This is a genomic window from Stieleria maiorica, from assembly GCF_008035925.1.
In the GTDB taxonomy this organism is placed as follows: domain Bacteria; phylum Planctomycetota; class Planctomycetia; order Pirellulales; family Pirellulaceae; genus Stieleria; species Stieleria maiorica.
Genome location: NZ_CP036264.1, coordinates 3,178,568 through 3,293,910, shown reverse-complemented (window position 1 = coordinate 3,293,910; position 115,343 = coordinate 3,178,568). Strand labels below are relative to the sequence as shown.

At 58.9% G+C, this 115,343-nt stretch carries 79 protein-coding genes, 2 tRNA genes and 3 pseudogenes (2 of these 84 running past the window's edge); 39 read left to right on the top strand and 45 right to left on the bottom strand.

The genetic code is table 11. The features are described from left to right. The 3 genes from Mal15_RS11450 to Mal15_RS11440 form a co-directional block, all read left to right on the top strand. A protein-coding gene (locus Mal15_RS11450; protein WP_199773848.1) for a DUF1549 domain-containing protein crosses the window boundary here: on the top strand, positions 1–767 show its final stretch. Its footprint begins 1,189 nt before the window's first position; 767 of the gene's 1,956 nt are visible here — the last part of the coding sequence; its start codon lies beyond the left edge, outside the window; the stop codon is at positions 765–767. 201 nt (positions 768–968) lie between these two features. Then, positions 969–2,267: a DUF1501 domain-containing protein gene (locus Mal15_RS11445; protein ID WP_147867878.1), complete on the top strand. Its 1,299-nt coding sequence runs from the start codon at positions 969–971 to the stop codon at positions 2,265–2,267. Between the two features lie 122 nt (positions 2,268–2,389). Continuing rightward, positions 2,390–2,704 carry a WYL domain-containing protein gene (locus tag Mal15_RS11440; RefSeq protein WP_199773847.1) on the top strand — a complete coding sequence of 105 codons (315 nt, stop codon included), beginning with the start codon at positions 2,390–2,392 and terminating at the stop codon, positions 2,702–2,704. 263 nt (positions 2,705–2,967) lie between these two features. Here Mal15_RS11440 and ggt read toward each other — a convergent pair whose 3' ends face one another. Then, positions 2,968–4,677, bottom strand: coding sequence for a gamma-glutamyltransferase (gene ggt / locus Mal15_RS11435; protein ID WP_147867877.1), 1,710 nt, complete (start codon positions 4,675–4,677; stop codon positions 2,968–2,970). 244 nt (positions 4,678–4,921) lie between these two features. Here ggt and Mal15_RS11430 point away from each other — a divergent pair, with 244 nt between their 5' ends. Beyond that, entirely contained in the window at positions 4,922–6,049 is a 1,128-nt protein-coding gene (locus tag Mal15_RS11430) for a calcium/sodium antiporter (RefSeq protein ID WP_147867876.1), read from the top strand. 155 nt (positions 6,050–6,204) lie between these two features. Here Mal15_RS11430 and Mal15_RS11425 read toward each other — a convergent pair whose 3' ends face one another. From Mal15_RS11425 to Mal15_RS11410, 4 genes are all read right to left on the bottom strand, one after another. Next, entirely contained in the window at positions 6,205–7,161 is a 957-nt protein-coding gene (locus Mal15_RS11425) for an HDOD domain-containing protein (protein WP_147867875.1), read from the bottom strand. 230 nt (positions 7,162–7,391) lie between these two features. After that, positions 7,392–7,829, bottom strand: coding sequence for a carboxypeptidase-like regulatory domain-containing protein (locus Mal15_RS11420; RefSeq protein ID WP_233903407.1), 438 nt, complete (start codon positions 7,827–7,829; stop codon positions 7,392–7,394). Between the two features lie 48 nt (positions 7,830–7,877). Beyond that, on the bottom strand, positions 7,878–8,948 hold the full coding sequence (locus Mal15_RS11415) for a DUF1559 domain-containing protein (RefSeq protein WP_147867873.1): 1,071 nt from the start codon (positions 8,946–8,948) through the stop codon (positions 7,878–7,880). A gap of 927 nt (positions 8,949–9,875) precedes the next feature. Then, positions 9,876–11,126: an ankyrin repeat domain-containing protein gene (locus Mal15_RS11410; protein WP_147867872.1), complete on the bottom strand. Its 1,251-nt coding sequence runs from the start codon at positions 11,124–11,126 to the stop codon at positions 9,876–9,878. A 492-nt stretch (positions 11,127–11,618) separates the two neighbouring features. Here Mal15_RS11410 and Mal15_RS11405 point away from each other — a divergent pair, with 492 nt between their 5' ends. After that, positions 11,619–13,334, top strand: a complete 1,716-nt coding sequence (locus Mal15_RS11405; protein WP_147867871.1) for a tetratricopeptide repeat protein — start codon at positions 11,619–11,621, stop codon at positions 13,332–13,334. Between the two features lie 401 nt (positions 13,335–13,735). Here Mal15_RS11405 and Mal15_RS34020 read toward each other — a convergent pair whose 3' ends face one another. The 9 genes and pseudogenes from Mal15_RS34020 to Mal15_RS11365 all read right to left on the bottom strand — a co-directional run bounded on the left by Mal15_RS34020 (position 13,736) and on the right by Mal15_RS11365 (position 24,686). After that, positions 13,736–13,900 (bottom strand): hypothetical protein, encoded by a 165-nt coding sequence (locus Mal15_RS34020; protein WP_167546737.1) that lies wholly within the window; start codon positions 13,898–13,900, stop codon positions 13,736–13,738. A 146-nt stretch (positions 13,901–14,046) separates the two neighbouring features. Then, positions 14,047–15,570 carry a hypothetical protein gene (locus Mal15_RS11400; RefSeq protein WP_147867870.1) on the bottom strand — a complete coding sequence of 508 codons (1,524 nt, stop codon included), beginning with the start codon at positions 15,568–15,570 and terminating at the stop codon, positions 14,047–14,049. Between the two features lie 185 nt (positions 15,571–15,755). Next, positions 15,756–17,300 (bottom strand): annotated as a pseudogene (locus Mal15_RS11395) (right-handed parallel beta-helix repeat-containing protein); the annotation flags it as partial. Positions 17,301–17,446: 146 nt separating this feature from the next. Continuing rightward, positions 17,447–18,631, bottom strand: coding sequence for an acetylxylan esterase (locus Mal15_RS11390; protein WP_233903405.1), 1,185 nt, complete (start codon positions 18,629–18,631; stop codon positions 17,447–17,449). A gap of 483 nt (positions 18,632–19,114) precedes the next feature. After that, positions 19,115–20,044: a family 43 glycosylhydrolase gene (locus Mal15_RS11385; RefSeq protein ID WP_147871958.1), complete on the bottom strand. Its 930-nt coding sequence runs from the start codon at positions 20,042–20,044 to the stop codon at positions 19,115–19,117. A gap of 135 nt (positions 20,045–20,179) precedes the next feature. Beyond that, positions 20,180–20,563, bottom strand: a complete 384-nt coding sequence (locus Mal15_RS11380; RefSeq protein ID WP_147867869.1) for a twin-arginine translocation signal domain-containing protein — start codon at positions 20,561–20,563, stop codon at positions 20,180–20,182. Positions 20,564–20,674: 111 nt separating this feature from the next. Further along, positions 20,675–21,136: pseudogene (locus Mal15_RS11375) on the bottom strand (sulfatase-like hydrolase/transferase); the annotation flags it as partial. A 122-nt stretch (positions 21,137–21,258) separates the two neighbouring features. Further along, the gene (locus tag Mal15_RS11370) at positions 21,259–22,719 is read right to left on the bottom strand and encodes a sulfatase family protein (protein ID WP_147867868.1); all 1,461 of its coding nucleotides are present in this window, start codon (positions 22,717–22,719) and stop codon (positions 21,259–21,261) included. 350 nt (positions 22,720–23,069) lie between these two features. Continuing rightward, complete coding sequence (locus Mal15_RS11365; protein ID WP_147867867.1) at positions 23,070–24,686, bottom strand: sulfatase family protein; 1,617 nt, start codon at positions 24,684–24,686, stop codon at positions 23,070–23,072. Positions 24,687–25,210: 524 nt separating this feature from the next. Here Mal15_RS11365 and Mal15_RS11360 point away from each other — a divergent pair. Continuing rightward, the gene (locus Mal15_RS11360) at positions 25,211–25,813 is read left to right on the top strand and encodes an EF-hand domain-containing protein (RefSeq protein WP_147867866.1); all 603 of its coding nucleotides are present in this window, start codon (positions 25,211–25,213) and stop codon (positions 25,811–25,813) included. A gap of 105 nt (positions 25,814–25,918) precedes the next feature. Here Mal15_RS11360 and Mal15_RS11355 read toward each other — a convergent pair whose 3' ends face one another. Beyond that, positions 25,919–27,766: a dockerin type I domain-containing protein gene (locus Mal15_RS11355; RefSeq protein WP_147867865.1), complete on the bottom strand. Its 1,848-nt coding sequence runs from the start codon at positions 27,764–27,766 to the stop codon at positions 25,919–25,921. A 542-nt stretch (positions 27,767–28,308) separates the two neighbouring features. Here Mal15_RS11355 and Mal15_RS35005 point away from each other — a divergent pair. After that, positions 28,309–28,650 (top strand): PQQ-binding-like beta-propeller repeat protein, encoded by a 342-nt coding sequence (locus Mal15_RS35005; RefSeq protein ID WP_199773846.1) that lies wholly within the window; start codon positions 28,309–28,311, stop codon positions 28,648–28,650. A 174-nt stretch (positions 28,651–28,824) separates the two neighbouring features. On the opposite strand, the gene Mal15_RS11345 is transcribed toward Mal15_RS35005, so the two are convergent. From Mal15_RS11345 to fucP, 3 genes are all read right to left on the bottom strand, one after another. After that, complete coding sequence (locus tag Mal15_RS11345) at positions 28,825–29,520, bottom strand: glycoside hydrolase family protein (RefSeq protein WP_199773845.1); 696 nt, start codon at positions 29,518–29,520, stop codon at positions 28,825–28,827. A gap of 61 nt (positions 29,521–29,581) precedes the next feature. Beyond that, positions 29,582–30,340 carry a class II aldolase/adducin family protein gene (locus Mal15_RS11340; protein WP_147867864.1) on the bottom strand — a complete coding sequence of 253 codons (759 nt, stop codon included), beginning with the start codon at positions 30,338–30,340 and terminating at the stop codon, positions 29,582–29,584. A gap of 58 nt (positions 30,341–30,398) precedes the next feature. Beyond that, positions 30,399–31,865: an L-fucose:H+ symporter permease gene (gene fucP, locus Mal15_RS11335; protein ID WP_147867863.1), complete on the bottom strand. Its 1,467-nt coding sequence runs from the start codon at positions 31,863–31,865 to the stop codon at positions 30,399–30,401. Positions 31,866–32,213: 348 nt separating this feature from the next. Between fucP and Mal15_RS11330 the strand changes: the two genes are divergently transcribed. The 3 genes from Mal15_RS11330 (at position 32,214) to Mal15_RS11320 (ending at position 36,179) form a co-directional block, all read left to right on the top strand. Beyond that, positions 32,214–32,819: an RNA polymerase sigma factor gene (locus Mal15_RS11330; protein WP_147867862.1), complete on the top strand. Its 606-nt coding sequence runs from the start codon at positions 32,214–32,216 to the stop codon at positions 32,817–32,819. Between the two features lie 8 nt (positions 32,820–32,827). Continuing rightward, complete coding sequence (locus Mal15_RS11325) at positions 32,828–35,092, top strand: serine/threonine-protein kinase (protein WP_233903404.1); 2,265 nt, start codon at positions 32,828–32,830, stop codon at positions 35,090–35,092. A gap of 235 nt (positions 35,093–35,327) precedes the next feature. Further along, complete coding sequence (locus Mal15_RS11320; protein WP_147867860.1) at positions 35,328–36,179, top strand: hypothetical protein; 852 nt, start codon at positions 35,328–35,330, stop codon at positions 36,177–36,179. A 124-nt stretch (positions 36,180–36,303) separates the two neighbouring features. Here Mal15_RS11320 and Mal15_RS11315 read toward each other — a convergent pair whose 3' ends face one another. Then, on the bottom strand, positions 36,304–37,653 hold the full coding sequence (locus Mal15_RS11315) for a DUF1552 domain-containing protein (RefSeq protein WP_147867859.1): 1,350 nt from the start codon (positions 37,651–37,653) through the stop codon (positions 36,304–36,306). Then, positions 37,650–40,136, bottom strand: coding sequence for a DUF1592 domain-containing protein (locus Mal15_RS11310; RefSeq protein WP_147867858.1), 2,487 nt, complete (start codon positions 40,134–40,136; stop codon positions 37,650–37,652). The genes Mal15_RS11315 and Mal15_RS11310 overlap by 4 nt, the downstream gene beginning before the upstream one ends. A 95-nt stretch (positions 40,137–40,231) precedes the next feature. On the opposite strand from Mal15_RS11310, the gene Mal15_RS11305 reads away from it, so the two are divergent. The 4 genes from Mal15_RS11305 (at position 40,232) to Mal15_RS11290 (ending at position 44,542) form a co-directional block, all read left to right on the top strand. Then, on the top strand, positions 40,232–41,083 hold the full coding sequence (locus tag Mal15_RS11305; RefSeq protein WP_315854298.1) for a cyanophycinase: 852 nt from the start codon (positions 40,232–40,234) through the stop codon (positions 41,081–41,083). A gap of 277 nt (positions 41,084–41,360) precedes the next feature. Continuing rightward, positions 41,361–41,585 (top strand): glutaredoxin family protein, encoded by a 225-nt coding sequence (locus tag Mal15_RS11300; RefSeq protein WP_147867856.1) that lies wholly within the window; start codon positions 41,361–41,363, stop codon positions 41,583–41,585. A gap of 4 nt (positions 41,586–41,589) precedes the next feature. After that, the gene (locus tag Mal15_RS11295; protein ID WP_147867855.1) at positions 41,590–42,285 is read left to right on the top strand and encodes an MOSC domain-containing protein; all 696 of its coding nucleotides are present in this window, start codon (positions 41,590–41,592) and stop codon (positions 42,283–42,285) included. Positions 42,286–42,379: 94 nt separating this feature from the next. Then, complete coding sequence (locus Mal15_RS11290) at positions 42,380–44,542, top strand: alpha/beta hydrolase family protein (protein ID WP_147867854.1); 2,163 nt, start codon at positions 42,380–42,382, stop codon at positions 44,540–44,542. Here Mal15_RS11290 and Mal15_RS11285 read toward each other — a convergent pair. From Mal15_RS11285 to Mal15_RS11275, 3 genes are all read right to left on the bottom strand, one after another. Beyond that, entirely contained in the window at positions 44,516–45,934 is a 1,419-nt protein-coding gene (locus Mal15_RS11285; protein WP_147867853.1) for a DUF1501 domain-containing protein, read from the bottom strand. The genes Mal15_RS11290 and Mal15_RS11285 overlap by 27 nt on opposite strands. A 60-nt stretch (positions 45,935–45,994) precedes the next feature. Further along, complete coding sequence (locus Mal15_RS11280; RefSeq protein WP_167546735.1) at positions 45,995–48,877, bottom strand: PSD1 and planctomycete cytochrome C domain-containing protein; 2,883 nt, start codon at positions 48,875–48,877, stop codon at positions 45,995–45,997. A 680-nt stretch (positions 48,878–49,557) separates the two neighbouring features. Then, positions 49,558–53,793 carry a PVC-type heme-binding CxxCH protein gene (locus Mal15_RS11275; protein ID WP_147867851.1) on the bottom strand — a complete coding sequence of 1,412 codons (4,236 nt, stop codon included), beginning with the start codon at positions 53,791–53,793 and terminating at the stop codon, positions 49,558–49,560. Positions 53,794–53,995: 202 nt separating this feature from the next. Between Mal15_RS11275 and Mal15_RS11270 the strand changes: the two genes are divergently transcribed. Both Mal15_RS11270 and Mal15_RS11265 read left to right on the top strand, forming a co-directional pair. Then, positions 53,996–55,219: an AraC family transcriptional regulator gene (locus Mal15_RS11270; RefSeq protein ID WP_147867850.1), complete on the top strand. Its 1,224-nt coding sequence runs from the start codon at positions 53,996–53,998 to the stop codon at positions 55,217–55,219. Between the two features lie 641 nt (positions 55,220–55,860). Continuing rightward, the gene (locus Mal15_RS11265) at positions 55,861–57,120 is read left to right on the top strand and encodes an oligogalacturonate lyase family protein (RefSeq protein WP_167546734.1); all 1,260 of its coding nucleotides are present in this window, start codon (positions 55,861–55,863) and stop codon (positions 57,118–57,120) included. Between the two features lie 51 nt (positions 57,121–57,171). Here the strand turns inward: Mal15_RS11265 and Mal15_RS11260 are convergent, their stop codons facing one another. From Mal15_RS11260 to Mal15_RS11250, 3 genes are all read right to left on the bottom strand, one after another. Beyond that, positions 57,172–60,066, bottom strand: coding sequence for a catalase family protein (locus Mal15_RS11260; protein WP_147867848.1), 2,895 nt, complete (start codon positions 60,064–60,066; stop codon positions 57,172–57,174). Between the two features lie 124 nt (positions 60,067–60,190). Next, positions 60,191–62,443 carry a M6 family metalloprotease domain-containing protein gene (locus Mal15_RS11255; protein WP_147867847.1) on the bottom strand — a complete coding sequence of 751 codons (2,253 nt, stop codon included), beginning with the start codon at positions 62,441–62,443 and terminating at the stop codon, positions 60,191–60,193. A 62-nt stretch (positions 62,444–62,505) separates the two neighbouring features. After that, a complete protein-coding gene (locus tag Mal15_RS11250) occupies positions 62,506–64,614 on the bottom strand; it encodes a S8 family serine peptidase (protein ID WP_147867846.1) in 2,109 nt (702 codons plus the stop codon). A 266-nt stretch (positions 64,615–64,880) separates the two neighbouring features. On the opposite strand from Mal15_RS11250, the gene Mal15_RS11245 reads away from it, so the two are divergent. Beyond that, positions 64,881–65,429, top strand: coding sequence for a fused DSP-PTPase phosphatase/NAD kinase-like protein (locus Mal15_RS11245; protein ID WP_147867845.1), 549 nt, complete (start codon positions 64,881–64,883; stop codon positions 65,427–65,429). Here Mal15_RS11245 and Mal15_RS11240 read toward each other — a convergent pair. Beyond that, positions 65,411–66,766, bottom strand: coding sequence for a phospholipase D-like domain-containing protein (locus tag Mal15_RS11240; protein ID WP_167546732.1), 1,356 nt, complete (start codon positions 66,764–66,766; stop codon positions 65,411–65,413). The two genes, Mal15_RS11245 and Mal15_RS11240, sit on opposite strands and share 19 nt — an antisense overlap. A gap of 67 nt (positions 66,767–66,833) precedes the next feature. Between Mal15_RS11240 and Mal15_RS11235 the strand changes: the two genes are divergently transcribed. Both Mal15_RS11235 and Mal15_RS11230 read left to right on the top strand, forming a co-directional pair. After that, the gene (locus Mal15_RS11235) at positions 66,834–67,400 is read left to right on the top strand and encodes a hypothetical protein (protein ID WP_147867843.1); all 567 of its coding nucleotides are present in this window, start codon (positions 66,834–66,836) and stop codon (positions 67,398–67,400) included. Positions 67,401–67,403: 3 nt separating this feature from the next. Then, positions 67,404–67,928 (top strand): nucleoside hydrolase, encoded by a 525-nt coding sequence (locus tag Mal15_RS11230; protein ID WP_147867842.1) that lies wholly within the window; start codon positions 67,404–67,406, stop codon positions 67,926–67,928. A gap of 234 nt (positions 67,929–68,162) precedes the next feature. On the opposite strand, the gene Mal15_RS11225 is transcribed toward Mal15_RS11230, so the two are convergent. Both Mal15_RS11225 and Mal15_RS11220 read right to left on the bottom strand, forming a co-directional pair. Next, positions 68,163–68,330 carry a DUF4990 domain-containing protein gene (locus Mal15_RS11225; RefSeq protein ID WP_147867841.1) on the bottom strand — a complete coding sequence of 56 codons (168 nt, stop codon included), beginning with the start codon at positions 68,328–68,330 and terminating at the stop codon, positions 68,163–68,165. A 58-nt stretch (positions 68,331–68,388) separates the two neighbouring features. Further along, positions 68,389–68,766, bottom strand: coding sequence for a universal stress protein (locus Mal15_RS11220; protein WP_147867840.1), 378 nt, complete (start codon positions 68,764–68,766; stop codon positions 68,389–68,391). Positions 68,767–69,019: 253 nt separating this feature from the next. Here Mal15_RS11220 and Mal15_RS11215 point away from each other — a divergent pair, with 253 nt between their 5' ends. From Mal15_RS11215 to Mal15_RS11200, 4 genes are all read left to right on the top strand, one after another. Beyond that, positions 69,020–70,042, top strand: coding sequence for a site-2 protease family protein (locus Mal15_RS11215; protein ID WP_147867839.1), 1,023 nt, complete (start codon positions 69,020–69,022; stop codon positions 70,040–70,042). 127 nt (positions 70,043–70,169) lie between these two features. After that, positions 70,170–70,976 (top strand): CBS domain-containing protein, encoded by an 807-nt coding sequence (locus tag Mal15_RS11210; protein ID WP_147867838.1) that lies wholly within the window; start codon positions 70,170–70,172, stop codon positions 70,974–70,976. Positions 70,977–71,134: 158 nt separating this feature from the next. After that, positions 71,135–74,014, top strand: a complete 2,880-nt coding sequence (locus Mal15_RS11205) for a hybrid sensor histidine kinase/response regulator (protein WP_147867837.1) — start codon at positions 71,135–71,137, stop codon at positions 74,012–74,014. Between the two features lie 301 nt (positions 74,015–74,315). Continuing rightward, positions 74,316–76,838 carry a beta-propeller domain-containing protein gene (locus Mal15_RS11200; RefSeq protein WP_147867836.1) on the top strand — a complete coding sequence of 841 codons (2,523 nt, stop codon included), beginning with the start codon at positions 74,316–74,318 and terminating at the stop codon, positions 76,836–76,838. 146 nt (positions 76,839–76,984) lie between these two features. Here the strand turns inward: Mal15_RS11200 and Mal15_RS11195 are convergent, their stop codons facing one another. The 3 genes from Mal15_RS11195 to Mal15_RS11185 all read right to left on the bottom strand — a co-directional run bounded on the left by Mal15_RS11195 (position 76,985) and on the right by Mal15_RS11185 (position 79,735). Continuing rightward, on the bottom strand, positions 76,985–77,587 hold the full coding sequence (locus Mal15_RS11195; RefSeq protein WP_147867835.1) for a hypothetical protein: 603 nt from the start codon (positions 77,585–77,587) through the stop codon (positions 76,985–76,987). 448 nt (positions 77,588–78,035) lie between these two features. Continuing rightward, a tRNA-Lys gene (locus Mal15_RS11190) sits at positions 78,036–78,108 on the bottom strand. A gap of 67 nt (positions 78,109–78,175) precedes the next feature. Then, positions 78,176–79,735, bottom strand: a complete 1,560-nt coding sequence (locus Mal15_RS11185; RefSeq protein WP_233903403.1) for an anthranilate synthase component I family protein — start codon at positions 79,733–79,735, stop codon at positions 78,176–78,178. Positions 79,736–80,022: 287 nt separating this feature from the next. Here Mal15_RS11185 and Mal15_RS11180 point away from each other — a divergent pair, with 287 nt between their 5' ends. Next, on the top strand, positions 80,023–80,601 hold the full coding sequence (locus Mal15_RS11180) for a class I SAM-dependent methyltransferase (protein ID WP_233903402.1): 579 nt from the start codon (positions 80,023–80,025) through the stop codon (positions 80,599–80,601). A 260-nt stretch (positions 80,602–80,861) separates the two neighbouring features. Here the strand turns inward: Mal15_RS11180 and tsaD are convergent, their stop codons facing one another. Beyond that, positions 80,862–81,884, bottom strand: a complete 1,023-nt coding sequence (tsaD, locus tag Mal15_RS11175; protein ID WP_147867834.1) for a tRNA (adenosine(37)-N6)-threonylcarbamoyltransferase complex transferase subunit TsaD — start codon at positions 81,882–81,884, stop codon at positions 80,862–80,864. 106 nt (positions 81,885–81,990) lie between these two features. Between tsaD and rpsL the strand changes: the two genes are divergently transcribed. The 3 genes from rpsL (at position 81,991) to fusA (ending at position 85,135) form a co-directional block, all read left to right on the top strand. Beyond that, positions 81,991–82,356: a 30S ribosomal protein S12 gene (gene rpsL, locus Mal15_RS11170; RefSeq protein ID WP_095742113.1), complete on the top strand. Its 366-nt coding sequence runs from the start codon at positions 81,991–81,993 to the stop codon at positions 82,354–82,356. A 73-nt stretch (positions 82,357–82,429) separates the two neighbouring features. After that, complete coding sequence (rpsG, locus tag Mal15_RS11165) at positions 82,430–82,906, top strand: 30S ribosomal protein S7 (protein ID WP_147867833.1); 477 nt, start codon at positions 82,430–82,432, stop codon at positions 82,904–82,906. Positions 82,907–83,041: 135 nt separating this feature from the next. Then, positions 83,042–85,135, top strand: a complete 2,094-nt coding sequence (gene fusA / locus Mal15_RS11160) for an elongation factor G (RefSeq protein WP_147867832.1) — start codon at positions 83,042–83,044, stop codon at positions 85,133–85,135. A gap of 236 nt (positions 85,136–85,371) precedes the next feature. Here fusA and Mal15_RS11155 read toward each other — a convergent pair whose 3' ends face one another. Together Mal15_RS11155 and Mal15_RS11150 are read right to left on the bottom strand one after the other, a co-directional pair. Then, positions 85,372–85,974: a hypothetical protein gene (locus tag Mal15_RS11155; protein ID WP_147867831.1), complete on the bottom strand. Its 603-nt coding sequence runs from the start codon at positions 85,972–85,974 to the stop codon at positions 85,372–85,374. Between the two features lie 80 nt (positions 85,975–86,054). Then, positions 86,055–86,753 (bottom strand): ATP-binding protein, encoded by a 699-nt coding sequence (locus Mal15_RS11150; protein ID WP_147867830.1) that lies wholly within the window; start codon positions 86,751–86,753, stop codon positions 86,055–86,057. A gap of 642 nt (positions 86,754–87,395) precedes the next feature. Here Mal15_RS11150 and Mal15_RS11145 point away from each other — a divergent pair. From Mal15_RS11145 to Mal15_RS34640, 9 genes and pseudogenes are all read left to right on the top strand, one after another. Further along, positions 87,396–89,222 carry a cyclic nucleotide-binding domain-containing protein gene (locus Mal15_RS11145; protein ID WP_233903401.1) on the top strand — a complete coding sequence of 609 codons (1,827 nt, stop codon included), beginning with the start codon at positions 87,396–87,398 and terminating at the stop codon, positions 89,220–89,222. A 135-nt stretch (positions 89,223–89,357) separates the two neighbouring features. After that, positions 89,358–90,164, top strand: a complete 807-nt coding sequence (locus Mal15_RS11140; protein ID WP_147867828.1) for a hypothetical protein — start codon at positions 89,358–89,360, stop codon at positions 90,162–90,164. A gap of 21 nt (positions 90,165–90,185) precedes the next feature. Continuing rightward, complete coding sequence (locus Mal15_RS11135; protein WP_147867827.1) at positions 90,186–92,192, top strand: cytochrome c3 family protein; 2,007 nt, start codon at positions 90,186–90,188, stop codon at positions 92,190–92,192. 524 nt (positions 92,193–92,716) lie between these two features. Further along, positions 92,717–93,958 (top strand): DUF6786 family protein, encoded by a 1,242-nt coding sequence (locus Mal15_RS11130; RefSeq protein ID WP_147867826.1) that lies wholly within the window; start codon positions 92,717–92,719, stop codon positions 93,956–93,958. A 493-nt stretch (positions 93,959–94,451) separates the two neighbouring features. After that, complete coding sequence (locus Mal15_RS34015) at positions 94,452–94,616, top strand: hypothetical protein (RefSeq protein WP_167546731.1); 165 nt, start codon at positions 94,452–94,454, stop codon at positions 94,614–94,616. A 63-nt stretch (positions 94,617–94,679) separates the two neighbouring features. Then, entirely contained in the window at positions 94,680–95,453 is a 774-nt protein-coding gene (locus Mal15_RS11125) for a tetratricopeptide repeat protein (protein WP_147867825.1), read from the top strand. A 62-nt stretch (positions 95,454–95,515) separates the two neighbouring features. Beyond that, positions 95,516–96,268, top strand: coding sequence for a tetratricopeptide repeat protein (locus Mal15_RS11120; protein WP_147867824.1), 753 nt, complete (start codon positions 95,516–95,518; stop codon positions 96,266–96,268). 44 nt (positions 96,269–96,312) lie between these two features. Next, positions 96,313–96,855, top strand: coding sequence for a DinB family protein (locus Mal15_RS11115; RefSeq protein ID WP_147867823.1), 543 nt, complete (start codon positions 96,313–96,315; stop codon positions 96,853–96,855). Between the two features lie 118 nt (positions 96,856–96,973). Continuing rightward, a pseudogene (locus Mal15_RS34640) lies at positions 96,974–97,579 on the top strand (DUF1559 family PulG-like putative transporter); the annotation flags it as partial. 4 nt (positions 97,580–97,583) lie between these two features. Here Mal15_RS34640 and Mal15_RS11105 read toward each other — a convergent pair. Together Mal15_RS11105 and Mal15_RS11100 are read right to left on the bottom strand one after the other, a co-directional pair. Then, positions 97,584–98,999 carry a vitamin K epoxide reductase family protein gene (locus Mal15_RS11105; RefSeq protein ID WP_199773844.1) on the bottom strand — a complete coding sequence of 472 codons (1,416 nt, stop codon included), beginning with the start codon at positions 98,997–98,999 and terminating at the stop codon, positions 97,584–97,586. A 726-nt stretch (positions 99,000–99,725) separates the two neighbouring features. Further along, complete coding sequence (locus Mal15_RS11100) at positions 99,726–103,652, bottom strand: DUF4785 family immunoglobulin-like domain-containing protein (protein WP_147867822.1); 3,927 nt, start codon at positions 103,650–103,652, stop codon at positions 99,726–99,728. 399 nt (positions 103,653–104,051) lie between these two features. On the opposite strand from Mal15_RS11100, the gene Mal15_RS11095 reads away from it, so the two are divergent. Next, positions 104,052–104,801, top strand: a complete 750-nt coding sequence (locus tag Mal15_RS11095; protein WP_233903400.1) for an endonuclease/exonuclease/phosphatase family protein — start codon at positions 104,052–104,054, stop codon at positions 104,799–104,801. A gap of 501 nt (positions 104,802–105,302) precedes the next feature. Here the strand turns inward: Mal15_RS11095 and Mal15_RS11090 are convergent. Then, positions 105,303–105,376: transfer RNA gene (locus tag Mal15_RS11090), tRNA-Arg, on the bottom strand. 705 nt (positions 105,377–106,081) lie between these two features. Here Mal15_RS11090 and Mal15_RS11085 point away from each other — a divergent pair. Continuing rightward, entirely contained in the window at positions 106,082–106,630 is a 549-nt protein-coding gene (locus Mal15_RS11085) for a hypothetical protein (protein WP_147867821.1), read from the top strand. Next, entirely contained in the window at positions 106,617–107,924 is a 1,308-nt protein-coding gene (locus Mal15_RS11080; RefSeq protein ID WP_147867820.1) for a hypothetical protein, read from the top strand. Before Mal15_RS11085 ends, Mal15_RS11080 begins: the two co-directional genes overlap by 14 nt. A gap of 365 nt (positions 107,925–108,289) precedes the next feature. On the opposite strand, the gene Mal15_RS11075 is transcribed toward Mal15_RS11080, so the two are convergent. The 7 genes from Mal15_RS11075 to Mal15_RS11045 all read right to left on the bottom strand — a co-directional run. Continuing rightward, a complete protein-coding gene (locus tag Mal15_RS11075) occupies positions 108,290–109,117 on the bottom strand; it encodes a 3-keto-disaccharide hydrolase (protein WP_147867819.1) in 828 nt (275 codons plus the stop codon). Between the two features lie 51 nt (positions 109,118–109,168). Beyond that, positions 109,169–109,969 (bottom strand): SDR family NAD(P)-dependent oxidoreductase, encoded by an 801-nt coding sequence (locus Mal15_RS11070; RefSeq protein WP_147867818.1) that lies wholly within the window; start codon positions 109,967–109,969, stop codon positions 109,169–109,171. Beyond that, a complete protein-coding gene (locus Mal15_RS11065; RefSeq protein WP_167546730.1) occupies positions 109,966–111,498 on the bottom strand; it encodes a hybrid sensor histidine kinase/response regulator in 1,533 nt (510 codons plus the stop codon). Before Mal15_RS11065 ends, Mal15_RS11070 begins: the two co-directional genes overlap by 4 nt. An 18-nt stretch (positions 111,499–111,516) precedes the next feature. After that, entirely contained in the window at positions 111,517–112,299 is a 783-nt protein-coding gene (locus Mal15_RS11060) for a response regulator (protein WP_167546729.1), read from the bottom strand. 7 nt (positions 112,300–112,306) lie between these two features. Beyond that, the gene (locus Mal15_RS11055; RefSeq protein WP_147867815.1) at positions 112,307–114,277 is read right to left on the bottom strand and encodes an ATP-binding protein; all 1,971 of its coding nucleotides are present in this window, start codon (positions 114,275–114,277) and stop codon (positions 112,307–112,309) included. Next, positions 114,277–115,200 carry a phosphate/phosphite/phosphonate ABC transporter substrate-binding protein gene (gene phnD / locus Mal15_RS11050; protein ID WP_147867814.1) on the bottom strand — a complete coding sequence of 308 codons (924 nt, stop codon included), beginning with the start codon at positions 115,198–115,200 and terminating at the stop codon, positions 114,277–114,279. Before phnD ends, Mal15_RS11055 begins: the two co-directional genes overlap by 1 nt. Before the next feature lie 65 nt (positions 115,201–115,265). After that, positions 115,266–115,343, bottom strand: partial view of a DUF2314 domain-containing protein gene (locus Mal15_RS11045; RefSeq protein ID WP_147867813.1) — the 3' end only. It continues 663 nt past the right edge of the window; only the last 78 of its 741 coding nucleotides appear in the window; its start codon lies beyond the right edge, outside the window; it ends in the stop codon at positions 115,266–115,268.

The following is a 115,343-nucleotide window of genomic DNA, read 5'->3' as shown; positions in this document are numbered from 1 at the left end:
TGAATGAACCGGCAATGGAGTGCCTGGGCAAGGAACTGGTGCGATCAGGATTCGACCTCAAGGACCTGATTCGTATCATCCTGTACTCGCGAACGTATCAGCGCGAGGCGTCGGACTACGACGTCACCAGTGGCCAAGCCTACTACTTTCCGGGGCCGATGATTCGCCGGATGACGGCCGAGCAGGTTTGGGATTCGATGCTGACGCTGGCGGTTCGCAACCCCATGCCGTTTCAGCGTCCGGGGGCCGAAGAACTGAAACCGTACGTGGACGTTGACTTTGCCAACCTAACGTTCGAACAGGCCAAGGCCCAGTCGGAGCGTTTCGCCAAGACATACTTTCTTTCGGCTTACAACCGAGAGTTGAACAAGCACGCCTATCAGGGCAATATCCTGTGCCGCGCCAGTGAGCTGCCCGCGCCACAGCGTGCCGACCATTTCTTGCGCCAATTCGGCCAAAGTGATCGCGAGACGATCGACGGTGCGGAGAAAGAAGCCACGGTGCCGCAGATTCTGGCCATGTTCAACGGGCCGATCACCCACGTCATGCTCGAACGCGGATCGGCGATCGTCGACGATGTCTTGGCCATCCGCGACACACGCGACCGTATCGATGCGATCTTCATGAGCGTGCTGGCACGACGGCCCGCGACCAAGGACCGGCTGTTCGTCGCCAAGGAGCTCTCGCGGACGCCCAACGACAACGTCGGCTACGGAAACATCATCTGGGCCTTGCTCAACACCCGTGAGTTCCTGTTCGTTCAATAATGTTCCTTCATTCCATTGGACCGCTGCTCTTTGCTGTAGCTACGCTCGCCAGAGCGTGGTGAGCGTCGGAGGACCACCTTCTGGTGAAGGTGGCTACGTTCGGTCTCCGAATCATCAAAGGGTTCGTGTTCCAAGCGGCGGTGTCCATCCCGATGCACACTCGCCCGACACTATTTCCAGCCCCTCCCAACCACGATCACGATGACTGCACCCGAAGCAACCAACCAGTGTCGCCGCGACTTCATGCGCAGCGTTGCCAACCAATGCCTGGGAGTCTCCTTCGCGGGCGCCGTCGGATCCGGTGCGATGGCTTCGCTCGGTGAAGCCCAAGCGGCCGGAACGCCGGCGGGAAAAGCCAAGCACATCATCTATCTGTTCATGGAAGGTGCGATGACGCACCTGGACACCTTTGATCCCAAGACGGGCGTGCCCGAAGCGGGCGAAACCAAGCCCATCCAAACGCGTGTTCCGGGCATCTCCTACGGAGACCGATTCCCCAAACTCGCCTACCTGGCCGGCGCGATCGCCGTCGTGCGATCGCTTAGCACGGAGACCGGGGCCCACGAAAAAGGCCAGTACTTGATGCGGACGTCGTACAAGAAGATCAACAGCATCCAGCACCCCGCGATGGGAGGCTGGATGTTGGCCGAACAGGGACGAATCAACCACGAACTGCCGGGCAACTACGTGATCGGCGGGGCCAACCGACATCCCGGCGCCGGCTTCCTGGAACCGTCGCTTTCTCCGGTTCCCGTCGCCAGTCCCAGCGCCGGCATCCAGAACATCAAACTGCCCAAGTACCTGCCGGACGAACTGTTCGCCCGGCGGTTGATGTTGGCCGAACGCTTCGACACCAAGTTCCAAACCTCGCACCGCGGCAATACAAAAATCGAAGCCTACAACCAACTCTATCACGAAGCCCGCAACTTGATGGGCAGCGACCAATTGAAGGTGTTTGATATCAAGCAGGAACCCCAGGCCGTTCGCGATGCCTATGGCAACAACACGCTGGGGCAAGGTTGCTTGTTGGCGCGACGTTTGGTTCAAGGCGGCGCCCGCTTCGTCGAAGTTTCCTACGGGGGCTGGGACATGCACCAGGACATCTACAGCCGGCTGAATGACCGGGCCGCACACCTGGACACCGCCTTGGGGATCTTGCTGAAAGATCTGCACCGCACCGGCTTGCTGGATGAAACCCTGGTCGTGTTGACCACCGAATTCGGTCGCAAGCCGTCGATCAACGCCAACGGGGGAAGGGACCACCACCCCGGAGCATTCTGTTCGCTTCTGATCGGCGCCGGCATCAAGGGCGGCCAAGTGTACGGGGCCAGCGACAAACGAGGTTTTTCGGTCGACGAAGATCACGTGTCGGTCAGCGATTTCAACAAAACGATCGCCGCAGCGGCCGGATTGCCGCTGGAAAAGGAGCAATTCGCTCCCAACGGACGGCCCTTCAAGATCGGCGGCAACGGCGATCCGGTTGCGGCGCTGTTGGCGTGACCGAATGTGTCCGGCGCCCCCTGATACTTCTCCAGGCAAGCAGAAACCTGCCCGCAACGGACGAATCGGCCGACCCAAATTGCCACGTCCGAAGTGATTACCATCCTTCAGGGGGACACGCCATGAAAAACGTACTACGCCGCGCCATGTTCGATTCGGAAACCTTCGTCGTCGAAATGGTCTATTCGGATTCCAAAGGCAACCGCACCCGCCGGATCGTCAGCCCGATTCGTTTTGTCGGCGACGATCGCTTCCTGGCGTTGTGTCTGTGCCGCGAAGAACCACGTCAGTTCTATCTGTCGCGATGTGAAGCCGTGCGACTGATCCCGGCGGCCGAAGTCATCATGCCGATGCCGATGCAAACCGTCGAACCGGCCGTGCCCGCCCCGGCGGCCAGCACCACCGGCGCCGCCGCCGCAGTGCCCTGCCTGGTCTGACGCGTCAAAAAGCTGCGCGCCCGGCTTCCAGCCTCTGGGGAGGGCCCGTAGGCTCGCGCCAAACGGCTGACAAGCGGTTGACATCAGCCGGTTGGGTAAGAGGTGGTCGGTGGATGGGTGTACGACGTCCTTTCTAGGTCGTCGCGCTGAGCCCCACGGGCGACGGCCCGGAAGGGCCATCGTACCGCGAGAAAAGCATCGCCCTAAGCTGGACGGTCCCTAAAGGCTAAACACCAGCGTTTGCTGCTGCCCCGGACTCCACTTTACTGGTCACTTCCCGTCGCCGCGACAGCCGCCCCGAACCGGTAATCCGCTGCTCCGATGAACCTGCCATCGGAGACCAGGATGGTGTTGGCGTCGCCTTGGCTGTTGGTGTCGACGACCGCGTGCCCGAGCCGTTGAAGTTGTTCCACCATCTCGGCGTGCTCGGGATCGTCGGCCCCCATAAAGCGGACGCGATCGGGAAACCACTCGTGATCGGTGCGGGGAGCGTCCACGGCCTGGCGGGCGGTCATGCCAAATTCCAGCACGTTCAGAGTGACACAGAACACCGTGTTGATAATCGTACGCCCTCCGGGGCTGCCGGTGACCAAGTACGGCTTGCCGTCTTTCAGCACGATCGTCGGAGTCATCGAGCTGAGCATGCGTTTTTCGGGGCGCACTTCGTTGGCCGCCGTCCCGATCGATCCTTGCGTGTTGGTCACACCCGGCCGACGGTTGAAATCGCCCATTTCATTGTTCAACAAAAACCCCGCGCCACGCACGACGATGCCGCTGCCGTAGCTGGCTTCCAACGTGTAGGTGTTGGACACCGCCATTCCGTCACGGTCGATGACCGAAAAGTGCGTCGTCTGGGGGCTTTCCGCCGGTTCGGTCACCGGCGGACCGAGCCGTGCACTGGGGGTCGCCCGATCCAGATCGATCGTGCCGGCCATGTACTTCGCGAAATCACCGCTGGCTAAATGTCGCGGGATGGTGACAAAGTCGGGGTCTCCCAAATACATCGCACGGTTGGCGTACGCGCGGCGCATCGCTTCGATCATCACGTGGTTGGTCTGGACCGACCATCGCCCCCAGCGGCGGAGGTCAAACTGTGCGGCGATGCCGAGCATTTGGGCCAGCGTGATCCCACCACTGCTGGGCGGAGGAGGCCCGAGGACTTCATATCCGCGAAAGCGACTTCGGATCGGCGCTCGAATTCGGGCACGGTAACGCAGCAGATCCTCGGCCGAAATCAAACCGCCACCAGCTTGCATCTCGGCGGTGATCAATTCAGCGGTTTCGCCGGCATAGAATCCGGCAGGTCCGTTCTCGGCAATCCTTTGAAGTGTCGCGGCCAAATCCGAAAGCACCATTCGGTCGCCCGCGACCCATGGCGTGCCATCGGGCTTGCCGTACACACGTCGGAATTCGTCGTTGGATGACCGGGAAAGTTGACGGTTCAGGTCGCCGGCCAAGCCTTCATGCAGGGTGAACCCGTTCCTGGCCAGCGCCACGGCCGGTTCGACCAAATCGCTCCAAGGAAGCGAACCGTACAACTCGTGGGCCAGCTTCAATCCGCGGACCGTTCCGGGGACCCCGACGTACGGGTGCGTCCGCGCGTCGTTGTTGTCGACAAACATCGTCCGCGTGGCCGCCAAGGGGGCTTTTTCGCGATAGTCGATCACCACCGCCGGGCTGCCGTCGCCGGGGTGAACCAGCATGAACCCGCCGCCACCGATATTGCCCGCCGCCGGGTGGGTGACCGCCAGGGCAAACGCAGTGGCGATCGCCGAATCGACCGCCGTGCCGCCGTGCCCCAGAATCTCCGCGCCGACCGCCGCCGCATCGGGCGAGACGGCGACGACCATCCCGTCTCGGCTTTCCGCATCGCGATGGGGTGTACCGTCGCGAGACTGCGCCGCGACGTGCCCGCCGTGGAACGAGCACCACACCAAAACCAACAGAGATCCGAATCGACAGCAACGTTTCACAATTCACTCCTTCCAAGCACGTTATCCGGGGCCGACATTGGGCCGATCAAAACCGGGTACCGCTAGGTTAACGCCATTTTCCCCGAAGCGGGGCCGCGTGCACAAACCGACGGTTCATGACGTGGTCGATCGCTGGCCCGACATCGACACGTTCATGAGCCTATTTCCGCTTGCAGGAACGATCCAATTCTGTTCTCTGTAAATCGGTGTCGATTCGTTTTCAGATCGGTTCGAAGCAAAGGGCGTGCGGTTGGTCATTCTCACACTCGTTCTGGGGTTGGTCGTCCTGACGGTTGGGGCGGAGCTGTTGGTGCGGAGTGCATCCAAGTTGGCGATCGCGGCGGGGATTTCACCGCTGGTGGTCGGGTTGACGGTGGTCGCGATCGGAACGAGCGCGCCGGAGTTGGTCGTCAGTGTTCAATCAACTTGGCGTGGACAGCCCGACGTGGCGATGGGCAACGTCGTGGGCAGCAACATCTTCAACGTGTTGTTGATTCTCGGGATCTCGGCACTGATCATTCCGCTACGCGTTTCTCAGCAACTGATCCGTTTTGACGTCCCGCTGATGATCGGTTTGTCCTTGCTGGTTTGGGGTTTTGCCTGGGACGGGCGTCTCGGGCGAATCGACGGGGCGTTGTTGGTGACGGGAATGGTCGGTTACCTGACGCTGGCGGTGTGGAAGAGTCGCAAAGAGCAAGCCGCGGTCAACGCGGAATATGAAACCGAATACGGATCGACGTCAACCATTTCGGTCGGTGGGGTGGTGCTCAATCTGGTCGTCTTGGTCGTCGGGTTAGCGTTGTTGGTACTCGGTGCGCGCTGGTTTGTCGACGCGGCGGTCGTGTTGGCCAGGCAACTGGGAATGTCCGAACTGGTGATCGGGCTGACCATTGTTGCCGCCGGAACCTCACTTCCTGAAGTCGCGACGTCAATCGTGGCGGCGATTCGGGGGGAACGGGACATCGCGGTGGGCAACGTGGTCGGCAGCAACTTGTTCAACATCATGGGCGTGTTAGGCCTTTCGGGGCTGGTCTCCGCCTCTGGGGTCACCGTTTCGGACACGGCCTTTCAGTTGGACATCCCCGTGATGGTGGCCGTCGCGTTCGCCTGTCTGCCGATCTTCTTGACCGGTCACGTGATCGCGCGTTGGGAAGGCGCTCTGTTTCTGGCCTACTACGGCGCCTACACGGCGTATCTGGTCACCGCGGCGACCGTGCCGGAGTTCAATCGCACGCTGACCTTTGTCATGCTGGCGTTCGTGATTCCGTTGACCGTCGTCACACTTGCCGTTGGGGTCGTCCGGTACGCCCGCCGGCCAACTGCATCAGGCTCTGAATCAGAAGACTCTGAATCAGAAGGCTCTGGGATTTGAACGATCGCTTACTCTACCGTGTGGCGGGGCGAAACTCTCGGCGGTCTGTTGACCTACTAGGCGCGAAGCGCAAGTCAGTGGACCTGCCTCGTCTCTTGCTCGCGCTGCGGGCTTGTCAATCAACACGCCGCTGCCGAGTTGCGTTCCCCAGAGGATCATTCGTCGCCGAACACGGAGTCGTACGAATCGAAGTCGAGTGCGGTGGTGAGCGATGATTCCATGTACCGCTGACGGGCCTGTTCCAATAGTTCTTCGGGATCGACCGGAATGTCTGCGTCGACGCCATAGACCTCCAGCTCCAGCTGAACTTCGTCGCGACATTCCAAAGCGAGCTTGACGAACTGGTCGATCGTCAGATCGAACCGGTCTTCCAACCAGCCGCGACAGGCCGCGATCGATTCGTCACCGGCGTACCAGAGCGCGTCGGTGACCAGCGCGCCGCCGTGAACGGCCATCGCAAGCGGGGCTTCGATCTCCGGATCGCGGTGGCTGCCAACGGCATCACAAATCACGTCGGGAAATTGCCATTGGCACAACAGGCGTGCGCCGATGTCGACATGATCGATGCCGTATTTTCGTCGCTCCAATTGGGCCAAACGTTGTCCCGAAGTGCTGCGGTACAGCGACAGATACTTTTCCCCTTCGACTTGTGCGAACACCAGCGTGCCCAGATGGCTCAGCAGCCCCGTCGTGTAGGCGTCATTGTGATCCACGTCGTCCAAGTGGACGGCAAGTCGACGGGCGGCCGCGGCGGTCGTCAACGCCTGTCGCCAGAAGTCGTTGTAGAGCTCTCGCGCGGCGCCGGTGGAAAACGCATTGGCGATGCTGAACGTCATCGCGATCAAACGAATGCTGCGTTCACCCAACAGCGACACGGCCTGATGCAGGTTGGTCACCGAGGTGCTCAGCCCGTAGCGAGAGGAATTGACGACGTGCAGCACGCGGCTGGACATCGCCGGATCGGCGCGAATGCAATCGACGATTTCATGCAGACCGAAGTCATCGTTTTTGGTCAGTTGCAACAGCGATTGCGCCACTTCGGGCGGCGAATGAAGTAATTCGGGGCGATCGATAACCTCCTCGATTCGTTCAATCGTGCTCTGGCGATCCATACAACGTCTTCCAATCTCTTTGGGGTGCAATTGACTCGACGTTACGAGAACGTCGCTCTGCAGTATTGCCCGCAGTCAAAGCCGATGCGGCCCTTCTCCATCGAGACGGTCCAGCTGTGAGGGAAAACCCGCCGGGGGTAAACACAACCGCCGCCCTGTTTCCGCGAAGAGACACTGTCTTCGCGAAAAGTCGGGCGGCGGCGGATCGGAATGGTCTTGTGTTTGCGGGCTCAGCTTTGAGCTTCGACCAGCTTGAAGTCGACTTGGTTTTCCCCCGCGACGACTTCGATCGTCGACGGTTCCAAGGTGACTTCACCGGTCGGTCGGCCCTTGCCCTTGGGACGCACCAGCCCCGGATCGCCGGGCTTGGCCTTGGCGATTTCGAACCGAATCCGATGTTTCCCCGGAAGCGCTCCCGGGACGTTGGGCAGGTAGTACGCCGTGTAGCGTCCCTCCGCATCGGTCAATGCCAACGACGGCCGCCCACCCCCGCTGGGGACAAATTCGATGCTGCCGTTCTTCACTGGTTCACCGTCCATCGTCAACACACCGGTGACTTGGCCGAGCTTGGGTGACGAGTCGCATCCGGTCTGCAGGACTGCCAAAACCAGGATGGCCGCTAGCCAGCCGAGTGGTCGGAGGGATCGTTGATGAAGCTTCATAGTCATTCTCTTTTTGATGGTCTCGATCGTCCGTTCATTCATCCTTTGCATCGATTAATTCACCCACTCCTGATCGAAGACGTAGCGGTCCGAGCGGCCGCACAACGCGGTGAAGATTTTGTCAAAATCGATGCTGTCGGTGATGAACCGAACCGATCCGTCGCCCATCGTGAACTGCACTCCGCCGACGTGCTGTGATCGGAATCCGTTGTGCAACGTGTGCTCCATGTTTTGGGTCCAGTTGCCCGAGAACAAACTGTTGTTCGGATACCGCGGCACCGTCACGTTGGCGGTCTTGCCGTGATACGCTCCCCAGGCGTAGTGCATCGGCCGGGCGGCCCAGAATCCTCCCGGGCCACGACCGGGACGCGAATCTTCCTGGGTCCCGTCAAAGTGTTGAAGGAATGCACCGTGTTCGCCGATGGCAATCGTATTGCTCAAGCCGTCCAAGACACTGGAGAACTTTCGCTCGCGGAATCGATTGTTCAGCATCGATAGAAAACCATCGTCCTGCAACCATCCCCAAGACCACGTCGCCGTGTTGGCATAATAACGGTCCCACGAAAAGACGTTCGATCCCGGCGGGTTGTAGTAACCGACCGACGCGACGTAATCGGGGATTTGGACCTCGTAGTTGTCGGGGGCATTGGGATCAAAAGTTCTCGTCGCGTCGCTGGTGTCCTGAATACGGAATCGCTCCAGTGCACTTGAGGGGCAGTTGTAAGTCGGAACGTTGGTTCGCGACATCAATTCCCAGTTCCGATTGGGAACATTGGAATCCTCGCTGAAATCGGTGCCCTCGTAAATGATCGCATCGGCTGCGGACGACTGCTCCAACTGGGGCAGAATCACCACCATCCAGGAAACACCTGAGTGGGGACGTCCGCTCGAAGGCAGGTCCCCACGCAGTCCGTGATTGGCCGGCATTTGACGAAACGTGTCGTGGTAGTTGTGAATCGCCAACCCGATTTGCTTCATGTTATTGGAGCATTGCATCCGCCGTGCTGCTTCGCGAGCAGCTTGCACCGCGGGCAGCAGCAGACCGACCATGACACCGATGATGGCGATCACGACCAATAACTCGACCAGAGTGAAAGCGGAACGTTTGTGACTGAGATTTCTCATCGCTTGAAAGTTTGCATTGTGAAAGAGGCAGGACTCGAACGAGCCGTCAGGCAACGTGCCAACGGACTGCTCGAACGCATCTCTGCTAGGCAAACCACATACCGCTGTCGCAAACCTGCCGCGCCATGTTTTGCGTTTCGTTTGCGGTGTTGAAGAATCAAACGGCAGCGACCGCCAAGGTGAATTGATTTCCCGTATCAGCTTGAGCCTTTCTCAAAAAAAATCTCAATCACGCCCTCGGTCTCGGTCGTGTCGTATGTTCAAAATTAAGCAGTGCCTTGAACGTTGGCACACATTTTTTGCACACGGCCCTCGACAGAAGTGGAGGTGACTTGCACCACAGAAGGACCTTGGTGACACGCCGTTGACAAAGCCCACCACTGGCGTCTTGATGTGTTAACCGCAATCGCAGCATGCGGATCTTCGGTTAACCGCAACGGTCATCAATCTATAGCGTCGAGTGCGAGACGCTTAATAGATATCTTGCCATACAGATTTGCGTGTGCGCGTTCATTGCATGAACGGTTGCGGTCGCGCACAAGGCCATTGCAGCCGGTGAGCCGTGAGTAATGGCGAAGAGAGTGTGACCGGCATCAATCCTCGAAAAAAGCGGTAAATCATGGTGAATCAGCACTCCCGCGCCTCCACCGCACGATCGCCGGATTCAACACCTTCGCTTGGCTGAAACCGTCGCTTGGGCACCACGTGTTTGTCGCAGCAGCACATCCCAACTTGTAATTACAGGCGTGTCGATCAATTCCTCGCCTCAGGCTCCGCTATTAAGATGATGAACGACAGAAAGGTATAGTTTGCGCGTCCCGCGTGTGTCGACTCACTGATGCGCACAACATACGTGGAGCGTTTCCATCTCTCCCCAAACGCGCGTCGGTTGGTCTTCTCCATCAGACACGAATCGACCGAAGCGGTTCAATCCTGTGGACCGTCGGACGCGGACCCGCCGGGTTGCACTCCCTGCTCTTTGAGCCACGATGCGACGGCGGCGCGATTGGCCTTCAGCGTTTCGAGGATTTCGTTCTTGGGTTGTTTTTTGACCCCCTTGACACCCCAAGGAGTCCGGTTGATCGGCACCCGATGATAGCCCCACGAGCTGACAGGGGACTGTGTCGCATAGTCGAATGCGTTCAGTCCCTCGCGTCCGCCGCGGATGTCGCCGAAGAGATCCGCGACGAATCGTCCCCGCTCCGTTTTGAAGACGGCTCCATAGACGCCGATCCCCATCCCGCCTCGATTCGTGACCGACGTCGGCTGGTCCCATCGCACGGTCACAACGGTTTGCCTGCCGCCCTTGGCAAGTTCGCTCTTCTCGCATCCGAGAGTGGACACGGCGTGAAGATCCGCCCCTTGGTCGACCAGCAGTTGGGCGAGTGTGAGATCGCCCGCCGCAGCGGCAAGGTGCAGCAGTGTTTTTCCGCCACACCGGGCATGGACGTCGATCTCGCCGCTATTGATACCAGCCATCAGGGCCGCCGAATCGCCCAGGATCAATTGTTCGATTTCTTTGGGATAGACTAGCGTCGTGCTGCGATAGGTCGGTTGAATCAGGGCCAGTTCGTCCAGGCTGAAACCGGAGGCGTGTTGCCATTGCGCGAGCCCCGCTGTTCGGATGTCACGCAGATAGTCCAGTCGGTGTTCGCGGTTGATCACATCGGCCAATCGGCTGTGGCCCGATGTCGCAATCAGATGCCCGACGGCGCAGTGCGTCCCCCAGGGATCGATAAAGACTGGACGGCGACCGGTGACAAAGATGTTCTGTGGAAAATTCCCATCGGCCATGTAAGTCTGCAGGATCTGCAGGTGAGCGTTCCGCTGGGCGAGCTGCGAATCGCTCAGATGAGAGATGTCTGCCGATCGCAGCTGAGCGATCACGAGCTTGAGATGGGTTTGAATCAGTGCAATCTCGTCGTCAATGGGAAACGTACCGTTCAGGATTTCGAATCGAGGCGCGTAGCCGTTCCAGTTGGTGTTCAGCTCACACAGTCTTTTGTAGAGCAACGCGTGGGAGGCGTCTTGGTATCCGACGCCGGCCCGAGCGTGTGACGGTCGGCCGGGCGAGGTATCGGATTCTGGCGTACGTGCTGAGACCGGGCCTGACAGCGCAATCATCGCCAGGACTGCAAAGGTGCAGACGACGTGAAAAATCGGGTTGCTACGAAGCATCACAAGCATTCCCATCGAAAGGGTGTTGGAATCGAGAAAAACGAGATCAACACACCCTGCGAATTCCGCAGCGCGGGCCCTCAAAGAGTTTCATCGGTTTTCGCACAAAAGCTGCCCAGCGAGGGTCGAGTACGATGGCCCTTCCGGGCCGTCGATGGGACTCTGTGCGACGCTGCTAGAAAGGACGTCGTACATCCATCCGCCAATCGCACCCCACTCAAACGACCCATCCGTTCGTCTTTGTCGCATTTCGGGGCCTTCCGACTCGATCGCTTCCCGATCGTCAAATGCCTGTTCGGCTATACAAAAGTGACCGGCGTGATCATTTGACGAGAACACTCTTTGATACTGGTGGTCTGGCGACAGTCGAACACGACCGTTGCATCCGGAGAACGGAATTCCACTGTTGTGGGGCTCCGGCCGCGTAGACAATTGAGGTGATCTACCAAACAAGCCGCTCAATTCACGTAACCTTGCAATGAGGATTCAACCATGAATCGATTTCATTCTTGGCGTGTGTGCTCAGTGCTTCTGATCGCTTCCTTCGCGTGTAGCGACGTTGCCTGGAGTCAACAAGACTCGCCGCCCGGGGCGACCAGCGACCAGACGCCGGCGGAAGCGACGACGCCGCTGTTTGTGGGCATTACGGTCCACCATCGGGGCATCACCACCGCGTCAGACGATGCTCAGCGATACTTCGACCAGGGGCTGAATTTCGCCTACGCATTTAATCACGACGAAGCGATTCGGTCGTTTCAACAGGCACTGCGGTTCGACAAAGACTGCGCGATGGCATGGTGGGGAATCGGCCTTTGCCACGGCCCCCATATCAACAACCCGGCGATGGACGAACCGCGTTCGGTCGCCGCCTGGGAAGCCATATCTAAAGCCGCCGCACTTCGCGACCGCGTCACCGCGAAAGAGCGGGCTTTGATCGATGCGTTGGGAACACGATACGTTTCTGATGTCGATTCGAACATCACCGATCGCACGTCGCACAATCAACGTTATGCCGATGCCATGCGAGAGGTCTACCGACAGTATCCCGACGATCCGGACATCGCCGTCTTGTTCGCCGAGTCGTTGATGGATTTGCGTCCCTGGGATCTCTGGTCGGATGACGGCGACGCAAGGCCGGAAACGCCCGAAGTGCTGGCGCTGCTGGAGTCGGCCATGGCGATCCAGCCCAACCATCCGGGAGCCAATCATTTGTACGTCCACGCGATCGAAGCCTCGCCGACACCGGAGAAGGCTGCTGCAGCGGCGGATCGCTTGCGAGACTTGATGCCCGGATCGGGGCACATGGTTCACATGCCCGCGCACATTGATGTCCGGACTGGCAAGTGGGCGAAGGCTGCGGAGCAGAACGAAGCGTCGCTGAAAGTCGATGCCGTTTATCGCGACGCCTCGCCGCGACAAGAGTTCTACAAGATCTACATGCTTCACAACCCGCACTTCCTGTCGTACGTGTGCATGATGCAGGGACGCAGCGAACGGGCACTGTCGTCGGCCCGCGAAATGTTGCACGCCATCCCTGCGGAGTTTCTCGACCAGTCGGCGGCGCTGGCGGACCCATTCATGTCCATCGAATACCAAGTGCTGATTCGATTCGGAAAATGGGACGAGTTGTTGGAGTTGCCCCAGCCGCGAAAGGACTTGCCGATCACCAGCGCGATGTGGCGTTTCGCCCGTGCCACGGCACTGGCGGCGAAACAAGACTTTGCAGCCGCCGAGATCGAACAAAAACTTTTCCGCGAAGCCTGTGCCGCCGTGCCCGAAAAAACCATGGGGGCGATCAACAAGGGACGCGACATCTTGAAGGTCGGCCGGCACACGCTGGCGGGGGAAATCGCGTTCCAACGCGGCGACTTTGAAACCGCGATTGAGGAACTCAGGAAGGGAGTCCAGGCGGAGACCGCCCTGTTGTACATGGATCCGCCGGAATGGATTCAACCGGTGCGTCACTCGCTGGGCGCGGTCCTGGTCGCCGCCAAACGCTGGGAAGAAGCGGAACAAGTCTACCGAGCGGACCTCAAGGATTGGCCCGAAAACGGCTGGTCTCTGTTCGGACTGAAACAATGTCTGACCGCCCGAGGAGATCACGCCGCAGCAGCAGAGATTGAGAAGCGATTCGAAGCCGCCTGGGCAGATGCCGACACGCAAATCCAGTCGACCTGTTTGTGTGCACGGGGGATCGGATCACAGTGATTGGCGGAAGCCAGCGGTTTGAATGTCAAAACGCGAGTCGATGTCCACCGGCGATGCGGAACCGATTCGCGCGGACGGTCGGGTCCATCCGACTACGGCGAGGGGGCCGTCGCTCATTGGGGCCGATCGGACCAATGGGACAGACGGGACCTATACGTCCTATTTATCCTATTTGCCCCATCTCGCGATCGGTGCCCCATCCTCGAAGGAACGGCAAAACAATGGGGGCAAAACAATTCCAGGCTGTAATCGTTTTGCCCCCATCGTCTTGCCCCCATTGTTTTGCCCATTGTTTGTTGCCCGAATACGTAACACTTATCTAAAAACCAACCGCCCCGCCGAACAAATCTGTCTTCCGCGCGGCGGTCAGATTTCCCGCGTCCACGAAGGTGAATCTCGTCTCACCGGTCGTTGCCGTCCAAATCGACGTTGCGGGTGCGTTTCAAGGCCTGATCGGAATCCGAAACGATCGCGGCGGGCTGGTGCTGCGGGGAGTTTGTGACGTGTGCCTGCAAACAGACCACGGCAAGCAGGATGAAACGGTTGGTTGTCGATCGTAGGTTCATTCAATAATGCGAGCTGCAAGGGAGTTTTGGCAATCAGGATGGGGTGGCAGAATGATTCGGGGCAGAATGATGGGGTGTGTAGACTGGCGCCGAGCGGCGGATCGAAACCGATGTCTGGCATGCTCGCCTACACACGTCCGCCCGACTCATTCGGAAAATGACAGCGAGACCCGCTCAACGATCGGTTTGGATTTGTTCTCCGTGGTATCGGTCAGACGAAGTTCGACCTGGAAACCGTAGCCGGCCGGCAGGGTCGAGAGCTCCAGTTCGGCGGGTGTCTTCGCGATCTGCTTTGAGAACCCCGGGATGTAGTCGTAGGTTTCTTTGACTTCGGTCCAGTCGGTCCACTGATCGATCTTGTCATCTTGGTCCGTATCGACGCCGACACGCGCTTCGACTGACTCCACCCAGGGCCCGGGGCTGACGAAGTCGGTTTTCTGTTGGGTGGCCAGGTAGAACTGCCCTTCGGCGAACGCAACGTCCGGGTCGGGGTGCCCCTTGCCGATGTTGTCGCACCAGGAGAACGGTTCATCGATCGACGGCGATGTGAACCAGCCCACGCTCATTTCGTGACCGCCTGCCGGGTCGTAGTCACCGAACAGGTAATACCGGCCGCCGATACAAATCGCTGCCCAATCGCCATAGGCCTCCTGTTCGGGTTCATGAATGTTGTACTCGGCGACGTTCGTTTTGTAGTTTTGGGGATCTTCTTTGGCCCAATGCGGATGCTTGTACGTGCCGATCTTTCCGGTCGGGTTGGTGCGGTTGTCGACGGCCGGTTTTCGAAAGACAAACCCGTCGATTCCATTCGGGCTGACGGCGTGTCCGGCCAGGGGCGAGTCCCAGGAACGCTTGTTGGCACTGATCGGGCTCCAATCCTCGATGATGACATGCATGTTGCCCTGCAGGTCGCGAATGAACCCGGCATCGCTGCCGTGAGACGGGTCTTTGACCGCCATGCCCATGTTCTTTCCCGGTTCGCCGTCAAACAGATCCTCGTCGACGTAGACGTGTGGATCCTGGTCGTTGGGGAAGTCGTAGTAGATCAACGCCTTGCCATCGACCCATTCGGCACTGGTCACCCATTTCGAAAACGCTTCGGTGACCGGACCGTGATGGACCCAATTCTTCATATCGCGGCTCTGCCAGGCATGGTATCCGCCTTTACCGGGTTTCAGTCCGCCCGGCGCGTCGAACTGATTGGGGAACCGAGTGGTTTGCAGCGGGATGTCGAATCCTTCCAGCGTCACAGGTTGCGGCTTGAAAGGCGGTGTCGACTTCGCCCCCTGTTTCTGACCTTTCTTGCGCCGAGGCTGACCACCTCCGTAGCGGCCGAACATCCAGTAGTTGTCCGGCGCCACGGTCAGCAAGACCGGGGCGTCGGCCAAGTTGACCGGACCGAGGTTTTCGATGGGGTTCCAGTTCTGCCAGATCGGCGACTGGTCGATGACGAGCGATCGGGCCGAACGTTTTTCGTCGGAGCTGTGAATTCGCGTGACGATGGTCGCGGTCTTTGCTGTCGGCGAAACCGAGCCGCCAGCGACCGTGGCGCCTTCGGCGGTTTGGATGTTCGTTTTCCAGTCGTCGGCGCTGTCGATCGTCCAATCGGCGGCGCAGAGTTGAGCGCCGGCGACCAGCGTGGCGAGGAGTGAAATGGAGCGTAAGTTCATGGGGCTTGTTGGGGTTTTAATTGATCAGTCGTGGTTTATTTAGGGACGTTGCGGAATCAATCCGACCTTCGATAGGTCGATGGGCACAATGCCCAATTTGAGTGCCGGTGAATCGGGTCGAAGTCGGAAATCGCCGTTTTCAGGGTCAACAAACAACGGATCGGTGGCCAAGCTATGCTTGTCGATTCCGTCGCGTTGTGAATCTCGTTCAATTCGATCAGGTTGTCATGTGAATGCAGGTAGGGGCGGACATCCTCCAGCGTCGGTTGTCTCGGCAGATCTTCGATTTCGTGTCTGCGGATCGTGCGACTCAACTCGCGACCGTTTTTGTCAAAGAAGTGCGTCATGCAGCCGGAGACAATCATTCCGCAGTACGGCATGTGGTGAATCAGGTTGTTTGCCACGCGATTCTGGTCGCTTTGCCAGATCATCACGCCGGGTGAATGCAAATAGATTTTTCCCAGGTCATGAATGTGGTTGTTGTAGACCAGGTTGTTGCCGTTGACATCCTTGGTGCCGGGGCCGTAGCCGCACAGCAGGATTCCGGCCCCTCCCAAATGCTCGATGTGATTCCCGGTGATCTTGTTGCCTTGGCCATGCAGATCCACACGAATCGCACCACTGCCGCTGTGGGCAAAATGACATTCCTCGATTGAACAGTTCTCCGCCCCGCGCAGGCGAACGAGCGTGTTGGCTTTGTCCAACATGTCCCAATCGTGCTGCAACCCGGCATCGTCCTGGTCCAGGGCGTATCGGTCGCCATGCATGAACGTCAGACCGCGGAAATGCAGGTTCCGCACAGGGACGTCGATGGGGCCGTGGTTGTCGATTACGCCTTCGACTCGAATCAATTCGATCAATCGCGGTGCCATCACCGGAGACTCAAGCGGTGACTTGCCTCTCGGCCACAGGTAGACCTTTCCCTGCTCGGTATTGAGAACCCACTCGCCCGGCTCGTCGAGTTCTTCGAGCACGTTTTCCACCCAACACGATTCGGTCGTCTTCAGGAAATGAAGCGGGTTCATCGCGTACGTGGCTTCCATCGACGTCTGGGCCATTTGCCGCGGCTCGTCAACGGACTCCAGCGGCAGCACATTGCAAATCCAGGCGTGATGCGGACGGACCACGATTTCCACGTCATGCACGTTCGGCCAAGCTTTTAGCTTGCCTTTGGGAAAATGCAGCCGGTTGCGGCTGCCGCCGGAAAGCGGGATGAAGCCTTCCGAGCGAGCGCGAGACAGCATGCCCTCGGCATCATAGAGCGTGAAAAACCGGTCCGACACATCGGCGGTCCACAGTTTGCCGGCGGCTTCATCGGGCAGGCCGGGCAACTCTCCTTCGACCTTTTTCCAACCTTGAATTTCCTGTCCCGAACTAAAGACGGGAGTTTCGCCTGGGTAGGCGGCATAGGTTACGGTCGAACCTGATTTCCCCGAGTCCTGCAGACCAAACACCACGGTGTTATCAACGCGATAGGTTCCACCACGGATCAGAACCACGATGTCGGATGGCTTTGTCTTTTTCAGCTCGCGAACGGCATCCCGGGCCCGCACCAGCGTCGCAAATGGGCCATCGGTTCCCTCCGCGTTGGCTGCCGCCAGTGTGCCGGACCAGCGATCGGATCCAGTGGTGGACACGAAGAAGTCAGCCTGGGGACCGGCAGCACCGCAGGTTGTACTGTTCGCTGTCAGGATCGCCAGCGTCAGTAGCACGATGAATGAGTGTCTCATTGTTTTGATGTCGGTAAAAAGAGAGCACTGATACGAATGACTTGGGTAAAACCGCTGGTGTTCAGGTTTTAGCCGCCCCCTGTCGCTGCTTCGCAGCGACGGGAATCGCCTAAAGGCTAGACACCAACGGTCGCTGAAACCATTCCTCACGGACGCTGTTGAACTTCAACGTACTGCGAACTAATCGTCAGATTTCCGGATTTGACATTCACAAAGCAGGACGTCGTGTGTTCGGGCAAGTCCGCGGTCGCCACCCAGTGTTCTCCCTCACGGGTGAGCGATGCGGGAGATTCGACCCACGTACGATTGCCTGTGAATCCGGTGTCGGTCGTGGAGATCAACACGGCGCGATCCAAAGGTTTGGACGACGAAAGCGTGAACTGGATCGATGTCCCGTTCATTTGTGTGCCCATTTGGCGACACCACGGTTTGCCGTCATTCACGACACTTTCCGCGAACGCGTAGCTGTCCGGCGGATTCCAAGCGGCCGCCGTGCTGTGTCTCATACCGGGCAGCAGCGCGACCAGGAACTCGCCACTCATCGCACGATAGCTGGCCGCCTGGCTGTCGAGCGGAAAGTGATTGTCTTGCGGCCATGAAAACCACAGTGTCGGCATCGTCGCGTTAGGCAGGTAGTGCAGCGGGTCCCAAACCTGACGGTAGAACGTGTTGTCACCCAACGCGGCGCCCCAGTGATTGTCCACGTCGGCCATCTTTCCGCACCCATAGGTCGGAATGGTAAACGCGAATCGGGTATCGATTCCCATCACCGTGCTGGTGATGACACCGCCCCACGAAACGCCCATCACGCCAACCTTGTCCTGATCAACTTCCGGCAGGGAACGCAACAGCGAGTTGGCCAGGATGGTGTCGGCCAACGCGTGGTACATCCACTGATCCTGCAGCGGCTTGGACACATCCTGATAGTGTCCCGCGCGCGGGGGACCGGGCCATTGATGTTTCGCCCACTTACGCGGTGCTTCGCGGCGTTCGGCCTGTCCCTCGTGCGCGATCGCAATCGCGGCAAAACCCTTTTCATTCCATTTCTCAACCCACTGGCGAAATGCCGTCCCACCGCCGCCATGAACCAGCACGATGCCCGGAACTTTCCCACTGCGATTGGATGGCAAGCCCAGCCACGCAAACACCTTGGTCGGCCGGCCTTCATAGTCCAAAGCATCGTAATAGATCGGGCGGATCGTTTCGGTGCGTTCGAATCCTTCGGCATCCATCATCGCCGGAGGTTGGGTGAGTTGGCCGAGCGCGAGGACGTCGGCGCGTTTGGATGCGAAGTCGTCCGCATCGGCGACACAGGCGACGCTTAGAAGCAAGCTGGCCAAAACCCCGGGTGCGCTGCAACGCGTCGACGTAGCTACGCTTACCAGAGCGTGGATGGCAGAGGGGAACCACCTTCTGGCGAAGGTAGCTACGTTGAATCGGTGATTGATGATGTGTCGCACGTGAATTGGGACCGTCCAGTTGATGATGAACAATAAATTCGTTTGAGAAAGATAAAACCGTTTGTCTCGTTGTACGACGTCCTTTCTAGGTCGTCGCACCGAGCCCCTTGAGCGACAGCCCGGCAGGGCCACTGTACTTTCGAAAAGGAGTCGTTTTAGAATGGCACGGGCATAAGCGTTGGTGTCTAGCCTTTAGGCGATTCTCGGTCGCTGCTTCGCAGCGACCGTGGGCGGCTAAAGCCTGAACACCAGCGTTTGCTGCGTTTCTTTTGACTGATGCCCGTGCCATTCGAGTCGCTCTAGGCGAAACGCTCGCCTCAAGGCTACACACCAGCGGTTGGGTGTTCGACACGCTTATTCCCCCGCCGGCTTCAAATCGAAACGTTCGACAAAGGGAAGAAACCCCTTGCGGCTGCCGATGTGAACGCCCCAGCGGATTTGGGTGCCCTTATCGCAGTCGGTGAAGGCTTCGGGGCGATAGGCTCCGGCCGCGTGTGGGACGTTTTTCACGTTGTGGGTTTTCGTGAAGTGGATGCCGTCTTCGGCATAAACGATCGAACGCACCCATTCTTTGGGGCCGGTTGTTCCGATCAACGCGGCAACGCCCTCGCCCTGCGGCCAAACCAAGACTTCGTGGTTGCCCGGGATCACCGGGTTGCCTTCGGATCTGACGTAGGGCCCCTGTGGTTTGTCGGCGATCGCAAGCCCCAGCTTGGTTTGCCCCGGGCCTTTCCCGAGCTGACGCCCCTTGTAGTAGAACCAATACTTGCCGTCGCGGACGATCAGGCAGGCATCATCGACCAAGTGAGAATCGAAATCCTCCGGATCGTCGCTGTTGGTCAGTGCCGGGTTGCTATCGAGTCGCTCCCAAGGTCCGTCGGGCGAATCCGAGACGGCGATTCCGATTTTCGAATCCGGATTGAAGGGCCTGCCGAACTCACGTGAGGTTCCGGTGTAGAACAACCAATAGCGTCCTTCGGCGACCAAAATGTTTGGCGTAAAGACGCTGGCGCCTTCCCAGGTTCCCGACTCGCCTTTCCCCAGCGCCATCCCCTTCTCGGTCCAGCTGTGGCCATCGGGCGAAGTGGCATACCAGACGGTCGCGTCGTAACCGGGCGAGATCTTGCCTTTGGAATACCAGACGTAGTAAAGGTCATCGACCTTGATGATGTCGCTGGGGTCACGGCGCATCACGCCTTCTTCAGCACCGATGCCTTCGGCGTCGGAGTAGACGACTTCGACGGTGCCCAATTGCGATTGAGCCACCGCGACGTTGCCAGCCATCACGGCGGCAGCACTAGCGATCCAGACCAAAATTCTCACGATGATTTCCTCTTTTAGGGATTGGTTGCTTAGGATTCCGATTGGCCGGGCCACGCGGCGGATTGTTTCACTGTTCTTCATCACACCACGTGAAGATTAGAGTTCCAGCAGAAGCGTTTGGCCGGCCGTGATGTCCAGGCCTTGGGAAAAGTGAACGATGATGCGTCGAGCATCGCGTTGGATTTTTGTCGTGATCTCACGGTCATCGAGTTGTTCCCCCGAAAACACCTCGGCTTGGCCACGGTTGGTCAGCGAAGCCAACCACTCGGCGGACAGTTTTTTGTCGGCCGGCACCAGATGATCGGAAACATCGGCCTTGGAAAATGGCCCCGCCATGGCCTGGGACCCGCCGGGCAACACGGCTGCACCGCCACCGGCGCCGATCGCGCCCAGAAAACTCCTGCGTTGGATCGACCGTCCACGACCAACGCTCGGGGACGAGCACGAATTCTGACGCTCTTGGAGGGTTCGCTCGGGCATGGGCTAAGTCTTGTCTTGCGGATTGGCCAAATGATGGGGGCGCTGGTCGGAACCGATGACGTGGACATCGCCGATCTGGGCGCGAATCCGTTCGGCTTCCTGCATCAACTCGGCGTCCAGGGGATGGGAACCGTTGACATGAAATCCGAGGTGCCATTTCCCGACCATCTTGTTGTAGTAGCCGGCCGACTTCAGCAGCTCGGCAAGGGTCAGCTCCTCGGCCGCGATTCCGTATTCGGCGTATTTGGGGGTGTTGTGCCTGGAAATCGGATGCCCGCAGCGCATCGGATAACGCCCGGTCATCAATGCGGCTCGCGACGGACCGCAAACGTTGGCCGCGACCAGACAATCAGTCCAGCGGAACCCCTCGCGAGCCAGGCGATCGATCTGGGGTGTGTTCAACGTCGAACCATAACAGCCCAAGTCACCGTAGCCGACATCATCGGCGAAAATCAAAATGATGTTGGGCGGTCGGGCCGGACTTTCCGCAGCTGCCGTTCTGGTCGATGCCAGAAGCAGTAACAAGCTGACACTGAAAACCAATGTCAGAAGGCCTCGTTGTACGACGTCCATTTTAGGTCGTCGCGGTGAGTCCTGTGGACGACGGCCCGGAAGGGCCATCGTACCCGGAGCAACGGCCGTCCCAATTTGGATGGCGGCCAAAGCCTGTACACCAACACTTGAACAATTCTGACTCATTTCGTTCTTTGTCTCTGCGTGCGCGGCTTTTGTTTCCCTGTTTCCGCTTTCAACTCCGGATGTCGCTTCAGACGCTCGGCGTGGATCGCCTTGCGTGTGGCGGCATCGACCGTCGGCCAGTCTTTTCCATGGCTGATGACCGGCGCATCCTTAATCGCCGATCCGGTCGGGCGTTGGCCATCGCCCCGTTGCATAAACTCCCCCAGTTCCTGGCGAGTCTGTTCGGCCATGCGTACCATCTGCCGGACGATATCGGGGTTGGCCGCGGAGACGTCTTGCGACTCGGCAACGTCCAAACGCAGGTTGTACAGGACGGGTGACTGGATCCGTGTGAAGGCCTTGTTCTTGTCCCAAAACGGGAGCTGCTCGCTGGAACGCGGAAGATGCAACTTCCAGTCGCCGTGACGAATCGCTTGCAGGTTCTCGCAGTTGTAATAGTAGAACGGCTGGTCATCGGCCCGAGTCAGCTTTCCGCCGATCAAGAGCGGCATCAGGCTGACGCCGTCGTACACGCGATCGTCCGGTAGCGTCTGGCCAATGATCTCCGACAACGACGGGAACAGATCCATGGCGACGACCGGCGTGTCGGATTGGACGCCATGCTTGATCACCGCCGGCCAATGAAAAATGAACGGGACGCGATGGCCGCCTTCGAAGGTCACATACTTGGTTCCGCGATAGGGGGCCGCGTATTGCGGTTTCACCGGACCGTTGTCCGATGTGAAGATCACGATCGTATTCTCCGCGATCCCCGCCTTGTGTAGCGCGTTCATCATTTCGCCAATTCCCCAATCAAGTTCCTCAATCACGTCGCCGCGGACGCCGTCCTGGGACGATCCGACGAAGTCCTTGCCGGCTTTGTAAGGCGTGTGGGGATAGTTGTGCGAGAAATACAAAAAGAACGGTTGGTCGCCGTGCTCGGTGATGATCTTCACCGCTCGATCCGTGTACAGCTTGGTCAGCTGGGCCAAGGGAGTTTGCGAATAGATCTCCTGCTTGCCGTCGTAAAACGTTGACGAGTGCCCCGCGTTGTTGGGCATGCCGTAGTAGTGATCAAACCCGTGCCGGAAGGGATGGAATTCGGGTTCCTTGCCGAGGTGCCATTTGCCGATCAAAAAGGTTTCGTAATCTTGCTTTTTAAACTGCTCCGCCAATGTGACTTCATCGGGATTCAGCCCCAGAAACCAATGTTCGTCACGGATCGGATTGATTCCCATATAGAGGCCACATCGCTGGGGATAGGCACCGGTCAGAAAAGCCGCCCGCGACGGGGAACAGATCGAAGCGCCGGTATGGAAGTCCGTGAACTTGATCCCTTCGGACGCCAAGCGGTCGATGTTCGGCGTCTGCACCTTCGTCGCGCCGTAGCAGCTGATGTCGGAGTATCCCAGGTCATCGGTCAAAAAGAAGATGACGTTGGGTCGCCGCGGCGTCTGGCCGAAACCGAGTGATGGCATCAGCGCGTGAATCAACACGCCGGCGAGCAGGACAATGAAACAACTCCCGCGAAACGCCGCGGTTTGCTGTTTGACGGACCGCGCCGTGGGACGTCGACTGTCTAGGTGACGAATCTGTACGTAGCGGAAGTCGCCAAGACTTTCGTGATTCGGGGGCGGAAATGACGCTTCCGGCGCGGGCCCTCTCTGGCGTTTGCTTGCTGCGCAAACGCCGTCTCTCCCAGAGGGAGAGAATTTGGAGGGGGTGCCAAAAGTTGCAGTCATACAATCGACATCCATTGGCAGAAAGTGGATTCCAGGCGCTTTCCACGCTCTGGCGAGCGTAGCTACGTCAGAGCGAGCGACCGCGCTCATTGCTTGGTCACCTTCGGTTGACGATTTCGTTTTGGGTTCTTTGCTGCCGCCTTTTGGGGGCGATAGCTTTCCAACAATGCCTCCATTTCCTTCACGACCTCGGGGAATCGGTTGTAAACGTTTTGGGTTTGGCGGACATCGTTCTGCAAATCGTAGAGTTGGGCGCGCGGCGCGTCCGGCTTGTACCTGCCGTTTTCGATGTCGCTGTTTACGCTGCCGACAAACGCCGTCGCCGGCGGTCCGCCCCAGGCGTGTTGGTGTTCCTTGCTGCCGCTAAATCCGCCGCTGCCCCGCGCCCCGATGTACAACCACTTTCCTTTGCGGATGGCCAAGTGCGATGGCTTGTGCGGCGCAAGGAGCAACTCTTCGCGAAGCGGCTCGGACGGATCTCCCAGCAAGGCAGGCAGCATGTTGATGCTGTCTTTGTTCTCCACCGATTCGGGGTCCTTGCCGACCAACGCCGCAAACGTGGCAAGCAGGTCGACGTTGCAGATCAACTGGTCCGACTTGCTGCCCGGTGCAATCTTGCCGGGCCAGCGGGCGATGAACGGAACGCGATGACCGCCTTCCCAGGCACCGAACTTGAATCCCAGCAGATCGCCGTTGATCCGATGTCCCGCCCTGACCGCGTTGCGGCCACCCAGATTCAACATCGCGCCGTTGTCGCTGGTGAAGATGACCAGCGTGTTGTCACTCAAACCATGCTCCTCGAGCGACTTGGTGACTTGCCCGACCATCCAGTCCAATTCCTGGATGAAGTCGCCGTAGAGCTCCGCTTGGCTTGAACCCTGAAAGTTTTCTCCGGGGGTAAAGGGGTGGTGAATGTGGGTCGTGGCCAGGTACAGAAAGAACGGATTCTGCTTGTTGGCGGTGATCCAGTCGACCGCCTTGCCCGCCAAGACCGTTCCGACCGTGTAGTCGTTGTAGTGTTTGTGAGCCTCGACCGCCCCTTTGAACATGTTAGGCGTGCGTTGCGAGGCTTCGGGGGGAATCTTGGTGATCGGCGTTGCGTCCTTGTGTTGGCCCCGGCCGAGATAGACCAGCGGGTCGGCCGGGTCACCGCCGACGATGCGATCATTTTCGACGTAGACATACGGCGGGGCGCTGTTGACCACGGGTAGTCCGAAGTAGTAATCGAACCCGAGATCCAAGGGGCCGGGACGCAGCGGTTCCTGCCAGTTGTTGGTCCCCTCACCGAACCCCAAATGCCACTTGCCCAGTGCCGCCGTTTTATAGCCGTTGTTTTTGAAAACGTCCGCCGTGGTCAATTTATCGGTGTCAACGATCAATCCGCTGGTCACCGGCGCCGGTCCCCACACGCCTTTACCACCGTTGGCGCGGAGCGGATACTCGCCGGTCAACAAGGCGTAGCGCGAAGGCGTGCAAACCGCGGACGCGGAATGAGCGTCGGAGAACATTCGCCCTTCTTTGGCCAAGCGGTCGATGTTCGGCGTCTGCACCTTGGTTGCCCCGTAGCACCCCAGGTCACCGTAGCCCAGGTCGTCGGCAAAAACCAGCACGACGTTAGGGGGAGTGTCAGCTGCGTGACTGATGGAAACGGTCATCAGTGGCAAGAAGAAACAGACCAGGAACGCAAGGGAGTTGACTTTCATTGGATGTCGATACGTCGTGGGGAAATTGGATCGCAGCGATAGCGATCATGGTTCAGACAAGTTCTCGTTCCATGCGCCGATGAACATGAATCCGAACGATACAAAGGGGGCTCCATTCTATCCTGATTCGCCGAGACGTTTGGGAGAGGGCGATGGGGCCGTTCGATGGACAGACATGTCAGCAGTGCGTCAGGCGACGCCGCGCCGCTGAACGCCGTCGCTTAGATTTGACGTGCGTGTCCAACCACCGGTGATGGTGACGAAGCGTGCGGGACAACGAGGAATCTGACGTGCCCCGGTCGCGGTCGCTGAAGTCCCCAAGTTCATCCGCTTTATCGTCGTCGATCAAGCTGTCGTCGCGAGAACGGAATGCGACATGGGGTCAGGGTTTTGCGACAGAGAAATCCGAAAAAGCGTGGCCCCTGTCGCGCGGAGACGACGCATTGTCACCCGTCGGGCAATCAGCTTGCCGACATCAATGCTCGAAATCAATCGCAAAGCACCAGTTTAGTGGAGAAGTAGATATGGTCCGTCGTAGCGTCCAAGGTGCCGTGTTTTCCGGAATCGTTTTGGTTCCCGGTCTTCTGTTCGCCCAGCCGCCCGGTCGTGGTGGACAACAAGGCGGGATGCGGGGCGGTCCGCCCACCGAAATGATCTTCCAGCTGTTTCAACAAGCCGACACGAACGGGGACGGCAGCGTGACCCAGGCAGAGTTGACGACGGCGATGCAGACCATGGCTCGTGGAGATCGACGCGGACGTGGTGGTCCGCCACCGCAAGGCATGCAGCCAGGGTTCAACCAGCCGCAGCAGTTGCTCGGCGCGGGCGGTCCACCGCCTCGTGCCGGAGGTGAAGGCGAACCAGGCGGACATCCCGGACCGCCGCCTCAACCGGGGCAGGTGTTACCTGAACCGATCGCAGCCTCGCTGAACCTGACCGACCGTCAATCACGCCAACTGGCCGCACTGCAAGCCGACGTTGACAAGCGGCTCGCAGCGATCTTGACCGACGAACAAGAAACTCAGCTTCAACAAGCCGGGCCGGCGCATGGACAGGCATTCGGACCAAGGCCCGGTGAAGGCCAACCGGGCGAGCGGTTTGGCGGCCGGCCCGAACGTCCGCTGTAGGGAGCAATAGGAATTGACCTGGCGACGCTCGCCAGGGCGTGGAGCACACTTGGGATCCAGCTTCTGGCGCAGGCAGCTACATAGGACGAGCGGCGGACGACATCCTTAGAACAACAGGCCATCGTCGGTCAGTGCAGCATCGACCGACGCGATGCGGTTGCTCTTGTCGCGATTGCCGTCCTGTTGGCGTCCGCCGTTTCCGTTTTTCTGTGGGTCGTTGTTTCGGGCCGCGTCATCGCTCACCGCGACGGAGAACTCATCCGCCACGCCGGCGGCGATCGCGCTGCCCACGTCTTGCCCCACGGTGTCGTCGAAGTTGAAGTGGATGCCCAGGTAGACTCGACTGCGGCCGTTCTCGGCCATCGCTTCGCTAAAGGAACTGAACGAACGCGTCGCGTCGTCCAGTTCAATACCATATGCGGCCTGCAACTCAGGGTTCTCGATCAAGTATTCCAATTCAACCGACGTCAATTCAAAGGCAATGTCGTCGGTGCCATAGAATTCCTGCAGCGTTGCGAACAACGCGCCTCCGAAGGTCGCGTGGCCGGAGATGTAGGTTGGAAACTGTGGAGTGAATCCGGTCAGGTCTTCGCCATTGGGAGCGCCCAATGGGGTCCAGTCGACATCGCCTTCAGTGAGTTCGTTTCCGTCGCTATCGCCGGCGCGGATCGCCGTGACCGGCCGCCAAAATTCTTCGCCGAACTTCGTGTCCCAGGCAACGATCCCCGCATCGGCCATCGCGACCGACGCCTGGGCGAACAGCGCCGCATTCTCTTCCATCGAATTGCCCTGTTGTTCGGCGATCTGGAGCAAGACGTCGTTGAACAGTGCCAGCGGCGTGCCAAGCCCGACGCGGTCATAGGCCCAGAACAGACCCGCCTCGGTTTGATCGTCCGTGCGAACCTCGCTATCGACCGAACCCAACTCCAGGACTTCATCGTAGGCGTCCGCGTACTCCTCGCTGGTCAGGTCGGGTGGCGAAGCGGGCAGGAACGCTTCGGTCGAACCGATCGCAAAGGTGTCGACCTCGCCCCACGCCGGCCCCCAAGCGGGGACATCGGGACTGAGCGGATCGGGTTGGAAGTACCCTGCTTCATCGGTGTACTGATACTGGCCGATCACGTCGGAACCATCATTGGCGCGAATGGCCAGAATCGTGCTCCCGATCTCGCTGCCAAGCGTCCGACTTGCGTCGGTGCTTCGGTCGGACACGGATCCCGCAAGGCTGGACTCCAAGAACGCATCAAGCGTTTCTTGTTGGGCGGGATACAAACTGCTTAGCACGGTGTAGGCTGCTTGTGCTGCGGCGATTTCTGCCGACAGGTTGGCATCGCCGCTGGGGTCGATCGAATAGTCATAAAACGTGTCGGCGTCGGATCCGTCGGTCGCGATGCCGACCGCATCGTAGATGGCAAGATTCAGCATCGCCATGGAGCGGGACGCGTAGCCGGGGTTTTGCAGCGTCGCCTCGGCATCCGCCAAAATCTCACCGAATAGATCGTTCCACGCAAGCACCACGTCGGAGCTTTCGTCGGAAAGGGTGTCGTCATCTTCGTCGTCGTTCGGTTGATCGGTCTCGTCCGTTGGTGAGTCGGTCGGAGTGTCCGAGTCGGGATCGCGATTGCCGAAATTTGCGTTGTCGCGGCCGAGGCGATTGATGACCATCAACGCGTCGAGCGCCGAGTCGCGACCGTCGTTGTTGACATCCGTCATGCGTCCGGGACCGCGCTGGTCTGATTGCTGGTTCGATCGGCCGTCGACGGTCCCAGAACCCTGCGTCTGACGGCTCATTTCGTTGATCACGGCCAACGCATCAAGCGCCGAAACCTGCCCGTCTTGGTTGACATCCTCGGGCATCAGTTCGTTGTGAAAGAGATTGGCCGCCAGCAACTGACGTGATTCAAGCGATTCGGTTCGCAGCCGACGCCGCGTCTTGGATCGTTTTTGAGCCATGGAGACACCTTGTTGAAACGATGGGGAAGCGAAGGAGCCAAGAGGCGTGGGGCTCTATGAAAGGCAAATTGCGGCGTCAAAATGTCACAGTTCCACGGTAATTCGGCGTCATGGTGCTTCGGCATCAACACCACCGCATGGCCCTCCCGTGTGGAGTCCGTGCGGTTCTTGGCAAGCAATCCTCCTGGCAGGAATGCCCACGGATGGCAGCGCGAACCCACGGATGTGATGCGGTCTGGGATCCGTGGGATCGCGCTGCCATCCGTGGGCAATCGACCTCCCTGTGGTTCAATCCGGCCAGAGGGATTCGCAAGAGACCTTTAGAATCAACGACTTATAGACCGCACGACTCGGCCAGCGGAGGTGACGCGCATAAGCAACCGAACCCGGTCCGTCTTGTGAATCTTGTGGCCCGTCGACCCATAAAACAACGCATTGAACTTCGAGTTGAGAACGTTCCGAACCGGACGCTGAATGTTCTCCGCTTCCTCCGTCTCGATCCATCGGCCCGCGCCAGCCCCCCATCAAGGAACCGGAACGCCATGCCCCGCTCACTGATTGCCGCAATCTGCTTATTCGCTGCTACAAATCAGCTCCCCGCCGCAGACTGGCCTGCGTTTTTGGGACCGGAGGGGGCCGCAAGATCCAGCGACGTCGTCCCCACCACGTGGAGCAACTCTGAGAATCTCGCGTGGAAAGTCGATTTACCCGGGACCGGTTCATCCAGCCCGATCATCATCGGCGACCACCTGTACGTCGTGACGCGTCGCAGCGGCACGATCATTTTCAAGCCCGGCGATTCATTCGGACCGCTGGCGCGAAATGTCATCGAAGACGACGAGACCGTCTCGCAAACCATCCATGAACCCGACCATCGAATGTAGAACGCAGGACCGGTTGTCTACCGCAACTCAATGTGCGTACGTGATGATGCGCTGCGAGTGTCACCGTGTTCTCCGAACTCGGCGTGCGCGAAATCAGGAAGCTTTGCCCTGCGCCGACCTCGGTGAGGACGGCGACTGTCCAGCCCAATCGAAAACGAAGCTGCGGTTAGACTGCTAGTGCTGCACAAAACCCTCCACATCCTCCAACACGATCTGCTGGCGTTCGTCTGTACCACGGAGCGTCAGTTGGACGTTCTTAAATTCGATGTTCTTCGCATGGCGGATGTACGCGCCCCAAGCGGGCAAGACGCCAAAGAAGAACTGTTCCGGATAGCGGTCGAGATCCTCCGGCACGTCCCGTTTCGCGTCCGCGGCATTTCCGTGCCCCGGATACGAGATCGTCACATTCTCCAAGACAACGTTCTCGATAGGGTGCCCTGGAATACCGGTGATCATGATCGGCCCCGCCTTGGACTTCTCTTTGTCGGTAACGCCAGGCGTTGTGTCGACCTTCAGTCCTTTGTACGGCGCCTCCGTCGCCTTGGCCCGATCCTCGATCGTCACTTCAGCGACCACGTCGCGGACGCATACGTTTTTCAATTTCCCGACCGGGGCTTTCTGGTCGCGGTTGCCGTAGGTATTGCCGCGGTCGCCCAGACGAACGAAAACCGGGGTGTCCACGTTTTCGATCACAATCCTTGTTATGTCCACGTTCTCCAGCCGTCCACCATCGACCAACTCGCAGTCAGCCTGTGCGACCTCATGTGCCGTCACATCCGAAAACGCCGCGATGACGCCCAACATTTTGCCGTGGGGATCAAGCACCGGCGACTTTCGAACTAGAACGCTACGGTCGACTTCGCCAGCCATGTTCGGCTCGATCTGCGTCCTCGGCTGACCTTGCTGGCACGATCTCTCTGACTGTTATCGGTTAAAGCTTTAACGCCCGTTGCCGGTAATGTTCGTCAATCCGGTTGGCGATGCGATCGACGTCCTCGTCGCTCATGAACACCGGCCCGCCCAACGCCGATGCACCGACGAAGATCTCCGCCGACTTGTGCGCCATCAGCATCGCGGCTTTGACCGCGCCGGGGGTCTTGCCCAGCGTGATCAATCCGTGATTGGCCAGCAGAATCACTCTCGGTGGCGCGCCGAACTCGTCCATGAATGCCTTCGTCTTGTCGCGAATGGATTGTGACAGTTTCAGGCCGGGATCGGTGTAGGGCACGAACACAGACTGGGCACCGCAGCAAACGACTTCATCGGGAAACAGTTTACGGGTGGCAAACTCTTCGGCCCGCGGCGAACACAGGATCTGGTTGACCGGGATACTGTGGGTGTGCCCGATGAATCGAATGTCCGGCAGCGATAGCAGGTAGGCATGAAACAGCGTCTCGACGGATGGTTTTTTGGATTCCGGGTCGACGCGACAGGCCAGCAGGTGGTCTTCGATCTCCTGGTCACTCAGTGCGTCCAACTCCAGCATCGGCAACAGTTTGTCGAACCGGCAGGCAACGACGTCGTCTTCGGCGAGTGTCTGCAGGCAACTGCCGCTGGCTTTGACGAGAAACGTTTCCTCGTCGATTCGCGCCGACGTGTTGCCTTCGCCTAACATCGCCAGTCCACGATGTTCTTCGCCGAGGAAGCGGGAAAGGGAAAGAAGTTCGTCCAGATTGGTTTGAGTGTTCATTGCAGGGGGAACGTTTGGTTCGGCCCTTTGACAGGCCGGTGTCAAGTGGAGGGTCGGGTCAGGTCGATGCAGGTTCTGCGGTATTCTTTGCGGCCAAAAAATTGACCGAGAATCCGAAGATTGCGATCACGACAAAGCAAACAAAAGGGAGAAAGAACGAGACACGCACCGACTCCAGTGCTTGGCCGGCGATCGTCATGCCGTCACCGTCGATCAGGGCGCCTTGGAATCGTGGCATGAATGCGCCGCCGACGATGGCGAAGATCAAACCGGCCGAACCGAGCTTGGCGTCATTGGGCGACAATCCGGTCAAGGCGATGCCGTAAATTGTCGGAAACATCAGCGACATGCAGGCCGAAACACCGACCAGACAGTACAGTCCGGTCATGCCTTGCAAGAAAATCGCCCCCAACGTCAACAGGCCACCACCGACCGCCAGAATCCCCAGCAACAATCCGGGGCGGAGGTACTGCAAGATGAACGTGCAGATAAACCGACTGGCCAGAAAAATGCTCATCGCCAGAATGTTGTAATTCTGGGCCTGGGCCGCGCTCAGCCCCACCAGCGTCATGCCGTAGTGAATGATGAAGGTCCAGCACATGATCTGGGCGCCGACGTAAAACGCCTGGGCGATCACGCCGCCGACGTATCGCCCGCTGGTCAACAGATGCTTCATCAACGGGAGCAATTCGATCTTGTCTTCTTCGTGTCCCGTGTCGGGTAACTTTGAAAAGATGAAAATCAGCATCACTGCGATGACGATCACCGCGATGACGACGTAGGGCGTTTTCACGACGTCCAGATCGTGCGCCACCATCGCCTGATGCGCTTCGGGATCGGCCTGCGCACTGGCTTCCATGGCGGATGTGATCAAGCCATCGACTTGGCTGGGCAGCATGGTTGCGTATTCCGGATGGGCCGCCTTTTCCGCTTCGCGAAACTCGGCCACCTCCAGGCTTGGCAGAATCAGCATGCTGGCAACGACCATTCCGGTCAGCGAACCGATCGGGTTGAATGCTTGGGCGAGATTCAATCGTTGGGTCGCCGTTTCTTTGGGGCCCATCGACAGAATGTAAGGGTTGGCCGTTGTTTCCAAAAATGCCAATCCGAACGTCAAGACATAGAACCCGACCAGAAAGATATTGAAATTCATCGCCACGCTGGCCGGGATCGTCAGCAGGGCTCCGACGGCGTACAGCAGCAGCCCGATGATGATTCCCGACTTGTAGGAAACCTTGCGGATGACCAGCGCCGCGGGAATCGCCATCGTGGCGTAACCGCCATAAAACGCCCACTGGACCAGGCTGCTTTGAGCGTTGCTGATCAGGAAGATCTCTTTGAACGCTCGGACCAGCGGATTGGTGATGTCGTTGGCAAAACCCCAGAGCGCGAACAAGGTGGTGACGAGGACAAACGGATAGACATAGTGCGACGGCACCACACGATGCGTTTGCTTGGTGGCGTCACTTGATGGAGCTTCGTTGTGATTGCCGGGGCTTTCCAAATCGACCTCGTTTTCGTTCATCGCCTTCCCACCGCAAGCCGTGTTGATCGGATTCCAATACATTTCAAAGCACGCATCTTGGAACCTGGGATGGAACGAAACACGTCACGGCCACCTGTCTCGATATCGCGTTTGAGAACACGTTCTAGGTTGATCGGTCACGAGGATCGAGGAGCGGACACGACACGGGGGTAATGAATTGCGACATCGACTCTGGCGTGACAGAATCTGGCATGACGGGCAGCACCGAGTTGACTACCACGTCATGGACAGCAATCGGCCCCGTCCCGGTCTGCATTTTTCGGTACTTTTATTTATTCTGCTGTGACACGGTGATTCGGGCCGTGTTTGCTAGGTAGGAGAAAATCGATGTTGCAGGGTCCAGAAACACGAGCGTCACTGATCGGCAAGCTGAACCAACCGGCTTCGGACGAGGTTTGGGCGGAGTTTGTCGCGATTTATCGGCCGCTCGTGGTTCGGGTCGCGCGGGCCAAGGGCGTGCAGCATGCCGACGCGGAGGATCTGGCGCAAGAGGTTTTCACAGCGGTCAGACGGTCATTGTCGACGTTTGAAACGCGTGGGCGCGGTTCGTTTCGCGGCTGGTTGTTCCGCATCACACGTAATCTGGTCGTCAACCACTTGACGCGGTCCAAGGGGCCGGTGGGGTCGGGCGACAGCCAGATTCAGCAGTTGTTGATGCAACAACCGGATCGGCAAAACGAAACAGCCACGTTGTTTGCCTACGAACTCCGGCGTCAGCAACTTCACGTTGCCGCCGATCGGGTACGACCGAATTTCGAACCCGACACGTGGCACGCGTTTTGGCGGACGGCGGTCCAGGGCGAATCGATCTCCAGCGTCGCGGCATCACTGGAAAAATCCGAGGGTGCCGTGCGGATGGCAAAGTGCCGCGTGTTTGCACGTTTGCAAGAAGAAGTTCAACGCCTGTCAGAGTTATGGGAGACCGAAGGATGATTGCACACATGCACTACGATCGTGAAACACTGAACGACTTTCTGCACGACCGTTTGGATTCCGATACAGACGAAATCACCGCACACATCGAATCGTGCGAGAATTGTCAGTCCATGGTCGAGGAGATGGTTGAAACGCAATTGACCTGGGGGGATGCCGGTGAACTGCTTCGCACACCCGCGGCAGAGTTCACGGTTGAATCCACGTCAAGAAGTGGGGCAACCGAGCAAATCGAGCGATCCGGGGCAACGCGTTTCTTGAAGCCATCGAACCATCCCGATTCGATCGGGCGTTTTGCACGCTTTGAGATCCAGCGCGTGCTCGGTCGCGGCGGGATGGGCATCGTGATGCTGGCCCTGGACACCTCACTCGGACGCCTCTGCGCCGTGAAGGTGTTGGCGCCCGAGCTGGCCACCTCCGCCGCGGCTCGCCGGCGGTTTTCTCGAGAAGCCAAGAGTGCCGCGGCGGTCGTCCACCCGCACGTCGTTCCGATTCAAACGGTGGATGAGTACGATGGGCTGCCCTATTTGGTCATGCCGGTCGTGGAAGGCCCGAGTTTGCAGCAACGTGTCGATCAGGATGGGCCGTTGTCGCTGATCGGAACCGTCCGCATTGCGGCTCAAATCGCAGACGGCCTGTCCGCGGCACACGAACAGGGGTTGGTCCACCGCGATATAAAACCGGCAAACATCTTGCTCGAAAACGGTGTCGAGCGCGTTCAAATCACGGACTTCGGTTTGGCCAGAGCGGTCGACGATGCCAGCATGACACGCAGCGGCGTAATCGCGGGCACCCCGCAATACATGTCGCCGGAACAAGCGCACGGCGACTCGATCGACCACCGCAGCGATCTGTTCTCGCTCGGCAGCGTCATGTACTTCATGCTCACCGGTCGCAGCCCCTTTCGAGCGGAAACGACGATGGGCGTGCTCAATCGGATCGTCAATGACGTCCCCAGATCGCTGCGGGACATCAACGCCGATGTCCCCGAGTGGCTCGATTCGATCGTGATGCGGCTGCTAAGCAAGCACCCGGACCAGCGTTATCGATGTTCGTCCGAAGTCGCCCAGCTATTGAAAGGCTGGCAATCCTACCTGCTGGCCCCGAACAGACCCCAGGCATCGGAGGACGCACCGGCGATTCCTCTCCCGGAACGCGTGCCCGCCGGTCGTCGCAAAACCGGCGGGGCACTGCCTTGGATCCTTGCCGCGGGCTTGTTCGCCGTCCTCGTGTGGGCGGCCACCATCATCATCTTTCAATCCGACCAGGGAACGCTCCAAATCGAAAGTTTCGCCGATACCAACGTGCCCATCGTTGTCCGACAGGGAGACCAAGTTGTCAAAGAATTGACGGTGACCCAAGACGGGGCCTCGATCGAAGTGAAGTCCGGCGCCTATGTCATTGAGATCGCTGGCGCGGCCGATGGCTTTGAAATCAAGAACGATTCGGTGGTCATCAAACGCGGGGCAACACGGGTGGCCAAGATCGTCGAAACGAAGTCCGGCGCCGCCGACACAACGCCCGACACGGTGGCTCAAGTGCCCCAACGCAGTGAGTCTCAGCGCAGTGAGTCTCAGCGCAGTGAGCTCCAGCGCAGTGAGCTCCAGCGCAGTGAGTCTCAGCGCACTGAGCTCCAGCGCACTGAACCTCCCAAACTCTCCCCGTTCACTCGCATGGAGTTCAACGAGAATCAGATCCTGGTCACGTATCAGTCCCAACAATACGAGTTGCTTCAGATCGACCATTTCGCGATCGATGATTTGGTCAATAAGGCCCAAGCACAATTTGGGAAGATTTGGAAGAAACGATTGAGTGAAGACTTGGTCCAGGTCTTTTGGAGTCAGGGGCACTTTCCAGGTGAGTCTGTCAAGCTAAAACTCAAGCGACCTGATTCTGGGGAAGTCGTTTCTGTCATCGCGAAAATGACGGAAGCGAATCGGCAGACGCTATATCGCGATAATGAACATAACCAACCGGAGAGCCGCCGCGTCGAAGACTTCCTGCAGGGGGTGCTATCAACCAAAACGTCTGTCCAAGCGGACGATGTCCCGCTGGAGAAGTTCCTGTCGGAACTTTCGGAGAAACATCACGTCCCGATCCTCTTGGATCGACGAAATCTAAAGCAGGCCGGCGTCCCCATCGACGCATCGGTCAAGATCGACATCCAGAACGTGAGTCTTCGCAGCGTTCTAAAAATGGCCCTCGCCAAGGTCGGTTGCCGATACGAAGTGGAGCACGAGATCATCCGCGTCGTCGCCGCAACCAAACCGTAACATCGGTGCACAGAAGGGGCTCGGCAAGGCATCCTCGCCGGCGCACGATTTGGGCACCGAAAGTGTAGAACCGTTGTCTCAACTGTTCTCCGCTGACCGCGCAGCGGGCAGCCGGCAGAGTCACCCCGAAAACCGGGGCGAAACAGCCCGTGGGAGAGCCGCGCACGACGGGGGCTGTGGTATTCTGAAGCGACACTTCGTTCCCCACGTAGAGTCGAGGCCCGGTATGAATGGCATGTCTCGTGTCGCTTTCGGTTTCGCCGCCTGTCTGGCGCTGCTCACCAGTACGATTGCAATCACCCCGCTGCGCGCTGACGAAACGACCGACGCACGGGAACAGGAACGGCAACAGCGCCTGGAGTATATGACCCGTCAGGCTCGCGGCTACGAACTATCGCTTGCCGGCCAGCAAGACCGATCACTCACGCTGGAAGAGCGTCCCGTCCTGCGGTACAGCAACCCGGTTCGAAACTTTTTCACCGACGGCGTGGTTTTCTTGTGGCGACACGATTCCAAGCCGGCTGTCTTGGGCGCCCTGTCCGTCCGCGGAGACGGGAACGTGTTCTGCGAATTTGCATCGCTGACATCGGTTCCATTGACTTGCGACCTCGGTCTGCGGCGAACTTGGACCCCAAAGAAAGAATCAGAAATCAATGTCCCGCTGAATGTCCGCCTGCCGAAAGTCACCGCCCCGAGGCGGCAAACGCTGGCGATGCGGCAACTGATCCGTCGATTCATGGTGTCGATGCACGAAGTCGACGATCCAGACCAAAAACAGCAGTTGCGCCTGTTGACCAACCCGCTGGTTCAGTGGTCCGATCCATCCGATGGTTCATTGATCATGTGTTTCGGATTCGCCGAAACGAATGACCCGGAAGCACTGGTCCTGCTTCGCCACACGCCGAACCCCGAAGGCAAAGCCGACAGTTGGACGTACACGCTCTCACGCATGACATCGCGGCCACTGGTGTTCGAGCTTGACGGTAAAGTCATTCATGAAGTCAAAGCGTATTGGCAGAACCCTCAATCCGACACCGACAGTTACCTGGAACGGCGACTCGGAGAGTATCCGACCGACGGGTCGTGAACGGGACAGCAAAAACCCGAAGCGCAAGCGAGTGGACCTGCTGCGTTTCTTGCTCGCCGCGTCCTGGTCAATCAACCGAACATTGGCGAGTTCCGCGACTCCACGGGCGCGAGGTGATCGCGCACTAGCTCGTGAGGTCCAACGGCCCATCGGCACAGAAATCTGGCGAGCCGAATGACGTCAGGCCTTGATGCCCCAGCCCATGCGCGAGCGACATCCACAATCGATTGTGGGGGACGCCACCGAAATCGATCGCCCGACCGGTCTTGAGTCCGGCGCCCCCGCCAACGAGCAGAAACGGAATGTCGTCGAGCGTGTGGGAGTTACCTTTCCCGAGTTCGTTCAACCAAACAATTTGAGTGTTGTCCAGCAAGGACTCGCCGTCGCGTCCCGGTTCGGGGATTTCGGAAAGTCGCTTCGCCAGATACGCAAGCTCACCGGCAAACCAGGCATTGATCCGGCGAAGCTTGTCGTGCGCTTGCTGATCGCCGTCGGGTTCATGTGACAGCGAATGATGCCCCTCTTCGATGTCCAGCCACCGCATCCGGGCCTGCCCGACCGATCGCATGAACTGCAGCGTCGCGACTCGCGTTAAATCGTTCGCCAGGCTGTTCACCATCAGATCGATTTGCATGCGGCTGATCTCGGGCGTGTTGTCGTTGACCAACTCGATGTTCGGATCGATTTCGGGTTCGGGATGGACCAGTTCCGAATCCGATGCGGCCGCCGCAATCTGTGTTTCCAGCTGCCGCACGTTTTCCAGATGTTGCTCCAGCATCTGGCGGTCCGCTGCACTCAGCTTCCGCGACAGCTTGGCCAGATCTTCGCTGACATGATCCAGGACACTCGCGACCGTCTGTCGATCTTGGGCGCCGCCGTACAACCTTTGAAACATCTGCTCCGGATCATCGATCGGCGCGAGCGGGCGATCGCTTCCCGCATAGCACATCCGCGTCCAGGGATCCGCGCGGTCGGGGACGGCGACGCCGAATTCCAAAGACCCGAACCGCGTACGGGTTTGATCGCTGGATTGAAAATGGTTGCGAACCTCTTGGTCGATCGAGATCCCGCTGGCCCATCCCGCTGGCGTGTGCCCCCCGCCTTGAATGTTTCCCGGATTCAGCTGTCGGGCCGTCAACAGACATGACATTCCACGCATGTGGTTGTCTCCGTCGCCCCCGACCTGGTTGTTCACCCCTTTCAACAACAGTGTTTGATCGCGGAACGGTTCGAGCGCGGCAAGCATCGGTTTCAGCTGCAGTTCGCCGCGGGGATCAAAGGCGTCCGGCCAAAACTCGTCGGGCAGTGTCCCGTTGGGCGAAAACATGATCACCAGCCGTTTGGGACATGTCTTGGTTTCCGCATTGGAATCCGCTGCCTGCAGGCTACTGAGGCCGGAAAGAAAGGGTAACGCCGCGGTTCCAATTCCCAGGTCACGCAAAAAGCGACGTCGGGTTTCGAAGGATCGGTTCATCGAGCGTTCTCGGTTAGCAGGGCGTTGGAAGATCCCGCGCCGTCGACGGCCAGAACAGCCAATCGGGCGCACAGTTTCTGGATATTGAAGTCATCTTTGGCGAAAGCATCGCGAAGCTGGTTCAATCGTTCAGGGCCGGCTTCGTGGGCGCTTTGCTGAAGCAGATGCTCATACAGGTGGGTGATGAAAGCCACATGGGCGGCCGGATTGTTGACGGCGAATTCCGCCACGTCACGGGCGTTGGTCAATCGCAAGGTCTCGCCGTCGGTGGTCGTGTAATCGCTCTCGCTATCGATCGGTTTCGCGTTGTCCGATTTTCGCCACCGACCAACGGCGTCGAAATGCTCGAGCGTGAACCCGAGTGGATTGATCACGCTGTGACAGGCCATGCAGGCAGTGTCCCGCGTCAGCAACGTGACTTTCTCGCGCATCGTCAAATCGTCGGGAAATTTGTCCTCATCAAACGCGATCGCATTCGGGGGCGGACTCAGCGCTCGCCCCACGATGTTCCGTGTCAAGAAAACCCCTCGATGAATCGGCGAGGTATTATTGTGATAGGCAAACGCGCTCATCAAATAGGGATGTGTCAGGATCCCGGACCGTTCGCTTTTGTCAAAATCAACCGGTTGGAACGCAGACGCGAACTCGCGACGCTTGGCCAGACGTTTGATTTCTTCGCCGCTGGCGCCACGCTGCTCCTGTGCTCGGCTGGGAGCGTAGATGGCTTCCAAACGCTCATTCAACATCAAGTGCGGGGCGAGCAGCAACTGGCGATAATCGGAGTCACGACTCCAGACCACACTGTCGATGAACAGCTCAAGAGAGCGACGCAGGTCAGCGACAACCGCATCGTCGAATTCGGGGTACAACGACGTGTCTTTTGACAGATCGCGGTCTTCGATCTCCAGCCAACTACTGAAAAAACGTCGTAACTTTGATTTCGCACGCCGATCGCGAAGCATCCGACTTGCGTAAGACTCGATCCCCTCGGGTGAGTCGAGCCGACCGGATTCTGCCGCCGCGACCAGATCCCGATCGGGAAGGCTATCCCACAACGCAAACGACAGCTTGGAAGCGACGCCCCATGGTGCCAGCCGCTCACGCTGCTCCGGCGAGAGAGCCGCTGCGGTCGAATCGATCAGGTCGGGGTACAAGAAGTGCGGCGACAAGAGCACGAGTGCAACGGCTTTTCGCACGCCAGATTCCAGATCGTTCTTATCGGCCGTGATCAACGACGCAAGTAAAACAGATTCGTCGTCATGCAGGGGGCGGCGATAAGCGACTTGGGCGAATTCATGCACGAAGCGGGTGATCGCTTCGGCGCGACTTTCGTTCGTCTGCAAATTCGCCAGCAGCGGCAGACGCGACACCACTTCGCTTGCCGTTTGCACCGCACCTTGCATCACCGCGGTTTGCCACTGCGGGGAGACCGAGCTGCCGCGTTCGAACCCCAGGCTGCGATCGTCCGCCGGAAAAGGCACGCCACACGCAAACGTCCGTGGCGACTCGGCAGTCGAGGTGTGGTTGTAATCCAACACGGACCACGTTCCGTGGGGCGGTTTCCACTCCAGTTTGACCGACGCACGGTCTTCCAGATATTTGAAGAATTCCAGCCGGATCGGGTAACTGCGTCCGCCTAGCAAAAACATGCTGGCGCTTTTCTCACGTCGCTTCCCCGAGCCGACCCAATCGTCGATGAAGGCTTCGTTGTCGCCCGACGAACGATCATCGCGAAGCGAACCGGTGTTGGGACGCGGGTCGAAGTTCAGGTACAAGCGGGCGCCGTTCTCGGTGGTCAAACGAAAGAAATATTCGCCGGTGTGTTCGGCAATCAAACTGCCTTGCCAAATGATCGCAAACTGGTCCGCAGGCAGGCTGGGGACAGGGGCTTCGCTTCCGAAGTCAAACTCCAGTCGCGTTTCGCTGCGGTAGTGACCCAGGCGATGCGCCTTGTTCATGCCTTCGGACTGGTAGTACTCTCCGCGAAGCCCGGGGACCGCGTTGCCGCGCGAGCGTCCGCGGTCGCGTCCGTTTGGGCTTTCCGATTCCGGCTGCGGCGTGAAGTGGGCCAGCAGATCGGCGATCGAATTGCGGTACTGTGCCACCGTCAGACGCGTGAGTTTCGGCACCGCATGGGAGGACTTTCCATCTGTCAATTCCTCGCGGATGTAGCGTGCCAATTGCGTCGCTTCTTCACCAACGCAAGATTCCGGAGCTTCTTCCGGCATCGTCTCTTCGATGACTCTGGTGATTTCCTCGATCGCTCGATCGGTTCGCAGCGGTTTACTGTAGCCATCGTTGGTTCCTTGACCGTGCGCGCCGTGGCATCGCTGGCACTTCTCTTTGTACACCGCAGCGATGTCCAGTGGTTGGTTCGAGTGAGCCGAATGAACGGAGTCCTCAGCGGGCGCGGTCACCGGACTGACACCGCACAGGCAGACGGCAACGGTGATGAAAGCTGCGATGCGTCGCGCAAAATTCATGATCGGTCACTGGGTAGGATCGTGAGGTGGGTACAACAGTCTATCGCAAGCACCACGCGCGGTGCAACGAAACCGATCAGGTGCAGCATTTTGGCATGCGGTTGACTATGATCGCGGCACGCCCCCCACTTCCCGGTAGATCGATGCAAAACCGATTCGCTTTCCTAGTTTTTGTGTTTGTTCAAGGTTGCTTCGCTCCCGATTTAGCATTCGGCGAGGAAAATCCGGAGATTCGAAAGCTTGTGATTTGTGGCGGAGGGTCTCTACCTGATTCGGTATTTGATAGGTTTCGTGAACTTGCTGAGGGTGTACATCCGGTAAAAGAACCACAATTGATCGTGATCCCCACGGCTTCGCAGCGAAAGATCGACCTGAACGCGACTCAAGAACTCTGGTCGGCTCGGGGATTTAGTGATGTTCGGGTATTGCATACGACGGATCCCGACGTCGCATCAACCGACGAGTTTGTGCAGCCGTTGAAGACGGCATCCGCGGTTTGGTTTGACGGAGGATCTCAACAGCGAATCGCGGAAGCCTACTTGGAGACGCGTGTTGAATCTGAATTGCAACGTCTGTTGATGCGAGGAGGCGTGATCGGAGGAACTTCCGCAGGTGCCGCGATTCAATCCCGAGTGATGATCATTGGCGGCAAAACCGAACCGAAGATCTCGACCGGATTGGGGCTCCTTCCCGAAGCGATCATCGACCAGCACTTCCTGAAACGCAACCGGATTGCTCGGTCGATTGCTGCCCTGCGTCAACATCCTGATTTGATCGGGCTCGGCATTGATGAGGGAACAGCACTTGTCGTTGAAGGCGGAGCGACCGAAGTGATTGGGAAATCGTATGTCCTTCGTCTCGAATGGGCCGATAAAACACTGAAGCTTGATGCGTTTGGCAATGGAGCAACCGTACCGCTGGAAGTCTCGCCGCGACAAAGTCCGTAGAAAACACGCGTGTTCCTGACGACATCTTACGGGTTCAACCCCTGTTGTGTCCCTCGAACCCCAACCTGCTCTATCAGGAGATCAACGAAAACGTCTCGGGCACGAACGGGGGCATGTCCCTTGCTTCGCAACACACAAATCGTTCGCGACGGCGTCGGTTCCTGCAATTCAACGCACTTCAAGACGGGCGAGCTCGCGACTCCTAAGTGCGGAAGGATCGTCGGCGGACCTCCCGCTTCCACCGTCGCCGCGATTCCTTCCACCTTTGGAGAAGATCATGTCGAAAGCCGTTTTTTACCATGCCGGTTGTCCCGTCTGCGTCAGTGCCGAACAGACCGTGGCCAACCATCTGAAAGAACCCGTCGAAAAGGTTCATTTGGGCGAGCAGAGCAACCGTGTCGCCGAAGCCGAACAATCGGGAGTCAGGTCCGTCCCCGCACTGGTGATCGACGGCCAGGTCTTCCACATCAACCACGGAGCCGATTTGTCGGCGTTAAAGTAGAGCAATGATTCTTGGACAGATTGAGTCCATCCAGGTCGGTCGCCCGCGTCGCTACGAAGGCGCGGACGATTCGGCCAAACCGTGGACATCGGCAATCGAAAAACAACCGGTCGTGGGGAACGTCAAAGTCGGCGTGACCAACATCGCCGGTGACAAGCAAGCGGATTTGCAACATCATGGCGGTCCCGACAAGGCCGTGCTCGCCTATTCCGCGATGCACTACGCTCGCTGGAAACAAGAGTTTCCCGACGTACCGTTTTGCGCCGGCAGCTTCGGTGAAAACCTGACGCTTGTAGGATGCAGCGAAGCGGATTGCTGCATCGGCGATATCGTGCGGATCGGCGACTGCAAGTTACAGATCTCGCAGCCTCGACAACCCTGCTGGAAGTTGGCCCGTTATTGGAAATTGCCCAAGCTGGCCGTGCGGGTGCAACAGACCGGACGCACAGGTTGGTATTTCCGTGTCCTGGAACAAGGCACCATCACAGCGGGACAGCCCGTTGAACTGATCGAACGCCCGTTCCCTGAATTCACCGTCGCATGGGCAATAGCGGTGATGTACGCCAAACCTCGGTCTTCCGAAGACGACCTTCGACTCGCCGAATGCTCGGCATTGTCAACGTCATGGCAAGAAACCTTGTTCCAACGCGGTATGAAAGGCATTCAGCGCGATCCATCGGCCCGACTGAACGGCGGATAGCTGAACCGCGTCACCGGTTCTGAGCCCCGCCAGCATTTCCATCTGATAGAATTCGCCCGACCCCGCTCCAAGATGCTCTCCTTGAACCACACCGATGATCAAAACAATCTGGCTCGTGTTACTGTTTCCCGTTGCCGCGTCTCAGGCGGCTGAAAATCTGACGGTTTTGGGCGGCAGGACCGACAACACCGCGCAGTGGATCGACTGGAGTGATCCCGGGTTGATGTTGGTGCATCATCTGAACGGTTTGACCCGCGATTGCCTGGCAGCACGCGAAGCAGAAATCGCTGATCTCGAGACATCCGAGGATTGGCAACAGCGGCAGGCCAAGGTGCGTCGGACCTTGGACGAGATTCTCGGCCCCTGGCCCGACCGCTCTCCACTCAATGCCCGTGTGACCGGCGTCATCAACAAGGATGGCTACCGGGTCGAGAAGATCGTGTTTGAATCGATGCCAAACTTCTTCGTCACCGGAGCATTGTTTATCCCCGAGGGACATTCCGGCCGCGGACCCGCGATTTTGGACGTGATCGGACATTCCGCTCAAGCATTCCGGCGAGACATCTATCAGAACGTGATCCTGAATCTGGTGCACAAGGGTTTTGTGGTGTTCACCATCGACCCGCTAGGACAGGGCGAACGGTTGCAGTATGTCGATCCCGCAACTGGTCGATCGACCGTCGGTGGGTCAACTCAAGAGCATTCGCATGCCGGGGTCCAGTGTTTTCTATCCGGGCGGTCGATCGCCCGCTACTTCACTTGGGATGGCATTCGCGCGATCGATTATCTGTTGACCCGCCCCGAGGTCGATCCGGATCGCATCGGAGCGACCGGCTTGTCGGGCGGGGGCACGCAAAGCAGCTACATCGGGGCGGTGGACCCGCGAGTCGCCGCGGTGGCGCCCACCGGGTTCATCACCAGCATCAGCCGGCTGTTGGGGTCGATCGGACCGCAGGACGCAGAACAGGTATTTTATCGTGGTCCCCTGCTGGGCATCGATCATGCCGATCTGCTGGAAGTGCGAGCGCCCGAGCCGACCCTGCAAGTCACCACGACACGCGACTTTTTCAGCATCCAGGGCGCCCGCGAAACGGCGGCAGAAGTGCGGCGGGCTTTTAACGCACTCGGCCATCCCCAGCATTTTGATCACGTCGAAGACGACTTTGAACACGGCTTTACGAAGCAGAACAACGAAGCCACTTTTGCGTTTTTTCAACGCTTCTTGCAACTCCCCGGCAACGCACAGGAGGTCGCGTATCCGTTTTTATCGGAAGCCGAATTGACGGTGACCGAGACGGGACAGGTTTCCACCGCACTCAGCAGCGAGACCGTGTTCAGCATCAACCGCCGGGAAACGCAGCCCTTGCTGAAGCAGCTGGAAGCCGAACGCCAAGATCTTTCGCAGCACCTGCCCAAGGTGGTCAATGACGCCAAACGGTTGTCCGGCTACCGTGCCCTCCAACCCTCGGCGGTTCCGGTCTTTCGGGGGCAATATCAACGCGAGGGTTATCGGGTGGAAAAGTGGGCGCTGCCAGGCGAGGGCCAAACCGTGATTCCCACCTTGGTCTTCGTCCCCGATCAGAACGACGCACCGCGGCCCCCACGGCCGGCGATCATTTACGCGCATGACCAGGGCAAGGCCAGCGACGCGGCGGTGGGCGGCGTCATCGAGGAGCTGGTGCATAACGGGTACATCGTCGCGGCGCCCGACTTGTTGGGATACGGCGAAACCAGCTATCGCTTCACGCGGGGACACGCCCCGGTGCAACCTTTTTTTAATGCGTTGATGTCCGGCCGCAGCGTGGCGGGGATCAACGCCGGCGACGCAATTCGCGTGTTCCAGTTTTTACAAAACCGCGAGGACGTGAAGCCCGACCAGATCGGAGCCGTGGCCATCGGCGACGTGGGGCCGGCGCTGCTGCACGCGGCCGCGTTTGAACCTGCGATTCAATGGTTGGTGCTGGTCGAATCCTTGCTGGACTACCAGAGCATCGTCACGCATCCGCTATATGACGTGAACGCCGACTCGCTGGTCGCGGCCGCGTTAACCGCCTACGACCTGCCCGATTTGCTGGCCAGCATCGCACCGCGTCGTGTCGCCTTGTTGCAGCCGAGCACGCACCGGGGAACCGCAGCGGAACAGGACACGATCACCGCATCGCTGGATTTTGTCCGGAGGCATTCGCAAGACAGACTGAAGATCGAAACGCAATCCAGCACCCTGAAGCCGTTAATCGAGTGGTGCGTGCAGCGGTAGGGACGCGATGACGTCGTCGACGACGTGCCCCGACAGATCGGTCAGACGGTAATCGCGGCCCGCATATCGGTACGTCAAACGTTCGTGATCGAAGCCCAATAAATGCAACATCGTGGCGTGCAGGTCATGCACCGAAACCGGGTTCTCGACGGCTTTGAAGCCGAATTCGTCGGTCGCACCGTAGATCGTCCCCCCCTTGATGCCCCCGCCTGCCATCCAAAGCGAAAAACCCCAGTGGTTATGATCGCGTCCCTGGCTTGCGCCCGATCCGTTTTGCCCCAGTTCAACCGACGGCGTGCGTCCGAATTCCCCACTGCACAGGATCAACGTCTTGCTCAGCAGCCCCCGTTGCTTGAGATCTTTGATCAGGCCCGCGATCCCTTGATCACACTGGCTTGCCACCGTGCGATGGGCGTCCTTGATGTTGTTGTGACTGTCCCAGGGCTGACCGGCGCCGTGCCAGACTTGCACGAATCGCACACCGCGTTCGACCAAACGCCGTGCCAGAAGCAGTTGGCGATTTTGAATCCCGTCACCGTACAGCCTCAAGACGTGTTCCGGTTCCTGGTTAGTATCGAAAGCGTCGGTGGCTTCCATTTGCATTCGGTAGGCGAGGTCAAAGGACTGGATCCGTGCTTCCAGATCCGCTTCGCGCGGACGCTCCGCCAGGTGCCTGGCATTGAGTGCCTGCAAGATCTCCAGCTGAGCGAGTTGATCCGACTTTGACATCCGCTCGTTGCGAATGTGACGAATCAGTTTCGTCGGATCCGTCTGAGCCGTGTCGACCAACGTGCCCTGGTAGCTGCCGGGCAGAAACGCCGATTGCCAGTTGCCGGCACCCGCGACCGGCAATCCGCCCGGACACAGGGCCACAAACCCGGGCAAATTCTGATTTTCGCTGCCCATGCCCCAGGTCAGCCACGATCCGAAACTGGGACGCACCAAACGGGAATGGCCGGTGTTCATCAACATCAGCATCATTTCGTGGCTGGGCAATTCGGCGTACATGGAACGAATCACAGCCAACTCGTCCGCACACTCGGCGACTCGCGGGAACAAGTCGCTGATCGGCATCCCACATTCACCGTGCTGTTGGAACTGAAACGGCGACGCCAGGGCGACGCCCGTTTTGCGTTCGGTCTGCAGATTATCAAACGGCAACATCTGCCCGGATCGGCGGGTCAGTTCTGGTTTCGGGTCGAAGGTATCCACCTGCGACATGCCACCATTAAGAAAGATGTGAATCACATGCTCGGCGCGCGCAGGAAAATGGGTTGCTGAACCGGCGTTAGCCGACGGGCCGGCCAGCATGTCGGCCAGCGCCAGTGATCCGACGCCCAGCCCACAGCGGCGGAGAAACTGCCGGCGGGGCGAGAGGAAGGTGTTGTCCATGATGATCTTGCTCGTTGAAGGATCGGTGCGTGCCGATGGGGCATCGAATCAGCAACCCGGTCAATCCAGAAAAATGAATTCGTTGGAGGCCAACATGGCATGCGCCAGCTGGGCCCATCGATCGTCGGACGCTGCGTCGTTAATCTGTGTTTCGTCGTTATTCTGCGTGCGAGTGACAAAGGCGAGCGCCAGGTCCCGTTCTTCTTGATCGGGCGGGCGTAAGTAGATCCGACGGTACAGCCATTCCACTCGATCTTCGTTTGTTGCCGAAGCATTCATCGCCAGCCTGGCGACCGCGGCAGCCCGGTCCTGAATGAAGGCGGAATTCAGGGCGTACAGCGTTTGCTGGGGCACCAGGGTGTCGGGACGTTTGACGGTGCAGGTTGTCGGGTCCGCACCGTCAAAGGTGCTGGACAAATTGGAGATGATGTCGCGATTGATGAACCCGTACACGCTGCGGCGAGGCACCAGCGGCACGGTTTCCAGATCAAACGGTCGACCGCCGATGTTCGTCGTGTCCAGCTCGCCCGATACGGCCAGCATCGCATCTCGCATCGCTTCCATTTCCACACGTTTGCGCGGCATCCGCCACAGCAAGCGGTTCTCCGCGTCGCGCTGACGCGCTTCGGTGTTCTCGACGGACGCCTGCTGGTACACGTCGGACAACATGATCCGGCGGTGCATCTTTTTGATCGACCAGCCGTCTTCGGCAAACGCGGTGGCCAAGTGATCCAGCAGCTGCGGATGCGTGGGCGGTGTGCCGCGAGTCCCCAGATCATCGGGAGTACGGACGAGCCCCTGGCCGAAATGGTGCCGCCAAATCCAGTTCACGATCACACGTCGGGTCAGTGGGTTTTCGGGATTTACGATGGATTCGGCCAGGCCGCGACGACGCTTTCCATCGGCAAAGGGCTGGTGGTTGTAGGGAGCAACCGCGGTCAGGAACCGCGCTTCGACCCGCTCGCCACGGCTGGTCGGATTGCCGCGTAGGAACACGCGGGTTTCGGGCGGCGCTTCGGATTCGGTCAACACCATGCCGCGTGGCGGCGAACCGGGCGAGTTCAAATGCAAGGCATGGATCGTACCGCGTTTTCCCGACAATTTGTCCGATACCGTGCGATTCAGCATTTTGACAGCGATTTCGTCCGGTACGTCGGTCGGGGTACCGGATTCGTACAGGTGCCGCCGCAGCTGCTGATTGATCGCGCTATTGATTTCAGCGTGTCGCGGATCTTCGTCGGTGATCAGATCCCCGGTCGGCGTCGCTTCCATGGACGCTTCGTGCAACGCCGTCAACCAACCGAGGTGCACTTCGGTGAACAGTTCGCCGTAGACAGCGGCCAGTTCGATCAGCGACGCCGGTTTGGCTTCTGCGAGAGCATCCAGGACTCGCGGATTCCATATCGGAGCCTCCACGCTCATGTTGTGCATGTCTTTATACTTCGCGGGATCGCCGTTCTCCGCTTTTAATGTCTGCACCAGTTGTTCGCACGCAGCTTGAAATTGGTCCGCGGGAGTTTCCCGGAGGCGGATCCACGCAAAGAACACCGGATCCTGTTCGCTCAGCGTGCCCAAGTAGGTCCGCCAACGATTCAGAACAACGGGACGCACGTCATCGGTGCGGTACGACAGGAACGCCGCCGACAGATCCTGTTCGGGCACCCCCTTGGCCAATTCGGTCAAGTACAAACCGACTTGGCTGCGCAATCGGTTTCGCATCACTTCGATCTGATCACGCGCCATATCGCGATAGATCGTTTGCCGTTCTTCGAGTCGGCGTTGGTAGTCGCGCAGCTGGTCGGTCGGCGATGGTTCGCCCAGCACCGGTAAATCGTCCGGCGACGTGCTGCTGGCCAGGGTCGCGTACAGGGCGTAGTAGTCCGTCGTGGGGATTTCGTCGAATTTGTGGTCGTGGCAGCGGGCACAGGCGACGGTCATCCCCATCAGTCCTCGGGTGACCACGTCGATCTGGTCGTCAATCAGATCATGCACGCTACGAAACTGCATGCCCACGGTCAGGAACCCCAACGCGGCCAGGGCGGGATCGTTGGCCGGCAGGTCCAATTGATCGGCCGCCAGTTGCTGTCGGACGAATTCGTCGTAGGGCAGGTCATCGTTGAACGCACCGATCACATAGTCTCGATAGGTGTATGAAAACGGAAACCGCGTGAAACCGATGGCCGAGCCGCCATGGGTGTCGGCATAGCGAGCGATGTCCAGCCAATGTCGGCCCCAGCGTTCGCCATAACGAGGCGACTGGAGCAATCGATCGATCACCTTGGCGAACGCAACGTCGTCTGCCGCGGCGTCGTCGACGAACGCTTCGACCTCAGCGGGCGAGGGAGGCAATCCGATCAAATCGAAAGTCGCTCGCCGAATGAGTCTTCGGCGATCCAGTCGCGGAGCGAGCGTGAGCCCGTTCTTCTCCAGTGCCGCGACGATAAAGCGATCGATCTCGGTAGATGCGTCACCGCTGGGCTCGGGAACGTCTGGGTCGCCGATCGGTTGATAGGACCAATGTCGCTCAAACGTTGCCCCCTGATCGATCCAACGACGTAGAATCTCGATCTCGTTCGCCGTGGGGCGCTTTTGCAATTCCGGGGGCGGCATCCGCATCTCCAGGTCTTCGGTCGTCAACCTCAAGATCAATTCGCTCTCATCGGGGGCGCCCGCGACGATGACGTCGCTCGTCCTGTCGTCGCGGCTGTCCAGCCGCAAGTCGGCTTGGCGTTCTTGATCGTCCGGGCCATGGCACTGGACACAGTACTCCGCCAGGATCGGTCGCACGTCGCCGCTGAAACTGATCTTGTTTGCCGGGCTGGTGTCATTCGCCAAAGCAGGCGAACCACTCGGGCCGGCTGCCGAGCTCAGACAGATCGCCAAGCCCAGTCCAACTGCAATGCGGATGACCGCGCGGCCGTTCGAAACTTGGCTGGTAATCATCGATCGCCTCATTCTGTTCCGCGGTGACGAACGACTGGGGCAGGCTCGGTGTCGTTTTCGTCAAACGCAGATGGTTGGGTGGGACAGAGAGTATCGGTTACCAGGCATGCCGGGTGACCACGTCATGGCAACCGATTCAGCAGTCTCTGAGCTGGGGGCCCCTCAGTTTAACACCCTTCCCGATCGCTTGCACAAGCTGCCATCTCGATCGCAGCTTTCCAATCCGTTCTACCCGACAAGTATGCCAATCAAGGCGGAGTCGCGTAGCAAACGAATCAGTGGCAGACGAATGGTCGAGGACAAGACAACTGGGGCAGGCGTCAATGGCACCAGCACAATCGCTGGTGTCCAGGCTTTAGCCGCCCACTCGCGCTGCGAAGCAGCGACCGGGAATCGCCTCAAGGTTAAACACTAACGTGCTGCCATCCGGCTACTGAATTCCTTCGCAATTGGTGGCCGGATTCGGTCGCTGGCAGCCAGCGACGCGATGATGTGGCGGTGACGAAAGGGGCAAAACAATGGGGGCAAGACAATTCCAGTCAGCCATCGTTTTGCCCGATCAACTTGAATTGGGAAAGGGAGCGATATTTGTGACGCGTCGTCTTCGCTACGCCATGCGAATCTCCTAGCCGACTCGGACGATGACCTGCGTGGTGTCGCCTGCATGGGCAGGGCGACAGCTATTTGAGCGACATCAGGTACATCAGTAGTTCGATGCGTTCACGATCGGTCAGTTGTTTCAGCAATCCTTCGGGCATGAAGGAGTTTTTCGAAACGATCATTTGCTCCACGTCGTCTTGGGCGACCGTTTGGGTGGCGGTTGCGGTACGAATGGTCAGCGCCGAATCGGTCTCTTTCAGCACCACGCCGGTAATCACCACACCGTCGACGGTGAGAATCTGTCGGGCCAGAAAGTCCTCTCCGATCACCGCGTTGGGATCGATGATGTTCTCCACGATGTACTCGATGCCTTTCGCCCCCGTGCCGTCCAGCTTGGGGCCGATTCGCTGGGCGTCTTCGGTTTGGACGTGGCACGTCGCACACAACTTCTTGAACGTCGCCTCACCGTTACCGCGGTGATAGGCCCACAACGGAGCTTTCTTGTACTGGTCCACCAGTGAATCGATCGCCGCTTTCGATTCCGCGGACGATTGCCCCAGCGTCCCCCATTGCTCTTGGAGTTTCGCGCTGACGTCCTCGTGTTCCAAACTCGCCATCTGGCGGGCATAGAATCCCGTGAGTTGCCCCTTCGCGACTCGGCCATGCTTGATGGCATCGAGCAAGAGCAGTGATGAAGCGGCGCGACTACAGAGCGTTTCCATCGCGGCTTCGCGGATCGTGTCGGGAAGCGTAGGCAATCGATCGATCAACGCGGCCGCGACGCCTGGATCGTCATATCGCTTCAGTTGACGAATGATTTCCAACTGAAGTTGTGGAACATCAATCAAGCTCAACATCGCGGGCAGGTTCTCGGGGTTCGAATCACTGGCCAGAATGGAAAGTGCGTGTTGGCGGTCGTGCAGGCTTGTCTGTTCGTCGGCCAATTGATTCCGCATTCGGCGGTACAGCGATTCGTCGCCAAACGCCGCCCCGAGCGTTTCGGCCGGGCCGCGTGTTGCGTCGTCGCGATACAGATCGGCTGCCAACGATGCCCAGCCGGCGGGCGCGTTTAGATTTCGCCGATCCCTGATCCCATCGGCGAACAACCGCAGTGTCATCAGTCGCTCTTCACCCGCTGTTTCTGCGAGACGGGACGTCATCAAATCGCGTCCCTGGTCTGACAACTGGGGTGCGTACCAGCGAATGTAGTGACCGAGCGACGGGATGCGGGTGCGATCGACCAGGTCGTCGGCGCGATCCAAATCGCTTCCCATGAACTGAGCCAACGATTGCCAAATCAGCAGCGACAACGTGCGGTCGGCTGCGTTTTCGGGCTGACCGGAAAGCGTTTCGATGATTCGCCACGCCGTTTCATCCCGCATTCGCCCCGCGGCTGATGTGAGGTACAGCTTCACCAACGGCGAAGTTTCCTTGGCGATCATCGAAAGCAGCAAGTCGCGGCATCCCTGCAGGTTCGTTGATTCGGCAAGCAGTTGGACCGTCCAGCCGCGCACGAACTCGCTCGCGTCATCAAGCAGCCTGCTTGCGAGTTCGGCGTCCAACGTACCGGTTACGTGCAGGCACCACATCGCCCGCAGCCGTCTTGCGTCGCTCGGATGCGACGTGGCCATGATTCGTAGTTGCTCGACGGCATCGCTGTCGATAACGCGCCAGACGGCTCGCTCGGCCAACACCAAACGGGCGGCGCGGACGTGCCAATCGTTCCGGTGCAGTTGTGCCTGGACGAGTTCCACATCGGAGGCCTGGGCATAGTTGACGTTCGCCGGCGTGAACCCCTCGTATCGCATGCGGTACATCCGGCCGTTCCCACGCTGCCATTGCTCCATGTGTGGGCTGTGGCAATGTCGGGGATCGTACCAGTCGCTGATGTAGACCGTTCCATCGGGGCCACATTGCAAATCGACACCGATGTATTGCGGATCGGCGCAGTGCAACACATCGTATCCGGCATGCACCGTATTGAACCCGCTGCCGTCACGGTGATTGATTTGGTGGTTCATTTGGTGCCCATGCAGGTTGTGCGTGAACAGGTGGTTGCGATACTGGTCGGGCCAGTTGTCACCCAGGTAAATCATCGTTCCCACATGCGAGTGGCCCCCATACAGGGCGCGCGAGCCACGTTTACCGGCTCCGCCTTCGCCATGGCCGTATCGGGCCGATGCGAGCAGGTAGTTTTCGCCGGCGATCCCTGCGATGGATCCCGACGAGATGAACGGAGCGTGTCGGCCGTTGATTTGGTTCCAATAATGACCGCCTTGAATCACGTGCGTGGTCGGGCCGCGACCATAGGCGCTACGGCAATGGGTCATGAACAATTGACCGTGGTCGTCAAAGTCCAGCCCCCACTGGTTGCTGCCCCCGTGTGCGAACACCTCAAAATCATGCCGAGTCGGATGGTAGCGCCAAACCCCGGCCGCCAGATGGACTCGGCGGTCGTGATCGGTGCCCGGTTTGCCGACATAGGATTGATTGAAGACGCCTTGGTTTCCGTACAACCAGCCGTCCGGCCCCCAAATGAAACTGTTGATGGTTTCGTGCGTGTCGCCGAATCCGAAGCCATCCAACAAGACCTGCGGCTCGCCGTCGGGGATGTCGTTGGCGTCACGGTCGGGGATGAACAGCAATTCAGGTGCGGCGCCGATCCAAACACCACCATGTCCGACTTGTAGGCCGCTGACCAGATTGAGCCCTTCGACAAACACCTTGCGTTTCTCGAAGCGACCGTCATGGTCGGCGTCTTCGAAAATCAGGACCTTGTCCAGCCCCTCTCCTTCCTTGCGTTTTGTCGGATAACAATGGCCTTCGACAACCCACAACCGGCCGCGCGCGTCGAACGTGAACGCCATCGGTTGGTGGACATCGGGTTCGGCGGCAATCAGATCGACCTCGAATCCGGCTGGCACGGACATCTTCGCCAGTGTTTCACCGGCTACCGGCGTCGGTTTGGGATTCGCGAGGAGATGATGGAGCAGCGGATTGTCCAGCGGCGAGCCGGATTCGGCGGCGGCAACTTCCGGTCGCGTTGGGTGAAAACGAAAGTCGTCAAAGTTGAGGTGTCCCCAGGGCCCGGATGATTCGTCCACCAGACGGATTGCAATGGAACGCCCTTGGTGCGAGCGGAGATCAATGACCACTCGCTGCATTTGTTCGCGGCGATCCCCGCTGGCGGTGGCGATGACCTGTTCCGCATCGTCTTCGGCCCGACGTGCAAGAATATCGACCCGAGTCGCGGCGGTGTCCCCGCCCGCGACCAGAAAGCTGGCGAAGGGGGCAGATGCTTTAAACCAAATTGACGTCAATGTTCCTTGTGCGGCATCGGAGCGAGTGACTTCATAGCCGCCGATGAAATAGTCGCCGTGCTTGCCGCTACTTTGGCCGCTCCATCGTTGTCCGATCGTGTCTTCCTTGACGGGTTGTCCATTGAAGGCGTCTCCGGTTGCGGTCCAATTGTTCAAGTCTCCCGACTCAAAACCCAAATCGAGATCGTTCGCGTCGCCATCGCGCGGCAGGATGCCGACTGCGGATTCGACTGGTCGGGGTTGATCAGCGATGGTTGTCAGCGGGGTCGGCCCCAGTCGGGCGTCGTCCGGTGTGAGCGTCTCGAGAACGATGTTTCGAAACGCAACCCTCGTCTCCGGCCCGCTGTGCAATTGAAAGGCAAGTTTACCTGACAAGTCGGCGGCTCCCGCTTCGTCGTCGATCAGCTCAGAAAACAGTGTTCCGTTGACAAAGACGTTCACTCGCGATCCGATCGCGACGATTCGGTAGTCGTTCCAATCATTCTCTCGGAAGATGGGGGCGAACAAACCCGCGGGGGAAAACCTCTTGGCGGTCCGCCGGCCTTGACGATCGATCGAAACGCGCTGGCCGCGTTCGACCAGAAGTGCACGTCCGTGTTCGTCGTAGATCCGGCCCAGCCAGGTCGCTCCCATGTCCAGGTCAGCCTGATAGCCGGACACGTGTCGGGGATCGGTGGCTTGGGCACGGAATTGGATTCCCGAATTCGCTTGCGGTGCACCGGTCAATTTGACTTGCAGGCGCAGGTCAAAGTCCTTCAGTTCGCCACCGGACCAAATCATCCAGGTATTTTCCCGCAGCGTCTGGCCCTTGGGAATTTCACCGACGATCGAACCGTCCTCGACGCGCCAATGTTTCCCGTCGAATTGCCAATCGTCGAGCGTCTTACCATCAAACAATTGCGTTTGTCCGTTTGCTTCTGCGGTAGCGTGGTCGGTCACGCCGAGACACGCGACGACTGCGAACAAGCCCAGGAAGGTCGTGGCGAAACGTTGCATCACTTTCTCTTTTTTCAAGGTGCTGATTCGGCGCGAGCTGCTCCGGTGTCCGAATCGGCGCTGGGGAACTGTCGCGAACCAACTGTTTGCGACAGGGAAAAACGTGCGATATAGTCCTATGATTACTGCCGGATCCTGAATCGGCCAGGAGAGTTTGCGGCAGGTTCCTGAGAGTTTGCGGCACGCCCACACGGAGTGTTTGATGCCCCCAACGAGGACCGGCACTGTCAAAAAGGTCGCCCTGCTGATCGAGTCCTCGCGTTCGTACGGTCGACGTCTGCTGCGCGGAATTTCGCTGTACTCTCGCACCCGCGGAAGTTGGTCATTGTTGCATCAAGAGATGACGATGGGCGACTCGGTTCCGGACTGGATCCTGCGCGCGGATGTCTCTGGTGTCATCGCCCGTGTGGATACACACAATATCGGTCCCTTGAAAAAGCTGGGGCTTCCGATCGTCGATGTGCTTTGCAGCCGCTCCAATCTGGGAATCCCTCAAGTCGAAACGGACGACCACGCGGTTGCGCGATTGGCGTTCGATCACCTCTATGAGCGGGGCTTCCGCCGATTCGCCTATTGTGGCTACCGGGGGGCCCATTACTCTCAGGCACGGCTCCATCATTTTCGCAGCTGCGTGGAGGAACACGGTTGCCCGTTGACCGTCTATGAAACGGAAGGCGACCGAGGCAAATCGCTTTCGGAGGCTGAGTTGCCGGGCGTGCTGGATTCCGACCCGTTGACCCAATGGTTGCTGACGCTGCAACGCCCGACCGGGTTGATGGCATGCCATGACATTCGTGGCCAACAAGTCTTGAATGTCTGTCGGCAATTGTCGATCGCGATCCCGGACGACATTGGTGTGATCGGCGTCGATGACGATGACACGGTGTGCCCGTTGAGCGACCCGACGCTGACGAGTGTGCGGCCGGACGCAGACGCCGTCGGGTACTGCGCAGCCGAGACGTTAGATGCGATGATGACGCACGGAGCGTCCCCTCCGAGTGTCCAACATGTTTCACCGATCGAGGTGGTCCAGCGACATTCAACCCAGGTGTTTGCTGTCGAGGATCCGGAACTCTCACGCGTTTGTCGATTCATTCGTGAAAACGCTTGCCACGGAATCGACGTTGCCGCTCTGGTCCGATTCTCGAACCTCTCACGCCGACAACTCGAACGCCGCTTTCGAAAACATCTCGGCCGCACACCACGCGAAGAGATCAACGCCGTGCAGATCCGACGACTCAAGCAACTGCTCGATGAAACGGAGTTGCCTTTAGAGCAGATTGCCCCGCTGGCCGGCTACAATCACACCGAGAGCATGAGCGTGACCTTCAAACGCGAAACGGGTCAAACGCCGGGAGCGTATCGCCGGCAACAACGGCTGCCGAAGCCCCGCGCAGAGATGCTCCGAGAGAGTAATCGGGAATGAAGACGCGTTGCTGGACATAATGCGATCCGTAATACCGTATTTGCCATTCGGATCATGCGGGTAGACGAAGAAGTATGCAGACCGCATGGGATGGGACATCGAGCCTCCCTGGTTCGATTGACCCGGTGAGCCGTGCCGGAGTCAGTTTGGCTCGGGCCGGAGAGGGATTCTCTTCGGACCAAGTTCGACCTGACAGGCGATGCGGTTTATAATGTCCTGCAAAATGGGGCTGATTTCTCGCTGTGAGAGCTTGGACTCGCACCACCAAAGATGAGCTATGAACGATCCTCGAAAGCCATCGAAACTCTGGAACACTATTGGTGTAGGGCTTCCAGCGATTGCAACGTTGGCGGCATTTGTTTCCGCTCTCATCACCGAGCAGAAGGCAATCGGGATTGGCGTGGGCGTGGTCTTCGCTGGAGCTACAATCTTAGCGTTACAGCGAGTCGCTTCTGCTTCCAGCGGTAGCCGGTCCGGTCGACGTGAATCAAGTTGATACTCACGAAGCTGCCGGCAAATGAGTGACGCGTGGTTCCCAGCCGGCCAAGCCCTCGACCATAATCTCTAAACGTCTTCTAAATTCTCGGCCGAGTTTCCGCATGCGACACAGCCTCATTATCTCAATCCTAGTTTTGTCCGTCATGGCATTTTACTCGGCACTTGGAGCCGACGAACCGCCTCGCGAGTGGGTTGAGCCACAGACCGGCCATCGTGTGGTGCGGTTGTCCAAGGAAGCGGGCAGCGCGAGTCTTTACTTCCACCAGAATGCGTACACGCCCGAAGGCGACAAGCTGCTGATTTCAACGCCGCGAGGACTGGAAACCGTTGATCTACAGACCCGTGAGTTGAAGGTCGTCGTTCCGCGGCGCGGCTATCGCATGGGAGGCAGCAGCGGCGTCGAAATGGGACGCAAAACGCGACACGTTTATTATTCGGCTCGCACACGCGAAGGCACGATGGTTCGGGCCACGCACGTTGATAGCGGCGAAACCCGTGATATCGTGACGCTTCCGCCGGGAGCGAGCTTCAATGGGGTCAACGCGGACGAAACACTGCTTTTCGGTTCGATCCGGGAATTCTCGCCGCGCGATCAAACCGGTCGTCGTGACCGATCCGGCGATCGCGGTCGTGACGCCCCGCGGTCGATGAAACTGTTCACGGCCAACATTGCCAGCGGCCAGATCGAGACGTTTCATCCTTCCAACGCGTGGCTGAATCACCTGCAGTGTTCACCTACCGATCCGAACATTGGTCTCTTTTGCCATGAAGGCATCTGGCAGGACGTCGACCGAGTCTGGACCGTTGAATTCGGGAGCGACGACGCGAAACTGATGCATCGGCGCCAACAGCAATACGAGATCGCCGGACACGAGTTTTTCAGCGCCGATGGTCGGTGGGTCTGGTACGATCTGCAGACCCCACGTGCCGATCAGTTCTGGCTGGCTGGCGTGCACGTGACCACGGGCGAGCGCGTCCGTTACCGGCTGAAGCGAGACGAGTGGTCGGTTCACTACAACATCTCGCGTGACGGAACGTTATTTGCCGGCGACGGCGGCGGTCCGAAGAGCGTGGCGAACCAGACCCCGCTTCCCGAGAAACGGCGGCTTGACCCGCCCGGCAACGGACAATGGATCTATCTGTTCCGCCCCGATGACGAGTTCACCGACGCGACGGTCAGCGGTCAGCCCGCGAAATCGGGCACGCTAAAGTCCGAAAGACTGGTCGACCTTTCCAGCCACGACTACGACCTGGAACCCAACGTCACCTTTACCCCCGACGGCCGATGGATCGTGTTCCGTTCCAACTTGCACGGTGAACGCCACATCTACATGGTCCAAGTGGAACGGGAACGCGATACGGGGGATGGGGCGTCTCAATCTTCCGCATCAGACGCTCCATAGGACATCTCCATCAGTCTCGTTCGATTGCGAAGTGATGCGGACGGCGAACTCCTATTCCTCGGACGACCAAGCCGTCGGAATGGAGGCCGGTTCTTTCGGCAGATTGCGAAATTTCCCTGAAGCAAGGTAGACCGCTTTGCGCAGGCGATTGATACCTCCGATCGGCCGGTGATCCGCAACTCCGTGCCACGGCGAAAAGAACAGCTTTTCACAATGCACCCGCTGCTCCGGTGAATCGAATTTCTGGGGCGCAATCGTGATTCGGGCGACCGACACGAAGTCGTCCTTCCACTCGACCGACGCGTTTTCGATATCGGTTGCTGGGTCGACTTGGCCGATGGTGCGGACCTGTATTCCGAAGTCGAATTCAACCGATTGCTTGGACAAACGCGCGATCAATCCCGTCCGCAAGTAATTCGGATCATCGACGTTCGGAACATCGTTACTGCGGCCAACCGGCATCGCGCGAAACTTCATGACGCGGTCCGGGCCGAACAGGAACGGCGCCGCGCTGAAGTACGGATTGTCCACCGGACTCGCAGGAGGCGGAAAGAATGCACCACTGTTTTCGCCGACTTCATTTGCCTGAATCCGTTCGACCAATTGCTTTGTTCGTGCGGCCCTCGCTTTTTGTTCGTCGGTTCCGCTCGTAAAACGTTTTGCAAAGAAAGCACGTGGATCATCGTTGTTTTCCACCAAAACCGTACTCAACAATTCATAGTCTTCGACATTGGCGAACGTAAACACGGGCTGGTTGATCATCAAAAAGTCTTGCGTCAGCGAGCCATGCGGTGGCAACAGCGACTCGCCGTGAACGCCGACCAACTTGATTGCCATCCCACGGCTTCCATGAACCGGGTTTCCGTCCGCACCGCGTCGCGAGTCATGGTCGACCCGGACGGCCGCGTTGGAGAAGCGAATGTAGCACTCGTAGACGGCGCCCGGCTGAAAGACCCCGACCCGGTATTCTTCGGGCAAATCCTGGTGGACTTCAAACTTTGCGGTCACGCAACCGTGATCCTTCGGGTGGACGCTGCGAAGCATGCGATCACCGTCGGCATACCGCGCCCGCATTTGCGTGACGGTCGCATCGACAATGTTCTTGATCATCTCCTGCTCGCCGTCGGGAATCTGCTCGAACGCGGGTGACTTTGGCACGTCCGTCTCATTCGGCGAAAGCGATTTCATGTATTCGACCAGTGCATACCGCTCCTCGTCGCTAAAGTCGCGCCATTGACCGTTTTCAAACGTTTGGGTGAAACCTTCCGACTCGTTGGCCCCGTGCCCCTCATGCCCCGCGTTGGAGTTTCCCACGATCGGCTGACCGGTCTGATCACAGACACGGAACTCTGAACCGATCTCCGACCGATCGGTGACGAATCCGACGTTCACCGAATCAAACTCCGTATTGCCGACCCAAAACGTGCTCGACCGTTCCGATGCGGGCAGCAATGTCTCGTACAAATTCGGGACACTGCCATTGTGAAAGTAGGGAGCACTTGCCCAAATCCCTTCCAATGGTCGGGCGATGTATCCACTGCCGACACCGTCCGGGTGCGGAGGGTCTTGTGGGCCGGGCTGAAGTGGCCGAACGTCAATCATTTCAGCGCGGGATCGGTTCGAGATGATCTCACGAACCGCCGCCCCTAACATGCTGGCGCGTGGCACACGGATCGCACCACCGAGAAGATCTTGCAGACCGCCGGCCAAGATCGTGTCCTGCGGATTCAAGTTCTTCAAGAACTGGGAGTCCGTTTGAATTTCCGTCAATGTGTTGGAACGCACCGGAATTCGGCCCTGGTCATTGCGCACAAAATCGCCATCCACGCGCACCGCATGACACGACTCACAATTCTTCCTGAAAAGAATCCTCCCGGCTGCAACCTTAGCGTCATCTAGCGGTCCCAAGACTGCTTCCGGCCAGTCTGGTGATTTCAGGTTCTTGATTAACTCGTGTTCCAGCCGGACAAGGTTGCCAAGACGCACCGTCGAATCGAATTGCGTCGGTCCCGCAGCAAGCGTGTAGGTTCCGAAGACGCCCAACACCTCCCCGACGTTGCGTGCTTCGGCCGACGGGGCCGACGCATTCCATTGCACGTAGCTGTATTCGGGCGTGTTCCACAACGATGGATAACTGACCGGCGCATCGGATGAACGATGGTTTTCCGGCTCGCTCAACGCGGTTTCACAGACGGCGTTCAAAATCGCGCCGAATGCGTCCAGGCGTGCGTATCCGTAGGGGTGCTTGGCCTTGTTCCTTTGAACCAATTGGTTGACGGCCGAGGAGATCTGTTGGACCTCCTTTTTGAATTCGTGCAAGTCGTATTCCCGGCGTCCGACGGCGATCGCAAAACGCTCCAGCTTTTGATCGTCCTCACAGGTTGCCTGTAACGCTCGCCCCAATTCACGTAGAAAGGACTCGACGTCGGCTTGCGTGGATCCACCGTCGATCCGTACGGTTGCGCCCTGGTATCGGATTTGGTGAGTGTGGCACGCGGCGCAGGTAAACCCGAACCACGATTCTTGTTCACGTGGGTAATATTTTTCGTCAAAACCGGCGCCCAAATAGGCCTTCTTCACTTCGAAACGAGTCGCTTTCGCAATGACGGATCGTTGAACGGACTTGAGTCCCATAAAGTCGCTGGCGACCGGATCCACTCCGTCTCGGACGAAACCGACCGGCAACCCTTCGGGATTTCGTTTCGAAGGCTCCGTTGTGATAAACCCGAATCGCGACAGATTTGAATTGTGCCGAAAGAGCTCTTCCGAATCCGCTCGCTCGAGTTGAAGGAACCACTTGAAGGGGATCAGTTGAGAGCCTTGGGCGGTAAAGTAAAATTCCTCGCGCTGCTCGGCATCCCAACCTTGATCCAGATAGATCGGTTCGTCTTGTGCGTTGCCAAGAACGGACAGCACGACCAGCCCACAACAGATCAGGAATCTCATTTGAATCCCCCAATGGATTGTTGGAAAATCTTTTCGCACGCCCGCAGCGAGTTGACGCGCAGCTGTGCACAATGGTCAACCCTCTGCTCTGATTGTGACTTGTGGCCACCAACGAGATCAGCGGCTAGGGTTTTATCTCCACATCGATGGAATCGATGACCAGATAGGCCCCGACGGAATCCGAAGTCAGCCGCTCGGTTTGCAGCACGATCGTGATCGGCAGCTTTTCATCCACAACCAGTGATGTCGACGACTCGTAGAAGAAGTCGTCCCCGGTCACATTGGATGGTTTCGGATTGTTACCGCGGCGGATTCTTTCCGCTGTCGCTCGGTGGTTCGCTTGCTTGGCACCCTTTGCATCTGGCTCCATCGCCCTGGATGCCTGCGGTGCGGCACTGGCCTTGGGATCAATGATCGACGCGCTGCCATTGGCGGACAGAATCACCCGTCCGACCGAACCGTCGTCGGTGCTGTAGTACCCGCGGACCTGGATCGCCACCGTCGCATTTTCGGAGGCGTCTTTAAGCGGCAGCACAAACGTCGCGTGCTTGACCTCTGCGGCATCTCCGTAGGCATAGCTAACCAACCGATCCAATAGAATCGTGGCGGCCTTTCCGTCGGGACTGAAGTTGACGGAATGACTTGTCGGTACTTCGACATTCACCACGCCCGCGAGGACCGTGTCGTCGACGATGATCGGGGCGTCGCCATATTGAAAGGACATCTTGGAACTGGACGCCGAGATGTTTTTGATCGGAGGTAGCTGGACGCCGGTAAACGAGTTTGAATTCGGGTCGGTCGTTGCGGTAAGCGAATCATTGTGCCCCTGTCGGAAAACGTCGTTCGCGTTGCCACGGTTCAGTCCCTTCTCCAGCTCCCAAAGTCCGTCGGCCTGGATCAGCCCGACTTTATAGTGGTCGGCAGGGAATCCATCAGACCCGGGATACCCGGGTTGATCATTTTCCGGCACCGAATCGTCAATGTGCCAGATCGCCAGTCCCCCCTGGCCTCCCGTTCCGGCCGGTATCCCCCCGTCGTAGCGACCAACCGCTTGACGGTTTTCGATCAGCAGGTACTCACTCAAAGGACCGCTGGGGTAGTTGATTCGATAGATGTTTGCCCCCGGCAGTGAGGTCGCTTCGACTTCGTAGGTGCCAGGTGTGGAGAGCAGTTGGGCGGAATTCCAACTGAGAAAGAGTTTGCACCACGCTGACATGTGCGGCGGACGAAATTGGGTGCCATCAAAGCCCCAACTGTTCGCCATCAAGCACCACGATCCACAGCCCTCGCCTTTGCCGCTGTAGTCGTAGAGGTCAGGTAAACCGAAGAAATGCCCGAGCTCGTGACAAATCACGCCGATGCGTCCGATCGCGGTTCCGCTGGTTCCCCAAATTCCGGGATTGATATTGTAGTTGCTCACCTTCACACCGGACGCCGGATCTGTCCAGGGAGTCATTGTCCAGCGATGCGACCAAATTCGATCATCCATGTCGGCCCCGCCGGCAACCCCGCCGAACTCGGCGGCATACCCGGAATGAACGAAGGTGATCGCGTCAATCCAACCGTCTCCCTTGCCGCCGTTCTGATTGATCTCGTTGTCGAAATCGGCAAAGTCGACCGAACCGCTCGCACGGACGAGATCAAGCCCATCACGGAGCGCTTCCCAAATCCGCGACGTCAGTCCACTTTGGCCGTTGGCATAGTAAGCTTCCTTTTTCGGCAGCGTTACCCAGTCGACCACCGTCGACTCCAGGTTCATCTTGGCGTACGAGTTTTCCTGGTAGAACATCTTGACGCTCCCTGTCGGTGCCAGATTGGGAACCGGGGATTGCGCATTGAAGAGTTGTTCGTAATCCGCCTTCGAAGGCAACGTTCGGCCGGTATGATCTGCGAATCTCAATAACACGACCAGGTTTTTGACCGTTCCTAGAGGCGCCGCGGCCCGGGACGGGATGTTTTGCTCCGGCAATCGGGCACGAATCATCCGCTGAACGTTTTCCGGCGGCGGAATCAAACGCCGTTGAAGGTTTTGTGGCACCTCCGCTCCGACGGCGACATCGGTGGGTACCCAATTGGAATCGGCATCCAGCTGAGCGTACACGTAACGCCCATCGGCGTCCTTGATGACGGTGTATCCGGGAGTGGCTGCGAGCGTCGCGTCAGCCGGGCTCATCGCGACCCCGCGCTGGATATTCCTGGCCTCCGGCACATACTCATACCAGTTCAACTTTTCGTTACCGCGAATGTACAACTGGATCGTCTCACCCGACGGTTGCGTGACCTCCACCGGGAACGGGCTTGCCAGATTCCCGATCGCACGTTGATCCGTCGCGATCCAGAAGACGAGAAATGTGCAACCGATTCGACATAGCCACATGGTGTGTACTCCTTAGGCGATGAAAGAGAAGGGGCGAAACACGTGAGCGATCCACGAATGCGTCAGGAACCGTAGCCTCGTTGCCGTCGTGCCAGCGACACCGGACGCCGGACCAACCGAGTCGTGTTGCGTTTGGAAACGCGGGCCAGAGCGCCCGGTTGCGCCGTGGACTGAAGCGTGATGACCATTCCGAAACGGACGATGGTGCCGACGTCGCGGACGGCTTGGTCCTCGACCTCAAGCGTCCAGTTGCCACGGCACTTCTTTCCCGCCAGACGACTGAGTCCGGGAGTGGCCTGCATGCGGCAGTATTTTGAAATTCCGCTCGCAGATGTCCCCTGACGGTCGTGCAGGACCACCTTTGATCCGGCACCACGCGGCGGCTTGAGTGTGACAACAAGGTCGCCGACATAGCTGTGTTCGATGTCAAACAGCACGTCGATCGATTCAATCGATCCCGGATCCTGGATTTCAATCGCGACGTTTGCGGTGCCGCGATCGGGAATCGAGGTGTAGAAGTCACGAACAATCTCCAGTCGCGGCGCAGGCGTTGGGACGGCCAATTCCACGGCACGACGTGCATTGACTCGACCGTATCCGTACGACTCGCTGTGCCCGTCGGCATCGTATTGTCCGCCTTCCGGATCGACGGCGTCGCTCGAACGCCGCAACAAGTCTTTGATCTCAAGCGGAGTCAAATCGGGATTCGCCGACAGCATCAAGGCGACGACCCCCGCAACACCGGGGCAGGCGCTTGAGGTGCCGCCGAACGAATTGGTGTAGTTTCCGATCGCATCGCCGGCATGGGGGCTGCCGGGGTTGTACCCGTGAACTCCGGAACGATCGGTCGTCCAGATTCCGGGGGTGATGGGGGCCGGATGCTGCTCTGCGACAAATTCGAAATCGTTGCTGGGAAAGCAGCACCAAATCGACGGTCCATAGTCGCTGTAGACGCTCCGCGTTCCCCGATCGTTGCAGGCGGCAACCGCGATCACCGGTTCGTAGCTCGCGTAGCCGTCGTTCTCGACGCTCTCATTGCCATTGCCGGCGGCGAAAAGGACCGGGGTGCCGAGACCGCCGCGGCCTGTCGACAACGCATAATCGATGGCCATCCGCGTACTCGTCGGCAGATGATGCACGCGATCGTGCAGCGAATGATTCGGCAAATACCAAGGCCCGTCGGCGGGCCCCCAACTGCAAGAGATCACGTCGGCACCGTGGTCGGCGGCCCACTGAAACGCTTTCGCTTCAGCCATCGATCCCAAATTGGCCATCAATCGAATCGGCATCAACCGCGCCTCCGGCGCGACCCCGATCGCGCCGTCGATTCCGCTCGCACAGGCGACACCCGCGCAGGCCGTTCCGTGGTCATCGGGATAGTCGGGGTCGGGGTCACGGGGACGCGGATCGGAAGTCTGGCTGACGGCATCAAACGGCGCCACGATCTTTCCGGGGCTCGAAAACTCCGCGTGATCGATGTCAAAACCGTCATCGATGACGGCGATCATCACCCCGTCGCCGCGCGTCAATTCGTGCGCGATCAGCACGTGCGCATGATTGCTGACCGAGAGTCCATTGTGCGTGACCGGACCGAGATGCCATTGCTGCGAACCGATCGATTTTCGATCCCGGGGGCGAACCAGTTCCGGGTGGCAGTACTGCACTTCCGGCCGCGCCAATAACTCCAATGCCAAGTCAAACACACGCTGCCCCGTCCCCTCGGTCGCTTGCACAAAGTAGCTATTGATTCCGAATCCGAGCTTCTCCTTGAGAATCAAACTCGCCTCACGGATGATCCGTTCGCACTCGCCGGCATCCAGACTGTCGATGAACTTGATGAACAGATTCTCCGTGTAAATCACCGGCTCTTGCGCATCTTTGTCGATCAGCACGCCGCCGGCGAAACGCACGTCCGGGTGCTGACGCAGCGCACGTTTTCGGTTTTGCATCGCCGACTTCTTCTCCCCTTTCGGCACGCGATAAACCTCCACGCCGGCTTCGGGAAACCGCATCACCAGCTCGCAACCGCTCAACTGTCCCTCCACCGGATCCGAAACGGTCGACTTTGTTCTTAAAGACCGATTGGAACGCGTGCGGATCGCGATCAGCTCTCGACTCTCGACCAATTCGAATCCTTCTTCATCACTTCCACCATAGGTGACGACTGGCATGACAACCTCTCACGCTGGACCTTGGAACCGACCGATCGAGTCAATCGAATGCGCGCCCGCAGCCTTCACGCATTCTCCCCGTGGACTCCCTGACGCATACGGAAGCCATGGGGAACGGAATGGGAATGGTGGGGAAAGAACGGGTTTACGGCCGGATCGAAGCGGTCAAAGGATCAAATTATGGGGCGTGATCTCGAATCGCGTGTCATACTTCATGAAACCGCATTTCATGACACGACCCCATCATCGGCGTTGGTTGACTCGGCATGTTGAAACCATTGGCCTTCCTTTCCGCTCTTGCGATCACTTGTTCAGCTACGTGCAGCGCCGGAACTTTGAGGCGAGACAGCGATCGGAGTGACACCTTGGTGGTCAAACGACTCGACGCGGCAATCTATTACGGCGGCGCCCCGAAAAGCGATGCCGATTTTGCCCGCCTGCGTCAGTTGGGCGTCCGGCGGATTGTCGACATGCGGACCTTCAAGGTATTTGCCAGCGCGCGGGAACGTCGGCGGGCTGCCGAGTGCGGGATCACGTTCCAGCGAATTCCGATGGGGTTCTTTCCCGCCAAGACAGGAAACGTCCCGGACATCCTGGCGGAGCTGACCGGTTGTGGCCACGGAGCCGTCTACTTTCACTGCAACCTTGGCCTCGATCGTGCCGGGATGCTCGTCGCGTTGTATCGTGTCGAACATTTCGGCTGGGACCCGCGACATGCCTTCTCTGTCTGGAAGGCCCAGCAATTCAATACCAAATTAAAAGGCTTGGATCGGTACTACTGGCAACACGTCGGTCGCTACAGCAGACCGCGATAAAGTTCGATCACGCTGCGTTTGATCATCAATCGGCTTCGTTTGGAAATCGCGGCGTCTTGTCCGACCGGCAGGATCAGCGTGCCGGACCTGATTGGCGTCGAATTGACAAGTCTCGGTTGCAGATTGGACCACAACTGAGCGGCACCGGCGGGATCATCCGACACCAAGCACAATTCAAGATTCCATAGGTTGGAACGGGCGTCAAAGTTGTAGCTGCCCAGCATCCACGAACTGTCGTCGACCAACAGCGTCTTGGAGTGCAACGTGTCCCGGCCGGCGTATTCTCGCAGCTGGACCCCCTCACGCAGCAACCCGCGTTTGTGATTCTGGTAAGCGGCATACACGTTCAATTGATCGGTCGTGTCCAACGAATTGGTCAAAATCGTCACGCACACGCCACGCGCCCTGGCACGCGAGATGGCGGATCGAATCGAACGATCGAACGCGGGGTAGGGTGATTCGATCAGCACGGACGACCGGGCCCGATCGATCATTCGAACGATCTGACGATTGACATGATGCTCTGACTTGTCTGACGAACGATCATGCAGCAGTCGCATCTGGATCCCATGGCTCGCTTCGGCGATCCAATCGCGCTGCGGATCCAAGTGCACGCCGCCTTGGCAAACCACATGCTGCAAGGCACGATCGAGTAGCCGTTGGTAGTCACGATCGGTTTTTGCGTCGCGCCACGCATTCTTCCAGTCGCTGCGGCCGAAAGGGCGGGATCGCAGGACGTCCAACCCGAGCGAATCTCGGGGCGGTGCTGGTCGGACATCGGGCGTCGCCCACAACCAGTCGAAATAGGCTTGTGTCTGTTGGGCGATTGGGCCGGCGACGATCGCGTCGCAATCGACAAAACCGCGCCCCGGTTTCAACTCGAAATGCTCGTTCTCCAGGTTGCTGCTTCCGATCACGGCACGCTGGGCGTCGACGACCATCAACTTGGAATGCAATCGTCGATTCAGCCAGCTCGGGTTGCCTTGATGAAGCGGGTGGTAAACCCGGACCTGGACCCGATTCCGCTGCAGATACTGCTCAAACTTGGCCGGCAGTCGTGATTTGAGACCGTCGACCAGGATACGGACACGCACGCCCCGCAGCGATGCTTGTCGCAGCAGTTCGAGGAGTGCGATGGGCACTTCGTCGGTATCGATCGCGTAATACGATAGGTCGATGCTGTGTTGCGCTTGCTGGATCAGGTCGACGCGTGCTTGAAGCGACTCCCGTTTCCCGTCGAGAACACGAAGACTGCTGGCGTTCGCGTCTTTCGCGATCGGCAATACGATCGCCACCAGCAACGCCAGCGTGGCGGTGCGCACCGATCGTGTGACCATCGGAAATGGGAAAATGAGTGGAACCGAATTGAGCATGTGGGTGCCGAACGAAGCGAACCGTTACTGATTGATCGGCATCGTCACCGCTGACCTGAACCCGAAGGAAGATTGCGCGATTGTAACGCTTCGGGCGGCAAAACAACGAGGCTTTGTCCCTAAACCCGTAGCGGAAGCCGCCAAGTCTTCCGCCTCGCAGCAGTTCACCCGGGAAAAGCCGAAACCCGTGACGACCTCCGCTAGTATTCGTAGAAAAATCGGTTGTCGCAACTCGGGTGAAGGAGATGCAATGGGTCGGCTCGTATTATTTGTCGTGGCACTTGCGTTTGCGTCACGTGCTGGTTACACGGAAACGCCAACCAGCGGATCACGTCGAGCGGTGCCGTCTATCCCGAAAGGGACCGTCGATGTCGTTCTGGACACCGACGCTTTCAATGAAGTCGACGATCAGTTCGCGCTCGCTTTCGCCGCGCTGTCGTCTCACAAGATCAATCTGCTGGCAGTGACAGCGGCACCGTTTCGTAATCAACGTTCAACTTCGTTCGCCGATGGCGTGGAAAAGAGCTATCAGGAGATCGTTCGGATTCTCAAGTTGCTCGGTTTGCCGGCGGAGATGGCGGTTCGTGGATCGAAGTAAAAATTGTCCAACACCGAAACGCCCATCGAGAGTGCGGCGGCCCGCAAGATTGTTGAACTGGCCCAGCAAGATCGACAGGGTCCGCTGTACGTGGTCGGCTTGGGGACCGCGACTAACATCGCCTCCGCCATATTGCTTGACCCGACGATCAAGGATCGAATCGTTGTGGTTTGGATCGGCGGTCACCCCTACCACTTCGATAACGCGCTTGACTTCAATTTGAAACAGGATGTCACCGCCGCGCAGGTGCTCTTCAATACGGACGTTCCGCTCGTTCATATCCCGGCTGGTGAGGTCGCCGAAAAGTTGGCGATCACGCTTCGGGAATTCGGTGGAGCAACGTCATTGCTTTCGTTGGTCACGAACCGACGAAAGATCGTGAGCTACTTCGACTCCTTCACGAACGAGGCGTATCGACAATTGCCGGCACGTCGCGAAATCTCGATCGCGGCTTGGCCGGACAGCCAGCAGAGGATCAGGATTGGGAACCGAAATACCGTGAACTTCTGGAACGTGGGATCGACTTAATCGAGACCGATTTGCCGCGTCAAATTTGGCCGATGTTGTATCACGACGTTGAAATTCCCGAATCAAAACGTGCGTTCATCGAATAAGGGAACACGTTTGGCCGAAAACGAAAAACTTCCCCGACGCGTCCCAAGGATTCCGCGATCCGGAGCATCCCGCATGCCGTGGCGGGGACGGATGATAGATTGAACTTAGCAACCGTCCGAGAGCTTCTCCAAAATAAAACTGTCTCTGCTACTCGATCTCAAACGCGCCCAGATCGGGTGCCTTCCCGCTGAATGGCAAACCGACATCGAGACCGGCGTCGATCAGATGGCTGCGTCGATCAAGCTGCAATCCAATGTCAGGCAGGCTGCCATCCGGCTTCCTCGGTCCCATCGCGGCGGCTTTCAGTTTCTCCATGTCGCACCAGCGGCAAACCCATCGAGCAGAGTACTCGCAAACACATGCCGACAAAGCACTAAAACCTGCGATAGCAGTGAGGGATGACCAGCACGGGGAGTTCGCACTCGTCCATCACGTTGGCACTCAACCAATGCTCGACGACGTTGCCGCTGCTGGCCCCCATCAGGATCAGATCGGCGTCGGTCTGCTTGGCGGCTGTGATGATCGTGTCCACCAGGTTTCCCGTGGCCACCTTGGAAGTCACCGACACCCCGGTGTCGTGGGCCGCTTCGCTGAAGACCGCGCAGCAGTCCTTGCCGTCGGCTGGCGTTTCATCGTCTTTCAAGATGTGCAACACCGTCAATTCGGCGTCCAACTGTCGGGCGACCGCGATGACGTAATCGGCAATCTCAACGGCCGCTTCTTCCCCGGCGGTGGGCACCAGAATCTTCATCGGTCTGCTGTGTTGCTTTGAGGGTCGATCGAATCTCAGCCGTTTGACGCAACCCGGCGCGTCACATTGCGCGAGAGAGAACGCCGACCCTGATCATACCGCATCCAGCCGCACGCCTGCCCCCGGCCGTCTGGAACACTCCGAGGACAGTCCCCACCGATGGCAGCGCGAACCCACGGATGGACCCACGAGGCGGGTTCTGGCACGAAATGTGCATTTGTGTCACAGCGTCACTACTCTAGGGAGGATTGGAATGAAAGGTTCTTGGCATTTAGGACAACTCGCCGGCATCGACGTGCGGATTCACTGGACGTTTTTGCTGCTTCCGATCTGGATTTACTACTCCAGCCTGGCCGCCGGCAGCGGCGCGGTCGCTGCCACGGTGGCAGTGTTGTTGGTTTTCGCGATCTTCGGCTGTGTGGTGCTGCACGAATTGGGGCATTCGCTGACCGCCCGACGTTTCGGGATCGAGACGCATGACATCACACTGCTGCCGATCGGGGGCGTCGCCAGTTTGCAGCGGATCCCGCGTAGCCCCTGGCAGGAATTGGCGATCGCGGTCGCCGGTCCGGCGGTCAACGTGGTGATCGCGATGGTGCTGTTCGCGTTGCTGCCGATCCTTGCGGCGACGGCGCTGCTGCCTGTCGGCGCGATCGCGTTTCTAAGCAAGCTGGCGTGGGTGAATGTGGCCCTGGTCGTGTTCAACATGCTACCCGCGTTCCCGATGGACGGCGGGCGGGTGTTGCGTTCGGTCTTGGCGCTGGGGCTGCCCTATCGCAGTGCGACCCGGGCTGCGGCGGGCGTGGGCCAGGTCATCGCCATCCTGTTTGCCTTGTTCGGGCTATTTTCGGGGAACTTGATGCTGGTGATCTTGGCCGGTTTTGTGTTCTTGGCCGGACGCGGTGAAGCGATGATGGTCGAGCGTGAAGCCGCGTGGCAGGCCCAAGGGTGGCGACCGATGGGGGATTCCAGCTTGGAAGGATTCTCGGCGGATCGTTCCACCGATGCACCGTCGTCGCAGGCACCGTCGTCGCCGGACCGACCATCATTGCCGGTGGTCAGTGCCCAGTGGGACGCCCGCAACGTTCTGGGATGGCTGTCGAATCAATCGGTCGACGAATTCCTGGTATCCAGCCACGGTGTGGTCGTTGCGGTGGTCCGCAAATGCGATCTGCTCAAAGCCGTCGCGGCGGGGATGGGATCGTTTTCGCTCGAACGACTCTTGGCCGGCCGATTCATGCCGTTTCGAAACCTCCGAACTCCCTCGATGATGTAGTCCCCCGGGGGCGGCCGCGTCTAGCTTGGCTCGCTTCGATCTGCGATCATGGAAAGGACTGGATCGCCTTGACGAGATCGAAACAGGTTTGCAATCACGAAGCCTGAACAGCCGATGGGAATCAATCGTGACCGCCGACTCAACCGAATACGTGACAACCGAATGCCCCAACGGACACCGTGTCCGTGGCGACGTCGGGTGGCTGCACCGCGAGGTGCGCTGCCCACATTGCCAGACCAAGTTTCGGTTTGATCGACCGGACACGACGGCGGCGGTCGTCACGGACGCCAGCGACCCGTCGCAGATTGAAACACGGTCGCTAAGCGATACCGGCGTGATGCGGATCATCGACAGCTTCGGCAAACCCGTCCTGCCCAAGGACGACGGCCGGACTCGCCACTGCAGCAACTGTGGTGCAGTCTACCCCAGCAGCATCTCGATCTGCTACGGCTGCAATATCGAACTCGACCCGCCGGTGGATGAAACCGCAACGGACGCGGCGGTGGGGCCTGCCGGGTTGCGAGATTCGGTCGATTTTCAGCCGGTCGATGAGTCGCCGTTTGAAAACATTTCGATCAGCGCCGTGATGCGCCCCCGAAAGGCGATCATCGCGCTCAATGTTTCCGATTCGCTGGTGGAAACGTTGGATCGGGTCCGCGAGTTCCCGCACACCTGCTATCCCGTTGCCAGTGAAACCGGAGATCGGTTCCTCGGATGGGTCAGCATCGAACGGATCTTGATGGCCGAATCCAACGACTTTGATCTCCGCAAATTGGCCCGTCCGATGACGGTGATGGCGCAATCCAAACCGATCAGCCGCGTTCTGCCGCTGTTGCATCGGACCAAGTCATCATTCGTTTTGATCGCCGACGAGGGCGATCGGGTGGTCGGCATGGTCACCGCCAAGGACGTCCTGCTGGGACTGGTCAAGTGAAGGAAGTGACGCTGTTTGACCCCGTCAAACAGCGCCACCCGACAAGCATTCCGCCCGGATCGTCGCTTAACTGGGGAATGAAGCGGTCTGCTGAGGTAGAATGAAGTTCCCGGAATGGCTGCTTCCGGAGAAACTCTTCGACGTCGGAGTGGTACGCGGTGGATATTCGAACCTCCTACATGGACCTCGGTGCGCTACACGAGACCAAGGACCAGACCTTTACGAAAGACCAGCTTCTGCGCACGCTGATCAACGCCGCGCGTCATCTGGTGTGGTGCACCACGCTCGACGGGAAAATTCTGTACGTCAATCGCGTCGCCGAGCGGGTGTACGGCAAACCGCTTAAAGAACTGACCGACGATCCGAATTATTGGCTCGACGCGATCCACCCGGATGACCGGCCACAGGTCGTCGAGAATCTGAGCGAGCTGCTGAAGAAAAAGCACGTCGAACAGGACTACCGGATCGTGCGTCCCAACGGATCGGTGATTTGGTTGCACGATCGCGTCAGCGTGGTCCACGACGCCAACCGAAAACCCAAATTCGTCGGCGGCATCGGCACCGACATCAGTGCGATCCGCGAGTCCGAAGCACTCTATTCGTCCTTGGTCGAATCGATGCCCATGCAAGTGGTCCGCAAGGATCTCAAAGGCCGGGTGGTGTTCGGTAACCAGCTTTATTGCGAGTCGATCGGAATGACGCTGGATGAGGTCCTTGGCAAGACCGATTTCGACCTGTTCCCGAAGGACCTGGCCAAGAAGTATCGCCAGGACGATCGCCGTGTCGTCAAAGCGGGCAGGGCGTTCAATTACGTCGAGGCGCATGAGAAATCCGACGGCCAGCGGATCTATGTCGAAACCTTCAAGGGCCCGGTCCACGATGCGGCCGGAAACATCAGCGGAATCCAGATCATGTTCTGGGACGTCACCCAACGTCACCTGGCAGAACAGCAGGTCCGCGAGGCCAAGGAAATCGCCGAAGCCGCCAAGGAGATGGCGGAACAGGCCAATCAGGCCAAGAGCGAGTTCCTGGCCAACATGAGCCACGAAATTAGGACTCCGATGAACGGCATCATCGGGATGACCGAGTTGTTGCTGCACACCGAACCCACCGAGGAACAACGCGATTACTTGAACATGGTCAAGCAGTCCGCCGACTCGCTGCTGCGGCTGCTGAACGACATCCTGGACTTTTCAAAGATCGAAGCCGGCAAATTGGACCTGGAGCAACAGCCGTTCAACCTGCGCGATTGTGTCGGACAGACGATCCAAACACTCGGCTGCCGCGCCGGCGGCAAGGGACTGGAACTGCTCTGCCACGTCGCACCCGAAATACCCGAGGTCGTCGTCGGTGACGCCGGGCGACTGGCACAGATCATCGTTAATCTGGTCGGCAATGCCATCAAGTTTACCGAGCAAGGTGAAATCGAAGTCGACGTAGACGTTCAATCCCGCAGCGAAACCTCGATCGGTCTGCAGGTTTCGGTGCGCGACACCGGCATCGGAATCCCGGCCGACCGACAACAAGCCATTTTTGAATCCTTCCGCCAGGCCGACGCGTCGACGAATCGACGCTTCGGAGGAACCGGGTTGGGGCTGACGATCTCGACCCAACTGGTCGAACTGATGCAGGGGCGAATCTGGGTGGAAAGCGAAGTCGGGAACGGGACAACGTTTTTCTTCACCGCCAACTTCGGCGTCCACGATCAACAACCCAGTTCAAACGTCAGTGACCTGCTGCAAGACACCCCTGTTCTGCTGGTCGACGACAACGTGACCAATCGTAAGATTTTGGGAGAAATGCTCGGTGGCTGGGGCCTTGCAGTGCACACCGCTCAAAGCGGCCCGGAGGCGATCGACGAATTCAAACACGCCGCAGGCGAAGGCCGGACCTACCCGCTTGTGATCTTGGACTGTGTGATGCAACCGATGGACGGTTTCGACGTCGCCGCCGCGATGCAACAGCAATCGCAAATCAAAGCGGACGACTTTCAAATCATCATGCTCTCCTCGGCCGTCAAGGCCGGCGACGTCGAACAGTGCCGGCGGCTGGGCGTTGCCCGATACATGCAAAAACCCGCCGTGCACTCGGACATGCTGAAAACCGTCTTGAAAGCACTCGGACACCAAGAAGCGGCTCAACCGCAGCCGACCACGGAATCGGCCAAGGAGTATCGCAAGCTGAAAGTCTTGCTGGCCGAGGACGGCGAAGTCAATCGAAAGGTTGCGATCGGTCTGTTGACCCATCAAGGGCACGAAGTCGTGGTCGCCGAAGATGGTGTGGAGGCGATCGAGGCGCTCGAGCAGCAGCGATTTGATCTGGTCCTGATGGATGTCCAGATGCCGAACATGGACGGCATCGAAGCGACTCGGATCATTCGCGAAAGCGAAAACAATGTCGATCGACACACGCCGATCATCGCGATGACCGCCGGCGCGATGAAAGGAGACGAAGAGGACTGTCTCGAAGCCGGGATGGACGGCTATGTCTCCAAGCCGATCGATCCGGAAAAGCTATTCGACGTGATGGAAAACTGCGTCCGAGACCAAGTCATCGGCCCTTCAACGCCGCCGACCCGCGATCATGCCGATGACAACACCAGCAATCCCGTCGCGACGCAGGCGAAACCTCCCGGTCCAACCGAAGGCCCCGACTTAGACGCGTTGATGGAGGATTCGACGGCGGCGCAGACTCTGGGGGCGATCGACATCGAAACGGCGCGCAAACGATGCCGCGGCAACGACGCCCAGGTGCGACTTCTGGCGGAGGTGATGGTCGGCGAGGCGACGGATCTGGTGCGACAACTGCGCGATGCCTCCGAGACGCAGGACACCGTCACCATCCGTCGCTGTGCCCACACCCTGAAAGGATCCGCGTCAGTGTTCGGCGCCGCCGACGTCGTTGAGCACGCGTCGCGACTGGAGACCGACGCCGAAACCGCCGGTACAGACGAACTGAACGAGCAAATCGAAACCCTGGACGCCGAAGTCGGCCGCCTGATCGCCGCCCTGCTGCTGCTCAACAATTCGATCGAGTGACAAAAAAATCACGGGCAGTAAAACGCAGTGCCCGTTGCCGGAAGACACAGGCCGCTAACTGGAGTGCCGAGTTGTTTCAATTCGCCTCCCGCCCCGATCAGCTTCTTCATCGCGCTCGATCGTCGATCGACCGGTTCGTCGCTCTCCCAAACGCTCCCCAAAGTAGTGGTCGGACGGAACGATCGATTTGAATACGAACGTTGATTCGTGGTCGTTTCGCCAATTCGTTCTAGCGGACCTTGATTGCCCAATTCACCGCAGATACGATCGCTGCCACGATCACTCCTACGCTAATGACTTCATGAAACGCCGACAGCACCGTCTGGAATCCCTGGAATCGCGATATCTGCTGGCAGGCGAAAGCCTTTCATTTCTTGAAAACGCGTCCTACCTCGCGAGCGGTGCCGCCGGGCAAGACGCACCGATGGATGCGATGCGGGAGGCCATTTTGCGGCTCGCGCAGCAAGAGTACGGTTCGCAATTCGGGACCTATGCGTCGTCTCCGCAATGTTTTTGCATCACGTGGGATCCTTTCCCCAGTTTTCTAATTGATCCCCATTCCGCGAACGTTCAGTTCTCGACCGTTGCGTCGAATCAAAATGAGGTTGATGACCAATCGTTGGTGACCAACGACGATCAGCATCTCTATCAGTTGATTGGCGGTGATCTTGTGATCACGAGAACGAATCCAGACGGCTCGCTTCAATTCCTTTCGCGCACGTCTTTCACTGGTCGACCGACCAACCTGCATTTGTCCAATGACCGACTGACCGTCATCGCGGAAGACTCGGAAAGTGAATCGGTTGGTGTACTTACCGTCTTTGATGTTTCCCGGCGGGATCATCCGCACGTGGTCCAAACACTGCATTTCGAGGGCGATTTACTTCATTCTCAATTGATCGATAATCAACTGGTGGTCGCCGCACGGCCGCCACGAACTTTGCTGCCAACGCTCGAGAAGCATTCCGTAAGCGGCAGTTTGTACTGGGAAACCGAGCAGCAGTTTCGCGATCGAATCTCGGACAATTTTGCCGAATTACTTGGTGAACGCTTGCCGTATTATTCCGCCCGAAAAGGGGGACATGATTTCAGTCGTAGCGGACCTCTGGTCACACCGGAGCAGATTGCGGGTCTGTCGACCTTCAACGAATTGACCGTCTTCTTCAGCGTTGACCTCGGCGGCGACGAGCCAGGGATCTCTTCGTCCAAGGGCATCCTGTTGAACCGCGAGTTGGCGCATCGAACGTATCAGTATTCCGGAGAAATCGAAGCATTCATTCCCGATCACAATCACTTTGTCGAAACGTCCGATGGCTTCTATTGGATCAATGGCACCAACGGCTACAGCGGTGAATTTCCTCGCGAAACGACGCTTCATCGGTTTCGGGTCAACACCGACGACGGTTCGCTCGAAGTGATCGCAGACACTTCGGTTCAAAGTCGCTTGGCTGACCATGTCGTTTTCTCAGCGACAGACCATTCATTAGTCGCTGCCGAACACTGGATCGAGTACCAGAACGACGTTCCCTACGGGACCAGGATCCACGTGTCTCGATTCGAGCAACAGGGCGAAACCTTTCTCGTTGAAGAGGAAGAGTTGTCGTTGGATGCTTCTATGACAAGCATTCACCTGCATGACGACTCATTGTTTGCCGTTGAGTATACCGATGCAGACTGGTTTCCGATCGAGCCCAGTCAGACGGTCATCCACACGGCCGAATTGTTCGATGATCTCGAAAACGATTGGAGTGCTCAGCCGATCCAGCTGCCCGGCTTTCAAACCTATTTGAATTTTATCGAACCAGATCGACTGCTCGCGATCGGGGCTGAGATGAACACTCAAGCGGCGTTTCCCAATCCGACGTTTCTCTCGCTGTACGAGCTGAACGATGGATCCCCCAGATTATTGGATCAGGTCGAACTCGCAGGGCAATCGGCCGGGACGGTCAGCGGGTCGGCGGACTCGTTTCTGGTATTCGATGATCAGGAAACGTTTGCGTTCCCGGTCCGAATCGAAGATCAATCTGGGTGGAACAATGGCGTTTGGGCGGGAGGCGAAGCCTTGTCGATCGTGACGATCGATTCAGGGCAGGAATTGTTTGATTCTTTCACTTCGTCCGGACAACACCTTCACAACCAGGTGGTACGCCGCACCATCGAGATCGGTGATTGCTACTATTCTGTCAGCGATGCCGGCATCATGTCGGGGAAGGCCGACGCGGAAGGGGTGGTCGATTCCGTTTTCTTCTCCGGCGATCACGAAATCCACTCGGTGGATTCGGAATTGGAACAGCTGAGAATCATCGAAACGGAAGCCCGGAATCTCCTTTCACAAAACCATTCCCTCGGCCCAGAGACACTTGTTGCTCTGGGATTCGATCACGGATCTTCCTTTGACCAGGCGGTCTTCGACGATGGTACCGCGAAGTACCTTGTGCGGATCGATGACGATGGCCTGACATTGATCGATCAGCAGTTTCGGTATCAGACAAACATTTATCACAACCTCCAGCTTCCGACCGATGCCAATCTGGACGGCGAAACCACGCCCAGCGATGCGCTGGTTGTGATCAACGCGCTCGCGATCAGTGCGGGAGGCGAGGATTCGAGAACTCAGCCACTTCGTTCGTTGATGCCCGCCAACGAAAGTCGATTGGACACCAACAACGATCAAGTGATCTCGCCGATCGATGCGCTGTTGGTGATCAACTACTTGGCGCGGATGCAATCGGAAGCCGCAGGGGAAGAGCTGATTCGGTCAGTGCGTCTCCAGGTGATCGATGACGCATTGCGAGACGACCAATGGATCGGCAGTCTGTTTTAGGGGTTTGTTTCAGAGAAATTGGGATCATCACGGATTGATGCCCGTCCGGTACGCGCCCACAACATTTTCTTGTCACCTATTTTCTCGTCTCCGCTTCCAGCCATTCTGGCCGAAACGAAACGAGAGGGGCCGACCGCCAGGGCGTGTCACGGTTGCAGGTTTGCGACTCTAGCATTGGGCGGTCTGCGGCGATCACGGATGAATTGCTGACCAAACTCCTTTTCGATTTTGATTGTGATTTCAGCCCCTTTCGAAACCGTCGTCAGGAACACGACTGTCAGATCGTCGGTGCCGCTCGATGAGGGAATCAAGGACGCTCCGTACCGCATCCGGTCCGGTTGCCGGATCGATTGGCTGACGTGGCTACGGTGCCCTTCGACATAGGCGGCACCAACGGAATAGGTCAGCGTGCATCCGACCTCATCGGACTCGATCAGCTTTACCTTCGCCTCGAACAGCAGGTCGTTTGATTCGATTCGTTGAGACGCCGTCTGCCCCGGCGACGCATGGAAATCCAGTGACGTCGTTGCGAGCGTTTGAAGATGCTTGCGGTGGGCCCGGAGTGTGAGCATCGCTCTCTGTTCATTCCGTTCGTCCCGCGGGAGCGAATTCAGTTGCTCAGTCAGTTCTTGCTGAGCGTCGGTCGGCAACGGACCGTCAAAGAGAATGCATTCGATGCGGACAACGGTCTCTTCGGCCCATAACGAGACCGGGAACGCCAACAAGAGAATCGGAAAGAGTCGAATCATGACGGGCTCCGTGTAGGTGAGGGACGTGGATTATTGACGTTCCCGTAGCACGGTGCAAACAGTCTCTCAGAACGACAAAAAACACACGCGGAATGGTCATTCAGCCGCCGGCACCTCATCAATCGATCGTTCAAGCCCTCGCAGGCAACCATCGAGCGTCGCTTCCCCGACCCGGAGCCGCGAAGAGCAGAAGGGGCAATCGATCGAGTGACAGAAAAATGAGGGGCAGAAAAATGCGGAACCCGTTGACGGATCACGCCGGCAGGTAAAACGAGTGCTGAATCGATCCAATTCGACTCGCCCCGCACCCCATTTTCTTGTCATCCATTTTCTTGTCGCCGCTCCCCGGTGCATCGTTCGATACCCGAAGTGCGTTGCGTTCCTTGCATAAAAAAAGCCGGGTCAGATGGACCCGGCCTATCGAATTGCGAAGTTGCGTGCTCCGCAGTACCCCCGGTAGGGCTCGAACCTACGACCCACGGATTAAGAGTCCGTTGCTCTACCAACTGAGCTACAAGGGCATCGTGTGCGATGACGGTTGTCGTCGCCACTTTCGTTAAGATATCGCGCCGGTTTCGATCGCACAAGTCAGACCGCTTCGGAGATTTTTGGGTTCGCCGAATGATCGGCTGAAGGCGCGATTTTTGCCCGGGTTTGGGGCGGAGGTGTCGGCAGGGCGTTGAGCATTCCGATCGCTTTGGCCCACGTCTCGGCTTCTTCGGCCGCCGGCTGGCTGCGCGCCGTGATGCCTCCGCCCACCGGGATCTGCAACCGCCCGCCGGTCGCGGTGATCGTGCGGATCAGGATGTTGAAATCTGCCCCTCCGCCGCAGCCGAAGTAGCCCATCGACCCGCAATATGGACCACGCGGATTCCGCTCCAGCTGAGCAATCGTCTTCATCGCTTCGATTTTGGGAGCCCCCGTCACGCTGCCGCCCGGAAAGCAGGCTCGCAACACGTCCACCGCATCCACGCCGTCGACCAAGTCTCCTTCGACCACCGAAACCAAGTGCTGCACAAACTGGTACCGCTCGATCTCGCACAGCCGGCTGACCACCACACTCTCGTCCCGGCAGACCCGCGAAAGATCGTTGCGCATCAAATCGACGATCATCACATTTTCCGCGCGGTCCTTTTCGCTGCGGAGTAGCTGGTCGGCCAGCTTCGCATCGGCGGCTTCATCACCGGTGCGGGGCACGGTCCCCTTGATCGGACGCGTTTCCACATGCCGGTCGCGGAGTTGCAGGAACCCTTCCGGCGAGGAGCTGAGCACTTGGAAATCGCCGCCGTCGTAGAATCCCGCAAACGGAGCCGGGTTGGCGTCGCGAAGCCGGAGATACAACGCGGCCGGGTCGAGCGTCGAGGTGGTCGTCAACCGCTGCGCCAAGTTGACTTGAAAGGAATCGCCGCAGCGAATCCGGTCCACGATCTCGGCCACCGCGGCGCGAAACTCTTCACCGGTGAAATTGCTGTGCACGTCGCTGCGGTTGTCGTTCGCTGGATCAAACCGTCGCTGGAACTGCCGTTGGTCCGCATTCTTGGGCTGGACGGCAGAAATCAAATCGATGATCTGGTCGGCGCGTTGGTTGGCCGTTTGGGTTCGCGTGGCTGCGGAGCGGTGGTCCGATTCGCCGGCGTCAAAATCCTCCGCCGTAAAACCTTGGCAGATCAACCAGCTGCGGTCTTCGAAATGGTCGATGGCGATGGCCCAATCGTAGACGCCGAACGAAATCGCCGGGGTCGGCAGGTCGTCCGTCTGGTGCTGGTGGCAATCGGCCAGCTCGACCGGTTCCAGCCAACGCGCCGCTTCATAGCCGACCACGCCGACCAATCCGCCTTGAAACGGTGGCAGCGATTCGTCCACGTCGCCCGGCAGCCTGACGACCAGACGAGAGAGTTCGTCCCACGGATTCGGTTGGCCCGGGTAGGCAACGAGCCGACGGATCGGGTCCGCGGACAAAAATGAATAACGAGACAATCGGCGGACGACATCATCGACTGCTGACTCCGGCGACGTCTGTCCCGTTGCCGAGTCCAGCCAAACGCGTCCCGGCAACCCGGCAACGGCCTGAAAAAGCTCGGCCGTGTCCAGCCCCGATGCGAGCGGACGGACGACGGGTGGGCGAGACGATTTGGGACGCGTGGGCAAGACGATGGAGGTGTTGACAAAGTGAATGGGGCTGCGGAGCGGATTGTAGCTTGACGGGCTCGCGGTGGACGCTCAACCGCAAATGTGGGGGCGGGAGGGGACGGGAGGCGGGAAGGCAAAATGATACGGGGCAGAATGATGGGTGGGCAAAACGGTGGGGGCAAAACAATAGGGGCAGAACGATGGGTGGACAGATGGCGTGGGGCGTTGCCGGGGGGTGGGTTTACGTTGAACGGCCGATGCGGGATGATTCGGACCTCACACTAACTCGATGGAGCAGCGATCGTTTGCGAGAATCAATCACGTTTTTGAAGGAATTCGCCAAGCACCCCACCAAGGTCGGGGCGATCGCGCCGAGCAGCCCGGGATTGGTCTCGGCGATGGTGGATTGGTTCGACTGGCCATCGGTTCGCAGTGTTGTCGAATTCGGCCCCGGTACCGGGGTGTTTACCGAAGCGATCATCGATCACCTGCATCCCGACGCCAAGTTCTTTGCGATCGAACGCAGCGGCGAGATGGCCGCGGTGGCTCGGGCTCGATGCCCCACCGCTAATGTGATCGAAGACAGTGCGACGAACCTGCCGGCGATTTGCGATGCCCATGGGATGGGAGAAATCGATGCGGTGATCTGTGGATTGCCGTGGGCGTCGTTTCCCGAATCGTTGCAAGCGGAAATCATGAACGCGATGATCGGTCGGATGCGCGAGGGCGGCCGGTTCGCGACGTTTGCGTATTGGCAGGGCGTCGTGTTGCCTGCCGGGCGGCGGTTTTCTAGGCGATTGAAGTCGAGTTTCAGCGAGGTCGGACGCAGCCACACCGTTTGGCGCAATCTGCCGCCGGCGTTTGTTTATCGCTGTGTGAAATGAGCGCCGCCACGACGCACGTTGACAGGCGAAGCCGCGAGGGCGTTCTCGGAACGCTTGTCTTGTTTCAAGGATCTGCCTGGGTACGGAAATTCTCGGAGGCTCCGCCTTTGATTGCATGCGGTGTGTGGCAGGAGCCACAGTGACAATGCGCTCCCAGGCGGAGCCCGGGAACGAGGCTTATGCAAAACACGCGAACTTGGGTGTCGCGGAGGGAAGCCACCGAAGGGGCCGCTTGACGAGCTGGGGGCTTCTTCCGCGCCCTAGAACCCGCGTTGCAGGCCGGCGGTGATGTCCAGGTCGAGTGACGCGAATTCGCCGCGGCGGATTTTTTCCAGCGCGATCGCGCCCATCACGGCGTTGTCGGTGCACAGGTTCATCGGGGCGATGACCAAGTCGAACCGGTGTTTTTCGGCTGCCGATTGGAGGGCCTCACGGAGGGCCGGGTTGGCAGCGACCCCGCCGCCGACGATCAAGTGGCCGCAGCGATGTTCCTTGACGGCGCGGACGGATTTGGCGACCAGGACCTCCACGACGGCGGCTTGGAATGATGCACAGACATCGGCTTTGGCCTGGTCGGAGAGTTCGATGTCGGAAAAATCCTTCACGCCCGGCGGGGCGATGCTGTAGCGGACCGCGGTTTTCAGCCCGCTGAAACTGAATCGGTACCCGGGTTCTTTCAGCATCGATCGGGGATAGGCGTGTGCTTTCGGATTTCCCTGGGCGGCCAGTCGTGAGACCTGCGGGCCGCCGGGAAAGCCCAGATTCAGCATCGCGCCGACCTTGTCAAACGCTTCTCCGGCCGCGTCGTCGATCGTTCCGCCCAGATAATCCAGATCCAGCGGGCTGGTGCAGTGATACAAACTGGTGTGCCCGCCGCTGACGACCAGCCCGATGCAGGGGTACACCGGGACGTCGCTGGCCATTTGGCAGGCGTACAGGTGGGCGTGCAGGTGATTGATCGCCACCAGCGGTTTTTTCCAGGCCACGGCCAGGGTTTTTGCGGCGACCACGCCGACCAGCAGCGACCCGGCCAATCCGGGCCGGTCGGCCACGGCGATCGCGTCCAGTTCCGCCCCCCGCACGCCGGCATCGGTCAGCGCGGTGTCGATCACCGGCAAAATCCGCTCCACATGGGCTCGGGCGGCGACTTCGGGCACGACGCCGCCGAAGCGTTCGTGCAGGGTTTCCTGGGTCGCAACGCACTGGCCGAGCACCTGTCCGTCGGCTGAAATCACCGCCGCAGCGGTCTCGTCACAGGTCGATTCGAGTGTCAGAATGGGCATCGCCCGATCTTACCGCTCATCAGCCCTTGACACCACGCGGTAGGGCACGATACTTGCACGCTTCCAAATACGGCAAACAACGGATAAACGCCAAAACGACGACTCTATGCCCACCATCAATCAACTCGTCCGCAAGCGACGCAAACTGAAAAAACGCCAAAGTAAGTCTCCCGTTCTGGAGAAATGCCCTCAGAAGCAGGGCGTTTGTCTTCAGGTGCGGACGATGACCCCCAAGAAGCCGAACTCGGCGCTTCGAAAGATCTCGCGGGTCAAGTTGAGCAACGGCAAAGAAGTCACCGTCTACATTCCTGGCGAAGGCCACAACCTGCAAGAACACTCCATCGTGCTCGTCCGCGGTGGCCGGATCCGTGACTTGCCGGGTGTCCGCTACCAGGTCGTCCGCGGTAGCCGTGACGCGTTGGGCGTCGAAGGCCGCAAGCGATCTCGCAGCCGCTACGGTGCCAAGAAATAGTACCGGCGGGAAAGCCGCTTGAAACATCGTCAATAAATCAGAACGAACATCACTCGACATTTGAAAGTTTGAAATGGGACGGATCACCGCAAGTAAGAAGCAGCTCAAGGGCGACCCGCGCCACAATTCGTTGCTGGCCGGAAAGTTCATCAATTGCCTGATGCTGGACGGAAAGAAGACCGTCGCCCAGAAAGTCTTTTACGACGCGTTGGCTGAAATCGCGCGGCGTGGCGAGGCCGAAGGCGATGAGCCGATCGAAGTCTTCGAAACGGCCGTGGAAAACATCAAGCCCTACATCGAAGTTCGCAGCAAGCGAGTCGGTGGTGCCAGCTACCAGGTCCCGATGCAAGTCAACCGCGCCCGTCAACAAAGCTTGGCGATCCGCTGGTTGCTCGAAGCCGTCCGCGACAAGAAGGGACGCCCGATGCACCTGAAACTGGCCGATGAAATCATGGCCGGCTACAAGAAGGAAGGCGTCGCGTACACCAAACGTGAAAACACGCACCGAATGGCCGACGCCAACAAGGCGTTTGCACACTTCGCGTGGTGATCGGTTTTCCGATCACCCCCAATGAACAAAGCCAACCGAAGCTCCTCCCAAACCGCGACACGGCAGCCACGCCGTGATCGCGGTTTTTTGTTCCTAGCGCTCGCCCCCTGCTCTTTCTCCACCCACTGATCAATCATGTCTGCCGACATCACGTTACTGCGCAACATTGGAATCATCGCTCACATCGATGCCGGTAAGACGACAGTCACCGAACGCATGCTGTACCTGAGCGGTGCCAAACACCGCGTCGGACGGGTCGACCACGGCACGACCGACACCGACGATGATCCCGAAGAACAGGAGCGCGGGATCACGATCTTTAGCGCCTGCGTGAAGTACACCTGGGACAAGTACCACATCAACTTGCTGGACACCCCCGGCCACGTCGACTTTACGGCCGAAGTCGAGCGTTGCCTGCGAGTTCTGGACGGTGCCGTCGTCGTTTTTTCGGCGCGTGAAGGCGTCGAGGCACAGAGTGAAACGGTTTGGCGACAAGCGGATCGCTACAACGTGCCGCGGATCGTGTTCATCAACAAGATGGACCGCGAAGGCGCCGATTTCGATTCGGTCTTCAATGACATCGGTCCCCGGCTGGGAGGCCGCCCGGTCGCGGTCGAATTGCCAGTCGGCCAGGGACCCACGCACGTCAAAAATCCGTTCCGCGGCGTGATCGATCTGGTCGAGATGCGTTTCTTGCAGTTCGACCCCGAGACCGAAGGCAAGCAGGTCACCGAGACCGACGTCCCTGACGAATTGATGGACGACGCCCTGCTGTGGCGCGAGCAACTGGTCGAAACGGTGTGCGAAATCGACGACGACGCGATGGCGTTGGTGATGGAGGACCAGGAGGTCCCGGTCGATGTGATTCGCAAAGCACTGCGAAAGGGATGCATCGAACAGACGATCCAGCCGGTGCTGTGCGGGTCGGCACTGCACGGGATCGGTGTCCAGCCGCTGATGACGGCCGTCGGACACTACTTGCCCAGCCCGCTGGACCGCCCGCCGGTCGAAGGCTTCAACCCCAAGAAACCCGACCAGCAACTGACGCGTAAACCGGATCCGAGCGAGCCCTTCAGCGCGCTGGTGTTCAAGATCCTGCCGGCCAAGACCGGCGACAACTATTGGATCCGCATTTACAGCGGACAACTGAAGCAAAACTCTCGTGTTTATTGTCCCAACCGCGACAAGAAAGAAAACGTCGCCCAGTTGTGGCAGATCCATGCGTCCAAGAAAGAGCGTGACGGGCAAACCGAATCGCTGGCCGCCGGCGACATCTGCTGCGTGATCGGCCCGCGATTCGCCATCACCGGCGACACCCTTTGCGATTCCCAGAACCAAATCGAATTGCCCAGCATCACCTTTGCCGACACCGTGTTGTCGATGGCGATCGAACCGGAGAACACGGGGGATCGCAAGAAGCTGGACGAGACGTTGGAGATGCTGCGTCGCCAAGACCCGACGTTCCGTGCCGTCGACAACGAAGAACTGGGGCAAACGATCATCAGCGGCATGGGCGAATTGCACTTGGAAGTGATCCAGCACCGGCTGACCCGCGATTTCGGCTTGAACGTCAAGTTTTACAAGCCGCGGGTGAACTATCGCGAAACCATCGGCGGGACGGCCGACGTGGTCGGAGTCTGCAACCGGCAAATGGGCGCGACGCAAATGTTCGCCCGCTTGAGCGTCCGGGTTTCACCGCTGGAGGACAGCTCGGCACCGCCGATCGTCTTTGACCGACTGCCGGCCGACTCGCTGCTGCAAGGCGAACCGCGACACGCCGCGATCCAGGAACTGCGCGACCGCGCCGAAGGCGGCGGTGTGCTGGCCGGATTCCCGCTTTCGGGAATCAAGCTGGAAGCCTATGACGCCGAGGTCAGCGAAGAAGGGGCCGAAGAAGTAGCGTTTCGAATTGCCGCCGGCGACGCCTTTGACAAAGCGCTCGAAAAAGCCGGACCGGTGTTGCTGGAGCCGATCATGAAGGTCGAAGTCACCACGCCGGAGGATTACATGGGTGAACTGGTCGGCGACCTGCAACAGCGACGCGCGTTGATCTCCGCCACCGAGACCCGCGGGGCGATGACCGTGATCACCGCCCACGCGCCGCTAAAAGAACTGTTCGGTTACTCCAGTGCCGTCCGCAGTCTCAGCCAAGGCCGGGCCGGCAGCAGCATGGAACCGCTGGGCTATCAAGCGGCCCCCGAAGAAGACGCGCATAGTTTCCAGTTTTGATCCGGCAGGGCATCGCTATGGATGTCATTGCCCCTGCGCAGGGGCGATGCGCAGGGGCGATGCGCAGGGGCGATGCGATGCATGCCAACCGTCACGCACAGCGTGACCGTCACTCCCGGACGGGTTCGCCAACGGTGATCCACAACTTGGCCTGGGATGGGACCGGATCGCCTCAGCGCATCCGGGCGTAACCCCAGGTAAACTGTTGGGCAATCCCAGCCTGAAACGCGGGTCGTTCACACATCCAACTGATCCAGTTGGTCGATCAGGCTATCCAGATGCTGATCCGATCGCGGCGCGGCGGTTGATGCGGGCTCGGCTGGTTGAGGCGGGGACGCCACCGGTGGCGATGGTTTGACCGCGGCGGCTTGATCGGGGCGATCGGCCGTGGTCCGCTTGGCCGTTATCGGGTTGCCACCGCCCGGCGAACCCAGCGAGACCGTTCGGACACTCAATGACGCCCGCAAACGATCGAGTTCGGCGATGATCGCTTCGACGTCTTTGTGCTTGGTCAAATCGAACAGGAACAGCCGCCGCGGGGATGTGCCGGGTGTGGCCTGTCCGTCCGGGTCCAGTTGATGCGGGCACCGCGAGCCATGGAAATCGATGGCCGCCAGCGACGCAACGATCTCTTCTTCCGACCTCCAGTCGAGGACTGCCGAAGGGACGGTGATCCCGTCCAGGGTCATTCGGTCGGTCGAGTCGGCGGCCAGCGCGTCGAATCGATCGACCAGCGTCAAATCCAAGCCCGCGCGGCCGATCAGGTTGCCGACCAAGGACTCCGCCAGACTGGCTGCCGAAGCCGGCGGGTTTTGAACAAGGATGACAGGCAATCGCATCGGTGTGGATCGTGGGTGTGAAGGTGGGGGGAAATGGGTCGGTAGGTGCGCGAAGGGAGCTGAACGAGACCACCGTCACGTCACCCGTGAAACTTCACTTCATGGGCATGGGCGTCTTCGACCAGATCATACATCTCGAACCACAGCTCTCTCACATTGGTGGCCGCAGTGAGCCGTCGGTCCTTTAGATGACCGTCGATCATCTTGCGAAGTTCGTACGGTGAATCCGAAAGCAGGTCGTCGGCCAAGGATCGGATCAGTTTGGGATTCGAACGCGTCTCGTGCAACACGGTCCATCCGGGCATCCGATAGTGTGCGGTGGTCAGCAGCGTCAGCTTGCGATTGGCGGCCGACCGGGCGACACGCAACCGGGAAACATGGGTCATTTGTTCCCATCCGTCGACCACCAACAGTCCGTCCTGGGGAAGTTCTGCCAGTCCGTCGCGGACCCGTTTGCCGGCACGAAACCGCTCCGCCAAACGCTTGCGCAACCCCATCGAAGGGTCGTTGCTGAGCTGATGAAACGCGACCTGCGGGTAACTCCGCTGCAGCTTGGGCAGAAACGTGTGCAGCAGCGTCGACTTGCCGGTGCCGTGAGGCCCGACGATCAGCGCGCGTCGCGTCGTCCGCAATTTTGCCAACAACGATTCCAATTGCATGTCCACGTTGTGCGGATTGGTCGCGTTGCTGCCGTGCGAAAACCGATACACCACCTGTGAGGGCGCAACGAACGACGTCGAAAAGGGATTCGTGGGCTGGAATTCAAACGATGGCTTCAAGGAACGCTCTCTCGATCGTCTTCGGGAACAACGAATCACCGAGCCCCTGGTGGTATCGTAGCGGAAGTCGCCAAGACTTTCGGCAGGACACGCCGTCCCAGTATAACGCGAATGGCCCCGCTCGTTTGTCGCCACAGGGTGACGTCCGAACGCGGCGTTGAAACCCGCGACTCACCGTTCGCCCCTCCCCTCGCTATGCTCGACCCCATGGCATCAAGTTAAGACGAAACCCACGTAGGAAGCATTGATGTCAACACAACGTACAATCAACACAACGTACAATGGCTCCCTTCTCCCCCGGCTTTGTGGGGGAGAGGGGAGTCATGCTCTAAAGTGCGGACCGATTTGTGTAGACACCAACGCACTGGAAGGGAGGGGGACGTCGCGTGTTCGATAGTTTCCCGCCTTAACTTGATGCCTATGCCCCTCGCTGCGCTCGACCCTCCCTTCCAGGGAGGTTAATAGGCGGATTCCGCTCGACCTGCGTCGCAGGGGCGCGAAATCGCCGAGGCTGGTCCGGCGGACGACCGCCCGAAAAGGACGTCGAAACGGCTCCCTCCAGGCTACCCAGCCCCCCCCAGCCATCGCGATGCCCCTGATTGCGCTTGACCTTGAGTTTTGCCAGTGGCTATCGAATGGTCGATGGATTCCACCGAGACGATTCCCGTGCAACGTCCCAGCCGATGGGACGAACCGCTTGACGCATCAATGACCGATGCCGACGTTGCCTGGCTGCGCACTCGGGGCCCGTTCAACCAAATGGACCAGTCGGCGTTCCCCAAAGCGACACCGCTGACGGGGATCTTGCGTCACGATTGTCGTCTTCGCCGCGTCGAGCCCGGTGAAGTGATCGTGCGCGAAGGTGACTATGGGAACAGTGCTTTCCTGGTGATCACCGGAAACGTCCGCGTGCTGGTCGATTCGTTGACCGACACGCAGCTCGGCCGTCAGCCGACGCGGTCGATCGGTTGGGGAGAGGCACTGACACGATTCTTGCGACGATCGCCGCACCCGGAAACCCGGACGCCGCAGCAAGTCAGTCTGAACGCGGGTCGCGACGGGCAACAATCGATTCGCCAGGTTGATGACCACCCGGCGATCTTCTTGCAAGACATCGACGGCGTGTTGCGACGGCACGAAAGCGTGTCTTTGGGACCGGGCGAGTTGTTCGGCGAAGTCGCGGCGATGTACCGTTCGCCTCGAACTGCCACGGTGATCGCCGAAACCGAAGCGGCGTTGGTGGAGATCCGCTGGCAGGGGCTTCGCATCCTGCGTCGCGACCGACGCTTTGCCGACACGCTGGAACAACATTACCGCCGCCACTGGTTGCCCGTTCATCTTCGTGAAATCCCCCTGCTACGGTACTTGCCTGAAGAAAACATGCAGCGGGTGATCCAAGCGACCGAGCTGCGGTCTTATGGCCGGATGGAATGGAACGCCGACTACCGCAAGACGCGCAAGTTGCACCCGGCCGATCAAATCGCCTCCGAACCCCTGGTCGTCGACCAGGGGCAGTTGCCGACCGAGTTGATTGTCGTGCGCAGCGGGTTCGGGCGAATGTGTGTGCGCCACGGTGCGGCGCACCGGACGGTCGCCTACCTGGGTAAGGGGCACTTGTTCGGAATCGACGAGATCGCTTTCAACGCGATGCGGCCCGAATCGATGAGCGCGGCCCTCTATCAACACTCGCTTCACGCCGTCGGTTTCCTTGATGCGCTTTCGATCCCGATCGAAGTTTTCGCGACCGAGGTCTTGCCCCATATTCGCAAGTCCGAGCTACCCGAATCGGCCCGGGCCTTGCAACGTTCCTTTACCGAAAAACGCAAGGATCGACGCCGTCATCGCAGTGACCAGCGGAGCGAATCGACGGGCAGTTTTTCACAGGATCCGTCGCAGGATGTCCAGCACGCGACGGGTGTCAGTTTTGAATCGACCAGCATGTTGGAATTCATCGTCCAGCATCGATTGAACAACGGCCGCGACGCGATGGTGATTGATTTGCATCGCTGCACGCGCTGTGATGACTGTGTGAAGGCCTGTGCGGACGTCCATGACGGCAACCCCCGATTTGTACGCCAAGGCGTCGTTCACGATCGGCTGCAGTTCGTCCAAGCCTGCATGCACTGCAGCGATCCGGTGTGCATGATCGGTTGCCCGACCGGAGCGATCGCACGCGATCAAAATACCGGCGTGGTTTCGATCCACGATTCGATCTGCGTCGGCTGCGGCGTCTGTGCCGCCGCCTGTCCGTATGAAAACATCGCGATGGCCGAGGTCGTCGACCGTAAAGGCCGGCCGTACGTCGACCAGACGAGCGGAAAGGCGATTCGCAAAGCGACCAAATGCGATCAATGCAGCGGGCTACCCTCGGGGCCGGCCTGCGCCGCGGCCTGTCCACACGACGCACTGGTTCGGATCGACCTGAGCCAGTCGCCGCCACTTTCTCATTGGCTTCAAAAGCGGGGGTAAGCAGATGCGGGGCAATGTTACCGTCCATGTTACCGTCCATGTCACCGTTCATGTCACTGTTCATTGCGTTCGCGATGGGCGAAACCGGATCGAGTCACGGGGGCGGTACGCTTGAATCCATCCCACGGGCCCAGTTTGAAATTGCGCCGAACGATTGCGTTGTCGGCGACCCTGGTCGTGATCGCGATCTTTTGGGGGATCGCCGGGTGGGAAGCGTCGCGATTGGGCAGGCCTGCGTTTTTCACCGGGTTCACATTGCTGAGCGGGCTGGCGCTGTTGATGTTGCTCGGCGTGCGACGTCGCTTGCCGTTTTGGCCTTTGGGCAGCGTCAGCACTTGGACCCAGATCCATTTGTACGTCGGGCTTTTCACGACGGCAATCTATGTCCTGCATGTGCCCGCGCTCGTCGCCGGCGGGATGTTGGAGTCGTTTTTGTCGATCGTGTTTTTGATGGTCACCGCGAGCGGGTTTTATGGGATCTATGCCAGCCGGACGTTGCCGAAACGATTGACGGCGGTCGAAGGGCAACACCGATTTGATCGGATCGATTGGGTGCGCAATCAAATCGCGACCGCCGCGGAGAAGGCCTGCCAACAGATCTCCGAAGCGTCGGCCCAACAGGTGTTGCAGACGTTCTATCAACAGGCTTTGTCACCATTCTTTGTCAGTCGTCCGTCGCTTGCCTATGTGATCGCCCCCAATGGCAATCGTCGCCGCCAACTGCTGGGCGATTTGAAGGAACTGGATCGCTACCTGGAAGACGAAGGCAGACGCGTTGCGGGGCAACTCGCGGCGCTGGTCAGACGTCGTGACGATTTGGATTACCAATTCGCGCTGCAGTTGCGTCTGCGTTGTTGGGTCGTCTTTCATTCACTTTTGTCGCTGGTGCTGTTGGCTGTTGCGTTGGTCCACATGCTGGCCGTGCTGCAATACATCGGTTGAGAACGGAACTGAAACGAATCCATGCGACGAGACAATCTGGAAATCGGACTGCCCCCCCGAGATGATCGCCCGGGCGATTCGTGGATGCCGGCCGTCGCCGCCGACGGATCGGATCGCGGCACGCGTGTTCGTACCTGGACTGGACGGCGTCGCCGTTGGACCGCCATCTTTGGGGGCACCGTCGCGGCGGGCACGCTGTTGACAATGAGTTTTGTGCCCCGCGCCGCGCTCCTGAAACCCGGTGAACTGTCGACGCCGCACGCCCAAATTCTCTCCGGCGATGTATCCACCGATGCCTGCGCCGCCTGCCACCATCAAGCCGAGGTGTCGCCCTGGGCGTGGTTTGGTTCCGCACGCGACGCCCATGCCGGTGTCACGCAATCGGACCTGTGTATGGATTGCCATCACCGCACGATCGCTCCGAATCTGGCCTATGCGGCGCACAATCTGCCGCTGTCGGTCCGGGATCAAATGACCGAGACGATTCGGTTGGCGTCGAAGCGTTCGGGGGCCGATGACAGCGGGTTGTTGCAACGATTCATTCCCGATGCCGCCGTCGACCAAAACGATGTCGCATGCGGGACCTGCCACAAAGAACACCACGGCGCCGACGCGGACCTGCTGGCGCTCTCCAACACCCAATGCCAAACCTGTCACAGCAAACGGTTCGGGGCGTTTCCCGATTCGCACCCGGATTGGTCCAAGTGGCCGTATGGTCGCGGCGGAACAATCGCCTTTAACCACGCCACCCATCAACAAACCCACTTTCCCGCGTGGAAGTCAGGTGCAAAGAAGTTCGACTGCGCCACGTGTCATCCCGACGTCGCCCAGAAACGTGGTGAACCAGCGGCAGCCCGCGGCGAACTGGCTCGCGTGGCAAGCTATGAAGACAGCTGCCGGGGGTGTCATGACGACGCGATGAACGTGCTGGCCGGCAAGGGGATCGATTTCCTATCGCTGCCAACGCTGCCGGGCGACGCGTTGACGGGCGTGGAGGGCTGGCCAGACGCGGCGAGCGGGTATCCCGACGGTGTGATCTCGCCGCTGGCAGAGTTGATGCTGCGTGCCGATGAGGCGGTCAGCGGTGCCGTGCATGCGATTCCGGCGGCTGATGTCAGTCGCCTGGAGGGCGACGCCGATCAAACGGCAGATCGACTGAACCGTTTGGCACTGGGGTATCAAGCATTGATCGATCAAGTCGGCCGTAGCGGTCAGTCCGTGATGCGACAGCGGTTGTTGAACCTGGGGATTTCACCGGGGCCGTTCGATGCGGTGCTGCGTTCGTTGCCGCCTCAATTGATCGAATCGGCCGGACGCAGCTGGTTTTCGCAGCCGAACCCCAGAGGGATACCGAGCGCGTCGCTGGCACGACCGCGATCGAGGGTTCGTTTGGTCCTGGCCGACGATGAAGACCTGCTGGGTTTGGATTTGCTGGGAGATTCCAACGAGGACGAGTTGTTGTTGGGAGATCCACTGGCTGAGGATCCACTGGCTGAGGATCCACTGGCTGTTCCAGTCGTCGATCCGTCGCCCCGGGCCACGCCGACCAACGCCGCGGACTTGGTGCAGCGGGGCGGATGGTATCGCGATGACCAACGTTTTGCCGTCAGCTATCGGGGGCATGGACACGCCGACCCGGTGATGGTCGGCATGATCGAGACGTTTGCGCAGCTGGCCGATCATGACCCGCTGAAACAGCGGTTCTTTGACATGCCGTTTGTGGTCGCCTGCGTGTCCTGCCATTCCGGGGCGACGGCGATTCCGGCGGCCTGGAACGCATCCAATCTGGTCGGCAGACGCGGAGAGTTCACGAAGTTCTCACACCGCGCGCATCTGAATGTCGCGGCACTGGCCGATTGCACGCATTGCCATCAGGTCCGAAATCAAAACGCTCTCCCAGACCAACACGTCGTCTTCGCGGGCACGGACTTCCAACCACTGCCGCGACAATCCTGCGCGGGCTGCCACCACGCCCAAGCCGCCGGCGACGCCTGCACCCAGTGCCACCGTTACCATATCGGCCCGTAGGGATCGCCAAGCCCGCGACAGCATGGGCTGCGAAAAATCTGAATTCTGCGGTGGTTCAGAATTCACGCGAAATCATTCCGCGATGGATGGTCCACTCGCAGCAGCCATCGGACGAAAAACATGAGTGACATCAGCCGATTCGCGCAAGCGTTCGGGCCCCAGCGTCTATCGGAGGCCCCAGCGTCTATTGGAGGCCCCAGCGTCTATTGGAGGCCCCAGCGTCTATTTGAGGCCCGTAGGCTGGCGCCAAACGGCTGATCCCAAGAGGGTTTCGCGGAATCGAAAACGCCAAAATCCGACGAACGAAAACGCGAACAAATCGAACGATCTTGCGCAGCCCAGCGCCAGCATGTTTGTCTCGATGTACGTGATTCACTGCGACACTCACCGGGACCATGCGAAATTGCACCTAACGCGTGCATCCGGAAGCAAAGCCGCTAGAATCGACCAAGTGCGATGAGAGACAGGCAGCGAGAATGAAACGAATGCCCTGCCGTTATTCGATTGAATCAAGGAATACTGAAATGAAGTTGGTGCTGACCGTCGGGATGGGGATCGCTGGAATGGTCCTGGGTCTGGTTTCGGGTCAGGCAGGTGCAAATGACACGTTTGCCGACGATGTCGCCTTTATGAAAAAGCACACACCGATCGTGCTGCTTCACCGCGGTGACGCAGCGGTCGCGGTCGCGCCAGATTACCAAGGCCGCGTGATGACTAGTACGTTCGACCGCGACGCCGGCCCGAGCTTCGGATGGATCAACCGTCCGGTCATTGAAAAGGGGTTTCTTTCCGCAGATCAGCGGAAAGGCAAGCTCGAAGAACACATCTACGTCTTCGGCGGCGAAGAGCGTTTCTGGCTCGGACCGGAGGGCGGCCAGTTCGCCTTGTTTTTCAAACCGGGATCAAGATTCGAGTTCTCTGACTGGACCACGCCACCGGTGATAGACACCGAAGCGTTTAAGCTGGTCAAGCAGACGGAGTCATCGGCAACCTTCACGCACTCAACGGAACTGATCAATTTCAGCGGCACCGAGTTCAACCTCGGGATCCAGCGCACGGTCCGACTGTTGGCCAAACAGGATGCCTCCGAACAACTCGGCGTCCCACTCGGCCAGGGACTGCGATTGGTGGGGTACGAAACGGACAACCAAATCACGAACACGGGGGCAGACGCGTGGAAGCCCGAAACCGGTCTGCTTTCGATCTGGATTTTGGGGATGTACAACCCGTCACCGGCAACAACCGTCGTGATTCCCTTCAAAGCAGGCGACGCGCAGACGAGGGGGCCGGAAGTGAACGATGCCTATTTCGGCAAGGTGCCGCCGGAATACTTGCGTGTCCAAAAGCAAACCGTGTTCTTCCGCGGTGACGGGACACGTCGAGGAAAGATCGGGATCAGCCCACAACGCTCCAAGGGCATCGCCGGAAGCTATGACGCCTCAGGTCAGGTGCTGAACATCGTCACGTACAACGTTCAAGAATCACCGCACGGGTTTGTCAATTCCATGTGGGAAATGCAGGACCAGCCGTATTCCGGAGACGTGATCAATGCCTACAACGATGGTTCGCCCGAACCGGGAGCGGCTCCGTTGGGACCGTTCTATGAATTAGAAACGTCCTCACCTGCCGCCGCGCTCCAGCCCGGTGAAACGATGCGGCACATCCAGCGCACGTATCACATCCATGGGTCAGAGGAGCATCTCAATCCGCTGGCAAAACAGCTTCTGGGTGTCGACCTGAACAGCGTCAAGGCGGCGTTTAGGTGATCCGGTGGCGGCAAAGTCCTCCACGCCACTGCCAGGGAACCTCAACGTTCTGACTTGCCAATCGGCCACGTCTGCCCTTGGTTGCCCGCGGAGCCCTGTGACAACAAAAACGACAGAGCGTTGTTGACAGCCGCGTCGAATCCGCTAATCTAATGAGACTGATTCTCATTAGCACCCTTCAGACGCAGCCAGCCAACACCAGGTCTTCGATTCGATGTGAACTCCACGTCGTTTCGGCCTGTGCCCCAGCAAGCCACGCAGAAGCCCCTACCTAGTCGTCTGTCATCCGCTCGGAGCGATCCGCGGAAGACGGGGGACGCTTCAACGCGAGGTTCCTGATGGTCTTCAACACACGTTTGCGTCAGATCAACCACAACCGGTTCGATCGCAGTCGCCTCCGGTGCGACTGTCCCGGTGGCCAGCCACGGGCGGATCAGAAAGCCGGCTCTGCAACACGCTCCGTGTCCAATGGCGATGCCGGGAGGCAAGCGTGATGACGCGTTGGCAATTGATTCTGCTGCATCTCGTTGTCATCGGGATCCCAATGCTGGTCCTGTTCATCGGTTCTCTGGCCGCAAGTTACACCCGTCAACGGATGCGGTATCGACGCTACATGCAAAATGTGCTGCGGCACGTCGAAACCTACTCGCGTCGATAACGACGGTACACGCGAGTCACGCAGCCCAATCGTTTCCTATCCTTCGTTACATGTTTGAACGTCATGGACAACAATTTTGAGATCGCGAGCGCCGAATTTGCCTCGGGCAATTATCCTCTCGCCGTTCAGTTTTTGCAGTACGTGCTGGCCCGCGACGACGAGCACTTCGGGGCCCTTCGATTGATGGGGCTAGCGTGTCTAGCGTTAAACGAAACGCCCGATGGGATTGCCGCCTTGGAGGAAGCTTCCCTGCTGCGGCCGCTCGACGCCGCCGCTCGGATCGAACTGGCGATCGGTTACGGTGCCAGCGGACACCCAGACCTCTCGTGTGATTTACTGATGAGTGAGGCGACCGGCGGAAGGGCGAATGCGAGCGAGATGCTTCGAATCGCTGTCGGCCTGGAAGCGGTCGACGAACCTCGCCTGGCGATGGAAGCCTGTCGTCGCGCCGGGGCAGCCAATCCCGACTCGGCGGAAGTCCACTACCAGATGGGATGGTACGCGCGACGCTGTGGACATTCTGATAGCGTCGTCGAAGCCTTGCTCCGCCACGCGATCAACTTGGAACCTCTCAACATCCATTACCGCATCGGGTTGGCATCGTTGCTGATCACACTGGGCCGGAAATCCGAAGCGGTTCTGTTATTGGACTTGCTGATCCCCGAATCGCTCGATGCGGTCGCCTGTCAATGCTGTCTGAAGCGGATCGCCAATCTGTATTTTGATTTCAACGATTTCGACAGGGCCAGCCGGTGTGCCCAACGACTGCGCGAGATCGCAAGGCCCCAGAGCGGCGCGAAGGTGTCCGCCCATTCAAGCCCCTTCGGCGTTGCATGAAACCTTCACATGCATATTGCTTCCCCCCTTCAACCGAGGCCGGACGTCTTTGTCCTCCAACCATGAAACGAACCAGGTCCCCCGAAGCATTGTATGCCGAGCTGTCCCAAGTTCTCACCGAGGGGACGGCTGACGAGGCTCTGAATCAACTCGATGAGATTTGTCGGTCCAGTCCAGACGATGGAGGTGCGTTCGAGCTACGGGGACTGTTGGCCGCCCAAACCGGGCGGCCAAATCTGGCGGTGCACTATTTGGAACACGCTGATCGTCTACTGCCGCTGGAGCCCTTGTCGTACCGCATTCTCGCGCATGCGTATTCGGGCATCGGCCGTGACAAACAAGCGGTGGAATTATTGCATCGCTTGGCGATCAATCACGCGGATCTGCCATGGTACAACCGGCTGCTCGCTCGAGACCTTTTGTGTCAGGGATACCCCGAGTTGGCCACCGATGCGTTGTATCAGGGCGTTGCGTTTCAGCCCCGAGAAGACGCCAGTTGGCATGACCTCTCCGCGGCGCAATCGGTGCAGGGCGACCCGCCTTCGACGTGCCTGAGATCGGTCGCCAGGGCGATCGCACTTGCCCCCGAGACCGTCGAATACCGTGTCACGGCGAGCAACTTGCTGATTCGGATGGACGAACCCTTGGCCGCCTACCAGACCGTCTGTCAGGTCATCACGGCCGATCAATGCGACTTGGACTGCGAATGCTGTCTCTGGCGACTGATCTACTTATTCGACTGTTTCGACGACCACCCCCGCATGTCCTGTTGCTACCGTCGTTTGAAGTCGATGATGATGATGATGATGCCGTAAAGGCCGGATGAAGGGAACGCCGCTATCGATCAGGAGAACCCGAAATGAGTGCCGCTGAATTGATTCGACGATTGCACCAACACCGAATGTGGGCCAACGGTCGTCTGATCGAAGCGGCCGATGCGGTCAGCGAGCACGCGCTCCGGCAGCCGTTCGCGATCGGTCAAGGATCGATTTGGAAGACACTGACACACCTCTATGCCGCCGAATATGTCTGGCTCGCTGCGCTTCAGGGTGATGCTCAACCGGTGGCACCTGGAGACCTTGCCGGCAAGCTGCCCGGGAATCAGGAAGGGGACGACGCCGCCACAACACTCCAGGAACTCCAAAGCCGCTGGAGTGAACTCGACGGTTTGTGGCGGAGCTACCTCGCCCAATTGACCGACGAGGAGCTGGACCAGCGGGTTGAGAAAGTCGCCTCGTTGTCCGGAAAACGCTCGGCGATTCGCCGCGCCGATATTCTGTTGCACGTCTGCACTCACGCGCAATACACCACCGCGCAACTGATCAACATGCTTCGTCAAGCCGGTCACACCGACCTGCCCGACGTCATGCTGATCTCGATGGCCCGCGCGGAATCACTTTAGCACTTCTCAACCGTACGATGGCCCCTCCGAGCCGTCGGCTCCTCTTCAACCGTACGTTGGCCCTTCCGGGCCGTCGGCTCCGCTTCAACCGTACGATGGCCCTTCCGGGCCGTCGAGCGTGACGGCCAGCGACGCGGCTGCAGGCCTGGTGAAACTTAGTTTCGCCAACCGAAACCGTGTTTTCCCGCCCCCCTTTCATCGAACGGCCCGGTCACTTTCCGTGGATCAATGGCCACTGGCGGCCCGTCGCAAATCGACATCGCGGTGTCGCAAAAATGGCGAGAGACCGGTCGACGAAGCAAAGTTCCGTGACACCCTGGACGGTTTGTCCAACACCATCGCCATGGGCGAAATCATGACCGCGCTGCAAGACGGCGACAAACGCGCCAACGGCATCGCGACCAATGGTGGCAATGCGAGCCCCTTTGGTCTTGCCGCCTTGCGCCGCAACCCTTCCCTTTGCCAAGACAACGGCTATGTCGATCCAGACCGTCCACAGTTCTGGTTACCCGAGTGGCAACAGCGGAACCGCCGCAACTTTGCCCGAGGACACCGTTGGGCGGATGCATTGCCGATCATGTCGGCCGTCGTCACCATCTTGCCGCCTAACCGCGAATCCTGTGGCCGGCACAACGCCCTGGGGACGACGCTCGTGGCGACGGTCTTCAGTCGGCACCAAGGCGGCGCACACGTCCTGATGGCCGACGGGGCAGTGATCTTCATGACCGTTACAGGTTTTGCTGGATCAGCCGGACCATCGCTTGTGGCGACCCGACGGCTCCGACGGTGCTGGTTTTGGGGAACAATAGCTTGGGGATCTTTCCCGCTCCAGCTTTCTGATACAGCGCGACGTGCCGCTTGATGTAGTCACTCGGCACCGGCCCGCTCAGCGTTTTCTCGAGCTCTTCGCCGTTGACGATCGTCATCGCCTTGGCCTTGGCGGTCGCGAAATTCGGCTTGGATTCGAACAGGTAGTCGTGGAATTGGGCAAATTTCCCCTGGTCGACCGCCCAAACGGCGATCGCAAGTTTCGCGATCTCGCACGCTTCGCCGTGGCTCGCATGCGTTGATCGGATCGTCGGATTGCATTTTCCATCCAGCGGAACCGGCAACGTGATGACGGCAAGTCGATCACCGAATTGCTTTTTGGCCTCGCTTAGCGATCGGTGCGTTTGTTGACAGTGGGGACAGGTGTAATCGAACAGCTCGACAAACACCATCTCCGCATCGGGATTTCCGATCAGCGGCCATTCGGTCGTCGCCAACTTGACACCGCCCAGAACGCTGGCGGTGTTGCGTTGCGGTTGGCTTGTTCCCGCATCGCTCACTTGACCGGACAGCAAGATCGTGGGGTTGGCTACCGCGGTCAGCAGATGGGTCACGTCCGCTGCCCACTTCGACGCGGCCGGTGGAAAAAGCGATGCTTGCGGTGCTGCGGACGCCGGCGGAGCGAAGAATTCTGTCTCGGCATCGTACTCCATGTTCGTCGCGGGAGCTGCTCCGGCAGGCCCCTGCGAGTGTTCGATCACTTCGTACGTCGGCGGTGCTTCCGTGCCAAGCTGCAAAGCGGCCAGTACGGCGACCGATGCCACCGCGCCGCTTGCGACCCATCGTAGGGCTCGCTTGCTGATCGGCAGACTCCACAAGTAGACTCCGGCCAACACCAATCCCGCCGCATGAGCGACCAAGCAATACGGGCAAAGTTGGCCGAGCGCGAAGATCTGCAGCCCGACAAACCAGACGGCCGCCCCACCGGCGGTCAGACTCGCCAACCCGATGGCGTTCCAGCGGAGCGTTTGCGTCGCCCCCTTCTGGGGACGCGACAACAACAAGCCGAGAATCGCGACGTGCGTCAACACGGCCGGAATGCTGACCGGCACCGACAGCACGCTCGACCACCGACTGTGCAGCACATGGTTGCAATCGAACAGGCTATCACCGCTGCAGCCGGCGACCGGGGATGACGTCAGTGACGACCAGGCCAAATACCCGCTTGTCAGCATCGCGACGAAGCTGGACAGAAACATCGTCCACCAAACCAGCGTGCCGACAGCTTGGTCCGCCGACGGAGCGACACGACTCTTCGTCAGGTTGCGAGAAAGAGGATGCGAATGGACGGAAGGAAAAAGGTTGGCGGTCGACATGGGCGGATTTCCAGAGGCGAGTTGAGAATTCCAGTTGTGTTGCTGGGACCGCTGAGCAGTTTTGATGCCAATCCTTGAAAATCCTTAACTCCCGCAGCATTTCGCCCTCTCATCCGATCTTCACTCATTCAAAGCCCCGATGTTGGTGCATTTCCAATCAGCTTGGATTCAGGCGAACCAGATTCTCGACCGCCCGAACGTCGCGTTTGAGCACGCAAATCATCGACAACGAAGAAGAGGCATCGGTCGACCATCCGATCAGGTGGCCGTTGACTTTTTTCCAGCCCGGACCGAGACGAGAAAAAGTTTTACCAAGACGGACAGAGGCGAAACGCAACCAATCCAAACGATCTGGTCGATTGGGTAACAGGTGGTCGGTGGATGGGTGCACGACGCCTTTCCTAGGTCCGTCGCGCGGAGCCCCACGGGCGACGGCCCGGAAGGGAGATCGTACGTGAGCGAAAAGCATCACCCTCAGCTGGACGGTCCCGAAAAGGCTAAACAGCAATGATCCGTTGGCGCGAACTAGTGCCGCGAAGATTCTGCCGAGCGACCTGCCGCCGAGTCTTGGACCAACACGAAACCGGGTTTGAGCCACAGCCATAATCCCCGAGCAAACGCAAACGCACGTGCCCAGACCGCCCCCGTCTTCGAAACAAATCAATTAGGAGTCGTTTTCCTTCGGGCCGGGATGCGTTCTGCTCGAATTCCGGCAGACCACGGCGTTTACTCGATGCCAGACGTCGAATCGACGAGCAACTCCAACAACGCAATGTCCATTTGAATATCGGCGTCGTCATCCCTTGGTTGACCGATCCATGGTGCCGCACTATCAATCTCATCCGCAGGAAGTTGCACTTGATGGACCGCCCGACCAACTTCGCGGTCAATCGGTGGTGAATTGTAGAACTCGTTGAGACCGACGATCGAGCGAGCATCCTTCAAGCGACAACGTTCTGAGTCTTCATCGAGAAAACTCGATTCGGTTTCCAGGGTGAGTTCCCCTTCCCCTTGCTCCAACGCGATACGGTTGATGACTGTCAGTGCGTCAAGTGGGGACACTTTGCCGTCCATGTTGACGTCCAGAAACCGCGTGGACAGGATCGGTGACTCGCCTTCCCCACCGTCCGCATTGAGGGAAAGATAATTTATCACCCGAAGCGCATCGGAAGGACTGGTGATGCCATCGAAATTGGTATCGGTGTGCAATAGAAAATTGGTACTTACGTTTGCCGACATGGCGTCCTCGCCATTTGAGGAATAAACGTAGTAGAGGCTATCGATCTGGCTGGGTTCAAAAACGATCGCGTAGTATTCCCCTTCGCTAACGCGGGCCGTGATGATACCGCGTTGGAACTCGTGCGTCGGTTGCAGATCCTGATCGATCACCTGGGCGAATTCCCTGAGCGAGCTTACCCCGATGGGAACGATCGCGAGAGTCGTGTCTTCGATTGCCTTGAACATCAGCGCGGTCACAAGTCCATCTCCCGGAATGGAATGTGGTCCGGTGATTCTCATCGGAGGATAAATACGGTGCGGCTTGGCTTGGAAATCCGCGACGATGTACGCATCCGTCGAATAGGCATCGAGTCGGAATGCAGTTTGTCCGGAGCCCGAGACCGGATAGATGCTTAGGTCTGTCAACACGAATGGGCCATCGACCCCATTGTCGATAATGCTTTGACTTGAGAACGACAGTGCGACGTCGACCGTTTCTCCTTCATCCAGAGTGACGGTCGTCCCTTGGAAATCGATCTCCCCACCTTCGCCGTCTAGCAGGCGACCGTTCAACTCATACGAACCTGATTGGCCGACCATCACCTGTGTGTAGATGACTAGACGATCGACGATGTCATCAGCATTGTCGTCGACGAGCGCGTGCGAGAAGACGCCTGTAAAATCGATCGGCAGCGTGGAAGCCGGCTCGAAGTCTTCGGGCATGAGCGTGTCGGTCGTCGCTGCGTCCTCAACGATGTCAAACGTCGTTTCCTTGCCGATCGAAACATAACGCACCTGATAGGGCCCACCCGAGCCGTGGTCGGCGATTGCGCGTCCATCAAATGAAAGTGTGATTTCGTTTCGGCCGGCTGCGAACGTCTCTTCCTTGCTGATCGTCTGAATCAGCGTTCCGTCGTCAGCATACAGCGACGCCTTTACCGTGTACGTGCCGACGGTCTGCACATCGATTGACAACGTGACATCCAGCTTGTCGGCAAAGGAATTGTTGTTGGTATCGACCGCCTCCGTTTGAATGTCGGTTGAGATTGTGGCCTCGGAGTCAAAATCGGCCGATTCGAACGATTCAGTCAACGCTGCCGAGCGATCCACCTGCACAAAACTGGAATCGTAAACGTGCACCTGGACGGTGTATGGACCGTCAATTCCGCTCCGCAACAACGGTGATGATTCCAGGTCCAAGACCACAGTCTGATTTCCGGCAGCAAGCTCGACGCTTGAACCCACATCTGCCAGAAAATCGCCGTCCAAGGAGAACACTTTCGCTTGGATCGCTCCCGCTGTAGCAGTTCGCGAGAACACTTCTGCCGAGATTCGCAAAACATCGAACTGGCCATCCGCGTCCAAGCTGACACCCGTCGCAACAACGGAAACGAGATCAATATCGGACTCGCCGAATTGTGTGTGGTCGATGCCGGCCGCCTGTATCTCGAAGGTTGACGTCGATTGCTCCGGCGAGACGACGGTGAAGGTTGCCTGATAATTGCCGTCCATCGCTCGATAATAAATGTCTTCGCCACTGAACGCGAAATCCAAGCGATAGGTTCCGGGGGTAGCGGCCTCCAGGAGAACCGTGTTCTCAAGACTGTTGTTGTAGGTCGCACGATTGGTGATCCGCGTTCCCCGTGCGGAAAGCGATCCCGTCACGGCATACGTCCCCGGCGTGTCCACTTCCATGTCCCAACGGAAGACCAGTTGATCGTAGATTCCGTCTCCGTCGATGTCGTGTCCCGCGTAGTCGGTCTCGGTCGATGCGATCCATTCGCCATCGGCCGCGACCGGTTGTGCCTCAATGAATTCTGGTGAAGCATTGGGGCGATAGAGGTAGTCACCCCAGCCATGCGCAGGACTGATGCCGGTGTCGTACACGCGCTGATTGCCCACGACCGCGTAGGGGCCGATCGCGTCTGTCCCCCCGACACCGGAATCAAACCACTCGATGAAATCGTGCAACGCACCCGTCCAAGTCTTTCCGAACGTCGGGTCGAAAAACGTTCCTGCGTAATAGCCGACCTGATGCATCCCGAACAACCATCGGTCCGGTGTTGCGCCGGGCGGATGTGCATTCCCGCTGATTTCCCCACCGACTGACGTCGACGGTTTGGTAATGAAGGAAGCTTTAGAGAAAGGATTCCACGAGGAGGTGTTTCCGTAGGTTCGTTCAACATCCGTATCGAGTCCGAGCGAACGCGTCAAACCCTGCCAGGCATTTGAAAACGTTACACAGTTCCCCATGGGCGTCGGTGAACTGCCTCCCATTCCCGTTAAACGCGTCCAATCTCCAGTGGAAGTGTTACCTCCAGAGCGAAAACCGACATCGCGATAGCGCCACCCCGACTGACTATAGATGCCTGCCAAAACTCCATGTGCAACCTGAGTGTCGGTCGTCGCACCGCTGGCCCATTTGGTCCCCGCTTCGATCCACTCCTTTTTCGGATCCCACCAGGTTTCTGGCTCTGCGTAGGTGACATACAAGTCCAATTCTGGAACTTGTGGTTGGCTAACGACAACGCCATCACTGTCTTTGATCTCGAATTCCAGCCTCAGCTTGTATTGGCCGATGGACGAGGGGACCTTGATCGAGATGTCTTCCGTGAGATCCGATGGAGTGATCGAGAATTGTCCGTTTCCAGTTTGAGCACTACCGACAATGGAATACGCGTATTCGACTTTGAACGTTTCGTTCGGGAAAGACGATCCAACCGATTCAAACTGGGGAGTGACAGTGAAGGCCCCGGGACCACCGCCGAAGCCGAAGAAACCCGAATCGATCATGTTGTCGGCGATGGGTTGCCGACTGGAAGTCGCTCGATCATAGACCAAATCATTGATGCCTCGCATGTCGACATCATCGGTGGCCATGATATCTTTGACTTCTATGTCATAGACATCAATTTCAAACTCGATCCGATTATCCCCACCATTACAGGGTTGATAGAGATCCAGGTCTGGATCATTGGTCGTTCGATAGTCGTCGACCGAACCGTCCTCGCGCGTCACACGAAGTTGGCCCCAGTCCGCCTCTAAACACCAACCACCGCCCAGCACATCAATGATGATCAAGATTTCGTTCGCACCGGAGACGATCAGGCTCGGATCAACATCAAACGTCACGGTGCTCCACTGATCGTCGGCCCCCGTCAGGTACTGCCCCGGTGAAGTCAAACGGGTCCCGTTAAAGTACAGCTCGTCCCGCTCGCAGGTGCTGCTATTGCAATTGAAATCGACGTCCTGGACTCGTACGGTCAACGTCGCGCTGCGAATCGGAGTTGTCGACTCGCCCTCCCCGTGACCCACCATCGGCGCTGGCCGATAGCTTTCCAGTAGCGATTCACGATTGTTCGCGTCCAACCAATCGGCCGGGGTGGTCGGCACGTAGTCTCCGGCGAGCATCTGTCGTGGTTCGAGCAGCTGCACGGACAGGTGTTGGCGAGGGCGCCCTGGGCTCGCTTCGCGACGGTCGTTTCGAAACAATTTGGACCGATCTGCCGCATACCTTCTTGAACTCGTCATGCTGTGAATCCTTGGTCTGTTTGAATCGTGCTTTCCAACGGTACGAATACCCTCTATCCCCAGGGGGCGATACACCCACCCGCGAGAGCATTAGAGACGATTGCTCCAGACCGGGCAACCAAATCGGATTCATTTTGCGGCCATTTTGCTTTCAGCCAGAAGGCGTTGACACTTAGCGTGCATGCCTTTCGAAAGTCGACTCGCGCATCGTTCCAACTTCCGAAGATTCACTTGCAAACCTGAGTTCACGACAATGCGTCCATCAATCAACCAATATCGTGACGTTGCCGAACGTGTTGGACCGTGCGGTCAATATGTAGGATAGGCTTCAACGAAGCGCTGCAGGCGATAGGTTCCGCAATTGCATTAGCAAGCGACCAGAGACAACGGGGGACGAGTAGAATCGGCGAATACAAGGGAGACATGAACATGCCCATTTCACGCAGACAATTCGGTGCTACGGTCGCTGCTGGAATCACTACGGCGGGAACGATCTTCGCCGATGACTCAAGACCTCAGACGCTTCGAGTCATCGCCTACAATATCTTCAACCTCACTGGCTGGCCGCACCAACGTCGATTGGCTCAGCAAGCCGTCGCCAAGGGTCAGATGGCGAAGAGATTGGCGATGGAACTGTCACTCCACGAACCAGACATCATCAGTTTCTCCGAATCCCCCGGCGAAGAACTGACCAAGGAAGTCGCCGCGTTGCTGGGAATGAACCACGTCAGATTTCCCAGTGGAGGCAGTTGGCCGGGCACATTGCTGAGCAAGTTCGAGATCATTGAGTCACAGAACGCTCCAGTGCAAAGCGAGCGTCCAAAGGAGCTTTTCACAAGACACTGGGGAAGTGCGACCGTGAAGTTGCCCAGTGGCGATCCACTCGTCGTTCATTCGGCACATCTTTATGTGATGGCCGCTGGTCCGATTGCGGAGCGTGTGACTGAATCGAGGCCGCTTTTCGAGGGAGCGTTCCGACTCAACATCAACGACAAGGAATCATTTGCCTTGAGCGATCACTTGCCGCAGTTGGCCGTGTTTGAGTGGAAATAGAAAACAATGCGGCAGTTCCTCTGCCCAAAATGTGGAAAGCAATATCTCGCTGATGAAATGTTGTTGTCAGCTTTATCGCCGCATCTTTCGTTTCCAATTCTCCGCTGCAAGAATCTGCTGCAACTGATCGATCAGGCCGGATAACGTGGACTCGTCGCCCTCCTCGAGGCTGGCCAAGCAATTGCAATATGGACATACACTGCCCGGCCTTGGGACACGTCTATCATGGGAGAGACGACTGACGAGTTCGACGGCGCTGAACACCGACAGTTCGTCTTCTCGCTTTGCGTGGAGTTCCCGCACAGCGACATCCCACTGCTAACTGAACGGATGCGGCAGTTCAATGCGAGCGAAAGAGGAGCCGCTTACCGTGAAGAGCGTGGGGTGGCGTGATAAATGATTTGGGGCGGTTTTTGTGAAATCCTGTGAAATCCACTTTTGGTCAATTCCGAGCCACCGCCCACAAACGACAGAAGCCCTTGCGCTGCAAGGGCTTCTGAGTACACCCCAGAGGATTCGAACCTCTAACCTTCGGTTCCGTAGACCGATGCTCTATCCAGTTGAGCTAGGGGTGCGGCTGTGAGAGGGGGAAGTTTAGCGGACCGAGATTGTTTTGCAAGGCCGGCTCCGCCTTAGACTTTTCTGGGCCGTAGAAGGTTCGACGGACCGCAGCGGAATTTGTCGCCGCGGCCGCGTTCGACTCGGCCAGATGCTTCTTTTCGGACACCCCGCTCCGTTTCTTCAGCCTCATTTTTGATTGGGGCGGTTTTGTTTCGGTGTCCTGAAATCGGAGCGGCGGCTTCGCACGTGGCGATGAGCAATCGTCGATTTGGGGGTGAGTGGTTTCACCAGCAGGGGATCACCGGGAAAGTTCGGGGAGCGACCGCCCGGAAGGGCCGTCGTACCTGGAGGCTCGCGGGGCCTGTTGGAGCGACCGGCAGGAAGGGTGGTCGTAGGTGGCGGCACGCGGGGCGTGTTGGGCCGACAGCCCGGAAGGGCCGTCGTACGTGGAGGCACGTGGGACGCGTGGGAGTGACCGGCCGGGAAGGGCTGTTGTACGTGGGGGGAAGGGGTGTGGGGTGGCTTTTTGAACATGGGGGCATCCGGTTGGGGTATCATCTCTTGATGGCGGCTTCACTTTTTCTGTGAATGATTCTGAATCGGGTGACGCAATGCAAATCCACCACCGGCCGAGACTTTGGTTCGGCACAGGACGCTCTACCCCACGGCGGCCCGGCAGAGGGAGGCCCGGGACCGTCAATCGCTCGCTCGCCGCGGCGATGGTGCTGGCGGTCCTCTCAGGCGTCGCCGGGTGTCTGCCTGAGGCGCCGCCACTGGACGGCATGCTGTCGTTTCGCGAAGCCAATGAGTTGCTGTTCGAGGAACATGCCAACCACGGCGCGATCTACGACATCGATCACGTTTGGAACGGCAAACCCTTCAAGGCCGAGTGGCGGCTGGCCAATTTCTTGAAAAAGAGCGCCCAGCTGCAAATCAAACCGCCGACGGACACCTTCGACGAAGTCGACTTGTGCATGGCGCTGGAAACTGCGCTGGCCGACGAGTCCTCCAATCCGTGGCACAACGTCGCCGACGACGCGATCCTGCGTGGGTTCCGCCATGCGCTGGCCAACGACGACACTCACCTCGGCTATGCCTCCTGTCCCGACGCCCCCTACGACATCACGGTCAAAGTCAAAAACAACGGGTCGGAATGGTTTTGCGAAGTCAGGGTGCAAAACCTGATCGATCCGAAAAAGCTGGAAGAGGCCCAGCAGTACGCCCAAGACCAACTGGATCGACTTGAGAAGCAACATGCTAACGATTAAGTGCCCCAAGTGCGCGACACTGATGAAGTTGCAACAGCAGGCGGTCGCGGTCAAAGTCAAATGCCCCAAGTGCCAGACGGTGCTGAAGGTTCCTGGAAAAAAATCGCCGTCGCCAGCAGCGGACACCCAACAGCCCGCCGCTCAAACGGCCGCGCCGACCGAATCGGCCGCCGCCACGAAACCGGCGGCCAAGAAGCGTGTCGCTAACAAGCCCGCTGCGGCAAAGCCGGCAGCCAAGGCGTCATCGCCCGCGGCGTCTGCCGCACGAAGGACAGCGAAAAAGCGAAAACCGGCGGCGCAGCAGGTCCCCGCGGCCGCCCCCGCAGAGTCTCCGTTTGTCGATGAGAATCCGTTCGCAAACCTACCCTCCGGCGGTTTTGACACCGCGTCTGCGGCAGCCGACCCATTTGGAGCAGACCCGTTTGCTGCCGATCCGCTGGCTGCTGATCCACTGGCTGCGTCTCCGGCTGCAGCACCGGCGGCGGGCGGTTTTGATTTCGGTAATCTGGACGTTCCGGCCGCCGGCGCAGTTGCGGCCGGTGGTTTTCCCGCCGCCGCGGTTCCCGCGGCATCCGGGGCGGCGTTTCCCGCGGCCGCCGGACCACTGGCGGCCGCATCCCCGGCGGCCAATCCGGCCGCTGGGGCTAAGAACGCGGGAACGAAAAAACCGATCAACAAAAAGCTGTTGTGGATCGCCGCCGGATCGGGCGCAGCCGTCGTTGTCCTGGGGCTGGTGATCGGACTGACGGTGATGGCGGTCAAATCCAAACGCTCGCGCCAGACGGCCTCGTCCGCCGCCGAGGCGGTCGAAGCTCCGGCGGGTTTTCAAAGCGGATCGGTCAACCGGGTTTCGTTTGTCGTCCCCGAAGGCAACGCCGTCGAAGAGCCGCCGACATCGATCGAAGCCCAGGTGTTTGAGAGCGCAGCGACAGGCGCCACGTTCCTGGTCGCCGTCGACACCTACGAGTATCTGAACCCAAGCGACATGCAATTGGCGTATCGCGCCGGACGGATGATCATGTCAGATGTCTACGGCGGAGAACGCGTCGAACGCAACGGACACGCCGGCATGAAGGGCAGCAGTAGCGGTGGCATGACGCTGACCGACATGACCGTGGAATACTACCTGGTCGGTGACCAAGTCATCTTGTTCGGCTGCGGGATACCCAGAGTGGAATGGTCCGAGGAGGATCTGGAGGAGGGCCGGCCGCCGGAACCGAGTGAGGAGGAGAAGGCGAAACAGGAAGCGTTTCAAGCGGAGATGGAAACGTTTTTTGATTCGGTGCGGATTTAGTGGGAGGGGAGGGATGGCAGAATGATTCGGGGCAGAATGATGGAGGGCAAGTCGATGGGGACAGGACGATGGGGGCGGTAGGGGTTGAGCCTAAGAGAATTCAACGGAATTGAATCCGTCGAGATTCCGCGAAACCCTGTTGGGATCAGCCGTTTGGCGCCAGCCTACGGGCTTCATGGACGCTGGGCCTCCACCGACTCTGTTGCCCGAACGCTTGCGCGAATCGGCTGATGTCACTCGTGTTCAGTGCGTTCCCAGGCGGAGCCGGGGAACGAGGCGACGAGAGCGGGGGTGCGTGGGCCGGCGCCAGATGGCGGACACGATGAAGTACGAAGGGAACTGAAACCGGCAGGCGCGAGGGCGCGTTATTCGTCCAGGATCATCAATTCCACCGAGCGGAAGTCGCAGGGGTGGCTTTCCGATTGCAGGGAGATCGTGCCTTGGTCGAGCAGGTTTCCGCCTTGCTTGTCGGCCAGCATCGCGGCATGTTCGTCGCGATCGTCCAGTTGGGGCTGGGTGTACTCCAGCACGGTTTCGCCGTCGATGATGTGCCGGACGAGTTTTGAGCCGCGGACTTCGACTTCGGCCGTCACCCATTGCTCACCGTGATACGTTTTGGAGCTGGACGACGTGCAGTGGGGCAAGAACAGTTTGCCGTTCATGACGACGTTAGTGCCGGGGGTGCACAGGTTCAACGTCGTGCGCTCGTCTTTGCCGTTTCCGCCCAACAGCTGGACTTCGATCGAGGTCGGAAAATCCTGGTCGATGGTCATCATCTTGGGGTCTTCGCCGTGCAGCATCAGGCCGCTGTTTCGCGTCGCCCATCCCGGCCCGCCTTTGACCTGGTCGCCGACAAAACGATAGACCACGCGCAAGCGGTAATGGGAGAACGGCTTGTTGTAAAACAGGTGGCCGAACCGTTCGTCAAAGCTGGGGTAGGCCGATTCGTCGTAGCGGACTTTCAACAATCCGTCTTCGACGCGGAACGTGTTGCCATAGTTTTCGCCGACCGCGTGGTGACGGATTTTGGGCGTCCAACCGTCGAGGTTTTTGCCGTTAAACAGCTGGATCCACTCGGATTTTCCAGCGTCCTTTTCCGCAGCGGGCTCGTCGCCGCAGACGTGGTTTTGGAGGAGCGTCAGGCAGAGGCACAGGAGAGCGAGGGAGTATCGAGAGAGCAGGCGAATATTCATGGTGTCAGGCCGGAGGCAAAAAAGGGGAGATCTCTTGGCTGTAGTATAGAGTCAATCTTGGCTGTAGGGGTCGGCAAACGCGCCGAAGCCGCCCAGCCCTCCGTCGACTTCCAGATCCGTCGCGGTGACGAAGGAGGCATCGTTGCTGGACAGCCAGAGAACGGCGGCGGCGACTTCTGCGGTTTGGCCGATTCGTCCGAGGGGATGCCGATTGGCCAGTGCGTCACCGCCGCCCTGTTGCTGAAGCGTCGCTCGGACCAAGGGCGTGTCGATGGCCCCCGGCGAGACGGAAACGACACGGATTCCGTGACGGGCGTACTCGATGCCCCATTGTCGCGTCTGCATGACATTGGCGGCTTTGATCGGCCCGTACGTCCCGACTTCGCGGGCCGTCCGATGGGCTTGGCCGCTGGCCAGATTGACGATCACGCCGGATCGTTGCTGGAGCATCACCGGCACAACGTGCTTGGCCATCCAGTGGTACCCGGAAAGATTGACCGCCAACATCTGCCTCCAAGTGTCGCTGTCCAATTGATGAATCGGCGCGTAAGACGACTTCGGCTGAATCGCCGCGTTGTTGACCAGGACATCGATCCCGCCGTGGTGATTAACGGCGTGGGTGGCGACGGTTTTGCAGTCCGCTTCGCTGGCGACATCGCAGTGGACATAGTCGATCCCGTCGGGCAGATCGGCTGCCGAAGCATCGTCGACGTCGGCACAGATCACCATGGCCTCTGACTGGGCGAAGGCGTCACAAATCGCTCGGCCGATCCCGCTGCACCCGCCGGTGACGATCACCACCCGCCCTTGGTTTTCGTAGCGAACCGATCCGGAAGGGCGTTTGGGATTCATGGCGAGGCTTGCTCCTTGGCGACATCCACTCGCGGGCGGTCATTGGAGAGTGGCAACGTGACGTAAAACGTGGAGCCGTCGGATGACGAATCGAACGAAAGTTTTCCGCCATGGGCTTCCACGATCGATTTGCTGATTGCCAACCCCATCCCGATGCCTTCCTCCTTGGTGGTGTAGAAGGCGTCAAAGATTTTTGCTTGTTGCTGGTCGCTGATTCCCGAACCGTTATCGCGAACCGCCACTCGCGCGTATTCGTCGCCGAGGGTGACATTGATCGATACGGTCGGGTTTTCACGATCACGTGTCGCGTCGCAGGCATTTTGCAACAGGTTCACGATGACCTGACGAAGCTGGACCGCGTTGCCGAAGACCATCTGCGGCGAATCGCAAAGGTTGCAGGTCAGGTCGGCGAAGTGGTTATGCAGGTTGCATTCGATCAGGTTGACCGAGTCGTGAACGATTTGATTCAGGTCGATCCATTGATAATCACTGTGTCCCCGTTTCACAAAGCTGCGCAGCCCGCGAATGATCTGGCCGCAGCTTTCGGTTTGGTCACAGATGTTTTCCAGCCACGATTCGATCGGCACGGTGTGCTCGCAGCCGTCATTGGCGATCGCGACTTTGGCGGCGACGGCGAAGTTGGCGATCGCGGCCAGGGGCTGGTTGATCTCGTGGGCGATCCCGGCCACCATTTCGCCCAGGGTGGAGAGCCGCGAGACGTGTTCGAGCTGGATCTCCATGTCGCGAAGTTGCTGTTCGGAGACCTTTTGGTGCGTGACATCGAACATCGCTCCACGCAGCATCCGCGGATTGCCATCGGAATCGGTCACCAGGTGCGCGACCAGATGCAGCCAAACGATCGCACCGTCGGCGGCGGTGACGCGCAATTCCAGATCACGATCTCCGTTGCCGGCGGCGCAGGCGGTGCGAAACTCGCCGTATCGCGCCCGATCTTCGTCGACAATTCGCTGGTCCAAAAACATCGGTTCCTCGATCCACCGGCGGACCGGGAAGCCCAGAATCGACTCGGCCTGCTGGCTGACGAACGTGAACCGATGTGACGGCAACTCCGATTCCCACACGATCGCTTTGACATCATCCAACAGATCGCGGAATTGTTGTTCGCTGTGGGACAGTGCTTCGGAAAGCAGATCTTTGACGGCGCGATGGACCCAGAGGATCAGTTCGGCCGGTTCGAGTGTCTTTTCGACGTACGCGAACGCGCCCAGGTTGACCGCGTCTTTGGCCGAGTGGAATGAACCATAGCCGGTGTGGATGATCACCCGCATCGCCGGTTGCAATTGCTGCAGTTGTCGAAACAGGTCGATGCCGTCGTGTCCGTGCAGTTGCAAATCCAGAATGGCGGCGGCGAACCCATGATCGTTGCATTGCACGAGGGCTTCGTCAAAGGATTTACAGGTCGTCACCTGGAACCCTTCGTGTTCGAAGATATCGCGGAGCGTCAGCAGCTGGCTGGGTTCGTCATCGACGACCAGCAAATTCAATCGTGCGGCAGCCGTGTCATTCACGGGAGTGTCCTGGTGCAATCACGAGTCGTGAGGTTCGCCCAGATCGGGTTTGCGGATCGCGCCGGAGACGCGTTGGGCACGCAACGTCTGCATCACTTCGGCAAGTCGTTCCGGTTCGATCGGTTTGGGGACGATCGTGTACGCAGTTCGGCGGACGGCTTCTTCGGCGATTTGGCGGATCTGAGCATCGGATCGGCTGACCATGACCGCGGTGATGGTCGGCGAGATTTCGCGGAGGGCCAGGTAGCAGGCCAAGCCGTCGGTCGCGCCCAGTTCGACGTCGATCAGCGCGACGTCAAAGCTGACTTGTCCGAGCAACGCGCCCGCTTCGTCGCTGTTGCGGACCACCGTCAGTTTCTGGGCCGATGATTTCAGGCATTGCGGCAGGATCGACACCAGAGAATCATCGCCGGTGATCGCCATCACGGACAATTCGGTGGAATCGGCGACCAATTGAATGACCGTGTCCAGATTCAACGGTTTATCCAAAAACGCGATCGCCCCGTCTTGCAGTGCGGTGTGTTTCAGGTCCTCTTCGCCATAGGCGCTCATCAGGATGACGCGGACATGCTGTGACGATCGCCGGATCTCTCGAAACGCGCTGATTCCGTCGACGACGGGCATGCGGACGTCCATCAAAACGACGTCATAATCCTCGCTCAGGCATTTCGTGATCGCATCCTTTCCGTTCTCGGCGGTGCGGACGTCATAACCATTGTCGGTCAGAATATCCGCCAGCGTTGTGCGCATTCCGGGTTCGTCATCGGCGATCAAGACGCGTCGTTTGGGGATCGTGTTCATCGGCGGCTTACGGACCTTTGATCGCGGTGGAATTCGATGATGTCGCGAGGGCCGGCAATCGGATCTGGAACTCCGTGCCGTCGGCATGGTTGTCTGCGACTTGGATCGAGCCGCCATGCTGGACGACAATCTGTTTGCAAATCGCGAGCCCCAAACCGGTTCCGGAGGATTTCGTGGTGAAAAGGACGTCGAACACCGACGTGCGATCTTCAGCCGGAATCCCGGGACCGGAATCGTAAACCGTGATCACGTCCTGATCATCGACGCGTTGGGCGGTGATTCCGATGCGTCCGCCGGCCCCTTGTAGTGCATCCATCGAATTGTTCAATAAGTTTTGTAGCACCTGGACGAACTGGTCGCCGTCGACGAAACACTCAAATGGGTCAGGATTACAATGTACCCGAAGATCAATGTTTTGTGGCATCTGGTGTCTGGAAAGTACACGTTCGATCAGGTCGCCGAGTCGGGTCGGTTGTCGGTCGAGTTTTCTCCGCCGCGTGATATCCAGCAATTCGTTGATGAATTCGTTGCACGTGCCGATTTCATGATTCATCAAGTCCAGATACTGCGTCTTTTTTTCCTGGTCAATTTGGGGGCTGCGTTTCAAATAATAAATGGCGTTGCTGATCGCCCCCAACGGGTTACGTATTTCGTGTGCGACCTGCGCAGAGACTTGGCCGATGGCTGCCAAACGCGTCTTGACGACCAGTTCCTTTTTCGCTTCGTTCAACTCCGCTTCGATCCGTTCATGATGGCGACGCTCTAATTCCTCGGCCTGGATCCGTTCCAGGACGCGTCCGACTTGTTCCCCGACGCTGCGGGCCATCAACAGCATGACGTCGTCGGTCGGCATGGCGCGTTGGCTAAAAAACTCCAGCACCGCGGCAATCTTGCCGTCGATCACCAACGGGAACCCGAAAGCGCTTTTCATACCATGGGATTCGCACAATGACTTGCGGACGAATCCGGGATCCTGCTGAATCTCTTCGATCCAAACCGGTTGGCCGGTGTTCCAAATTCGACCGGGAAGACATTCGCCGGTGACGAAAAACGTTTCCTCGCTCGCCCGCCGAAAAGCCTCGAACTGTTGAGGGTCGGTCAGGTACCAAATGTCCGCCGAGACCAGTTGCGACGGCTCGGTATCCGGCGGCTCGGTTTGCGACGGAAAGTAAACGTGTCCCACCGCCCACTCGGTCATGCGGCAGATGATCCCGACGCACTTTTGCAACGCATCGCGGTAGGACTTGGTGTCTTCGGACATCGTCACCGCCAGATACAGCAGTTCGGCTTGCGTGACCCGCCTGGCAATTTGGCGTTCCAGCTGGTCGCGACGGGTGACGGCACGTTTGGCGAACACCAGCAGTGTCACGATCGCGGCAAACCCGAGCCCGATCAGGCTGAAGATCAGCCCGAGGAATGTTCCCGATTCGGCAAACCGTTGCATCTTGAGCGCGTCGTCACGAAAGGCGTTGGCGTGGAGCCGATCGAGTTGGATGCAACGGATCCCGATCAATTTCAGGGCACGGGATTGAAACGCCGCGGACGCCTGCTGCCCTTCGCTCGCTTGGTGCAACGACCGAATCGCTTCGCCAAGTCGCCGCGTGGTGGCTTCAAATTCAAGTTCACCGAACCGCTGTTGGATCGTCTCGATTTTCTCCAGGTGGCGATCGATGATGTAGGTCGATCGGATCGTGTCGCGAAGTGTTTGCTCGGTGACCTGCGCATCCGATGCCTGGATCAGGGATTGATAGCGGTTTTGTCGAATCAGGCTCAGTTCGGATTCGATCTTTGAGATGGCCAGACGCGTCGCGGAATGGTAATCGGCGGAGTTTCGGCTGAGGCGATTAACGGTGCTGCGTCGATGAATCAACGTACCGGCGATGGTCCAACTGACGAGCATCGTGACCACGATCACCAGGACGACGTAAGTGAAGATCGACCGCGAGGTGGATTGCAGGGCGGATCGAAGCTGTTTCATCAGTGCGTTCCTTCCGCATCGATTCGGTCGACGATCGTCTGCAGTGCGTCAAAATCATCCCGGTGGACCGGGATGAAGTATTCGGCCAGCAGGGAATCGAGGATTTCGGCGTGCTGGGGGTCAGCCTCGGACAAATTTAAAAACGCGTCGCGGAGCTGTGTGCGGAGCGGCGCCGGAAGGCTGGATTGGCACGCCCAGACGTAATCCACATAAGGCGGCGTTTCCTGCAGGATGCGGATTTCGTTTTTGCGAATGCGCCCCGATGCAAACATCGATTCGATGATCGGGCCGTTGGCGACACCCAGATCGACCACACCGTCGCGGACGACCTTTGCGGTCGCATCATGGGCACCGGTGTAGATCACCGCCGAAAAAAACGATTCGGGCTGGATGCCCGCTTCGAGCATGAAGAACCGCGGCATCAAATGACCGGACGTGGAAAGACGCGAGCCGAACGCAAATCGCTTGCCGCGAAACTCCTGCCACTGCGTGGCCGTCTCGTCGGCCCGGGTCAAGTAGTAGCTGGTGAAACGCATGTCGCGATCGCGTGACACCAAGGGGAATGCCTGATGCGATCGGTCCAGTTTCACAAACGTGTATCCGCCCAACCAGGCGAGATCGAGGTCTCCGTTTTCAAACGCGGTCTGCAATTGTTCATATGAATCGTGCAGCACCAATTGGCAGGCGACTCCGGTGCTGCGTTCCAGGTAGGCGACCAACGGCAGGTAACGCTTCTCCAGCATGCTCTGTGATTCATCCGGCAACACCCCGATGTGCAGCGATTGCGGAGCTGGGGCGATGGGCAATTGTCGCCCACACCCGAAGAAGAAAATGGGCGCGACGGCCAGGGTGAGAGCCGCTCCCATGGCGAGAAACCGTAGGCCGTCAGAGAAGGTTTGCTGTCCGCCAGATCGTCCGCTCAACTTCCAAGCTCCGTCATCACGCCACCTGCCCCCGCGGCTGCCATCAAACGGCACCTCCGCTGGATTCAATTCCCCGCCCGTCCCAGCAATTTCATCACATCGGTCCAACCGAGCGACTGGGCATAATCATAGGCCGTCCAGCC

Coding starts and splice junctions, on each gene's coding strand:
- Mal15_RS11105 (WP_199773844.1), bottom strand. CDS start 98,999: ATGTCGACCGCCAACCTTTTTCCTTCCGTCCATTCGCATCCTCTTTCT.
- Mal15_RS11340 (WP_147867864.1), bottom strand. CDS start 30,340: ATGAACACTCAAACCAATCTGGACGAACTTCTTTCCCTTTCCCGCTTC.
- Mal15_RS11085 (WP_147867821.1), top strand. CDS start 106,082: ATGGTGCTGGCGGTCCTCTCAGGCGTCGCCGGGTGTCTGCCTGAGGCG.
- Mal15_RS11055 (WP_147867815.1), bottom strand. CDS start 114,277: ATGAAACAGCTTCGATCCGCCCTGCAATCCACCTCGCGGTCGATCTTC.
- Mal15_RS11135 (WP_147867827.1), top strand. CDS start 90,186: ATGCGACGAGACAATCTGGAAATCGGACTGCCCCCCCGAGATGATCGC.
- Mal15_RS11220 (WP_147867840.1), bottom strand. CDS start 68,766: ATGAAGATTCTGGTGCCCACCGCCGGGGAAGAAGCGGCCGTTGAGATT.
- Mal15_RS11365 (WP_147867867.1), bottom strand. CDS start 24,686: ATGAAAGTCAACTCCCTTGCGTTCCTGGTCTGTTTCTTCTTGCCACTG.
- Mal15_RS11420 (WP_233903407.1), bottom strand. CDS start 7,829: ATGACTATGAAGCTTCATCAACGATCCCTCCGACCACTCGGCTGGCTA.
- Mal15_RS11400 (WP_147867870.1), bottom strand. CDS start 15,570: ATGAACTTACGCTCCATTTCACTCCTCGCCACGCTGGTCGCCGGCGCT.
- Mal15_RS11075 (WP_147867819.1), bottom strand. CDS start 109,117: ATGAATATTCGCCTGCTCTCTCGATACTCCCTCGCTCTCCTGTGCCTC.
- tsaD (WP_147867834.1), bottom strand. CDS start 81,884: ATGCCCATTCTGACACTCGAATCGACCTGTGACGAGACCGCTGCGGCG.
- Mal15_RS11385 (WP_147871958.1), bottom strand. CDS start 20,044: ATGGCTGGCAACGTCGCGGTGGCTCAATCGCAATTGGGCACCGTCGAA.
- Mal15_RS11125 (WP_147867825.1), top strand. CDS start 94,680: ATGGACAACAATTTTGAGATCGCGAGCGCCGAATTTGCCTCGGGCAAT.
- Mal15_RS11405 (WP_147867871.1), top strand. CDS start 11,619: ATGAATCGATTTCATTCTTGGCGTGTGTGCTCAGTGCTTCTGATCGCT.
- Mal15_RS11425 (WP_147867875.1), bottom strand. CDS start 7,161: ATGGATCGCCAGAGCACGATTGAACGAATCGAGGAGGTTATCGATCGC.
- Mal15_RS11320 (WP_147867860.1), top strand. CDS start 35,328: ATGTCTCGTGTCGCTTTCGGTTTCGCCGCCTGTCTGGCGCTGCTCACC.
- Mal15_RS11070 (WP_147867818.1), bottom strand. CDS start 109,969: ATGAATCCCAAACGCCCTTCCGGATCGGTTCGCTACGAAAACCAAGGG.
- Mal15_RS11280 (WP_167546735.1), bottom strand. CDS start 48,877: ATGATTACCAGCCAAGTTTCGAACGGCCGCGCGGTCATCCGCATTGCA.
- Mal15_RS11145 (WP_233903401.1), top strand. CDS start 87,396: ATGGATTCCACCGAGACGATTCCCGTGCAACGTCCCAGCCGATGGGAC.
- Mal15_RS11225 (WP_147867841.1), bottom strand. CDS start 68,330: ATGGAGAAACTGAAAGCCGCCGCGATGGGACCGAGGAAGCCGGATGGC.
- Mal15_RS11200 (WP_147867836.1), top strand. CDS start 74,316: ATGAAACGCCGACAGCACCGTCTGGAATCCCTGGAATCGCGATATCTG.
- Mal15_RS11290 (WP_147867854.1), top strand. CDS start 42,380: ATGATCAAAACAATCTGGCTCGTGTTACTGTTTCCCGTTGCCGCGTCT.
- Mal15_RS11330 (WP_147867862.1), top strand. CDS start 32,214: ATGTTGCAGGGTCCAGAAACACGAGCGTCACTGATCGGCAAGCTGAAC.
- Mal15_RS11300 (WP_147867856.1), top strand. CDS start 41,361: ATGTCGAAAGCCGTTTTTTACCATGCCGGTTGTCCCGTCTGCGTCAGT.
- Mal15_RS11060 (WP_167546729.1), bottom strand. CDS start 112,299: ATGAACACGATCCCCAAACGACGCGTCTTGATCGCCGATGACGAACCC.
- Mal15_RS11270 (WP_147867850.1), top strand. CDS start 53,996: ATGCCCCCAACGAGGACCGGCACTGTCAAAAAGGTCGCCCTGCTGATC.
- Mal15_RS11255 (WP_147867847.1), bottom strand. CDS start 62,443: ATGTGGCTATGTCGAATCGGTTGCACATTTCTCGTCTTCTGGATCGCG.
- Mal15_RS11370 (WP_147867868.1), bottom strand. CDS start 22,719: ATGCCATCACTCGGTTTCGGCCAGACGCCGCGGCGACCCAACGTCATC.
- Mal15_RS11250 (WP_147867846.1), bottom strand. CDS start 64,614: ATGCCAGTCGTCACCTATGGTGGAAGTGATGAAGAAGGATTCGAATTG.
- Mal15_RS11380 (WP_147867869.1), bottom strand. CDS start 20,563: ATGCCCGAGCGAACCCTCCAAGAGCGTCAGAATTCGTGCTCGTCCCCG.
- Mal15_RS11215 (WP_147867839.1), top strand. CDS start 69,020: ATGAAAGGTTCTTGGCATTTAGGACAACTCGCCGGCATCGACGTGCGG.
- Mal15_RS11285 (WP_147867853.1), bottom strand. CDS start 45,934: ATGGACAACACCTTCCTCTCGCCCCGCCGGCAGTTTCTCCGCCGCTGT.
- Mal15_RS11275 (WP_147867851.1), bottom strand. CDS start 53,793: ATGCAACGTTTCGCCACGACCTTCCTGGGCTTGTTCGCAGTCGTCGCG.
- fusA (WP_147867832.1), top strand. CDS start 83,042: ATGTCTGCCGACATCACGTTACTGCGCAACATTGGAATCATCGCTCAC.
- Mal15_RS11155 (WP_147867831.1), bottom strand. CDS start 85,974: ATGCGATTGCCTGTCATCCTTGTTCAAAACCCGCCGGCTTCGGCAGCC.
- Mal15_RS11445 (WP_147867878.1), top strand. CDS start 969: ATGACTGCACCCGAAGCAACCAACCAGTGTCGCCGCGACTTCATGCGC.
- fucP (WP_147867863.1), bottom strand. CDS start 31,865: ATGAACGAAAACGAGGTCGATTTGGAAAGCCCCGGCAATCACAACGAA.
- Mal15_RS11260 (WP_147867848.1), bottom strand. CDS start 60,066: ATGAGATTCCTGATCTGTTGTGGGCTGGTCGTGCTGTCCGTTCTTGGC.
- Mal15_RS11355 (WP_147867865.1), bottom strand. CDS start 27,766: ATGGCTCAAAAACGATCCAAGACGCGGCGTCGGCTGCGAACCGAATCG.
- Mal15_RS11410 (WP_147867872.1), bottom strand. CDS start 11,126: ATGCTTCGTAGCAACCCGATTTTTCACGTCGTCTGCACCTTTGCAGTC.
- rpsG (WP_147867833.1), top strand. CDS start 82,430: ATGGGACGGATCACCGCAAGTAAGAAGCAGCTCAAGGGCGACCCGCGC.
- Mal15_RS11415 (WP_147867873.1), bottom strand. CDS start 8,948: ATGAGAAATCTCAGTCACAAACGTTCCGCTTTCACTCTGGTCGAGTTA.
- Mal15_RS11195 (WP_147867835.1), bottom strand. CDS start 77,587: ATGATTCGACTCTTTCCGATTCTCTTGTTGGCGTTCCCGGTCTCGTTA.
- Mal15_RS11115 (WP_147867823.1), top strand. CDS start 96,313: ATGAGTGCCGCTGAATTGATTCGACGATTGCACCAACACCGAATGTGG.
- Mal15_RS11295 (WP_147867855.1), top strand. CDS start 41,590: ATGATTCTTGGACAGATTGAGTCCATCCAGGTCGGTCGCCCGCGTCGC.
- Mal15_RS11080 (WP_147867820.1), top strand. CDS start 106,617: ATGCTAACGATTAAGTGCCCCAAGTGCGCGACACTGATGAAGTTGCAA.
- Mal15_RS34015 (WP_167546731.1), top strand. CDS start 94,452: ATGACGCGTTGGCAATTGATTCTGCTGCATCTCGTTGTCATCGGGATC.
- Mal15_RS11325 (WP_233903404.1), top strand. CDS start 32,828: ATGCACTACGATCGTGAAACACTGAACGACTTTCTGCACGACCGTTTG.
- Mal15_RS11245 (WP_147867845.1), top strand. CDS start 64,881: ATGTTGAAACCATTGGCCTTCCTTTCCGCTCTTGCGATCACTTGTTCA.
- Mal15_RS11130 (WP_147867826.1), top strand. CDS start 92,717: ATGAAGTTGGTGCTGACCGTCGGGATGGGGATCGCTGGAATGGTCCTG.
- Mal15_RS11440 (WP_199773847.1), top strand. CDS start 2,390: ATGAAAAACGTACTACGCCGCGCCATGTTCGATTCGGAAACCTTCGTC.
- Mal15_RS34020 (WP_167546737.1), bottom strand. CDS start 13,900: ATGAACCTACGATCGACAACCAACCGTTTCATCCTGCTTGCCGTGGTC.
- Mal15_RS11240 (WP_167546732.1), bottom strand. CDS start 66,766: ATGGTCACACGATCGGTGCGCACCGCCACGCTGGCGTTGCTGGTGGCG.
- Mal15_RS11120 (WP_147867824.1), top strand. CDS start 95,516: ATGAAACGAACCAGGTCCCCCGAAGCATTGTATGCCGAGCTGTCCCAA.
- Mal15_RS11360 (WP_147867866.1), top strand. CDS start 25,211: ATGGTCCGTCGTAGCGTCCAAGGTGCCGTGTTTTCCGGAATCGTTTTG.
- Mal15_RS35005 (WP_199773846.1), top strand. CDS start 28,309: ATGCCCCGCTCACTGATTGCCGCAATCTGCTTATTCGCTGCTACAAAT.
- Mal15_RS11305 (WP_315854298.1), top strand. CDS start 40,232: ATGCGGTTGACTATGATCGCGGCACGCCCCCCACTTCCCGGTAGATCG.
- Mal15_RS11315 (WP_147867859.1), bottom strand. CDS start 37,653: ATGAACCGATCCTTCGAAACCCGACGTCGCTTTTTGCGTGACCTGGGA.
- Mal15_RS11345 (WP_199773845.1), bottom strand. CDS start 29,520: ATGGCTGGCGAAGTCGACCGTAGCGTTCTAGTTCGAAAGTCGCCGGTG.
- rpsL (WP_095742113.1), top strand. CDS start 81,991: ATGCCCACCATCAATCAACTCGTCCGCAAGCGACGCAAACTGAAAAAA.
- Mal15_RS11310 (WP_147867858.1), bottom strand. CDS start 40,136: ATGAATTTTGCGCGACGCATCGCAGCTTTCATCACCGTTGCCGTCTGC.
- Mal15_RS11265 (WP_167546734.1), top strand. CDS start 55,861: ATGGCATTTTACTCGGCACTTGGAGCCGACGAACCGCCTCGCGAGTGG.